The sequence below is a fragment of the Methanomicrobiales archaeon genome (genome assembly GCA_030019205.1).
In the GTDB taxonomy this organism is placed as follows: Archaea; Halobacteriota; Methanomicrobia; order Methanomicrobiales; family JACTUA01; genus JASEFH01.
In genome coordinates this window covers 56,039-154,038 of the sequence record JASEFH010000004.1, presented here as the reverse complement: position 1 = coordinate 154,038, position 98,000 = coordinate 56,039, and the positions used below count along the sequence as shown (strand labels likewise).

104 protein-coding genes and 1 tRNA gene are annotated in these 98,000 nt (G+C 64.3%); 63 read left to right on the top strand and 42 right to left on the bottom strand.

Annotated features, from left to right (window positions below; all coding sequences use genetic code 11):
* Window positions 1-2: 2 nt before the first annotated feature.
* Window positions 3-74, bottom strand: a tRNA-Arg gene (locus QMC96_04230).
* Window positions 75-991: 917 nt separating this feature from the next.
* Here QMC96_04230 and QMC96_04225 point away from each other — a divergent pair.
* The 3 genes from QMC96_04225 to QMC96_04215 all read left to right on the top strand — a co-directional run bounded on the left by QMC96_04225 (window position 992) and on the right by QMC96_04215 (window position 5,776).
* Window positions 992-4,168: a hypothetical protein gene (locus QMC96_04225; GenBank protein MDI6875965.1), complete on the top strand. Its 3,177-nt coding sequence runs from the start codon at window positions 992-994 to the stop codon at window positions 4,166-4,168.
* A gap of 143 nt (window positions 4,169-4,311) precedes the next feature.
* Window positions 4,312-4,740: a dCTP deaminase gene (locus QMC96_04220; protein ID MDI6875964.1), complete on the top strand. Its 429-nt coding sequence runs from the start codon at window positions 4,312-4,314 to the stop codon at window positions 4,738-4,740.
* Between the two features lie 70 nt (window positions 4,741-4,810).
* A complete protein-coding gene (locus tag QMC96_04215; GenBank protein MDI6875963.1) occupies window positions 4,811-5,776 on the top strand; it encodes an NrpR regulatory domain-containing protein in 966 nt (321 codons plus the stop codon).
* Here QMC96_04215 and QMC96_04210 read toward each other — a convergent pair.
* Window positions 5,760-7,190 (bottom strand): tubulin/FtsZ family protein, encoded by a 1,431-nt coding sequence (locus tag QMC96_04210; GenBank protein ID MDI6875962.1) that lies wholly within the window; start codon window positions 7,188-7,190, stop codon window positions 5,760-5,762. The genes QMC96_04215 and QMC96_04210 overlap by 17 nt on opposite strands.
* A 370-nt stretch (window positions 7,191-7,560) precedes the next feature.
* Here QMC96_04210 and QMC96_04205 point away from each other — a divergent pair, with 370 nt between their 5' ends.
* Together QMC96_04205 and QMC96_04200 are read left to right on the top strand one after the other, a co-directional pair.
* Window positions 7,561-8,547, top strand: a complete 987-nt coding sequence (locus QMC96_04205; protein ID MDI6875961.1) for a 5,10-methylenetetrahydromethanopterin reductase — start codon at window positions 7,561-7,563, stop codon at window positions 8,545-8,547.
* Window positions 8,548-8,615: 68 nt separating this feature from the next.
* The gene (locus QMC96_04200) at window positions 8,616-9,560 is read left to right on the top strand and encodes a galactose-1-phosphate uridylyltransferase (protein ID MDI6875960.1); all 945 of its coding nucleotides are present in this window, start codon (window positions 8,616-8,618) and stop codon (window positions 9,558-9,560) included.
* Between the two features lie 71 nt (window positions 9,561-9,631).
* Here the strand turns inward: QMC96_04200 and QMC96_04195 are convergent, their stop codons facing one another.
* The gene (locus tag QMC96_04195) at window positions 9,632-10,474 is read right to left on the bottom strand and encodes a F420-dependent methylenetetrahydromethanopterin dehydrogenase (GenBank protein ID MDI6875959.1); all 843 of its coding nucleotides are present in this window, start codon (window positions 10,472-10,474) and stop codon (window positions 9,632-9,634) included.
* Between the two features lie 140 nt (window positions 10,475-10,614).
* Here QMC96_04195 and QMC96_04190 point away from each other — a divergent pair, with 140 nt between their 5' ends.
* From QMC96_04190 to QMC96_04045, 30 genes are all read left to right on the top strand, one after another.
* A complete protein-coding gene (locus QMC96_04190) occupies window positions 10,615-11,019 on the top strand; it encodes a Tfx family DNA-binding protein (protein MDI6875958.1) in 405 nt (134 codons plus the stop codon).
* 743 nt (window positions 11,020-11,762) lie between these two features.
* On the top strand, window positions 11,763-12,599 hold the full coding sequence (locus QMC96_04185) for a putative RNA uridine N3 methyltransferase (GenBank protein MDI6875957.1): 837 nt from the start codon (window positions 11,763-11,765) through the stop codon (window positions 12,597-12,599).
* Between the two features lie 15 nt (window positions 12,600-12,614).
* A complete protein-coding gene (locus QMC96_04180; GenBank protein ID MDI6875956.1) occupies window positions 12,615-13,628 on the top strand; it encodes a 50S ribosomal protein L3 in 1,014 nt (337 codons plus the stop codon).
* Between the two features lies 1 nt (window position 13,629).
* Window positions 13,630-14,376, top strand: a complete 747-nt coding sequence (rpl4p, locus tag QMC96_04175) for a 50S ribosomal protein L4 (GenBank protein MDI6875955.1) — start codon at window positions 13,630-13,632, stop codon at window positions 14,374-14,376.
* Between the two features lies 1 nt (window position 14,377).
* The gene (locus QMC96_04170; protein ID MDI6875954.1) at window positions 14,378-14,626 is read left to right on the top strand and encodes a 50S ribosomal protein L23; all 249 of its coding nucleotides are present in this window, start codon (window positions 14,378-14,380) and stop codon (window positions 14,624-14,626) included.
* Between the two features lie 8 nt (window positions 14,627-14,634).
* Window positions 14,635-15,354 (top strand): 50S ribosomal protein L2, encoded by a 720-nt coding sequence (locus tag QMC96_04165; GenBank protein ID MDI6875953.1) that lies wholly within the window; start codon window positions 14,635-14,637, stop codon window positions 15,352-15,354.
* Window positions 15,355-15,360: 6 nt separating this feature from the next.
* Window positions 15,361-15,774 (top strand): 30S ribosomal protein S19, encoded by a 414-nt coding sequence (locus QMC96_04160; GenBank protein MDI6875952.1) that lies wholly within the window; start codon window positions 15,361-15,363, stop codon window positions 15,772-15,774.
* Between the two features lie 5 nt (window positions 15,775-15,779).
* On the top strand, window positions 15,780-16,241 hold the full coding sequence (locus QMC96_04155; protein MDI6875951.1) for a 50S ribosomal protein L22: 462 nt from the start codon (window positions 15,780-15,782) through the stop codon (window positions 16,239-16,241).
* Window position 16,242: 1 nt separating this feature from the next.
* Entirely contained in the window at window positions 16,243-16,932 is a 690-nt protein-coding gene (locus QMC96_04150) for a 30S ribosomal protein S3 (GenBank protein ID MDI6875950.1), read from the top strand.
* A gap of 1 nt (window position 16,933) precedes the next feature.
* Window positions 16,934-17,149, top strand: coding sequence for a 50S ribosomal protein L29 (gene rpmC / locus QMC96_04145; GenBank protein MDI6875949.1), 216 nt, complete (start codon window positions 16,934-16,936; stop codon window positions 17,147-17,149).
* Between the two features lie 8 nt (window positions 17,150-17,157).
* Window positions 17,158-17,439 carry a ribonuclease P protein component 1 gene (locus QMC96_04140; GenBank protein MDI6875948.1) on the top strand — a complete coding sequence of 94 codons (282 nt, stop codon included), beginning with the start codon at window positions 17,158-17,160 and terminating at the stop codon, window positions 17,437-17,439.
* 2 nt (window positions 17,440-17,441) lie between these two features.
* A complete protein-coding gene (locus QMC96_04135) occupies window positions 17,442-17,768 on the top strand; it encodes a 30S ribosomal protein S17 (protein MDI6875947.1) in 327 nt (108 codons plus the stop codon).
* Complete coding sequence (locus QMC96_04130; GenBank protein MDI6875946.1) at window positions 17,765-18,163, top strand: 50S ribosomal protein L14; 399 nt, start codon at window positions 17,765-17,767, stop codon at window positions 18,161-18,163. Before QMC96_04135 ends, QMC96_04130 begins: the two co-directional genes overlap by 4 nt.
* Window positions 18,164-18,177: 14 nt before the next feature.
* The gene (rplX, locus tag QMC96_04125; GenBank protein MDI6875945.1) at window positions 18,178-18,543 is read left to right on the top strand and encodes a 50S ribosomal protein L24; all 366 of its coding nucleotides are present in this window, start codon (window positions 18,178-18,180) and stop codon (window positions 18,541-18,543) included.
* Window position 18,544: 1 nt separating this feature from the next.
* Window positions 18,545-19,273: a 30S ribosomal protein S4e gene (locus tag QMC96_04120; GenBank protein ID MDI6875944.1), complete on the top strand. Its 729-nt coding sequence runs from the start codon at window positions 18,545-18,547 to the stop codon at window positions 19,271-19,273.
* Window positions 19,270-19,797, top strand: a complete 528-nt coding sequence (locus QMC96_04115) for a 50S ribosomal protein L5 (GenBank protein MDI6875943.1) — start codon at window positions 19,270-19,272, stop codon at window positions 19,795-19,797. Before QMC96_04120 ends, QMC96_04115 begins: the two co-directional genes overlap by 4 nt.
* Before the next feature lies 1 nt (window position 19,798).
* Window positions 19,799-19,957, top strand: a complete 159-nt coding sequence (locus tag QMC96_04110) for a 30S ribosomal protein S14 (GenBank protein ID MDI6875942.1) — start codon at window positions 19,799-19,801, stop codon at window positions 19,955-19,957.
* 8 nt (window positions 19,958-19,965) lie between these two features.
* Window positions 19,966-20,358, top strand: coding sequence for a 30S ribosomal protein S8 (locus QMC96_04105; protein MDI6875941.1), 393 nt, complete (start codon window positions 19,966-19,968; stop codon window positions 20,356-20,358).
* Window positions 20,359-20,366: 8 nt separating this feature from the next.
* A complete protein-coding gene (locus QMC96_04100; protein ID MDI6875940.1) occupies window positions 20,367-20,891 on the top strand; it encodes a 50S ribosomal protein L6 in 525 nt (174 codons plus the stop codon).
* A 1-nt stretch (window position 20,892) separates the two neighbouring features.
* Entirely contained in the window at window positions 20,893-21,318 is a 426-nt protein-coding gene (locus tag QMC96_04095) for a 50S ribosomal protein L32e (GenBank protein ID MDI6875939.1), read from the top strand.
* Complete coding sequence (locus QMC96_04090; protein MDI6875938.1) at window positions 21,311-21,763, top strand: 50S ribosomal protein L19e; 453 nt, start codon at window positions 21,311-21,313, stop codon at window positions 21,761-21,763. Before QMC96_04095 ends, QMC96_04090 begins: the two co-directional genes overlap by 8 nt.
* 1 nt (window position 21,764) lies before the next feature.
* Complete coding sequence (locus QMC96_04085) at window positions 21,765-22,289, top strand: 50S ribosomal protein L18 (GenBank protein MDI6875937.1); 525 nt, start codon at window positions 21,765-21,767, stop codon at window positions 22,287-22,289.
* Between the two features lies 1 nt (window position 22,290).
* Complete coding sequence (locus tag QMC96_04080; protein MDI6875936.1) at window positions 22,291-22,911, top strand: 30S ribosomal protein S5; 621 nt, start codon at window positions 22,291-22,293, stop codon at window positions 22,909-22,911.
* Complete coding sequence (locus QMC96_04075; GenBank protein ID MDI6875935.1) at window positions 22,911-23,372, top strand: 50S ribosomal protein L30; 462 nt, start codon at window positions 22,911-22,913, stop codon at window positions 23,370-23,372. Before QMC96_04080 ends, QMC96_04075 begins: the two co-directional genes overlap by 1 nt.
* A gap of 4 nt (window positions 23,373-23,376) precedes the next feature.
* On the top strand, window positions 23,377-23,799 hold the full coding sequence (locus tag QMC96_04070; GenBank protein MDI6875934.1) for an uL15m family ribosomal protein: 423 nt from the start codon (window positions 23,377-23,379) through the stop codon (window positions 23,797-23,799).
* 20 nt (window positions 23,800-23,819) lie between these two features.
* On the top strand, window positions 23,820-25,253 hold the full coding sequence (gene secY, locus QMC96_04065; protein ID MDI6875933.1) for a preprotein translocase subunit SecY: 1,434 nt from the start codon (window positions 23,820-23,822) through the stop codon (window positions 25,251-25,253).
* 2 nt (window positions 25,254-25,255) lie between these two features.
* On the top strand, window positions 25,256-25,825 hold the full coding sequence (locus tag QMC96_04060; GenBank protein MDI6875932.1) for an adenylate kinase: 570 nt from the start codon (window positions 25,256-25,258) through the stop codon (window positions 25,823-25,825).
* Window positions 25,826-25,832: 7 nt separating this feature from the next.
* Entirely contained in the window at window positions 25,833-26,456 is a 624-nt protein-coding gene (locus QMC96_04055; GenBank protein ID MDI6875931.1) for a DUF106 domain-containing protein, read from the top strand.
* Window positions 26,456-26,983 carry an AAA family ATPase gene (locus QMC96_04050; GenBank protein MDI6875930.1) on the top strand — a complete coding sequence of 176 codons (528 nt, stop codon included), beginning with the start codon at window positions 26,456-26,458 and terminating at the stop codon, window positions 26,981-26,983. Before QMC96_04055 ends, QMC96_04050 begins: the two co-directional genes overlap by 1 nt.
* A 215-nt stretch (window positions 26,984-27,198) precedes the next feature.
* The gene (locus QMC96_04045; GenBank protein ID MDI6875929.1) at window positions 27,199-27,954 is read left to right on the top strand and encodes a SagB/ThcOx family dehydrogenase; all 756 of its coding nucleotides are present in this window, start codon (window positions 27,199-27,201) and stop codon (window positions 27,952-27,954) included.
* Window positions 27,955-28,610: 656 nt separating this feature from the next.
* Here QMC96_04045 and QMC96_04040 read toward each other — a convergent pair.
* From QMC96_04040 to QMC96_04030, 3 genes are read right to left on the bottom strand one after another with little or no spacing between them, the layout of a single operon-like run.
* Entirely contained in the window at window positions 28,611-29,480 is an 870-nt protein-coding gene (locus QMC96_04040; protein ID MDI6875928.1) for an ATP-binding protein, read from the bottom strand.
* Window positions 29,477-30,337, bottom strand: a complete 861-nt coding sequence (locus QMC96_04035; protein MDI6875927.1) for an ATP-binding protein — start codon at window positions 30,335-30,337, stop codon at window positions 29,477-29,479. The genes QMC96_04040 and QMC96_04035 overlap by 4 nt, the downstream gene beginning before the upstream one ends.
* Window positions 30,338-30,339: 2 nt before the next feature.
* Window positions 30,340-30,642, bottom strand: coding sequence for a NifB/NifX family molybdenum-iron cluster-binding protein (locus QMC96_04030; protein MDI6875926.1), 303 nt, complete (start codon window positions 30,640-30,642; stop codon window positions 30,340-30,342).
* A 115-nt stretch (window positions 30,643-30,757) separates the two neighbouring features.
* Between QMC96_04030 and QMC96_04025 the strand changes: the two genes are divergently transcribed.
* Window positions 30,758-31,699 carry a radical SAM protein gene (locus QMC96_04025; GenBank protein ID MDI6875925.1) on the top strand — a complete coding sequence of 314 codons (942 nt, stop codon included), beginning with the start codon at window positions 30,758-30,760 and terminating at the stop codon, window positions 31,697-31,699.
* Between the two features lies 1 nt (window position 31,700).
* Here QMC96_04025 and QMC96_04020 read toward each other — a convergent pair whose 3' ends face one another.
* Both QMC96_04020 and QMC96_04015 read right to left on the bottom strand, forming a co-directional pair.
* The gene (locus tag QMC96_04020; protein ID MDI6875924.1) at window positions 31,701-32,030 is read right to left on the bottom strand and encodes a NifB/NifX family molybdenum-iron cluster-binding protein; all 330 of its coding nucleotides are present in this window, start codon (window positions 32,028-32,030) and stop codon (window positions 31,701-31,703) included.
* A gap of 62 nt (window positions 32,031-32,092) precedes the next feature.
* Window positions 32,093-32,296, bottom strand: coding sequence for a DUF5320 domain-containing protein (locus tag QMC96_04015; GenBank protein ID MDI6875923.1), 204 nt, complete (start codon window positions 32,294-32,296; stop codon window positions 32,093-32,095).
* A 219-nt stretch (window positions 32,297-32,515) separates the two neighbouring features.
* Between QMC96_04015 and QMC96_04010 the strand changes: the two genes are divergently transcribed.
* On the top strand, window positions 32,516-33,367 hold the full coding sequence (locus QMC96_04010) for an MBL fold metallo-hydrolase (GenBank protein ID MDI6875922.1): 852 nt from the start codon (window positions 32,516-32,518) through the stop codon (window positions 33,365-33,367).
* A 76-nt stretch (window positions 33,368-33,443) separates the two neighbouring features.
* On the opposite strand, the gene QMC96_04005 is transcribed toward QMC96_04010, so the two are convergent.
* The 9 genes from QMC96_04005 to mtrE all read right to left on the bottom strand — a co-directional run bounded on the left by QMC96_04005 (window position 33,444) and on the right by mtrE (window position 39,897).
* Window positions 33,444-33,965, bottom strand: coding sequence for a hypothetical protein (locus tag QMC96_04005; protein ID MDI6875921.1), 522 nt, complete (start codon window positions 33,963-33,965; stop codon window positions 33,444-33,446).
* 377 nt (window positions 33,966-34,342) lie between these two features.
* Window positions 34,343-35,383: a tetrahydromethanopterin S-methyltransferase subunit H gene (mtrH, locus tag QMC96_04000; protein ID MDI6875920.1), complete on the bottom strand. Its 1,041-nt coding sequence runs from the start codon at window positions 35,381-35,383 to the stop codon at window positions 34,343-34,345.
* 17 nt (window positions 35,384-35,400) lie between these two features.
* Window positions 35,401-36,141, bottom strand: a complete 741-nt coding sequence (gene mtrA / locus QMC96_03995; GenBank protein ID MDI6875919.1) for a tetrahydromethanopterin S-methyltransferase subunit A — start codon at window positions 36,139-36,141, stop codon at window positions 35,401-35,403.
* A gap of 12 nt (window positions 36,142-36,153) precedes the next feature.
* Window positions 36,154-36,354 (bottom strand): tetrahydromethanopterin S-methyltransferase subunit F, encoded by a 201-nt coding sequence (locus tag QMC96_03990; protein MDI6875918.1) that lies wholly within the window; start codon window positions 36,352-36,354, stop codon window positions 36,154-36,156.
* A 5-nt stretch (window positions 36,355-36,359) separates the two neighbouring features.
* Window positions 36,360-37,082 (bottom strand): tetrahydromethanopterin S-methyltransferase subunit A, encoded by a 723-nt coding sequence (gene mtrA / locus QMC96_03985; protein ID MDI6875917.1) that lies wholly within the window; start codon window positions 37,080-37,082, stop codon window positions 36,360-36,362.
* An 11-nt stretch (window positions 37,083-37,093) separates the two neighbouring features.
* Window positions 37,094-37,378 (bottom strand): tetrahydromethanopterin S-methyltransferase subunit B, encoded by a 285-nt coding sequence (gene mtrB / locus QMC96_03980; GenBank protein ID MDI6875916.1) that lies wholly within the window; start codon window positions 37,376-37,378, stop codon window positions 37,094-37,096.
* Window positions 37,378-38,241 carry a tetrahydromethanopterin S-methyltransferase subunit C gene (gene mtrC, locus QMC96_03975; GenBank protein ID MDI6875915.1) on the bottom strand — a complete coding sequence of 288 codons (864 nt, stop codon included), beginning with the start codon at window positions 38,239-38,241 and terminating at the stop codon, window positions 37,378-37,380. Before mtrC ends, mtrB begins: the two co-directional genes overlap by 1 nt.
* A 9-nt stretch (window positions 38,242-38,250) precedes the next feature.
* Entirely contained in the window at window positions 38,251-38,997 is a 747-nt protein-coding gene (mtrD, locus tag QMC96_03970) for a tetrahydromethanopterin S-methyltransferase subunit D (GenBank protein MDI6875914.1), read from the bottom strand.
* Entirely contained in the window at window positions 38,998-39,897 is a 900-nt protein-coding gene (mtrE, locus tag QMC96_03965) for a tetrahydromethanopterin S-methyltransferase subunit E (protein MDI6875913.1), read from the bottom strand.
* An 897-nt stretch (window positions 39,898-40,794) separates the two neighbouring features.
* Here mtrE and QMC96_03960 point away from each other — a divergent pair.
* The 4 genes from QMC96_03960 (at window position 40,795) to QMC96_03945 (ending at window position 45,107) form a co-directional block, all read left to right on the top strand.
* On the top strand, window positions 40,795-41,673 hold the full coding sequence (locus QMC96_03960; protein MDI6875912.1) for a VIT1/CCC1 transporter family protein: 879 nt from the start codon (window positions 40,795-40,797) through the stop codon (window positions 41,671-41,673).
* A gap of 78 nt (window positions 41,674-41,751) precedes the next feature.
* Window positions 41,752-42,174, top strand: a complete 423-nt coding sequence (locus QMC96_03955; GenBank protein ID MDI6875911.1) for a DUF134 domain-containing protein — start codon at window positions 41,752-41,754, stop codon at window positions 42,172-42,174.
* Window positions 42,175-42,362: 188 nt separating this feature from the next.
* Complete coding sequence (atwA, locus tag QMC96_03950; GenBank protein ID MDI6875910.1) at window positions 42,363-43,967, top strand: methyl coenzyme M reductase system, component A2; 1,605 nt, start codon at window positions 42,363-42,365, stop codon at window positions 43,965-43,967.
* A gap of 402 nt (window positions 43,968-44,369) precedes the next feature.
* On the top strand, window positions 44,370-45,107 hold the full coding sequence (locus QMC96_03945; protein ID MDI6875909.1) for a ZIP family metal transporter: 738 nt from the start codon (window positions 44,370-44,372) through the stop codon (window positions 45,105-45,107).
* A gap of 1,180 nt (window positions 45,108-46,287) precedes the next feature.
* Here the strand turns inward: QMC96_03945 and QMC96_03940 are convergent.
* From QMC96_03940 to QMC96_03865, 16 genes are all read right to left on the bottom strand, one after another.
* Entirely contained in the window at window positions 46,288-47,433 is a 1,146-nt protein-coding gene (locus tag QMC96_03940) for a TIGR04083 family peptide-modifying radical SAM enzyme (protein ID MDI6875908.1), read from the bottom strand.
* Window positions 47,434-47,867: 434 nt separating this feature from the next.
* A complete protein-coding gene (gene mcrA / locus QMC96_03935) occupies window positions 47,868-49,571 on the bottom strand; it encodes a coenzyme-B sulfoethylthiotransferase subunit alpha (protein ID MDI6875907.1) in 1,704 nt (567 codons plus the stop codon).
* Window positions 49,572-49,582: 11 nt separating this feature from the next.
* Entirely contained in the window at window positions 49,583-50,341 is a 759-nt protein-coding gene (gene mcrG / locus QMC96_03930; protein ID MDI6875906.1) for a coenzyme-B sulfoethylthiotransferase subunit gamma, read from the bottom strand.
* Window positions 50,342-50,348: 7 nt separating this feature from the next.
* Window positions 50,349-50,984 (bottom strand): methyl-coenzyme M reductase I operon protein C, encoded by a 636-nt coding sequence (gene mcrC / locus QMC96_03925; protein ID MDI6875905.1) that lies wholly within the window; start codon window positions 50,982-50,984, stop codon window positions 50,349-50,351.
* A 1-nt stretch (window position 50,985) separates the two neighbouring features.
* Window positions 50,986-51,456: a methyl-coenzyme M reductase operon protein D gene (gene mcrD, locus QMC96_03920; protein ID MDI6875904.1), complete on the bottom strand. Its 471-nt coding sequence runs from the start codon at window positions 51,454-51,456 to the stop codon at window positions 50,986-50,988.
* A 20-nt stretch (window positions 51,457-51,476) separates the two neighbouring features.
* Window positions 51,477-52,784 carry a coenzyme-B sulfoethylthiotransferase subunit beta gene (mcrB, locus tag QMC96_03915; GenBank protein ID MDI6875903.1) on the bottom strand — a complete coding sequence of 436 codons (1,308 nt, stop codon included), beginning with the start codon at window positions 52,782-52,784 and terminating at the stop codon, window positions 51,477-51,479.
* A gap of 360 nt (window positions 52,785-53,144) precedes the next feature.
* Window positions 53,145-53,945: a formylmethanofuran dehydrogenase subunit C gene (locus tag QMC96_03910; protein MDI6875902.1), complete on the bottom strand. Its 801-nt coding sequence runs from the start codon at window positions 53,943-53,945 to the stop codon at window positions 53,145-53,147.
* 12 nt (window positions 53,946-53,957) lie between these two features.
* The gene (locus QMC96_03905) at window positions 53,958-55,667 is read right to left on the bottom strand and encodes a formylmethanofuran dehydrogenase subunit A (GenBank protein MDI6875901.1); all 1,710 of its coding nucleotides are present in this window, start codon (window positions 55,665-55,667) and stop codon (window positions 53,958-53,960) included.
* The gene (locus tag QMC96_03900) at window positions 55,664-57,019 is read right to left on the bottom strand and encodes a formylmethanofuran dehydrogenase subunit B (GenBank protein ID MDI6875900.1); all 1,356 of its coding nucleotides are present in this window, start codon (window positions 57,017-57,019) and stop codon (window positions 55,664-55,666) included. Before QMC96_03900 ends, QMC96_03905 begins: the two co-directional genes overlap by 4 nt.
* On the bottom strand, window positions 57,016-57,423 hold the full coding sequence (locus QMC96_03895; protein MDI6875899.1) for a molybdopterin dinucleotide binding domain-containing protein: 408 nt from the start codon (window positions 57,421-57,423) through the stop codon (window positions 57,016-57,018). Before QMC96_03895 ends, QMC96_03900 begins: the two co-directional genes overlap by 4 nt.
* 14 nt (window positions 57,424-57,437) lie before the next feature.
* Window positions 57,438-57,866 carry a hydrogenase iron-sulfur subunit gene (locus QMC96_03890; GenBank protein ID MDI6875898.1) on the bottom strand — a complete coding sequence of 143 codons (429 nt, stop codon included), beginning with the start codon at window positions 57,864-57,866 and terminating at the stop codon, window positions 57,438-57,440.
* Window positions 57,866-59,887: a CoB--CoM heterodisulfide reductase iron-sulfur subunit A family protein gene (locus tag QMC96_03885; GenBank protein ID MDI6875897.1), complete on the bottom strand. Its 2,022-nt coding sequence runs from the start codon at window positions 59,885-59,887 to the stop codon at window positions 57,866-57,868. The genes QMC96_03890 and QMC96_03885 overlap by 1 nt, the downstream gene beginning before the upstream one ends.
* An 11-nt stretch (window positions 59,888-59,898) precedes the next feature.
* Window positions 59,899-60,801 carry a CoB--CoM heterodisulfide reductase subunit B gene (gene hdrB / locus QMC96_03880; GenBank protein ID MDI6875896.1) on the bottom strand — a complete coding sequence of 301 codons (903 nt, stop codon included), beginning with the start codon at window positions 60,799-60,801 and terminating at the stop codon, window positions 59,899-59,901.
* Entirely contained in the window at window positions 60,798-61,388 is a 591-nt protein-coding gene (hdrC, locus tag QMC96_03875; protein MDI6875895.1) for a CoB--CoM heterodisulfide reductase subunit C, read from the bottom strand. Before hdrC ends, hdrB begins: the two co-directional genes overlap by 4 nt.
* 9 nt (window positions 61,389-61,397) lie before the next feature.
* The gene (locus QMC96_03870; GenBank protein MDI6875894.1) at window positions 61,398-62,840 is read right to left on the bottom strand and encodes a 4Fe-4S binding protein; all 1,443 of its coding nucleotides are present in this window, start codon (window positions 62,838-62,840) and stop codon (window positions 61,398-61,400) included.
* Window positions 62,841-62,867: 27 nt separating this feature from the next.
* The gene (locus tag QMC96_03865; GenBank protein MDI6875893.1) at window positions 62,868-63,128 is read right to left on the bottom strand and encodes a 4Fe-4S binding protein; all 261 of its coding nucleotides are present in this window, start codon (window positions 63,126-63,128) and stop codon (window positions 62,868-62,870) included.
* Between the two features lie 371 nt (window positions 63,129-63,499).
* Here QMC96_03865 and fhcD point away from each other — a divergent pair, with 371 nt between their 5' ends.
* From fhcD to QMC96_03815, 10 genes are all read left to right on the top strand, one after another.
* Window positions 63,500-64,387 (top strand): formylmethanofuran--tetrahydromethanopterin N-formyltransferase, encoded by an 888-nt coding sequence (fhcD, locus tag QMC96_03860; GenBank protein ID MDI6875892.1) that lies wholly within the window; start codon window positions 63,500-63,502, stop codon window positions 64,385-64,387.
* 867 nt (window positions 64,388-65,254) lie between these two features.
* Window positions 65,255-66,211 carry a tRNA(Ile2) 2-agmatinylcytidine synthetase gene (locus QMC96_03855; protein MDI6875891.1) on the top strand — a complete coding sequence of 319 codons (957 nt, stop codon included), beginning with the start codon at window positions 65,255-65,257 and terminating at the stop codon, window positions 66,209-66,211.
* The gene (locus QMC96_03850; GenBank protein MDI6875890.1) at window positions 66,195-67,082 is read left to right on the top strand and encodes a DUF1743 domain-containing protein; all 888 of its coding nucleotides are present in this window, start codon (window positions 66,195-66,197) and stop codon (window positions 67,080-67,082) included. Before QMC96_03855 ends, QMC96_03850 begins: the two co-directional genes overlap by 17 nt.
* A complete protein-coding gene (locus QMC96_03845; GenBank protein ID MDI6875889.1) occupies window positions 67,070-68,038 on the top strand; it encodes a radical SAM protein in 969 nt (322 codons plus the stop codon). Before QMC96_03850 ends, QMC96_03845 begins: the two co-directional genes overlap by 13 nt.
* Entirely contained in the window at window positions 68,035-69,306 is a 1,272-nt protein-coding gene (locus QMC96_03840) for a thiamine pyrophosphate-dependent enzyme (protein ID MDI6875888.1), read from the top strand. Before QMC96_03845 ends, QMC96_03840 begins: the two co-directional genes overlap by 4 nt.
* On the top strand, window positions 69,287-70,417 hold the full coding sequence (locus tag QMC96_03835) for a homocitrate synthase family protein (GenBank protein MDI6875887.1): 1,131 nt from the start codon (window positions 69,287-69,289) through the stop codon (window positions 70,415-70,417). Before QMC96_03840 ends, QMC96_03835 begins: the two co-directional genes overlap by 20 nt.
* The gene (locus QMC96_03830; GenBank protein MDI6875886.1) at window positions 70,414-71,634 is read left to right on the top strand and encodes a 3-isopropylmalate dehydratase/homoaconitate hydratase family large subunit; all 1,221 of its coding nucleotides are present in this window, start codon (window positions 70,414-70,416) and stop codon (window positions 71,632-71,634) included. The genes QMC96_03835 and QMC96_03830 overlap by 4 nt, the downstream gene beginning before the upstream one ends.
* Complete coding sequence (locus tag QMC96_03825) at window positions 71,624-72,094, top strand: 3-isopropylmalate dehydratase (GenBank protein MDI6875885.1); 471 nt, start codon at window positions 71,624-71,626, stop codon at window positions 72,092-72,094. The genes QMC96_03830 and QMC96_03825 overlap by 11 nt, the downstream gene beginning before the upstream one ends.
* Window positions 72,091-72,927 carry a hypothetical protein gene (locus tag QMC96_03820; GenBank protein ID MDI6875884.1) on the top strand — a complete coding sequence of 279 codons (837 nt, stop codon included), beginning with the start codon at window positions 72,091-72,093 and terminating at the stop codon, window positions 72,925-72,927. Before QMC96_03825 ends, QMC96_03820 begins: the two co-directional genes overlap by 4 nt.
* On the top strand, window positions 72,918-73,922 hold the full coding sequence (locus tag QMC96_03815; protein ID MDI6875883.1) for an isocitrate/isopropylmalate dehydrogenase family protein: 1,005 nt from the start codon (window positions 72,918-72,920) through the stop codon (window positions 73,920-73,922). The genes QMC96_03820 and QMC96_03815 overlap by 10 nt, the downstream gene beginning before the upstream one ends.
* 284 nt (window positions 73,923-74,206) lie before the next feature.
* Here the strand turns inward: QMC96_03815 and QMC96_03810 are convergent, their stop codons facing one another.
* Window positions 74,207-74,743 carry a hypothetical protein gene (locus tag QMC96_03810; GenBank protein MDI6875882.1) on the bottom strand — a complete coding sequence of 179 codons (537 nt, stop codon included), beginning with the start codon at window positions 74,741-74,743 and terminating at the stop codon, window positions 74,207-74,209.
* A gap of 43 nt (window positions 74,744-74,786) precedes the next feature.
* On the opposite strand from QMC96_03810, the gene QMC96_03805 reads away from it, so the two are divergent.
* The 7 genes from QMC96_03805 (at window position 74,787) to pheT (ending at window position 84,037) form a co-directional block, all read left to right on the top strand.
* Window positions 74,787-75,299 (top strand): hypothetical protein, encoded by a 513-nt coding sequence (locus tag QMC96_03805; protein ID MDI6875881.1) that lies wholly within the window; start codon window positions 74,787-74,789, stop codon window positions 75,297-75,299.
* Between the two features lie 247 nt (window positions 75,300-75,546).
* Window positions 75,547-76,413 (top strand): deoxyribonuclease IV, encoded by an 867-nt coding sequence (locus QMC96_03800; protein ID MDI6875880.1) that lies wholly within the window; start codon window positions 75,547-75,549, stop codon window positions 76,411-76,413.
* Between the two features lie 128 nt (window positions 76,414-76,541).
* Window positions 76,542-77,525 (top strand): tRNA-intron lyase, encoded by a 984-nt coding sequence (gene endA / locus QMC96_03795; protein MDI6875879.1) that lies wholly within the window; start codon window positions 76,542-76,544, stop codon window positions 77,523-77,525.
* A gap of 9 nt (window positions 77,526-77,534) precedes the next feature.
* Complete coding sequence (locus tag QMC96_03790) at window positions 77,535-78,794, top strand: tryptophan--tRNA ligase (GenBank protein MDI6875878.1); 1,260 nt, start codon at window positions 77,535-77,537, stop codon at window positions 78,792-78,794.
* Window positions 78,791-80,242: a phenylalanine--tRNA ligase subunit alpha gene (locus tag QMC96_03785; protein ID MDI6875877.1), complete on the top strand. Its 1,452-nt coding sequence runs from the start codon at window positions 78,791-78,793 to the stop codon at window positions 80,240-80,242. The genes QMC96_03790 and QMC96_03785 overlap by 4 nt, the downstream gene beginning before the upstream one ends.
* Before the next feature lie 34 nt (window positions 80,243-80,276).
* Window positions 80,277-82,334 carry a TaqI-like C-terminal specificity domain-containing protein gene (locus QMC96_03780; GenBank protein MDI6875876.1) on the top strand — a complete coding sequence of 686 codons (2,058 nt, stop codon included), beginning with the start codon at window positions 80,277-80,279 and terminating at the stop codon, window positions 82,332-82,334.
* A 62-nt stretch (window positions 82,335-82,396) separates the two neighbouring features.
* Window positions 82,397-84,037, top strand: coding sequence for a phenylalanine--tRNA ligase subunit beta (pheT, locus tag QMC96_03775; protein MDI6875875.1), 1,641 nt, complete (start codon window positions 82,397-82,399; stop codon window positions 84,035-84,037).
* Here the strand turns inward: pheT and hisF are convergent.
* Entirely contained in the window at window positions 83,994-84,800 is an 807-nt protein-coding gene (gene hisF / locus QMC96_03770) for an imidazole glycerol phosphate synthase subunit HisF (protein ID MDI6875874.1), read from the bottom strand. The genes pheT and hisF overlap by 44 nt on opposite strands.
* 129 nt (window positions 84,801-84,929) lie before the next feature.
* On the opposite strand from hisF, the gene QMC96_03765 reads away from it, so the two are divergent.
* Window positions 84,930-86,156 (top strand): adenosylhomocysteinase, encoded by a 1,227-nt coding sequence (locus tag QMC96_03765; protein MDI6875873.1) that lies wholly within the window; start codon window positions 84,930-84,932, stop codon window positions 86,154-86,156.
* 17 nt (window positions 86,157-86,173) lie between these two features.
* On the opposite strand, the gene QMC96_03760 is transcribed toward QMC96_03765, so the two are convergent.
* A complete protein-coding gene (locus tag QMC96_03760; protein MDI6875872.1) occupies window positions 86,174-87,064 on the bottom strand; it encodes a DNA glycosylase in 891 nt (296 codons plus the stop codon).
* A 155-nt stretch (window positions 87,065-87,219) separates the two neighbouring features.
* Between QMC96_03760 and QMC96_03755 the strand changes: the two genes are divergently transcribed.
* Entirely contained in the window at window positions 87,220-87,633 is a 414-nt protein-coding gene (locus tag QMC96_03755; GenBank protein MDI6875871.1) for a hypothetical protein, read from the top strand.
* A 98-nt stretch (window positions 87,634-87,731) separates the two neighbouring features.
* The gene (locus QMC96_03750) at window positions 87,732-88,223 is read left to right on the top strand and encodes a hypothetical protein (protein MDI6875870.1); all 492 of its coding nucleotides are present in this window, start codon (window positions 87,732-87,734) and stop codon (window positions 88,221-88,223) included.
* Window positions 88,224-89,031: 808 nt separating this feature from the next.
* Here the strand turns inward: QMC96_03750 and QMC96_03745 are convergent.
* On the bottom strand, window positions 89,032-89,928 hold the full coding sequence (locus QMC96_03745) for a radical SAM protein (GenBank protein MDI6875869.1): 897 nt from the start codon (window positions 89,926-89,928) through the stop codon (window positions 89,032-89,034).
* Between the two features lie 63 nt (window positions 89,929-89,991).
* On the opposite strand from QMC96_03745, the gene QMC96_03740 reads away from it, so the two are divergent.
* Window positions 89,992-91,770, top strand: coding sequence for an aldehyde ferredoxin oxidoreductase family protein (locus QMC96_03740; protein MDI6875868.1), 1,779 nt, complete (start codon window positions 89,992-89,994; stop codon window positions 91,768-91,770).
* Between the two features lie 16 nt (window positions 91,771-91,786).
* Here the strand turns inward: QMC96_03740 and QMC96_03735 are convergent, their stop codons facing one another.
* Window positions 91,787-92,032 (bottom strand): hypothetical protein, encoded by a 246-nt coding sequence (locus QMC96_03735; protein ID MDI6875867.1) that lies wholly within the window; start codon window positions 92,030-92,032, stop codon window positions 91,787-91,789.
* 140 nt (window positions 92,033-92,172) lie between these two features.
* Between QMC96_03735 and QMC96_03730 the strand changes: the two genes are divergently transcribed.
* Window positions 92,173-92,946, top strand: coding sequence for a tetratricopeptide repeat protein (locus QMC96_03730; protein ID MDI6875866.1), 774 nt, complete (start codon window positions 92,173-92,175; stop codon window positions 92,944-92,946).
* A gap of 32 nt (window positions 92,947-92,978) precedes the next feature.
* Here QMC96_03730 and QMC96_03725 read toward each other — a convergent pair whose 3' ends face one another.
* From QMC96_03725 to QMC96_03710, 4 genes are all read right to left on the bottom strand, one after another.
* The gene (locus tag QMC96_03725) at window positions 92,979-93,644 is read right to left on the bottom strand and encodes a flavodoxin family protein (protein ID MDI6875865.1); all 666 of its coding nucleotides are present in this window, start codon (window positions 93,642-93,644) and stop codon (window positions 92,979-92,981) included.
* 103 nt (window positions 93,645-93,747) lie between these two features.
* Window positions 93,748-95,319 (bottom strand): AAA family ATPase, encoded by a 1,572-nt coding sequence (locus tag QMC96_03720; GenBank protein ID MDI6875864.1) that lies wholly within the window; start codon window positions 95,317-95,319, stop codon window positions 93,748-93,750.
* Window positions 95,316-96,425, bottom strand: a complete 1,110-nt coding sequence (locus QMC96_03715; GenBank protein MDI6875863.1) for a metallophosphoesterase — start codon at window positions 96,423-96,425, stop codon at window positions 95,316-95,318. The genes QMC96_03720 and QMC96_03715 overlap by 4 nt, the downstream gene beginning before the upstream one ends.
* A gap of 251 nt (window positions 96,426-96,676) precedes the next feature.
* Window positions 96,677-96,904 (bottom strand): KTSC domain-containing protein, encoded by a 228-nt coding sequence (locus QMC96_03710; protein MDI6875862.1) that lies wholly within the window; start codon window positions 96,902-96,904, stop codon window positions 96,677-96,679.
* Window positions 96,905-98,000 lie beyond the last annotated feature (1,096 nt).

Sequence of the window (98,000 nt, the reverse complement as noted above, 5' to 3'; positions counted from 1 at the left end):
GACGGACCCAGTGGGAATCGAACCCACGTCCCTGGGTCCGAAGCCCAGGAGGATATCCTCTACCCCATGGATCCAGCCCGTAAATTTTAGTATCGCAAGATATTAAGTGTTTCCCGCATTCAACGGGACTTTTCCCCTTGCGCAACGGGGATTATCCCTCACGAAGGACAGTCCGGCTATCACCGGGAGCATGTTTACAGCGCCATCCTTGGACAAGGCACGTTCTAATCGCTGAACGCGGGAGAGCCCCTCATCCCCTCCCCCTCGTGCTCGTCTCCTGCTATTCTGTTGGAACCGTGAATCGGGGAAACGATGTGACAGATCCTCCCCCGCATCCGGACCTGGATTTAACCGATCGATAACCGGAGGACCGAATTCAGATGGACTCGGATCCCCTCGCACCGGGGAAGGGGGCAGGTCTCGCCCCGAATCTGCCGCTCGCCGCACGATGATCGCAGCATGAAGGCGCGTTGCTGTTGAGGAGGTCTCCCCTCTCGACCCCTTCACCGCAGTGCAATAGGACACGTCAGCCCGCGATGGAGCATCTCAAGGATCTGCGTCTTCCCCGTATCCCCAGTCCTTTACTTCGTACCGGCACTTCCTTCCTGGATGCACGAGCCACTTCCTTCTGCTGGTCCCGCGAATCGATGAATATACCCTTGTATTCGGAATATCAGGCGTCGAATCGATTATTCAGGTCTCGTTATCGGCCTACAGGACCATTGCATGCAGCGGTGGACCCGACCGGCGTTGCGGATCTGGATTCAACTTTTCGGATACAATCCTGGCAAAAAACGGGGAGGGGGTGATAGGATAAACTCATGTTTTAATATATATACTATCCTAAATTTTTTTTAAAAAAAATAAAGATTTTTTATAGAAAAATTTGAAATTAAAATACATTAATCCGGATTTTACAAGTTTAATATAATAATACTGATATCAGTAACATTCAAATATAATCATTTTTCGATATTCTGCAATCATAAAGGTGAACCAGATGAAGGTGGATCAAGTAGTGTTACTGCTCCTCGGGCTGCTTGTGATCGCGGTACCGGCGTCCGCCGGGGATATTCCGGATCACGCGGATATCGTCAGCGCGTGGGCGGTGGCAGGCAGTACAACGGGCACGGATATCAAGGTGACGGTGCGGGCCGATGACGGCACCCCGGTCGCCGCGGCCACGGTCACCCTCCAGTGCCTGAACGCGAGCATGGGGAACGTGAGCGGCCAGACATTCACGACCGATTCGATGGGGGTGGCACGGAGCGGGGGCCAGCTGCCCCGCTTCACGCCCGGTACCATCAGCGGCACCGCACCGATCGCCGTCAGAGCGACGAAGATGATCGCGGGAAACACGACAGAGATAACGACCATACACGAGCAGAACGTCGATCATGCGGCTCCGTACAAGTATTCCTCTATCGATTATCCCGGTACTGCGGACGCGAATGCCGTCGTGCCGATTACCGTGCGCCTCCAGGATGTCTATGGAAACCCGATAGACAGCCGCAGGGAGGAGTCTTCAGGGGTTCCCGGAACGGCCGAACAGGTCCGTTTTTCTGTCAGCTCGCCGCAGGATGAGGCCCGCTTCCTCAACGGAGCCACAACCATTCTGCAGCCGGTGGACGCCGCAGGAAATGCGACAGTGCATCTCCGCGTCTCGAGCATCGCCGGGGACAATATCGTCCTCGTGGACCCCGAACCGCCCTCGCTGCCATCGGTCTGGCTCACCATCGTGGGCTGCGGGTCCGTCCCGCATTCCATCGCCTCGTCGATCCTCCCCCCCACCAGCCCTCCAGCCGTACCGGCGGACGGACGGAGCACCTTCACCATCGTGTACACGGTCTTCGACCGGTGGATGAATCCGAGTGCGAACCGCCAGATTGACATTACTACGGAGTATATCGGTACCCCCGAGACCTCGACCGAGCATGCGATCCTCTCTCCGACCAACCTCCAGGGCCAGTCATCCATGCACTACGGACCGAAGAGGGCGATCATGGGCGTGAAGATCACCGCGAGGATCGTGGGGTTCGAGAACGTCTCCAGGACAGACACGGTCTGGTTCGTGAACGGCACGGCATCGCGGCTCCTCCTCACGGCAAGCCCGAACCCCATCCCCAGCTGGGACGTTCCCGGGAGCACCACCGCCGAGGTGATCGCAAAAGTGGTGGATGACTTCGGCAACCCGAAACCGGGCCAGGGCGTGACCTTCTGGATCGACTCGATCCACTACGATGCCGAGAGCCAGAGGGCGGTGGTGAAGGATCCGGAACTGCTGGGCGTGTACGCGATATCCGATGAGAATGGATACGCGAAAGTGCCGATCCGCCCGGGTGAGTTCATTTCCGACGTGATGGATTACAACTGGACCCAGAAAGCGACGGGCACCTGCGTTGTCAAGGCAAAAGGAGTTGATACGGGGGTGGAGTCCATCACCGTCGTCTGGAAGAACTACCCGTACCTGAATGTCGACGTCGAGATCGATCCTCCGTTAGTCGTTGCCGGAGAGGAGATCGACGTCAAATTCATCCTCCGGGGAGACGGGTGGGCCCTGAAGCCGAAGCCGATCGATGCGGTGTTCGCCATGAGCCGGGGACTGTCCATGCTCAAGGACAACCCCGATCGGGTCCTCTACACCCGTCCCGCGGCGAAGATCTTCACCTCGCAGATGGTCCCGGACTACGATCGGGTGGGGCTCTGGACATTTGGAGATTACGGACTTGCCGATCTGTATGTCATCAAGAGGGGGTACCTGGCCGGCGACGACAACCCGGGTATCAAGGACGAAGATGCTGTAATCCCCTATTATTACACCGGTAACGGCAGGACCTACAGCGATTACTCCACGCAGGACGTGCCCCTGACCGGTAGCTTGACCATCATCGACGGCGAGGTCGATCGAATCGTCCCGTTCACGGACGAGACAGAGATCTCGAAGGGGACTCCCCTGCGGAACGGGCTTTACTACTCGATTACGGATCTGAAGAATAACGGAAGAAGAAACGGAGTCAAGGCCGTGGTTGCACTCATCGATATGAGCTGGGACTGGTTCGGTGACCCGCTTGCGCGAGGGAGTGCGCAGTTGAACAATCCCGAGCAGATGGTCAGCGGTAACAGCTGGATGCCGTTCCCGCTGGGAGGCCCGTATACGGGTAACTGGTCCCTGAACAACTACGATACGCGGACGAGCTGGCAGAATATGTCCAACTATGCCAGGGACAACGGTATCAAGGTATTTGTAGTCACCTACACATCGAGCGTCGATAGTTCCAGCCAGGAGGCCCTGCGCATCCTGGCCGCCGGGACAGGGGGATTCCACCGGCATGCAAACACCCCGGAAGAGCTCGTCAATGTCTATGACGAGATCGCCGATGCCCTGAAAAACGAGGCCAGCGTCGACACCCGGATGGACATCTCCATGCAGAACCTGCGCGTGAACGACATCACCATGCGTGGGGAAGAAGTGTTCACCTACGTCTACTCTCCAGGCACAGACGATGTCAACAACCAGGGCAACTCCACGAAGATGTGGAACTATCAGTCAAATGCCACCGCAGTCACCACGAAGTCGTATACAGATACCCTCAACCAGACGGACGAATGGCTCAACACCCACCACCTAAAGTTCAACCTGGGCACCATACACCTCAACGAGATCTGGGAGATTCAGTACCGCCTGAGGGTGAACAGCTCGGTATGCGGCGACATCCAGATCTTCGATAACACCAGCCGCCTGGTATTCAACAATGGTGCAGATTCCGTCTCAATTCCCATGTTCACGGTGCATGTGCCCTGCAACCTGACGTCCAACATCAGCGTCCCGATACTCGTCGTTAATAACATCACCGCTTCTCCCCAGGGCGAATTCGTCGTCACGAGCTGGAACCTCGAGTACCGGGGAGAGAACGGCGTCACCCAGACAGTATCCTACCAGTACCAGAACCCGGAGACCGGGGTCTGGGGAGACTGGGTGGTCTTCGACACGCAGCATGCAAATGCCACGGCGGGCTATACCTCCAGTCTGTTCGCACAGAACCTCGCCTACGGCGACTACAGGATCCGGGTGCATGCCCAGGAGGACAATATCGGCGGTGCTGCATCCACAGGCTTTGCATACGCAACACTGGGTGCGAAAGGAGCCAATTTCATAAAACTGGAATGATCCTATCATTATTTTCATTCAGAAAGGATCTTCACCGTTCGGTTCGACCGGGAGATTCCGGTCAAAATCCCGTTCCTCAGGGATCCAGCACGTATGCCTTCTTATCGCAACATATTAAGTGTTTCCTGCGGAATATATGGTAAATGATCCTCTCCGCACGGGAAATCCGGAACCGCCTGGACAAAGGTGACGGTCTCGTCATCGCACCCTACAGCGATGCCTGCCAGCAGCCGGCATCCTACGATCTGCGGGCCGCGGAAACCGCAACGCTCGTCCGGGGGCGGTGCACCCTGGTGCACACCCTGGAGCGCGTGGAGATGCCCGGGGATATCGCCGCCGTCCTGCGCTGCCGATCCAGCTATGCACGGCGGGGCGTGCTTTTGGGCGGAGGGTTCGTCGACCCCGGGTTCCGGGGCCAGCTGACCCTCTGCCTGACCAACATGGGAGAGGGGGACATTCTCCTGCCGCAGGGGGACCGGGTGGTGCAGATGATCCTCCACGAGGTGAAAGGGGTCGGCGGACTGTATAACGGACGCTACCAGGACAGCACGGGCGTCGTGGGGGCACGGTGACAGCGATGGGGAACGCAGAACCGGAAGATGATCGCCGCATACGGGCCCAGAATTCCGCGGGGGGCGTGCCGTGATCTTCATCCCGAGCGAACGGAAGTACCTGGAGATCCTGCGCATTTTAAAAGAGCAGCGGGAGCCGATGGGGGCGAAGAGACTCTCCGAGGTGATGGCGGAGCACGGGTTTGTCTTGAGCGATCGCGCCGTGCAGTACTACCTGCGCTACCTGGACGAGATGGGTTTCACCGAGAAGGTGGGGAACCGCGGGAGAGTGCTCACCGAGCGGGGCCTCGCGGAGACCGAGAGCGCGATGGTCGAGGAGCGGCTCGGGTTCATCATCTCGAAGCTGGAGAGGCTGGCGTTCCGCACCACCTTCGATCCCGAGAGCGGAACGGGGGACGTCTCCTACAACCTCTCCCACGTGCCCGAAGAGGAGGCGGAGACCCTCGCAGGCGCATTCGACGAGGTCATCCGCGCCGGCGCCGGTTTCTTCAGCGCATACCGGATCGTGGACAGGGACCCCCGCATTCCGAAGGGTTCCGTCGGGTTCATCACGGTCTGCAGCATCACCATGGACGGGGTGTTCCAGAGGAACGGCATACCGGTGCGGATGGCCTACGGGGGCAGGCTCGCGATCCGGGACAGGGTTCCCGTCGAGTTCGTCGACCTGATCGGCTACCGGGGGACGACCGTCGATCCCCTGCACCTCTTCATCTCCGCCGGACTGACGTCCATCCACCAGATGGCCACGACCGGAAGTGGCATCGCCGTGGCGAACGTGCGGGAGGTCCCCACCGCCTCCCGTGACCGGGTGGAGGAGATCGCCGCCGCCCTGCGGAACTGGGGATTCGTGCTGCCGGTCGCCGTGGGAAACCGGGTGCTCAACCTGAACTGCGATCCGTTCCACCTCTCCATCGTGGCGTTCAGCGGCATGAACCTGATCGGAAACGGCATCGAGCACGGATGCCGCGTCCAGACGGAGATCGGGGCGGGAACGATCCCCTTTTCGCGGGTCGTGGACGCTAGCGGATCCAGGTGAGGCCGTCCCCGTAATCCCCGCCCCTTCGCCGCCTCCTGTCCACGGTGCGTCTCTTCGGCTCGCCCTCCCCCTCCGCATCCGGGGGGGATGCAGCGATCTCTCCCACATCCCCGGCGTCCCGATCCCCTCCCCCCGGCCGGTCCGGGGAAGTCCCTTCTTCCTTCCTCCCCCCCGCAGGGCGGCCGCGGTCCGCCCGTGCAGGAGCCGCACCCGCACCGGGGACCTCTCCGCCTTCCCCTCTGCCGCCCTGCGGGACCGTCTCCGCCACGGGAGCCTCGGGCGGCAGAGGGGCCTGAGCCCGGCTGCACCGTGCCCGGATGGCGCGAATCTCACCGACGCGGGGGATGTTGGTGAGCCCCGAGAGGACGATGACGACCCCCACGAACCGCGTGTCGCGCAGGGGATAATCCCCCGATCGCATCTCCAGACCGGCGATGCTGCGGTCGATCCACTTGCGGATGGTCTGGAACCCCCGCATGGAGAGTTCGTCGGAGGGTCCCGCGATCAGCACGAGCGCCTTCTCCGCGCTGGTAAGATCGCAGGCCACCGACATCTCCTCGTACACAGCCCGCTTCGCCAGCGCCACCATTCTCTGGGCTTTCATCTGGTTGCTCTCGATCGTGCGGCTGGGAGGGCGGAAACGGTCCAGGAGACCCGGTATGCTCCGGGGCAGCGGCTCCGACGCGTACCCGACCGCGACCAGCCCGGACCCCCGGAGCGTGTTCAGCACCTCCCCCGTATCCAGCACCACCTCCGCGACATCCTTGCCGTCCCCGGTGAACTCTCCCGCCCGCAGCAGCAGTCCGATCTGCCGCGAGATCCGTTCGTTCAGGAGATCGTACGCGGAATGCGGATCGAGGCGGAGGTTCCGCCCGCCAGCGGGCGCCCCTTCATCGGAGCCGCCCTTCCCGCTCTGGATCCTGGCGTAGTGCACCTCGTTGTCGAACAGGATCACCGCATCGGTGATCCCCTGGAGCCGATCCAGGTCATCCGCGGCCGCCGCCGCGCAGCGTTCGCCCTCGCGGATGCAGGGCAGGGTGGCCACGGCAAAGACAGGCTCGATGAACGACTTCCGCACCTCTCCCACGATCGTCCCTGCGGCAGCGGCGAGACGCCCTCCCAGCCCGCAGCAGATCAGGATGGCGTCGATGTGGATCGTGTTCCCCCGCTGGATGTATGCGACGATCTCCTCGACGTGTATGGCGTCCAGGAGACCCTCGGCGCTGGTGGGATGGACGGGGGGGAAGTAAAACCTCCCCTCCGCCGGAATGTGCTGGAGCTGCACGAGCGTGTTCGAGTCGACGTCGACAGCCAGCGCCTGCACGCAGCCCATCCCGCTCCGCTGATCGTGGCCGTAGAGTTTATCCGCGATGCGGGATCCCGCTCCCCCGAGGCCGATGGCAAGTACTCTCATGCAACCACGTTCGTATGCAGCCGGCAGCCGCAGCGGACCGGCCTGCCGATCCGTACACCTCTTTTTCTTTTCCTGGAATATGTATGTACTGAATTTTATCTGTTGAAACCAATTCGTTGGTGCACGGACAGGGATAAACTTACCGATATCCGGACGAGGAGATCCCTTCTCCGGCGGCCGCCGGGGGCGGAGGGCGGCCCCGGCAGCAGAAAATTTTCGGGCAGAATCCCTCCATTCGACTAAACGGGGACGATAATTCGATAGAATCCGAGAATTCGCCCTCCTGTACCATGAAAGCTGCGATCGTACAATGAAAATGGTAATATATTTAACTTCGGGTGCGGTAATAGTTCTTGAGGTGACAAACCGAATGAGTTATGGTATCGAATTTGTCCCAGGAGCTATCAACGTAAAGCAAGTTGTGAACTACTGCAAACTTGCCGAGTCCAAGGACATCGATTATGCGTGGATCACCAACCACTACAACAACCGCCACTGCTACCCCACCCTCGCCGCGGTCGCGATGAACACGACCACCCTGAAGATGGGGCCGGGGATCATGAACACGTTCACCGACACGCCGGCGGCCATCGCGTCCTACATGGCCACGCTGAACGAGATCTCGGACGGACGTGCAGTCCTGGGCATCGGTCCCGGCGACCTTTCGACGCTCCCGAAGATCGCCATCAAGCCCGAGAAGCCGGTCGCACGCCTGGAGGAGGGTGTCACCCAGATCCGCCGCCTGCTCGCCGGTGAAGAGGTCAAGCCCTCGGGCATGCAGTTCTTCGACTACAACGGCGCCAAGCTGACCGGTGTCACGCTGCCCGGCAAGAAGGGCATTCCCGTCTACATCGGCGCCCAGGGGCCCAAGGTGCTGGAGCTCGCCGGGAGGATCGGGGACGGCGCCCTGATCAACGCGTCGAACCCGAAGGACTTCCAGATCGCCATCCCGATCATCAAGGCAGCGACCGACAAAGTCGGGAAGAAGGGCTTCGATGTCGGTGCCTACACGGCGACGTCCATCGACAGGGACCAGAAGAAGGCGCGGAACGCCGCCAAGATCGTCGCGGCATTCATCGCCGCGGGCTCGCCCCCGGAGATCAACCAGCGCCACAACCTGGACATGGGCACGGTCACGAAGATCAAGGATGCGCTCGGACGCTTCGACTTCAAGACGGCGGGCGAACTCGTCAACGACCAGATCATCGACGCCTACACCATCGCCGGCACGCCCGACATGGTCAAGCAGAAGGTCGAAGACCTCCAGAAGGCCGGTGTCACCCAGGTCATCTTCGGCTCCCCGCTCGGACCCGACATGGCCAACTCCATCCGCCTGCTGGGCAAGTACATCACCTGAAGCCAGATTCCACCCTATTTTTCGAGCGTTCAATTGATATCAGCTGGCACACCACATATGCTAGGATGATCTTCTCCGTCGAGGAGGTGCCGACCGGGCGGGGCATGCTCCAGTACCGGAGGGAGCTGCTCACCGGATTCCGCAGCCGGATCAGTCCCGAACGCTCAAAAAGGGGCATCAGCATGCCCTGTCCGGCGGCGATGCCTGCCGACGGGTGCCCGTTCTGCCCCGACAGGGTCTCGATCGTCACGCCCACGTTCGAGGACGGGACCCGCATCCAGCGGGGGGAGAGCGTCACCTTCCCGAATCTCTTCCCCTTCGCCGCCTGGCATACCGTGACAGTGATCACCCGGGCGCATGGGGTGGAGCGGTTCACCCGCCGCCAGATCCGGGACGCGCTCGGCGGTCAGATTGAGTCCCTGCAGGGGCGAGCGGGGTACCCCAGCATCAACTGGAACTACCTCCCCACCTCCGGAGCGAGCATCGTCCACCCCCACCTGCAGGGGCTCGTGGACCGGCATCCGTCCGCTGTCGCGGAACGCTACATCCTGGCGAGCCACCGCTACCTGCTCCAGGAGAACCGCTGCTACTGGGACGTCTACCGGGAAGAGGAGGCGCAGACGCCCCGATACCTCTTCGGAGACGAGATCCCCTGGTTTGCGAGCGCCGTCCCCCTCGGCGAGAAGGAGATCCGCGGCATCCTTCCCCTGGCCCGGCTGGAGGAGCTGGAGCCCTATCTGGAGCCGCTTGCCGCGGGGATCGAGGGGTGCCTGGACCTCTACCGCCACCTGGGCACGTCTGCGTTCAACATGGCCATTTTTTTCGATTCCGACGGTTCGGACCACGGATTCCGGGCATTCTGCTCGCTCATCGCCCGCATCAACCCCAACATCAGCGGCATGAGCGACTCCGCGTTCATGGAGAGGCTGCACCGCGAACCGGTGATCCTCACACCGCCGGAGGATCTGTCCGCGCACTACCGCGATATGCGAATCGGGAAAGGAGCTCTCTGAAACGGGCGGCGCGACAGGTGCAGCGACCGGTTGCCTCGCCGGGGAAAAGGGGAAAAAGAAGCTGGGAGCCCTTACTCGGGCTTGCTGATCAGCTTGGTCTTGGAGACGATCTCGCCGGTCTTCTTGTGGGGCTTGCGCAGGATGCTGTCGCCGGCCTTCTCCAGCTCCCGTGCTTCGTCGCAGAGGAAGGCGGCAATGCGCATCATCTCGTGAGCGCTGCCGACGATGGGCACGTACTGCTCGTACTCCTTGACCATGAAGCAGCCCCGCACGTTAACACCGGCGACAGCCGATGCGATCTCGTAGGCGGCCCGCGCCTTCGCGAGGGCGTAGGGGTTCGTGAACTCTCCCTCGACCGCCTTGTCCGTGGACATGACGATCTTGGGCAGCTCCAGGGCGTCTCCCTTCTTACCGGCCTTCACCTGGTCGATCACCTTGTCGAGGGCGAGCTGGAGCTTGCGGAACGCACCCGTGATGGAGAGGACCTTGATCAGGTTGCCGTTGTAGTCGGCCATCTCGATGGGGTCCAGGAACTCGCGCCGTGCGCCGATCATGGAGTCCGCCTTCATGATGATGTAGCCGAACTTGCTGGCTTTCAGGGCCTCCCACTGCTCCTTCTTGGTGGTGATATCGTCGGTGATCACGACGACGGGGATGCCGGCCGCCTGGAGCGCCTCACGGGCGCCCGTCGGGCCCGGGAGAACGCCGTTCGGGGATACGACGACGGCGAAGTCCGGCTGCCAGGCCTTCATGTTGGAGACGACGCGGTCGATATCCTCCGGCTGGAGCTTCGTACCGCTGGTCGCCTGGAAGGTGATCATGTCCTCCCGGTCGGCACGCTCGTCGAGGAGGAGCTCTGTCATAAGTCCGCTGGCAATATTGCCCAGTTTGGCAATTCCTACTTTAACTACCATGCGTTAACACCTCGTTTCTTTAACGACAACGTAATATCACCCAAAAGAAATATAAACGTTTTGGAATCACACTCTTTTATGCCTTTTCTGCCCGTTGTGTTAAGGAAAAGTGTTTAAGTTCGCGGAATAATATGGTATGTATGAAGGATGGGATGCTCACGGATCGCCAGAAAGAGGTGCTGCGGTACCGGAAGAAGGGGCTGACGCAGCAGCAGATCGCCGATATCATCTCCACTTCGAAGGCCAATGTCTGCACCATCGAGAAGGCGGCACTGCAGAACATCGAACGGGCAAAGGAGACGCTGGCCTTCCTGCACACCCTGGACGCGACGCATCTCTGCACGCTGAAGGCGGAGACGGATCTCCTGGATGCCGCTTCGGTCATCTACCGGAAGGCGGAGGGGCTGGGCATCAAGGTCAAGTACGACACCATCTCGCTCCTCAACCGCCTGCGGGATTCGAATCCCGAGAAATTCCGGGGGCGGCTCATGCGCGAAAGCGTGGAGGTGTACATCAAAGACGACGGCGAGATCTACTTCCAGTGACCGGGCTGCGATCGCATCCCCCTATCCCATCCATTCCGTCCGATCCCCCATCATCCCTGCATCGCGTGCCCGGTGAGGTTCTGCCACCCGTTTCATCCCCTCCGTATTCCCGTGCATCGCATCCGTGACAGGAACCTCCCGTGATATCGGGAGAGGAGCGGCTGCGGACTCCGGAGCAGGACCCACCGCACCGCAGGGTATGGCAGTCGGGGGTGCACCCCCCTCCCCCCAGCGCTAGCGACAGGGGCCGTGCAGGGGGAACGAGGTTCGCGGCACGAGATCCCTGCGGCCCGAAGGAAGAGAACCCGGTCGATCCCTCCCGGGCCCTTCCGGAACAGCAGAGGCCGTACAGGCACACCCGAGGACGCTTCAGATCTGTCCTGCAGGGAGCCTTCCCCCCCCCGGGTATCAGGCCCGGACACGGGCTCTCGTACCCCGGTATCTCCGCTCCCCATCCCGGCGGTCCGCCGGGATGCGGCCTGCGAAGTCACCTGCGCACCGTTCCCGAACATCCCCTGCCGCCGCCGAAGGGCGGCATCCCGCCCTCCGATCGCATCGAGGGGGGATACGGGTGCGTGTCCGCTCACGCCGGCGGGCGATCAGGGGCCGACAGAGCTCCCCTCGATTCATGGCATGTGCCCGCACGGATGGCGCGCACCCGATCCCGCGGAATTATGCGAAAGTTTATCATGGCATCCGAACAATTTAATAGGAAGCCGCTATGGGGTAATCCGGTGCCCGGAATGGTAAAGAAACGGTCGAGAAGACTCTCGATTGCCATTCCGTCATCGTTTGCGGAAGAGACGGCGGACAGGAAACTCAGGGCCTACAAGGTCGGCCAGATCGCCCGGGCTGCCGGTGTCTTCCGCGTCGACGAGGTCGCGGTGTACCGGGACCCGCGGCACGATGACTCACGGGAGATCGTCGCGCTGCTCCGGTACGCCGAGACGCCGCAGTACCTCCGCAAGCATCTCTTCAGGCAGATGAAGGAGCTGCAGTATGCGGGTGTGCTGCCGCCGCTGCGGTTGCCGCACCATAGGGTTGAACCCGCCCTCATAGAGGGGCAGTATAGAGAAGGAGTTGTGCTGAAGCACAACGGGCTGACAGACGCCGGATCTGACGTGTCCGCCTGGGTGGACGTTGGTGCAACGAGCCCGGTTCCCATGGCCGAACCCGTGCCTGCGGGAAGGCGGATCACGGTCAGGATCTATTCGCGAGACGGGGTATTCTGGTGCACGCCAGAAGCATCCCCGGAGTACTGGGGATACAGAACCACGTTCCATCCCACCCTGTACCCGCTGCTCCGGGAGACGCCATGCGTCCTCGTTACGTCGGTGCAGGGTGAGGTCGCCACCTGCGACACACTCCGGCAGCGGCTCACACGCTGCCGGGGGGATGCGATCGTGGCGTTCGGCTCGCCGCATCACGGTGTACCGGCGCTTCTCGAGCGGGAGGGGCACTCCGGCTCGGAGTTCGCCGACGCCTGGATCAATGTCGTGCCCGGTCAGGGCTCCGCAACCGTACGAACAGAAGAGGCCGTAACAGCGGCACTCGCACTGATCAACATCATCGAAGAGTAGAGGGGTTAGAAGAGTATGCCCAAAGCAACGAGACCGCGCAGGGGATCCCTTGCCTACAGCCCGAGGAAACGCGCCCGGAGCCCGGTACCGAAGTACCAGTCCTGGGCTGAAACGGCAGGGGCCCCCGTTCTGCAGGGGTTTGCCGGCTACAAGGTAGGCATGACGCACGTGATCATGGTCGACGATCACAAGAACAGCCCCACCGAGGGGAAGGACATCATGGTCCCGGTGACCATCGTGGAGGTCCCCTCGATGAAGGTGGCGGCACTGCGCGCCTACACCAGGGACACCTACGGCAGCCATGCACTCACGGAGGTGTGGGCGGAGACGCTCGATCCGGAGCTGAAGAGGCGGCTCACCGCCGGAAAGAATGACCACGAGAAGGCGCTCGAGACCATCCGCGCCGGGATCGGGAGCGGCAGCGTCTCCGATCTCTTTGCCCTGATGTACACGCAGCCGGCAGCGGTGAGCGGCATCCCCAAGAAGGTCCCCGACCTGATGGAGATCCGCATCGGCGGCAGCGCTCTTCCCGAGCGGTTCGAGTTCGGCCTCTCCATCCTGGGGAAAGAGGTGGGCGTCGAGAAGGTCATCGAGCCCGGCGCCTACGCCGACATCACGGCGATCACCACGGGAAAGGGGACGCAGGGGCCGGTCAAGCGATGGGGCGTCAAGCTGCGCAAGCGGAAGCACTCCCGCGGGGGCAAGGAACGGCACATCGGCACGCTGGGACCCTGGAACCCGCACCACATCCGCTGGCAGGTTCCCCAGATGGGGCAGACGGGCTACCAGCAGCGCACGGAGTTCAACAAGCGCATCCTGAAGATCGGAACGGACGGCAGCGAGATCACCCCGAGCGGAGGTTTCCTCCACTACGGCATCGTCCACAATCCCTACATCATGATCAAGGGATCCGTTCCGGGCCCCTGCAAGCGGCTGATCCGCATCCGCCCGGCAATGCGCCTGGGCGAACACAAGATTCGCACACCCGTCATCCACATGGTCAGCGTCCAGAGCAAGCAGGGTGATTGAGATGAGAGCAAAGGTTCTAGCACTGGACGGCGGGGTCGTGGAAGAGATCGAGCTGCCGCCCGTATTCGAGTCGGACTACAGACCGGACCTCATCAAAAAAGACGTGCTGGCGATCCAGAGCCGGCGGTTCCAGCCGCACGGCACCGACGTCTACGCCGGCATCCGCACCTCGGCGGACTCCTGGGGATCCGGCAGGGGTGTCGCCCAGGTGCCGCGGCTGAAGAACGCGTCCCGCGCCGCCCGCGTGCCGCAGGCGAAGGGCGGGCGCGAGGCCCATCCGCCGAAGGCCGAGAAGGTGCTCGTCGAGAAGATCAACAAGAAGGAGAAGAGAAAAGCGCTTCAATCAGCGATTGCAGCCACGTGCAGGGGGGAACTCGTCCGCATGCGGGGACACCGCTACGAGGGGGCCCTCCCGCTGGTGCTCACCGACGAGTTCGAGCACCTCGAGAAGACCTCCGAGGTCATCGCGGTGCTGGGCGCCGTGGGCGCGTACGCCGACGTGGAGCGGGCCAAGGCGAGCCGGACCGTCCGTGCGGGGCGGGGCAAGCTGCGGGGTCGCCGCTACAAGCAGCGCAAGAGCATCCTGATCGTGACCGCCGGCGAGCCTTCGCGCGCCGCATCCAACCTGGCAGGGGTGGACGCGGTCAGCGTCCGCCGGCTGAACACGGAGCACCTGGCGCCCGGCGCCCAGGCGGGCAGACTCACCCTCTGGACGCGGAGTGCGCTGCGGACGCTGGAGGGGATGTGAGATGGTCCTGAAGTATCCGTTCGTGACAGAGAAGGCCATGATGCTCCTGGAGAACGAGAACAAGCTCCAGTTCCTGGTGCACCGGGAGGCGACCAAGGGCGAGATCAAGAGAGAGATCGAGCGGGCCTTTGATAAAGAGGTCAGATCCGTCCGCACCATGCTCACCATGAAGGGTGAGAAGAAGGCGATTGTCAGCTTCCAGGACGAAAAAGCCGCCGAGGAGATCCTGAGCCGGCTTGGAATCATGTAGGTGAGGAAATGGGACATCGAATCCAGACACAGAACAGGGGCAGAGGCGGCCCGTCCTATCGCGCACCTTCCCACAACTACAAGGCAGAACTGAAGCACCCGGCGGCCCCGGACGAGCAGGCCCGGGGGACTGTCATCGACATCGAGCACGACCCGGCACGGCACGCGCCCATCGCACGGGTGCAGCTCGAGAACGGCAGCAAGTTCTACATGCTCGCCACCGAAGGGCTCGCCACCGGCGACACGGTCGCCTGGGGGGCGCAGGCAGAGGTGCGGAGCGGAAACACCCTCCCCCTCGGGGCGATCCCCGTCGGCGCCTACGTCTGCAACATCGAGGCCCGCCCCGGTGACGGGGGGAAGTTCGTCCGATCGTCGGGCGCCCAGGCCGTCATCATGGGCAAGTCCGAGGACGGGAAGGTGGGCGTCCGCATGCCCAGCGGCAAGACGAAGTGGTTCAACAACCGCTCCCTGGCGACTGTCGGCATCGTGGCCGGCGGCGGCCGGGGGGAGAAGCCCTTCGTGAAGGCCGGCAAGAAGTACCACAAGATGAAGAACACGGCCTCGAAATGGCCGAATGTGCGGGGCGTCGCCATGAACGTGATCGACCATCCCTTCGGCGGCGGCGCACACCAGCATGCCGGGAGGCCCAAGACCGTATCGCGGGGAACCCCGCCCGGACGGAAGATAGGACTGATCGCTGCCCGGCGAACCGGCAAGAAGAAGAGGTAGAGAGCCATGGTCAAGAAGACAGCGAAACGGATGCCGAGGCGGCGTGAGGAGTTCACCTACCGCGGGTTCAGCATGGACGAACTGAAGCAGATGGGGATGACCGATCTGGTCGCGATCATGCCGGCACGCGCCCGCCGGAAGTTCCTGCGGGGCCTGACCCGGGACGAGGAGAGTCTGCTGGCAGACATCCGCGCCGGGGAGGCGAAGGTGCGGACCCACCTGCGCAGCATGGTGATCATGCCGGAGATGATCGGCCGATCGATCGAGATCCACAACGGCAAGGAGTTCGTGAGAGTCGACCTCCAGCCCGAATCCCTCTTCCACTACCTGGGGGAGTTTGCCCTGACCCGTAAAAGGGTCTCGCACGGGAGCGCCGGTATCGGTGCGACGCGGTCGAGCAAGTACGTGCCCCTGAAGTGATCCCTATGGCAAGGACCAGGTATTCCATGCAGGTTGAGGGGGAGGGGTTCGCCCGCGCCAAGGCCAACGAACTGCCCATATCGCCCAAGCACGCGATCGAGATCGCGAACTTCATCCGCTTCATGCGGACGGATGCGGCGATCGACTACCTGAAGCAGGTCGCGGAGAAGAAGAAGGCGATTCCCTTCAAGCGGTTCAACCGCAACGTGGCGCACCGGCGGGGGCTCCAGGGCTGGGACGCGGGGCGGTTCCCGCAGAAGGCGGCCCGGGAGTTCATCCGCCTGCTCGAGTCCGTCGGGAAGAACGCGGAGTACAGCGGGCTGGACACGTCCCGACTCAAGATCATCCATGTATCCGCCAACCGGGGACGGCGGTTCGAGGGCTACTTCCCCCGGGCGATGGGGCGGGCGACTCCGAAGAGGCGCGAGACCGTCAATCTGGAAGTTATCGTGAAGGAGGTGGAGTGATATGGCAGTGGAGAGGCGGTTCGTCGCCGAAGGCGTGCGCAAGGTGCGTGTCGAGCGCTACCTCCAGAAGGAGCTGAAGCGTGCCGGCTACGGCGGCATGGACTTCGCCCGCACACCGCTCGGCACCCAGGTGACCATCTATGCCGAGAAGCCGGGGATCGTGATCGGCAAGGGCGGGAAACTGGTGCGGCAGATCACGCAGGATCTGGCAACCCAGTTCGGCGTGGAGACCCCCCAGGTGGAGGTGCTGCAGGTCCAGAACCCGAACTACAACGCCCAGATCATGGCGGAGAGGCTGGCAAACGCCCTGGAGCGGGGCTGGTACTTCCGGAAGGCGGGCTCCAGCATCATCCGCCGTGTGATGGAGTCCGGAGCCCTGGGCTGCGAGGTCATCATCGCCGGCAAGCTGACCGGCCCCCGGGCCCGGGTGCAGAAGTTCGTCGAAGGCTACATCAAGCACGCCGGTGAACCGAGCATCGCCATCGTCGAGAGGGGCTATGCGGTCGCCGTGAAGAAGCTCGGGGTGATCGGCGTCCAGGTCAAGATCATCCCGCCGCAGGCAGCGCTCCCGGACGACTTCAGGGTCGTCGAGGCGGCGAAGGAGGAGGCTCCGCCCGGGATCACCGTGACGGAGGTCGGCGAGGAGGTCGAGGCGGCGCTTCCCGAAGAGGAGTTCGAGGAGGAGGTGTAGCGTGGCCATCTTCCGCGCCAACGAGGTCCACCAGATGCGGGACACGGAGCTCGCCGAGCAGCTCCAGAAGCTGCAGATGGAGCTCGTCCAGAAGTACGGAAAGGTGGGCACCGGCGGATCGACGGAGAACCCCGGGCGCATCCGCGAGCTGAAGAGAACGATAGCACGGATCAAGACCGAGATGAACCAGAGGGCCCGCCGGGCTCCTGAAGCGTGAGTGCAGACATGGGATCTCCGATAACGCGCGATACCGTGCTCCGCCACGAACTGATCGGGCTGGCGGCATCCGTTGTGGACGCCCGCAACCCGACGCACCGGGGTATGCAGGGGATGATCGTCGACGAGACCCGGAGCATGATCGTGATCAGCACGGCATCGGGCGAGAAGAAGATCCCCAAGCGCCACACCACGTTCCGGCTCTGGCTGCCGGATGGCACCGTGGTGGACGTGCAGGGGTCCGCGCTCGAGATGCGGCCCGAGAAGCGAGTCGATATCAGAGGTAAATAAATATGGCACGTAACATAGGATTGGACGTCAAGCCTCCGAGCAAGGAGTGCACCGACGTATTTTGTCCGTTTCACGGCACCTTGCCGGTGCGCGGCCAGGTGATCACCGGCAACGTCGTGAGCGACCGAATGGAAGGATCGGTAGTCGTGGGACGCGAGTACCTGCACTACGTCAAGAAGTTCAACCGCTACGAGAAGCGGAGCTCCGGCATCCATGCCCACAACCCTCCCTGCATCAACGCCCGGGAGGGTGACCGGGTGAAGATCGCCGAGTGCAGGCCAATCTCCAAGACCAAGCATTTCGTCGTGGTGGAGGTGCTCGCCCCATGAAGGCGAAGCAGTCCACGGTGCCCCGTCCGCTGAACGTGGGTACCCGCCTGATCTGCGCGGACAATACCGGCGCCCGCCTGGTCGAGGTCGTCTCCGTGGACCGGTTCCACGGCGTGATGCGGCGGTCCCCGCGGCTGGGGCTCGGGGACGTGGCCACGGTGGCTGTCAAGAAGGGCACGCCCGACATGCGCCGCAAGCTGGAGAAGGCCGTCGTGATCCGCCAGAGGAAGGAGTTCCGGCGCATCGACGGGCTCCGGGTCTCCTTCGACGAGAACGCGGTCGTCATCGTGAACGAGAAGCACGAGCCCAAGGGGACGGAGATCAAGGGCCCGGTCGCACGCGAGGTCGCCGAGCGGTTCCCGAAGATCGGCTCCATGGCGACGATCATCGTCTAGGAGAGGCTGAAACAATGACGATTACACGCAGCGAACAGCCCAGAAAGCAGCGCAGGGCACAGAAGAACGCGCCGAACCACGCGAAGAGCCGTTTCCTCTCCGCTCCCCTCGCGGCCGATCTGCGGGAGAAGTACGGGCGGAGAAGCGCCCGCGTGGTGACGGGAGACACCGTCCGGGTGCTCCGCGGCGACTTCGCCGGAGAGGAGGGCACGGTCGAGTCCGTGGACACCGTAACCAGCATGCTGGTGATCGGCGGAGTGTCCCTGGTCAAGGCGGACGGCAAAGAGGTGCCGCGGCCCGTCCACGCCTCGAATGTGGTGATCACCAGGCTGAACCTGGAAGACGGGCGCCGGAGCGAATCGTTCGCGGGAGGTCGCTGACATGGGCAACTACAGGAAGCGGCTGACCGCCCCGGACGCGTGGCGCATCCGCAAGAAGACCAGCGCATGGGTGACGAAGACGTCTCCCGGACCGCACGACCGGAACGCGATGCCGATCGCCGTCTGGCTCCGGGACCGCATGGGGCTCGCGCGCACCATGCACGAGGTGAAGCAGATCCTGAACCAGAGGGCGGTGATCGTCAACGGACGTGCCGTGACGGACCCGGGCCTGGGCATCGGGATCTTCGACGTCGTCTCCCTGCCGGGGATCCACAAGCACTACCGTGTGCTGGTGGACGAGAAGGGAAACCTCGTTACCCGCGAGATCGGGGAGGAGGATGCGCGGATGCGGCTCGCCAAGATCCGCGGAAAGACCATCGTTCCCGGCGGCAGGGTGCAGCTGAACCTGTCCTTCGGAGCCAACATTCTCGCGGACAACACCTACCGCCCCGGCGACTCGATCGTGATCGCGCTCGACGAATCGGAGAGGTTCCGGATCCTGGAGCACTACCCCTTCGGCATCGGCGCCTACGCCCTGGTCATCGGGGGTCGGCACGCGGGGATGGTGGGCAGGATCGTCGAGATCGCCACCGTGCCCGGGAGTGTCCCCAACCGCGTCGTGCTGGAGGGCGAGGGTGGCATGGGCCGTTTCGACACGATCGGCACCTACGTCTTCGTGATCGGGCGGGATGCGGCCGCAGCCCGGAGATGGGGGGTGGTTGAGTCATGACGCCGGATACGGCAGCCGGGAACCCGATGCGGGAGCTCTACATCGACAAGGTCGTGGTGCACATGGGCGTCGGGGAGAGCGGCGACAAGCTCGAGAAGGCCGAAGCCGTGATGCAGACCATCACCGGCCAGAAGCCCGTACGCACCATCGCCCGGAAGACCCAGCCCGCGTTCGGCATCCGCAAGGGCGCCCCCATCGGATGCAAGGTGACCCTGCGGGGCGAAGCCGCAGAGGCCTTCGTGCAGACGGCACTGGCCATCAACCAGAAGCGGCTCTCCGCATCCCAGTTCGACAGCGACGGGAATGTCTCCTTCGGGATCGAGGAGCACACCGATTTCCCGGGGATGGCGTACGATCCCGCGATCGGCATCTTCGGCATGGACGTCAACATGGTGATCGAGAGGCGCGGGATCCGCATCGCGCGGCGGAAGATCGAGCAGAAGCGGCTCCCCGCGAAGCAGAGGGTGAAGCCGGAAGAGGCGATGGCGTTTCTGAAGGAGCGCTACCAGGTGGAGGTGCTCTAGCATGGGCAACGAGCAGAAGCAGAAGAAGTTCGGGCGCGGGGCACACGCGTGCCTGCTCTGCGGGCGCAAGCAGGGTCTTGTGCGCAAGTACCACATCAATCTCTGCCGCCAGTGTTTCCGTGAGTGGGCCCGGCAGATGGGATTTCGAAAATATACCTGAGGGGAGACATGGCACGACTGGATACTATCTCTGACGCGATGAGCACCATCAAGAACGCGGCCGATACCGGCAAATCCGAGTGCATCGTGGAGCCGGCGAGCAAGCTCATGGGTGCCATGCTCCGGATCATGCAGGAGCGGGGCTACATCAGCGGCTTCGAGTATATCGACGATCGCCGCGGCGGCCAGTTCCGGGTCCTGCTCAGCGGGCGGATCAACAAGTGCGGCTCGATCACGCCGCGGTTCGACGTGGAGCTCGACAAGATGGAGTACTGGGAGACGCGGTACCTGCCGGCGAAGAACTTCGGCATACTCATCCTGACCACCTCGCAGGGGGTCATGTCCCACGAGGAGGCGCGGATGAAGGGCATCGGCGGGCAGCTGCTGGGATACGTGTACTAGGGGCGCATATGGCAACGATACACACGATCAAGATACCTGCGGGGGTGAACATCGCGCAGGAGGACGGTCGAATCACCGTCAGCGGCCCCCGCGGCGTCGTCCGGCGCGAGATGCAGTATCCCGGGATCACCATCGCGTGCGACGGCAGGGAGTGCACCGTCGGCACCGCATCGAGGAGAAAGGACCTGATCGCGATGTGCGGCACCTTTGCAGCGCACATCCGCAACATGTGCCGCGGCGTGACGGAAGGCTACGAGTACCGCATGAAGGTGGTCTACAGCCACTTCCCCATCCAGCTGAAGGTGGTGGGGGACAGGGTCGAGATCAACAACTTCCTCGGTGAGAAGAAACCGCGCTACGCAACGATACGGGAAGGCGTAAAAGTCGCCGTCGGAAACGACGAGGTCGTCATCAGCGGCATCGACAAGGAGTCGGTGGGCAACACCGCCGCCTCCATCGAGCGGGCGACCAAGATCCGCTACCGCGACCCGCGGGTGTTCCAGGACGGCATCTACCTGGTGGAGAGGGTGTGAAATGGCAGACGACAGAATTCGATTGATACGGATACGCAGGGGTAAAGAGACCCATTTCCGCCGGCGGGGCGTGCACCAGAAGAAGAAACTCGCCGATGTCTGGCGGAGGCCGCGGGGCCAGCACAACAAACTGCGGCGCCAGCTGAAGGCGAAGGGGCCTCTGCCCGCGCCCGGCTACGGCAGCCCCATCCTCGTCCGCGAACTCCACCCCAGCGGATTCCGGGACGTTCTGGTGTTCAATGCGGCCGATCTTGCGGACCTGGATCCGGCGCAGCACGCGATCCGCATTGCGGGAACGGTCGGCGGGAGAAAGCGGAAGGAGGTCCAGGCAGCCGCCATCGCAGGCGGATTCCGGGTCCTGAACCCGAAGGCTGCGAAGGAGAGCGCTCCCGAGGAAGAGACGGAGGAGGGGGAAGGCAATGAGTGACCTCGCGACGCAGCGGCGGATCGCCGCCGAGGTGCTGAAGTGCGGCATCAACCGCATCTGGATGGACCCCGAGAGAAAGGCGGACATCGAGGCCGCCATCTCCCGTGCGGACGTCCGGGCTCTCATCGAGCAGGGGGTCATCGCCGCCCGCCAGAAACAGGGGGTCAGCCGGGGCCGTGCGCGGCTCCGGGCCCTGAAGAAGGCCTACGGACACCGCAAGGGGCCGGGAAGCCGGAAAGGAGCGGGTGGCGCGCGGACGCCGCCCAAGAGGAGATGGATCCAGCGGGTCCGCGCCCAGAGGAGGGTGCTCCGCGAGCTGCGGGCCGAAGGGAGTCTCGACCGGCACCAGTACCGCATCCTCTACAGGAAATCGGCCGGCGGGGAGTTCCGCAGCGTTGCGCACCTGAAGGCGCACATCGGCTCTGCGACGGAGAGGAGGACGTGAGATGGCGCGAGGACCGAGATACTTCGTCCCGTTCCGCCGGCGGCGGGACGGGAAGACCGACTACTACGCGCGGACGCGCCTCGTGGTCTCGGAGCACCCACGGATGGTGGTGCGGAGGACCGGCCGCCACGTCATCGCGCAGCTCGTCGTGGCCGGGATGGACGGCGACCGCACGCTGGTCGCCGCCAGCTCCGCCGAGCTCCGCGGACGGGGGTATACGGGGAGCCTCTCGAACACCCCTGCCGCCTACCTCACCGGTATGCTCTGCGGGGTGCGTGCCGTCAGGGGCGGCTACGACTGTGCGGTGCTCGACATCGGTCTGCACCGTGCGACCGTGGGTGCCCGCGTGTTTGCCGCCCTCCGCGGCGCCGTGGAGGCGGGGCTGGACATCGCCCACGACGAGGCGATCCTGCCCGATGCCGCCCGCCTGCTGGGCGAGCACATCGCCGCTTACAGTGCGGAGAAGGCAGGGATCGTTGAGAACGTGAAACAGGTGGCAGAAGCCATACGAAAGGAGATCGAGTGACATGGCGGTAGAAGTTGAGGAGTGGGTCCCTCTCACCGGCCTTGGCAAGATGGTTGCCCGCGGCGAGATCGCCTCCATTGACGAGGTGCTCGAGAGCGGCAAGCCCATCAAAGAGCCGCAGATAGTGGATGCTTTTCTGCCAGACCTGGAGGACGAGGTACTCGATATCACCATGGTCCAGCGCATGACCGACTCGGGCCGCCGGGTGAAGTTCCGGACGGTGGTCGTCGTGGGCAACCGCAACGGCTACATCGGGCTCGGGCAGGCGAAGGACAACCAGGTAGGAGACGCGATCAAAAAGGCGATCGACGACGCCAAGATGAACCTGATCAAGGTGCGGAGAGGCTGCGGGAGCTGGGAGTGCGCCTGCGTGACGCCCCACTCCCTCCCCTTCGAGGTGACGGGAAGGGCCGGCAGCGTGCGGGTGACGCTGAAGCCGGCGCCGCAGGGCATCGGGCTTGTCACGGGCGATATCGCCAAGAAGGTGCTGGAGCTCGCGGGCTTAAAAGACGTCTGGACGTTCACCAGCGGGCACACCCGCACCACTATCAACTTCGCCAAGGCGACCTACGACGCCCTGGCGAAGACCAACCAGGTGCGGATGGGAGGGGGGTCCCGCTGATGCTCGCCGTCGTGCAGGTGCGCGGGGTGGTCAACACCCGGCGCGAGATCAAGGACACCCTCAAGATGCTCCGCCTTCACCACATCAACCACTGCGTGCTGGTGCCGGATACGCCCGAGTACCTGGGCATGATCCGCAAGGTGAAGGACTACATCGCCTATGGCGAGGTGGACGAGGAGACCCTTGCCACCATCCTGGAGACCCGCGGACGGCTCCCGGGGAATGCGAGGCTCACCGATGCCTACGTGCGGGAGCACTCCCGCTTCAACTCCATCGCGGAGTTCGCACGGGCCCTCCACCGGGGGGAGGCGTCGATCAAGGATCTCCCCGGGTTCAAACCGGTCCTGCGGCTCCACCCCCCGCGGAAGGGGTACGCGACCACCAAGAGGACCTTCCAGCAGGGCGGAGCGCTCGGTTATTATGGCAAGGAGATCAATACTCTTCTGTACAAGATGAGGTGAGGCAGTGCCGGTTAACTACAGATCGAAGTTCCGCGGCTCGAGAACCTGCGGTGGCGGAACGCACAAGAACCGCCGCGGCGGGGGAAGCCGGGGCGGGCGGGGGCGTGCTGGTGCGTGCAAGCACCACTTCGTCCGCTACTACCTGCAGGGATTCCGCTACGGCAAGCACGGCTTCAGCCGCGATCAGACCGCGTCCGTGAAGACGATGGACGTCGGGTTCATCGACGAGAACATCGACAGGTTCCTTGCCCTCGGCATCGCCCGCCAGGACGGGGAAGCCATCAGCCTGGACGTGGGCGACCTCGGCGTGGACAAGGTGCTCGGCAGCGGCAGGGTCACCCGCAGGATGAACATCTCTGCCAGGGCGTTCTCCGAGCAGGCGAAGGAGAAACTGCAGAAGAACGGCGGTCAGGCACTCGTATCCTGACGTAATTCTCTGGTGGAACCATGGGAGCCCTACTGGATCGATTTGAGCCCCTGCTCGCAGCGATGCCTGCCGTCAGGAGCCCCGAGGGGCATGTCCACTTCAAGAACAAGCTGATGTGGACGCTTGCCATCCTGCTTCTGTACTTCATTCTGGCCAACATACCTGTGTTCGGTCTCTCTCCCACCTCGCAGGATATATTCCTCTTCTACCGGGCACTTCTGGCGGGTGAGAGCGGATCGATCGTCCATCTGGGGATCGGTCCGATCGTCACGGCATCCATCGTCCTCCAGCTGCTGAAGGGTGCGGATCTCCTCCAGATCGATACCAGTGAGGCGCGCGGTCAGGTCATGTACATGGGGCTGCAGAAGCTCCTGATCTTCGTGATGATCGTCGTGGAGGCGGCTCCCAACCTGGTCGGCGGGTTCCTGCAGCCCGATCCGCAGGTCGCGATGGAACTCTTCGGAGGCAACCTTACGGCCGTCTCCCTGCTGATCTTCGTCCAGATCTGCATCGGCGGCGTGCTGATCTTCCTGATGGACGAGGTGGTCACCAAGTGGGGCATCGGGTCCGGTGTGGGGCTGTTCATCATCGCGGGGATCTCGCAGAGCATCGTGAACGGACTGTTCAACTGGGAGGCGGTGGCGGATCCCTTCCCTGTCGGGTTCTTCCCGCGCCTCTTCGCCATCGGCCTCTCGGGGGGGAGTTACTTCCAGTACTTCGGGACGGACCTGCTCGCGTTCGTCACGACGATCGCGATCTTCCTGATCGTGGTCTACGTGGAGTCGACTCGCGTCGAGATCCCCCTGGCGCACACGAACGTGCGGGGGGTGCGGGCACGGTTCCCGGTGAAGCTCATCTACGCGAGCGTGCTCCCCATGATCCTGGTGCGGGTGCTGCAGGCGAACATCCAGCTGATCGGGATGTTCCTCTCCAACATCGGCATCACCATCTTCGGCACTTTCGAGGGGCAGACCCCGCAGAACGGGCTGATGTACTTCCTCTCGCCCGTCAACGGCCCGACGGACTGGATGTGGTGGATCACGGACCTCGGGCATGCGCCCTGGGAGGTGATCCTGCGCCTCGGTATCGATATCGTCTTCGTCGTGGCGGGCAGTGCGCTGTTTGCCCTGTTCTGGATCAAGACGGCGGGGCTGGACAGCAAGGACGTCGCCCGCCAGATCCAGCTCTCGGGGATGCACATCCCCGGCTACCGGCGGAACCCGCAGGTGCTGGAGAAGTACCTGGACCGCTACATCCCCCGCGTCACCGTCATCGGAGGGGTCTTCATCGGGCTCCTGTCCGTTGCTGCCAACCTCTTCGGCGTGATCGGCGCTGTCAGCGGCACCGGGCTCCTGCTGGCGGTGAGCATCACCTATCGGCTGTATGAGGAGATCGCCAGCCAGCAGATGATGGAGATGTACCCCCTCATGCGGCAGTTCTTTGGCAAGGAGTAGACATGGGTAGAAGGATCGTCATCACCGGCGTCCCCGGTGTGGGCAAGACCACCGTCATCAACGGGGCCCTCCAGGAGCTCGAGAAGGAGGGCATCACGTACCAGTCGATCAACTTCGGCAGTTTCATGTTCGAGGTGGCATCGAGCGAAGGAATGGCAAACGATCGGGACGAGATGCGGAAACTGGACCGCACGCTGCAGAAGCAGCTGCAGCAGCTGGCGGCAAAGAAGATCGCCGAGATCGACGGCAACGTGATCGTGGATACGCACAGTTCGGTGAAGACACCGAAGGGCTACCTGGCCGGGCTGCCCGAATGGGTGCTGCGGGAACTGCAGCCCGATATCCTCGTCCTGGTGGAGACGGACGAGGACCAGATCCTGAAGCGGAGGCTGAACGATCCGACACGGTCCCGGGACATGGAGGGCTACCGCGAGATCGCCGAGCACCAGCGGTTCAACCGCTCCATCGCCGCGGCGTATGCGATGCTCACGGGATGCACGGTCAAAGTGGTGATGAACCAGGATCACCTCCTGGACAGGGCGATCCTCGAATTGGCGGACGTCCTCCGGTGAGAGCGCGATGGCAGACACCTCCCGATTCGGACCCTTCGTCCCGCTGATCCTCCTCTTTCTGATGATGATCTCCTACAGCATCGAGGTGGTGCGGGTGACGGTGGGATCCGCCATGGACGTCATCCTGGGTCCCCTGATCAACAGTCCCCCCTTCGGTCTGGGGATGCCCTTCTATATCGTCCTCCTGATCCTCGCATCCCTGACCGGCCTCTACTCCTCCCTCATCCAGAAGTACACCATCGACTACGAGAGAATGCAGGCGGTGCAGAAACGGATGAAGGAGTTCCAGAAGGAGTTCCGCGAAGCCCAGCTCTCGCAGGACGAGAAGAAGATCAAGAAGCTGGAGGCGCGGCGCGACAAGATGATGCAGGAGCAGCTGGAGATGTCCCGTGAGCAGTTCAAGCCGATGAGCTACATCCTGATCGTCTCCGTACCCATCTTCTTCTGGCTCCTCTTCCGGCTGCCGACGCTGCCCGCCGAGGTGGCGGTGATCGCCCTGCCGCTGATCGGGCTGACCCACCTGAATGCGGCGGCCCTGGGGCCGGTGCCGGCCTGGATCCTCTGGTACATGATCGCCTCCCTCACCGTCAGCCAGGTGATCCGAAAGGCGCTGAATATCGGGGGGATCTGATGCGGATCACGATCAGCGGACCCCCGGGGAGCGGCACCACGTCGCTGGCGTACCACCTGGCGGAACGGTTCGGGCTGCGGGTCGTCTCCGCCGGCGAGGCGTTCCGCCAGCTGGCGAAGGAGAGGGGCATGGATCTGGCGGAGTTCAGCCGTCTTGCCGAGAACAACCAGACCATCGATATGCAGATCGATGCGCGGCAGAAGGAGATCGCCGGGGCGGAGGACGAGATCGTCGTCGAGGGGCGGCTCTCGGGCTGGATGGTGGAGCATGCCGACCTGAAGATCTGGCTCGACGCCCCCCTCCCCGTCCGTGCCAGGCGGATCTCGGAGCGTGACGGGGGGGACGAGGGTTCTGCCCTCGAGAGGACGAAAGTGCGGGAGGCGTCCGAACGGGTGCGCTACAGGACCTATTACGGCATCGATATCGGCGATCTCTCGCCCTACCACATGGTCCTCGACACCGCTCTCTGGAACCGCGAGGAGCTCGCGAGCATCGTCGATCTCGCCGTGAGCTATCTCCGGGAATAACGAGCCGCTCTCTGTTTTTCGCCGGTGGGGGTGTTCTGGAGCCGCAGGAAGCGGCGTCTCTCCCCGGGTCTGTGCGGTTTTATCCGCGGAGAGGGGGCGTGCGAGAAGGGCTGCCGCCGAACTGCCGGGTCCTTCCTGCCTCGCGGGATTCTGCCGGGGAAAGCAATAAGTATGGGTAACGCCTCACCCAGAGAGCAACGGGAGGAGGCCCGGACATGAAACGTATTGCGATCTGTATTCTCCTGTCCATCCTGGCAGCTACTGTGCTCGCCGCGGGATGCACCGGCTCTCTCGAGGAGAGCGGTCTCGTGCCGGGAGCGGACTCCACGCCGGCGGTAACGCAGGCGACTGCCATGCAGGGAACGGACGGCGGGGCCGCCATCCAGCTGCCGCCGCCCCGCCAGGACAGCAACGCATCTCTGGAGCGGGTGCTGCTCACCCGCCGCTCGGTGAGCCGGTACCGGACCGATCGGCCGCTCGCCCTCTCGGAGGTGTCCCAGCTGCTCTGGGCCGCCCAGGGCATCACAGGCCCGGAGGGGCGCAGGACCGCCCCGTCCGCAGGGAGGACATACCCCCTGGAGGTCTACGTGGTCGCCGGGAACGTGAATGATCTCCCCGCCGGCATCTACCACTATCTGCCGGACGGGCACCAGCTGGAGAGGCTGGCGGAGGGCGACGTTCGGCAGGCGCTGAGTGCGGCGGCCCTGGACCAGGCGGAGGTGCGGGAGGCTCCGGCCGACATCGTCATCACGGCGTTCCCCGAGAGGACCCGCAACTTCGGGGACCGGGCGGAGCGGTACGTGTTCCTGGAGGCGGGGCATGCGGCCCAGAACGTCCTGCTGCAGGCGGTTGCCCTGAACCTCTCCAGCATACCCGTCGGGGGATTCAACGACACCCGGGTGCGGTCGGTGCTGAGCCTGGCAGAAAATCAGGTCCCGCTCTACATCATGCCGGTGGGAACAAAGGCCTGAACCGCATCCCGCCTTTTTTCCCGCTCCCATTCTGCAGGGCACAGAAGGAGAGGATGGGCCCGCATGCAGCCCCCCCGGCGCTCCAATGCGACGCGGGTGCGGTCTGGATGACCGGATCGAACAGGGCGTCTTATTGCCTGAGAGCCCTCCGCCCCCCATAGGTGCCGCCATTTCTGCGCAAGCACGGGATGTGCCGGAAGCATGCGGCGCCTTTCAGGGGCAGGGCGTTCCGGCATCCACGGCGCGGTCCGCACGGATGCGGGGGGGGGCAGGGGACCGGGATTCTCTATGAGGTGGGGAGAGCTGAAGTCCCCTCGTCCCGGGAAGGAGAATGTATCCCACATATATCCCCGCGGATTCCTTCGCAATGCGGGGGGTGTGGGGGAAGAGAATCGCGCAGCGCTTCCATGCTGGGATGCCGCACCGCAGGGAGTCCCGGAAGGGGGGAGGTACCCTCCCTTCCGATACCCCGGAGCAGATCCGGCATGGGAACGTAGATGCTCTTTCGTACGGCAGTGACGAGGGAGATGGATCCTTTCTCAGGGCAGGATAGGGGCGGCCAGACTGCTCGACCATCGCGCTGCCGCCTCGTCGGAAAAGGGGCTCGATCCCCCTGACCGCAGAACGGGCAGGGAAGCCCTTCACCAGAACGGCATTCAGAGATCCTGCAGCCGTTCGGCCACCGCCGCTCCGATCTCGCGGAGGGCCGACGCTGCAGGCGAGTCCTGCAGGGTGACAGGGCGACGGTGGCGGATGCTCTCGATCACCTGCCCGTCATACGGGATCCGCCCCAGAATCCCGAGCCCCTGCTCCCGGCAGTAGCCCTCGATTCGGTTCGCAATCGCCTCGTCCAGGGTATGCTTGTTGACGATCACCGAGGTGTCCACGCCGAATCCCCGGCAGACCTGCACCGCCCGCTCCATATCGTGGAGGGCGGATACGCTCGGCTCCGTGGCGAGGATGACCGCGTCGGCGCCGGAGATGGTGGAGATGAGGGGGCAGCCGATGCCCGGCGGACCGTCGATCAGCAGCAGGTCACGGTCCCCCGCCTCCCCGATCGCCTGCCTCTTCACCTCTGCGACCAGCAGCCCGCTGGTGCCGGCGCCCGGTTCCAGGCGGGCGTGAGAGAGGGGGCCCCACTCCGTGTCGGAGTAGTAGATCGCGCCGGCGACGCGTGGCTGCAGGGTAATTGCCTGCTGCGGGCATACGACCGTGCAGACGGCGCACCCCTCGCACCGGACGGGGTTCACGGAATAGACATCACGATTCTGGACTATGGCATCGAATCGACAGATTTCTGCACACTCCCCGCATCCGGCACAGAGACCGGGGTCGATCGCCGCACACTGCATGCCATAGAACGAGCGTGTGGAGATCACCGTCGGGTTGAGGAGAAGTTCCAGGTTGGATGCGTCCACGTCGCAGTCCGCCATCACTTTCGAACAGGGAAGGACCGTTGCGAGGGCGGCGGTGATCACCGTCTTTCCCGTACCCCCCTTCCCGCTGATCACGGCAAGCTGCTTCATCTGCTTCCCCCGGCGATATCCTGGATCCGCGTGTAGAGATCGGTGAATCTCCCCTGCCACTGCGGCATGTGCACGGCGAAGAGCTCCCCGCGGTTCTGCCAGGCGGCGATCTTCCGGTCAAAGGGGATGCGCAGCAGAACGGGCAGGTCGTGCCGGGAGCATACGGCCATCGTCTCCGCATCATCCCCATCGCTGCGGTTGATCACCACGCCCGCGGGGACGCAGAGCTTCTTCGCGACCGCTGCCGCGAGCTCCAGATCGTGCAACCCGAAGGGGGTGGACTCCGTGACCAGCAGGCAGAAGTCCGAATCTTCCATGGTCTCCACGACCGGGCACGCGGTGCCCGGCGGCGCATCGTAGATGATCAGCCCGGCAGGCTCTGCTGCCTGTTTTGCCGCCTGGATCACGCGGGTGCTGTGGATCTCCCCCACGTCCAGGACCCCGCTGATCAGGCGGAGATGCGGGAAGGGGCGGGACTCCCAGACCCTGCCCACCGCCTCCATCTCCTCGCGAACAGCCCCGGTGGGGCATACGAGAGAGCAGCCGCCGCAGGAATGGCAGAGCTCCCGGAAGAACCGGATGTCGTTCTCCAGCACCAGGAGCGCGCCGTATCGGCACTGTTCCGCGCACCTCCCGCAGAAGGTGCATGCAGAGGTGTCGATGACGGGAACGGGTGTGGTTACGGGAGATTCGCTCCGCCCATCCTGAAAGAAGAGGTGGAGATTCGGCTCCTCCACATCGCAGTCCACGAGCACCACATCCCTCTCCTGTGCGAGGCTGTAGCCCAGGTTCGCGGCAACCGTGCTCTTCCCCGTCCCCCCTTTTCCGCTGGCCACGGCGATCTTCGCCACATTCATCCTCACAGGAGCCTTGTTAGCTTTCCCGCACGATAGAGGGCGAGGGCGTCTCTGACCGTGCCGCCGGCGCGGTACTGGTAGGCATCGATGCCGGCTGCCTGCAGGGCGCTTGCCGCATTCCCTCCCACCTGACCGGTGACGACCGCCTTCACACCGTGGTTGACCAGCAGCTGGACTGTTCTGGGACCCACGCCTCCCGCCGCATCGGCGCCCGGGTTCTGGATGGAGGTCTCCGTTCCCGTATCCGTATCGATCAGGATAAGGTAGGGCGATCTTCCGAACCGTTCCTCTACGGGAGCATCCATCGTGCTCCCTTTTGCAGTAATGCAGAGCATCATGGTATCACCTTCGAGTAATTATTACTCAAATGCGCGAATTACTATATAGGTTGGTGCTCATCTCATATTAGATACATTCGCCATGAAGTACATGCATCTCTTCGGACCCGTCCCCTCGAGGAGACTGGGGGTTTCTCTCGGCATCGATCTGGTCCCGCACAAAACCTGTACCTATGACTGCATCTACTGCGAGTGCGGCAGCACCACAGACCTCACCCTGGAGCGGAAGGAGTACGTGCCGACGGCAGAGGTGCTGGCGGAGATCGACGACTTCCTCTCCCGATCTCCGGTCCTCGACAGCATCACCTTCGCCGGCTCAGGAGAACCCACGCTCCATCGTGATATCGGCCGGATTGTCGGTCACGTCAAAGCACGCTATCCTCACTATACCGTGGCCATCCTGACCAACGGCTGTCTCTTCTCCGAAGCTTCGGTCCGAAAGGAAGTGCTGGGCGCCGATCGAATCCTGCCCACGCTGAACGCCGTATCGCGCGAAGTCTTCGCGAAGATCCACCGTCCGCATCCGGGCGTCGATCCGCACCGTATCATCTCCGGGTTATCTCTCCTGCGCCAGGAGTTCTCCGGGGAGATCTGGCTTGAGGTCTTCATCGTCCCGGGGGTGAATACCACGGATACGGAACTGGCGCGTCTGAAGGAGGCTATCGAGAGGATACAGGCGGATCGGGTGCAGCTGAACACGCTGGACAGACCCTGCGCGGTGGCCTGGGTGAGAGCAGCGACCCGGGCAGAACGGGAACGGGTAGCCGCCTTCTTCGACAGTCCAAAGGTTGAGATCATCGCGTCAGCCCGTAGCCGTAGAGAGGTGCGGAGTTACTCGGGTACGACGCAGGATGCGATTGTATCGACCATCGAGAGGAGGCCCTGCACCATCGCGGATCTATCGGCGATGCTGGGACTCCACCCGAGCGAGGTGCACAAGTACCTCGGGGCGCTCCTCAAAGAGGGCATACTGGAGGAACGCTGTGGAGACAGGGGGTCGTTCTTTAAGAAAAAGGAGAATTAGGTCAGTGATGGCAGATGTTCCTTCCCTCTCTCAATTCCCCGAGGATGAACTGGTGCGCGACATCGTCGAGAGAACCGGAGACTCCGGTAAAGACCTCCATGCCCTGCTGGCAGAAGAGGTCCGCTGCCTTCGGCCCCATGCCTCCGGCAATCACCACATTCACGCCGTGGTCGGCGAGAAGCCTCGGGAGGACTCCCGGCTCGTGGCCGGGGTTGAGGATATCCTTCTGTTCCAGTATCTTGCCGTCTTCGATGCGGTAGAGTCTGTATCCCTCACAGCGGCCAAAGTGCTGTGAGACCCGGTCTCCGTCTTTTGCGATTCCGATGATCATGAGGTGCTCCGTGCAGTCTTTCCGGACAGGGGGGTGATTGTCATTCGGACCTTGAGGCGGAGTCACCAGAACCTTCGCCTGCCGCCGCCAAAGCCCCGTCCGCAGCCCCGGGGAAGTCCGCCTCGACCGAGTCCATACAGAGGACGTACGTATGCACCCCGTGGATACGCTGTCTCAACGTCCACGAGACCGGGGCGGCAGTACCCCATTCCCCGACCGGTGCGTGGTCCCCTGCCCAGAGGGCCGGTTCTGTCGAATCCAGGCATATTGCTTTTCACCTCCGTGTATGCATGACAGCAGGACTGTCATGTAATTATTACTCATATGCGCTATAATACTTATACGTTTCTGTGACCCGCCCCATTGCCCCTGTCCGGGCATGCTCCTGCGGGGTTCGCTCCCGCTCCGGATACCGGAGAGTCACGATTCCAATCGATGGAGGCAGGTTTTCATATGATGTGCGAACACAGTATGAGTGCTGCGGAATGGATCCTATGAGGCTCACGGTTCTTTCCGACAACTGCACCTTGAACGACCGGCAGCTCATCGCCGAGCCCGGTCTATCGATATGTATAGAAGACGGCAGGACCCGGATCCTGTTCGATCTCGGGTATTCGGACGCCTTCATGAAAAACGCCGTGGCGCTTGGCATCGATCTTCTCGACATCGATTATATTGCACTCTCTCACGGCCATCGGGATCACACATGGGGTTTGATACCGCTCATCCGCCTCTACACGGAGATGGATGCCACAGGAACGCCGCACAAAAAACCGGATCTCGTCGCCCACCCGAGAGCCTTCTTCCCCAAGATCGTGAACAGGATCCTGCAGGCCGGGCCATGCCTCTCGAGAGACGAGCTGGAGCGATACTTCCGTCTCCAGCTGAGCACCGGACCCCTCTGGCTCACGGAGAACGTCGTCTTCCTCGGGGAAATAGAGCGAAAATACCCATATGGTACCGAGAAGAGGAAGAAGCGCGAGATCCTGACGCCTGACGGTGTCCAGCCGGACCACCTGGAGGACGACAGCGCACTGGCATGCCGCACGGCCCGGGGACTCGTGATTGTCACCGGCTGCTCCCACTCCGGTATCATCAATATCATCGAGCAGGCGCGGCGCGTCTGCGGGGAAGAGAGGATCGCGGATGTCGTGGGAGGGTTCCACCTTCTTCAGCCCTCCGAAGAGGCGCTGAAAACAACACTCGACTATCTTCGCCGTGTTCAGCCCTCATCGCTCCATGCCTGCCACTGCACGGACCTCCCGTCCAGGATTGCACTGTCCCGGGTGGCTCCCCTGCGAGAGAGCGGCGTCGGTCTTACGCTGAAATACCCGTGAGAGGGCTGATGCCCACCCCGGCAACCGGATCCGTTCGTTTGCACGTGAGTGCTTCGGCGACCGGGACACTGCTGCGTCATACAAACCGCAAAGAGTAGAGACTCTCGCCGGCGATCTCTTCGTGCTCCAGGTGCTCCATCTCGTGGGAGGCGGCATAGGCGGAGGACCCCTGGAAGGTCCGCTGCCGATCGGGCAGCTCCGCCAGCGCGATCTCGCGTCTCAGGGGATGTACCGTAGCCGAGAAGAGACGATCGCCCTCCAGGACCACGGTATAGGGCCGCCGCACCAGCCGGCGCACCTCCTCCCGTCCGCACTTCTCCAGACGGTGCACGGTGCCATCCTCCTGCAGGATCCGGGGATTCACGAACAGGAAGATCTCCTCGTACGTATACCCGAGGCGGCGGTCGCTGTCGTACACCGTCGTCTTCTCGAGAAGGGAGAGTGTCCTGATGCTCCCGGCGGCATACGACCAGTCGCCGCCGCTCCGCAGGGAGAGGAGGAGAGGGATGAACGCCTCCGCCGGGAGATCGAAACGGCGGATCAGCCGCTCCTCGGCACCGAGGAAGGCGAGGATTCCTAACAACGTCTCCGGTTCCATCCCCGGGTATGCCGGATGCCGATGCTGATAATCGTTGTGCCTCCCTGTTCCCGAACGTTTCCATTGCCTGAAGTATCCCGGCGAGGCGATGATACCCTCCCGGAACCGGGTATGGCCGCCATCGGCTGATCTGCCAATCAGCAGGGCGGATCTTTGAACCGATGCCGCATGATGGGTATTCGATAGTTGCATGGTCGGGGTCAATCCGTCCGCGTCCTGTCGAACCGGAGGGGATTGCAGCATCGCGCGGAGAGGGCGTGGGGAGCCCGTGAGGGGGAGGGGGACGGACAATCGAATTGGGTGCGGGGACAGGAGAGCGGTGCCTGAATCGAGCGATACCGCAGGAGATCGTAACGCCCCGGTGCCTGAAAAAGAGTTTAGATGAGGAACTGGATCGGGTGGTGGGTGTCGGGAGCCAGATCGATCCCGAGGTCCCGCGCCGCCTCCAGGATCACGATGTCCATGTAGGCCTGGCAGGTGATCATGGGCTCGACGTTCTCGATCGGACCGTACATGATCAGGTCCGCACCCAGGGTGCTCGCGACCATGTTGCATCCGATATCCGGAGCGGACCATGCCGCCTGCTTGATGCCCTCCATGCCACCGAGGTAGTGGTGACTCATCTGCTCCAGCAGGGCAGGTTTGCCCTCGTATCCCTTCGCCAGCAGCGACGGGGTCTTCGCCGTTCCTTTCCAGCGGCGCAGCCACGTCCATGCCACCGTCATGTTGTGGTAGGCGCCTCCGGTGGGATACCCGAAGATCCCCTTGCACGCCAGGATCTCGCGGTAGGCGCTGCCGGATCCGAGCCCGAGCGGCGTTGCCGCCGTGTCCAGGATCGGGCGGGTGATCCCGCACTCCTCCGCGATCTGCAGCATGCCCTTTGCCTGGCCGGCGACACCGCCCTCGGCGAGCACCTTCTGCCTCCCGGCGACGGAGGGGTCGGCGGGGTTGAAGGCGAGCACGATCGCGGAGTTGACATCGCTGTTCTTCAGCGCTTCAACGTTCTCGGGAAGGATGGACCCGTTGATGGAGTTGTAGATCGCACGGTCCGCCACCCCGACCTCGGTCACGTACTTGCAGGCGTTCGCCAGCACCGCCGGGACGGACGAGTCCATCAGGAATGCCGTCTTGCTGTCGATGCTGCAGAACCAGTCGATGTACCTCTCCATCGCCTCCGCGTGCTCGGCCAGGATCTGGAGGAAATGGGGGATGCCCACGGTATCGGACAGCTCCTGGCAGCGGCTCCAGAGCGCCTCGGCTTTCGGTTTGTCGATCTTCCCCGTCTTGTCGTCCAGCACGATCTCGTGCTTGTTGTAGAAGATTGAAGCGGCGAGCACAGTCGGGTACTGACCCGGCTGGCCGCCGATCTTGGTTCCGTTGAAGTCCCAGATCTGTTGTTCTTTTTCAAATCTGAACATACTCAGTCACACCTCCCTCATACTAACGTGCTCAGTCTCGGCAACAGGATCAGCAGGATGAAGAAGACCGTCAATCCTGCCACGATCCCGTACAGTATCCCGATATCCCTACCTATCTTTCTGCCCACTCTCTGGGCGATCTCCGCATCCACAAACTCGATCTGCTTCTCGATCTTGTTGAGCCGCTCCTCGATCTCGAGGAACTGGGGGCTCACGCCCGCGACGCCGACCTCCATGGCCGCGCCGCCGGCTTCCTTGACCTCGACGACCATCGGGTCGGCGGCGAACGCTCCCGGATCCCGGGCCTTGAGCTCGTTGATCTTGGCCTTGATCGTGCCGATATCCTCGGTCTCCATGATATCCACGACCTCGACCTGCTCCTGCCAGCGCTTGATGTGCTCATCCTTCAGGTTCTCGATGAACGGAATCGCCCCTTCCGCGCCGACCACGCGCCCGTCCTTGACCCCGCCCTTGTGCAGGGCCTTCATCGTCTGCCCCGAGAGGTGCCCCTTGACCTCGGTCCCGCAGGTGATCAGGAACCGGATGTTCGGGTTGCTGATGATGTTGGCAATCACCTTCTCGATACCCAGATTCTCCGTCTTGCAGGAGCCGCAGATCGCCGCCCCGGCGTCGCAGAGACCCTGTTCGTCGAGGTGGGAGCCCATGGTGACGATGGCGATGGGACTGTTGGGGTCCCCGCTGTGGAAGTCACCCTTGGAGATCGGCCATCCGCTGGCCGCCGATTTCTTCTCTGCCATCTCTTCCTCACCTCACAGTACCAGTACCGGCACCACAACCAGGATCAGCGCGAAGGCCAGCCCGATGGCGAATCCCATGACTCCCGAGCTGATCACACCGGACTCCAGCTTGTTGGTCCGGGCGAGGATCTGCGCCTTGTAGCGCATATTCTCGACCATTGCATCGATTGCTGCCATCCTGATGGCGCTAGGTGCTTTTGTCTCTTCTGCCATTTCCATCACCCCATCAACAGGAATCCCAGCAGGGCGAAGATCACGATCAGCCCGATCATGATTCCCTCGATCTTCCCTGCATACACACCGGCAGCGAACTTGTCGCGGTATCCGATGTCGACCACCATCTTCTCGATGGTCTTGATGCGGGCGTGGATGAGCGCGAGCTCGCCCGAGAGCGGCTTCACCTCGCCGGTGACCTCCTCGGCCGCGCCGCCGGCTTCCTTGACCTCGACGACCATCGGGTCGGCGGCGAACGCTCCCGGATCCCGGGCCTTGAGCTCGTTGATCTTGGCCTTGATCGTGCCGATATCCTCGGTCTCCATGATATCCACGACCTCGACCTGCTCCTGCCAGCGCTTGATGTGCTCATCCTTCAGGTTCTCGATGAACGGAATCGCCCCTTCCGCGCCGACCACGCGCCCGTCCTTGACCCCGCCCTTGTGCAGGGCCTTCATCGTCTGCCCCGAGAGGTGCCCCTTGACCTCGGTCCCGCAGGTGATCAGGAACCGGATGTTCGGGTTGCTGATGATGTTGGCAATCACCTTCTCGATACCCAGATTCTCCGTCTTGCAGGAGCCGCAGATCGCCGCCCCGGCGTCGCAGAGACCCTGTTCGTCGAGGTGGGAGCCCATGGTGACGATGGCGATGGGACTGTTGGGGTCCCCGCTGTGGAAGTCACCCTTGGAGATCGGCCATCCGCTGGCCGCCGATTTCTTCTCTGCCATCCTTCCTCACCTCACAGCAGCTGCAGGGCGATGATCCCCGCAATGAGAAGTCCAATCGCAAGCCCGTACCAGAACGCCGTGACGCTCCCCGCAATGGCCAGGGATCTCTCCCGCCCCGGGAACGACGCCAGGAAGTTCCCCTCGCCGGAGAGCATCCCCAGCAGGTCGTCCGAGATCTTCTCCAGCTCCGCGACGCGGTCGATGATCGGCTGGAGCGACTCTGCGGCGGTCGTGACGATGCCAACGAGCGGATCCACGACGAGCCCGTATTCGGGCAGAACATGTACGAATGCCATCAGTGACCAGCCTCCGGTTCCTTGATCGGTTTGGCGTCAAGCCAGAATGCCGCATCCCTCCGGGCGAGTTCGATGTAGCGGTAGTATGTGTAGAACCAGCCGACAATGGCCACCACGAACGAGATCGTCGCTGCCGCCATGCTGATGAATGCGAAGGAGATGACCGCCGCCGGGATCATGGACAGGAACCCGCACTCGAGAGCGAGCATCAGCATCCGGTCCTGCTCCCAGCTGGGGCCGAGACAGGCGTTGAACGGGTGCTGGATCGCGATGCCACCCAGGAGGAAGAGCACGGCGATGATGCTGCCTCCGATCAGGGACGACTCGTAGGTGGTGAGCTCCATGCCGAAGAATGAGATCCGGGACGTGACGAGAGCGTCGAACGTGAAGCTTCCGGTGACCAGCGCCGACAGCCCCATCAGGGTCAGCGCGCCCACGATGGACATCTCGATGAGCGCCGAGACCATCACGGGGATGTGCATCTTCAGGATGGTGTTGGCCATGACGCCGGCAACCGCTCCGATGACGGCAGCCGCGATGACGGCGATGATGGGGACCAGAATGCCGCCGCCGATAGCGAACCGGGTGGCAAACAGGAACCCGATGACACCGGACCCGAACGCGATCATGCCCGCGGACGGAACGCCCGTTCCGATACCGTAGCTGGCCAGGCGCTTGATGGTGTGACTGCCCCAGTAGAGTGCCAGAGTTGCCGCGATCCCGCCGAAGAACGCCAGCAGATCGGTACCCAGGATGTTGTTCAGGTACGTGATGTAGATGCCCACCAGCGATCCGATCAGCCCGGTGGCCAGGATCTGGTTGTGGGGCATCCCGCCCTCTTTTACCTCAACCTTTACTGTCATGCGAACACCTCACACCAGCACGAGCCCGAGGGCGAAGATACCGGTGACTGCCGTCGCAATCGCAGATGCCACGATGTCACGGGGGAACCGCTTGAACTTGGGGTCGTGCGGACCCTCGATGGTGCCCGTGATGTTGTAGGCGGCAAGCACCGCATTCACGAGGAACATCCCGACGGCGAAGATACCGGCGAGCGATACCGCCACGAGATAGATTGCCTCTTTGTTCGTGCTGTAGATGAGCGGAAGCGCGTCCAGGTAGACGTCGAGAAGCATGACGTAGATGAGCGTTCCGCCCAGACCGCCCAGCATGCCGCCGATCACGCCCCCCGCGTAGGAGACGAACGGGAGACCGTGACCTTCGGTACCCTGGGACTTGAACTCCGTCTGCGTGTCACCGGTGATGGGATCCTTTGCCACCTTGCCGGACGCCACAGGAATACCCATGCCGAAGATGTATATGATGTTCACCATGAGCTGGGTGATCGCCATCATGAGCCCGCCGCCGACGGCCCCCGCGGCGAGGGCGACCAGCAGCCCCAGTTCCGCTGCCCAGGCACCACCGAAGAGCCCGGCGAGCCCTGCACCCGCCGCAAGCATCGCGACGCCGGTCGCAATGCCCGGCGCCTGGCCCATGGCTGCCGGCGCACCCCCTACCGGCACGAAGTGCACGCCGAATCCGATGAGCACACCGCCGATGATGATGCCGATGAGTGCGATGAGTATGACCATGATTCCGAGAGTCTCAAGGACGACCATTTACGCCGCCTCCTCTGGTTTTCCATACGGACCGTAGGTCTTGCGGGCCCAGATCTCGATGTAGCGGTCGATGACGGCGAAGATCAGGATCACCAGAATGCCGACGATGACGGCACCCCAGCCGTTTGCGATCTCCTCGAAGATGACCGTACGCCAGAGTTCGAAGAAGACGATCAGACCAAAACAGACACCCGACGCAGGACCGCCGAGTTTGGACGAGAACCATCCGTTATCCAGCGAGTTGCGCTCGCCGGCCTCTGCGTACCGCACGATGTTGCCCGAAGCAGCAATCGGTACGCCCGCACCGAACTTCTGGGACTGGTACTGCCGCTCTTTCCCGTAGAACGGGTTACCGGTCGCAGAACCTGCCGCACCGAGGGCAATACCCCATACGAGGCCGAGCAGCGGCAGCGGGAACGGGTGGCCCAGAGCCACGTTGATCAGGTAGCACACCGTCACAGTCGTGAATACGGCCACGAACGCGTGCGCCATGGTCACGGTGGTCATCGACTTGATGATATCGATGTACACCGGCTGTCCGAACTTTGCAAGACTTGCGATTCTCCCCAGGTATGCCGTGGTGGCATAGATCCCCTGAACGAAGACTGCCAGCGCAGAACCGAGGATGATCGCGAGCACCGCATTCACCTGCATGGCCATCAGAGCCCATGCCACTCCAGCACCCAGCGCTACCCACAATCCGTAGGCAGGGGGTTCACCGGCAATCGCTTTGTTGAAAATTCGGTGAATGTACCCCATCTGCGGAGCCAGCTGAACCTGAGAGTTCGGATCACCCTGGGACCCGATATCAGATTCCGTGTCTTCCGCAGCGCCGGCCACAGTGGCGAGAGCTCCGGCCAGTGCAGTTATTCCGATGCCAAACACAATTTGGTCAACCATTTAGCATCCTCCCCGCGTGCTGTGCACGAGAGCAACTACAAACCTTTTGTGGTTCAACTAAAAGTCGTTTGGCGTTTTATTAAAGTTTTCGAAAAGGTGCACCCTTTAAATGCGCAGTTTCGGAAGATACAGGGGTATACGCCCGAATTAAGCATCTTAAGTTACCTTAATGTAAAAAAAGTTGTGCTCGTGCACCCGGGGTCCCGGCTGCAATCCGAAGGTACAGAGAGGCGTATTCACGGGCAGGAGTTCGCTGCGGCGTTGTTCACGTTCCTACGGGTTCCGAACCGTGATCGGGTGCATCCGAACGAACTCGAAGATACCTCTCCCCCGGGACCGGAATCCGGATAGATTCCCCTCGTTTCACATACGGTGAGGATTGGTGCGAAAAGGTTTTGTTCCCCCATATACCATGATTTTCTTCCTGTCCCCTGCCCCAGAGGCGCCATGCACCCACGGCATCCGCAGAAGAGCATGCCCGCCTGCGGATGGGCGATTCGATCGTTGTAGAACCTTCCCCTGCCGTCCCCGCAATGGCAGCCCGGATCGGTGCCATCCGGGGAGGGGAGTGAACGGTGCTTTGAAGGACCGTAAGGAGAGAGAACCACCTGCGGGGACTTCGCCGGAAAGGCGGATCCTGCGGCAGCCCTCTTCCCTTCGCAGCTCGTGCACAAGCGGGTGGGCACGGAAAGGTCAGCCTCCGTACGGGCGTTCCGTCCTGCGGCAGACCCTTCCGGCATAGCATCTCCGCCCCCTTTCCCCGCTGTCCCCCCGGCACACCCCCCGGACCATCCGCCGCCCTCCTCCGAGCGGCGGATGTCTCATGCAGGAAGGGATGCGTCCCCCCATCGAAGACATAGGGTAATCAGGTCGGCTGCCTAAGGATCGCACTGAGCGATGAGAGACCAATCGATCCCGCAGCACCTGCGAACGGAGATCCTCGCTCTCCAGAGGGGGGAGTTGACCGAGCATCACATCTACCGAATGCTCGCGCATTCGGTGCCGGAGGGGAGCAACCGGCAGGTGCTGTTACGGCTGGCAGAAGAGGAGCACAGGCATTACCGGCTCTGGAGAGATCTGACCGGGGAGCCGGTCCAGCCGGATGCCCTGCGCATCTGGCTGTACTGCGGCATTGCCCGCATCCTCGGGATCACGTTCGGAATCCAGCTGATGGAGGGGGGAGAGAACCGGGCGATCGGAGAGTACCGCAGACTCTCGGCGGAGATCCCTCTGGCGGGGCGGATCGCAGCGGACGAGATCGAGCACGAGAACCAGCTCGCGGGGATGATCGACGAGAAGGCGCTCCGCTACGTGGGTTCGGTCGTGCTGGGACTGAACGATGCCCTGGTCGAGTTCACGGGCACCCTCGCCGGGCTGACGTTTGCGCTCCAGAACGCCCGCCTCATCGCCGGTGCGGGCATCATCACGGGGATTGCCGCCTCGCTCTCCATGGGGGCATCCGAGTACCTCTCGCGGAAGTCGGACGGTCGGGAAAGCCCGCTGACGGCGGCCGTCTACACGGGAGGGGCGTACGTGGCGACGGTCGGGGTGCTGGTCGCGCCCTACCTGCTCCTGGAGAACCCGTTCGCGGCTCTCCCCCTCACCCTCACCGGAGCCATTCTGGTGATTCTGGCATTCACATTCTACATCTCGGTCGCGAAGGGGCTCCCCTTCTGGAGGAGGTTTTCGGAGATGGCTGCAATCAGCCTCGGCATTGCGGCGGCATCGTTCGCGATCGGCCTCGTCGTCCGATCGGCACTCGGCGTGGACATCTGATCGGCGTATCCGCGGCGGGGGTCTCCAGAAATAATACTAGGTATGAGAGCTTACTATAAGGGCGGGAGAGTTGCCAGGATGTCTGGTCCCGATACCTTGGGCGCGCAGCCTCGCCGCCGGGGCAGGCCCCGGATCAACAGGGTGATCGAGAGCGCGGCGCAGTCGCGGTGCTACGAACCGCGGTGCTGTCCGAACGAGGAGATGGTGCGGATTCTCCCCGAGGAGCTCGAGATCCTGCGGCTGGTCGATCTGGAGGGTCTCAACCAGGAGACCGCCGCTGCGACCCTCGGTGTCTCACGGAAGACGGCCTGGCGGGATCTGCACGAGGCGCGCCGCAAGATCGCGGATGCCCTGGTGTATGGCAAGGCGATCGAGGTAGCCGGCTGCGCCCGGGAGAACACGGAGCTCTGCCCCAAGATCGCCGGCACCTGTCCGGTGAGAGGGACGGATCCCTGTCCGTGGCGGCGCTGCTCCCGGGACGAACCGCACTCCGGGACGTGAGGGGGGCAGAGCAGGTGGGCCTGCCGCAACCTTTTTTATTTATGCGCTTATGAGTAATATATACGGAGTCGTCCCCGACCCATCCGGGGATCCGGGTTGCGGGGATGGCTGTGGAGAAGTGTCCCGCTGACAGCCGTCCCGATCACGGAACGGATCCTGATACATGACCGCGGCAGGGAGAGGTGAGCATGAAGACGCCATTGGTTACAGTGGAAGATCTCTGCATGTCCTTTGACGGAAAGGAGGTCCTGAAGCACATCTCCTTCCAGATCGGAAGCGGAGAGATCCTGGGAGTCATTGGAAGAAGCGGAGCCGGGAAGACGGTGCTGATGCACCTGCTGCGGGGTCTGGATCATCCCCCGACCGGCGGCAGGATTGTCTACCACCTGTCCGCCTGCACCCGATGCTCCCGTCTCGAACTTCCCGGAAGAGCCGGCATGCCCTGTCCGCTCTGCGGGGGAGACCTCACGTCCATGGACATCGATCTCTGGAATACGGATGACGAAGGGCTGCGGCGGCGGGTCATGCGGCGGACGGCGACCATGTTCCAGCGGACGTTCGCCCTCTACGGCAACGACCGGGTGATCGAGAACGTGCTGCGGGCGCTGGACGATGCGGGGCATCCTCCGGAATCGGCCATCAGCCGCGCCGCCGAGCTGATCGACCGGGTGAGGCTCTCCCACCGCATGATGCACATCGCCCGGGACCTCTCCGGCGGGGAGAAGCAGCGGGTGGTGCTCGCCCGCCAGCTCGCGAAGGAGCCGGCCGTCCTCTTCGCCGACGAACCCACGGGAACGCTCGATCCGGCCACGTCCGCTCTTGTTCACGACATGCTGGTGGGGGCCGTGCGGGAGAACGGCATGAGCATGGTGATCACGTCCCACTTCTCACGCGTGATCGAGGATGTGGCAGACAGGGCGCTCCTCCTGGAAGACGGCAGGATCGCATCGATAGGCTCTCCGAAGGAGATCGTGGCGCATTTTCTGCAGCAGCGCGGAGCTGCCGTAGAGGAGGGCGTCTGCCCCGCGGGGAAGGCAGTTCTGGTCGCGCGGGATGTGACGAAGAAGTACATCACCCTGGACCGGGGCATGGTCCGGGCGGTGAACGGGGTCAGCTTCGAGATTGCGGAGAAGGAGATCCTGGGCATCGTGGGAGCCAGCGGTGCGGGCAAGACGACGCTCTCCCGGATCATGGCGGGGATCATCGAGCCGACGAGCGGGGAGATGAACATCCGCATCGGGGACACCTGGATCGACATGACCAAGCCGGGGATCGACCAGCGGGGGCGGGCGAAGGAGTATATCGGGCTGCTGCACCAGGAGTACGACCTCTACCCCCACCGCACCGTGCTCGACAACCTCACCGATGCGATCGGGCTCGAGTTCCCCAAGGAACTGGCGGTGCGCAAGGCCGTGCTCACGCTGCGCATGGCCGGCTTCTCCGAGGAGAAGAGCCGCGAGATCCTGGACCGCTACCCGGGTCAGCTCTCGGAGGGGGAGCGGCACCGCGTGGCCCTCGCCCAGGTGCTGATCCGCGAACCCCGCATGGTGATCCTGGACGAACCGACCGGCACCATGGACCCCATCACCAAGATCGACGTGAAACACTCCATCCTCCAGGCCCGCCAGGAGATGGAGGAGACGTTCATCGTCGTCTCGCACGACATGGAGTTTGTGAGGGAGGTGTGCGATCGGCTGATCCTGATGCGGGGCGGAAAGGTGGCGAGGATGGGCAGACCGGACGAGGTGCTTGCCGGGCTGGAGGGCGTCGAGGGGGAAATAGCCGCGTTCTAAACGGCAAGATCCGCCTCTGCGGCCAGCGGCGTTCCGGTGAGCGTTTCTCCGGGATGCCGGCTATCCTCTCGTTCTCGAGGGAGGGACACCCCCACCCGCGGGGGAGTCCGCCGCGCGACAGACGAACCCGTCCGGGGGATCGAGGAGGGGCGAAGCCTGCAGACACCGGCGTATCGCCGCGGGATCCGCGCAGCCTTCGCTCTCTCACCGGTCTGGCGGCGGACCGCACGGACGCGGTGCCGAAGGCCCGGGGGATCCCGATAGTGGGGTCTTTAAATCTCCATTGCACATTATAATATCGGAATGCAGCGCGGATCGGAGATATTTTTCCGTCATGGCAGGGAGTTCGCGTGCAGAAACGCATCCGCCGCCTGCAGGGGACGTACGGAGGAGTCGTAGTTGGTGCTATCCTGGATCGTGGCGTTCAGTCTGCTGGGGAGCGTCGGTGGGATCACCTTGGCCGCCGCTCTTCTCCTCTTCCCCGGCTGGCTGCAGGACAGGATCGTTCCCATACTCATCAGTTACTCCGCAGGGACGCTGCTGGGAGGGGCATTCCTGGCGCTGATTCCGGAGACCCTGGATCTGATTTCCCCTTCCGCCACGCTCACCACCGTTCTTGCCGGGATCGTCCTCTTCTTCCTCCTCGAGAAACTCCTCATCTGGCGGCACTGCCACGACGAGCACTGCGAGGTGCACGACGTATCGGGATCCCTGATCCTGGCGGGAGACGCCTTCCACAACCTGACGGACGGGGTCGTCATCGCCGCCAGCTTCCTCACCTCGATCCCCCTCGGAATCGCCGTCTCCCTGGCGGTCATCGCCCACGAGGTCCCGCAGGAGGTGGGGGACTTCGGCATTCTTCTGCACTCCGGCTATTCGAGGACTCGTGCCTTCGTCTACAACACCCTCTCGGGGCTTGCCACGCTTGGCGGTGCGGTAGGGAGCTATTTCTTCCTCTCCGTTCTCACGGAGTACGTACCGTACGTCATGGCCATCTCGGCGGCGAGCTTCATCTACATCTCCACAGCCGATCTGTTCCCGCACCTCCACCGCATGCCGAGGCTGACAGAAGGTATCCAGCAGCTCCTGCTCATCCTGATCGGGATCGGGACGATCGCTCTCCTGGAGCTGCTGCACTAGGCACGGCCGGAACGCCGGGGCAGCCTTGCACTCCTCCCGGCCCCGAGCCGTATCCCGTAAACGCATCCGGGTCGCTTCCCCGATCCGCGGGAGGGGGGCTCGATGACGATTCCGGTCCCTGCCGCCGGGTCCTGTCGAACCAATGGGGGGGATCCGGAGGAGCCCCCGCCTCTCCCCGTTCCCGTACCGCCAGCACGATAGAGCCCCCTCCCGCGGTTCGGCTGCCGGATCCCCGGGCTGCCCGATCGGCGCCGATCGCCGGGGAAGGTGCCGTCGGCATGCCACGACCGAATGCGCGTCCGCGAAGACAGGCGTCCTGCCCCCACGGAGAGGCCCATGCCGGGGAGAATTTCGAATACTCCTCCCGATCCCGCGAGAGATCTGCCGGAGCAGGACGCAGAGGTGCGCGCGGGAGACTCGCGCCGATTGTGCGCCGAACGAGGCGCATCCACGCATCCGGATACCCTGAGGTGACCTCTCCCGAACCCGCATCCGGGATCGATCGGGAGGCCTTCCGGGAGAAAGGGGGACGACCGCATCGTCTGCCGCCTGTTCCCGAAAATTTTCGGAGAAGATCCCGGATCGCATCCGCCCCGGTAACCTTCCGGGAACGGCTGATCCCGGCGGGGAAGGCGACGGCAATCCGGGAGGTGCTGCAGCGGCATCCGGACGGGAAACACCTGCAGGTCCGCCGCGGACACGGCCCGGGGAGCGGCGGCGAGTGTCGGCATAGAACGGACGGCACCCGTGCGAAGACGGAGAAGAAGGCGCATTCCGCGTTCGGGCTCTTCATCCCGGCGGGTGCAGGCGACCGCCGCCGCCGTCCGCCGGCCCGATCGCTCCCGGAAGGGAGAGCCCGTAAATCGGGTTACAGGATATCCGTCGTGCGACCGCGGGAGTCCCGGGACGCTGCACCGGGGCAGGAACCTCTTCTCCCGTGTTGCGGTCAACCGGATGCAGACCCGCACGATTCATCGAGATCCGTCCTGGCGGCAGCGATCGAAGACGGGCGGAAAAAGCCTGCGAATCGAAGGATTCCGGGAGGACGGGAACAAACAGGGGAGCAACCAGGGGGCCGGCAAGAGACAGGTGCGAAGAGAGGGGGACACTCCCCGCACGGACGGCGTCGAGTTCCCGCATGCCGCCACAGCCCGTATCGAGCCGGTGCCCGTTTGCCGCCCTATCGGGCAACGATCTTCTGGATGAGGGACATGATCCCCGCTCTCCCCTTCCTCCGCCCGCCCGGGAAAACCATCGGCGTGGATTCGAACATCTCGGCATCCAGCCGGTCGGAGATCTCGTCGAAGATCCTCCTGTACGCAGGGCACATCGGATCGACGCCCCGCAGCTCCCCGTCCCCCGGCACCAGGGCGTTGTAGGGGCATCCTCCGCGGCAGTACCTGATGTGGCGGCAGGACCCGCAGGCAGCGTCCACGTAGGCTTTGTACTGCTGCATCCTCTTCCAGGACTCTGATCGGGCCAGATCCTCCTGCGAGGGGTGATCGTACACGCTGCCCATCACCCACTCCGCCATGCCCACGAAGCGGTAGCAGGGGTAGATGCTCCCATCGGGCCCCACCGCGAAGGTGTTCGCCATGCAGTCCGCAAAGGTGCAGACCGTCCCGCGGCGGGTGAAGACGCACCTGCAGAGATCGTCGATGTTTTTGATCTCGATATCGTCCAGGTGCTCCAGGGATCTGTCCAGAAGGTAGACCAGCAGATCCCCGTACGCCTGCGGTTCGAGCGCCCAGGGATCCGCCTCTCTGCTCCGCAGGGACGGCAGGGCCGGGTGCAGTTTCATCACGAAACCGTTGTCGAGGAAGAAGTGGAAAATCTCCTCTTTGTGCACCACCGAACGGGACGTGAAGGTGCAGATGAAGCTCACCCGCACCCCGTGCTCCCGCGCGATGGCGAAGCCCCGCATGGTCTTCCCGAAGTATCCCTCCCCCCGCTGCGCATCGTTGATCGCCTCCGGTCCGTCGATGCTGGAGCCGATGGGGACGTTGTACTCCGCGAGGATGCGGGCGATCTCCTCGGTCATCCGCCACAGGTTGGTCTGCATCGCAAAGGAGGGTTTCAGGTGCGGCAGCCCTTCGGCGAGCAGGGGCAGCGCCTGCCGGTAGAAATCCGCGCCCGCCAGAAGCGGCTCTCCCCCGTGGAACGTGAATGTGACCGGATCCTTTCGGAAATCCTGCAGCCACTCCACCACCTCCCCGACCACCTCGATATCCATGAGGGGCGATCCCTCCTCGGAACTCCAGCAGTAGCTGCAGCGGGCGGGGCAGCCCAGGGTCGGGATGAGCATGACGTGGAACGCGTTTCGCATGTAGTCAATAGTGTACCCGCCGTGCCTGATAAGCGTTCGCAGGATCGGGAGGTTGGCGCATGCCCGTCAGCCGACGTTCGGACGGTCCGCCGCATCGGTCAAGCACCCCGGGAACAGCCGCTCGCGAACGGGAGAATCAATGGATGGTTCGACTCGAAATCCTCATCGATGGCTGACGGCTTTCTGGTATTTTCAGGAGAGGGGCGAGGCCGCTCCCACACCTTTGTGCTATAGAGAGATTTTTTCCTGCGATCCCGATGCCATACAGACCTATCGCACTAGTCCCCTCCCCTCTCCGTGGGGAGAGGGCGGCCCTGTAAGGGCCGCGGGGAGGGGAAAACCGGATCCAGACGATGGAATAGCCGAGGAATAAGTGTACGGGAGCTATTTTACAGAGCGGATCGATCGAAAAAAGAGTTGGGATTGTTGCGGCCTTACCGGGCCGGGATGATGAGCGAGCGCTCTCCAGCGGGCATGAACTCGCGGATTGCACCCTTGGCAAACATCCGGCGCGGCTCGGTGAAGTCGAAGGGCAGGGACGGGTCGGCGAAGCAGACCTTCACGCGCGGGTCGTAGGACCAGGCGTCGCCGCGGGTGTAGTGGGCAGCTCCCACGATGGCCGCGTACTCGCCCTGGTGACCCACGTTCATCGCGTAGTTCGGGTAGTTCGCACCGCGGACCTCGCCCATCGCACCCTCGTCCGCACGGAAGGACATCGTGTTCGCCGGACCGCACTGATCCTGCAGGTCGTAGCCGAAGAATCCGAGGCGCGACCAGCCCTCCTTGTGCAGGAGCATCGACAGGTACCAGCCGTTCAGCCCTGCATTGGAGTTCGCGGTCGCAATGGCGGTGGTCAGACCGGATGCGGCAGCGAGCACGGATGCACGCTGGGATCCGCCGAAGTGGTCCTCGAGTGCCGTCGGGAACTGCTCGTACTGCTCCATGCCGTACAGGGTGACCTCGGTCGCGATGTCGTTGACCGCTTCCTGGGTCGCCTTGACCTTGTCCTTGGGGGACGGGTTCTTCCAGTCGACCTTGTACTTGTCCTTGATGTAGTCCATGCCGTAGTAGGTGTAGTCGTCCAGGATGTTGTCCGTGTAGGCGGCCGTCGCGTACTGCGTGAACCCGACACCACCGGACATGTAGGAGCCGAGCCAGATCTGGTCGTAGAGCATGGTCCCGGCGGCGACGACCTCAAGGGATGACTTGGCGGGGTCGTGCGGGTACTTGCGGTCGGTCTGGATGATATCGGCGAAGGTGCCGAAGCGCAGTCCACCGGGCTCGTTCGGGCCACGGGCACGGCGGGCGGGCAGGATGTCTGCCATCTGCACGACACCGGCGTGCTTCGCGGCGAACGCCAGGTCGGCGACAGCGGCCTCACCCGCGCACATGCGGTAGGCGGCGATGTAGGACATACCGAGCTGCATCGCAGACCAGCGGCTGGTGGTACCGCCATCGCAGGTTCTCGAGACGATCGTCGGGATGTGGATTGCCTGCCAGAGCTGCTTGCCGATCGCACCCTTCAGCTGCTCCGCCTGCTTGGCGGGGAACTGCTTGTTGATGTCGATGACAAACTGGGGCTCCAGGCTGTCCGCCATCTCGTCGTCGCCCGTGAACACCTTCACGTAACAGTCGTCGGTGAGCGCCGGGTGAGTCTCCACCATGTGCTCCTGCACGACCGCCGCACCGGGCATCGCATGGTTCAGCACGTGGAGGAACTCGTTGATCGTCTCCGGGGTGACCTCCTTGCCCAGACGCTTCTGCAGGGTCTGGTGGGCGAGGTCCATCGACACGATCACAGTGCGGCGGATATCGTCCCAGAACTGCTGCATCGCGGCGTTGTTCACGAAGTGCAGGTCGTCACCCTCCACGAACACGCCCGTGCCGCTGACCTCGTAGGTCATCAGCTGGCGCTGTCCGAGCGGGATGCCACCGAGGTGGGCGCGCACCGGGTCGTACTGGGAGATGCCGCGGGCCATCTCGACGGCCTTTCCTGCCTTGACGAACTCCATCTTGCGCGGGGACTGGGAAAGTCCGATCCTGCGGTAGACGGTCTCCGTCGCGTTTACATCTTCACCGGCAAACTTCTCCTTCAGGGACTTGAGGAAAAGCTTCTGGGCTCTCTCGATTTTCGCCATTTTTCGTCACCTCACTCCTTCGGCATGAAGCCGTACTTGGTCCTGAGCGCGTTGATCCGCTGGACGTACTCGATGTACTCCTTGTCCTCACGGAAGGCAGTTCCGCCGAGCGAGTTGAAGATCGTCGTGTTCGCCTTGAGCCACTTCTCGTCGTTGGGCTTGCCGACGGGCACAGCCCGGTCGAGCGGCTCGCCGATCTGGTTCTTGACGTACTTCACGGCGCCCTTGTCCATTACATACCGTGCGAGCATGTCGAACATCATCCCGTCCTCGCTCAGACGGAGGGAGTGCCCGTGCACGGTCGCGCCGCGGATACCCGTGCGTGCCGGGTCGAAGAGCTCGGTCCCGACGAGTTCCTTTGCGATCTTCTCGAGATCCCTCTCACGGCACTCCACGATCTGACGTCCCGAGAGGGTGCCCGGGTCGACACCGCGGTAGCGGTAGGCCTCGAGGTAGGACCGCAGGTAGGGGTGGCAGGGTGCGAACCACATCGAGTCCGTGAACTGGATGTAGCGGACGCGGTCTCCGGCCTTGGCGCCGTCGAGGGGCTCCACGAGCTTCCTGACGGGGCAGTCGGGCTCTCCCGCCTCCGCGAGCGGCGGATGGGAAGTGGGATATGCGGCACCGGGTGCACGGTGTCCCATCAGGAGCACGATGTCCTCGTCGGAGATGTCGCGCATCTTCTTCAGCTTGTATGCCGGGTTCATCTGGTTGCGCCGGTTCTCGGCGACCTTCGTCTGACCCGGTCCGTACTGGGGTTTGTATGCCATCTGAAATTCACCTCATACTTCTGGAAGTTTTCAATACCTTGGTTACCGCCGAAATGACCTCGGCAATATTCTCCCGTGTGGGCGTCTGTCCACGCGTCACCCTCGGCACGATCGCCATCACCATCCCCTTGGTCTTCACCTGATCGGGGGGCGGCATGACGACCGACGTCTTCACGCCCTCTTTTGCCAGATCCTCGAAGTCGACGGGTGCCTGCGATACGACAACCGCCGGGATGTCGCACCGCTCCAGGATATACCGAACCTTGTGCACCACGTGGGAACGCACGTTCCCGTGGTGCAGGATCGCCACCTTGTGCTGCTCGATCTGACGGATCTCCTTCTCCGACAGCCCGAAGTAGGCGCCGATGACCGCACCGCCGGCTGCTTTCGCATCCGGCGGGAGGCCGCTGCCGGCGTTCAGGACGAGCGTGCTGACGCTGAACTCCGCTCCCTCCCTGCGGAGGGCGGATGTGATGTCGCATACCGGTTTCGTCACATGCCTCCGACCCGGAGACATGCCTACCACGATGACGTCGGAGTGGCGGGCCTCGGCAATCGTGCCCCGCTGTGCGAGACCGCCGCCTTTGCCCATCCCCATGCTCTCTCTGCAATCGATGACCTGCGTCACTCTTCCTATCGGCATGTCACTTGAATCCCTGGAGGATGATCGGGCATCCCTTCGACTTGTACTCGGTGATTCCGAGTATCCTCTCGTCCACACCCGGACCGTACTTCGCGTAGTCCGAGACCGTCATCTGGGTCTTCATGAAGCGGCCCTCGATGATATTGTACGAGAAGGTTTTAAAGATACGATCACAGGCCTCTCGGATGGCGGAGATGCGGTCACGATCCTCGAGCTCGAGGATGACCGTTCCCACCTGCACCTGCAGCTCGAACTCGTTCCCCATCACCCGGATGGTCCGGCGTGCCTCGTGGGGATTTTCCAATCCCCGCGCGGGACCGGAGGGAACCGTGGCGGGAATGCGGGGTCCGTTCAGGATCATCCGCCGGATCCCGCCGACGCCGCAGATCTCGTTCAAGAGACGCTCTGTCGTCTCTGGCTTGAGGAGACGTTCCGTGACGATTTTGATCTGAGGGTATATGGCTTCGGTCATTTCGATTCAAGTCGGTATGTTCATACTCCCTTGGCAATGGCCTGCAGCGGCTTCGCGAACTCTTCGACCTGTCCGAAGGTGTCCTGGTAGACCTTGCTCGTCTGCTCGGGGCCGAACATCTGCGTGCCGCCGTCCAGAGCGCAGGCGACGCACACGCACGGGATTGCGAACCCGGCAGCATGGCGGGTCACGACGTGGTTTCCGTTGAAGACACCCGGACCGCCCCCACCGTAGATCGAGTGGCTGAAGAACGAGAATCCGACGGCAGTACCCATCACGCGGCCCCAGTCGCAGGACGGGAGACCCGTCTCGTGCTCGAGCAGGTCGTTGAAGTACAGGAGCGTCGAGGAGACCGCCTGGGCGAACCGCCCGGCACCGCAGTTCACCATGGTGGCTGCCATGGTACCCGCTGCCGCGTAGGCGTTCCACATCATCGGGTCCTTGGTCTCGTAGAAGACGTAGCCGCTCTTGCCCTTCTTGCCGGGCTTGATGACCTTGTCCTCAAGGGCACGCTCGACGACACTCTGGACGACGGTGCCGATGGTTCCGGTCTTGCCGTTCTTCTTCACGAGGTCGTAGACCATGTTGTTGGCGTTCAGGCCCTGGAAGGCGTAGCCCAGGAGCTGGTAGCGCTCGAAGGGTCCGATTGCCGCACCCATCTCGAAGAGACCCGCCTGCTCGAAGGTGCAGGACAGCGCCGCCGTCTGCATCGCGTTGCGGTGGGTCATCATCGCGACGTGGTTGGCGTTCACGTTGCGGAGCGAGAACCCGAGACCCTCGTTGTTCTGCGGGATGGAGAGAATCGAGACGATATTGCCGCCCATCATGTCCATGGTGACCGGGTAGGTGCCCCATACTGCGGACTTGACGACCGGTGCATCGAACATGTCGACGTTGTACTGGTCGATGATCGCCTGCGTCGCTGCTGCCGCAGCGGCGGTCGATGCCGCATCGTAGGTGGCTGCCGCGGCCATGCGGGCGCTGGGAACCTCGACGAGCAGAAGCTTTCCTCCGCCGACCTTGGTGATCTTGGTGTCGTCCCCCTCGGTGACCTGGAGGAGCTCCTTGATCTTGGCAGAGAGCGCATCCGCATCCTTGGTGATGTCCAGCTTGAGCGAGCGGCCGGGGATCATGCCCTTTCCGATCGCTCCGTTCTTGACGCCGTTCTCGATCCCTGCCAGGTTGATCGCGACCGTCCTCTTGGTGAGGTCGATGATCTTCTTGATCGCAGGGTTCACAAGCGGACTGACCTTGTCGAGCGTGACACCGCTCTTCAGCTGCTTGCCATTGTCATCGTAGAGATCGACTGTCTCTTTATATTTCGCCATATGCTTCCTCTTTGAAATCGTCTTATCGCATTGCGCTATGGGAACTGTGGAACGTGAACACTATCATGTACTTCTGAAACTCGGTGACTGTCACTACTGCACGTCCCTCGTGGGACATTGTATAGTAACAATCCTTTCCATATAAGGATTACTATTGTGACTGCAGCCCGAACCCCGATCATTATTATATTAATAATAAAATAAAATGTGTCCTTGCCATAATATTAAAATACTGCATCCGTGGAAGGATTTTTGGAAACACATAGTATGAAAAAAATACAAAAAAATATTATTATATGTTACGATTTTCCTGCATAGATCGGATTTTCTGGTGCGCTCAAAAATAGACGGGGGAGAGGATCACCGCTTCAGGTAGAGCTTCCCGTACTGGAGCTGCCCCTTTCTCTTCGGGTGCCGCTCGCCGGTGTCCCCCTCGTACAGGGCAAACTTGCCCTTCGTGCCGTCCACCTCGAGGGTCTCGTCCCTGCGGTACTCGAATCCCGGCATCATCACGTCGATCGTGCCAAAGACGTAGATCTCGCCCTTGACCATCTGCCCGCCGACCCGGCTCTTGGCATTGCCCTTGATGATGATCGTGCCGCCCTCGGCGTGGGTCCCCACGTGGACGTCGGCGTTGCCGTCGACGATGATCGTGCCCCCGTTCATGAAGTAGCCGATGTCGCTTCCGGCGTTGCCTTTCACGTGGATCGTGCCGCCCTGCATGCCGCGCCAGTCTCCGCGGTAGGCGGCGCCCAGGTAGTTGCCGGCGTTGCCGTCGATGATCAGCTCGCCGCCCTTCATGCCGGTCCCGGCAAAGGCGTCCACGTTGCCCTTCACATGCATCCGCCCGCCCTCCATCCAGGCGCCGGCGTACATGTCCATGCTCCCCTCGACGACGACCTCGCCGCCCGTCATCCGCATGCCGATGTACTTGACGCGGGAGAGGTCGCCCCTGACGACGATCCGGGTGTCCGCCGCCGTCTCACCTGCCTCGCCGGAGACCTCGAAGTATTCCCCGATCGTCGCCTGCTGGTTCCCGATGAACACCGGCAGGCTCCGGATCTCGGCAAGGCTCCGCCCGGCAAAGGCGTCGGGAGAGATCTTCTCGGCCTCAAGGTAGAGGGATGGGGAGTGTTTCAGCGTTAACGTAACCGTCTTCATCTCCATCCTCTCCTAGGCCGGCGCCTCCACCTCGATGGGGTAGGGGTTGGGGATGAAGGACCGCCCCTCGACCTCGTAGTTCCGCTCGGTCACGGTGTAGTACTTGAGGAACTTCTCGCGGATGTCCCGCATCACCTGCGGGTTCTCGGGGACCTTGGCGTGGACCCATAGCGTGCGCTTGTTGCCGTTGCTGACGATCTCGCCGTCCTTGATGATCTGGACACCCGTCTTGAAGAGCGCCCAGGCGTTCGATACGGCGTTCTCGATGAGCATCGGGTCGTCGGTCTCCGGGTTGAAGTTGTAGACGACCACATCGGCTTCGAGCCCCGGCGCCAGTCCGCCGTACATCTGGGACAGCCCCAGCGCCTTCGCGGGACCCGCCCGCGTCATGGCGGCGAGTTCGTAGAGCGTCAGTTCCCGGTCGATCGATGCGATCTCGCTGGCCGCGACGACTTTGCTCGAGTTCTTGAACGCCTCGATCTGCTGAGACCGGGCCTTCGCGCTCATGAGCCACTTCCAGATCCGCGGATACCGCGTGAACGGCCCGGCATTGGGGTGGTCGGTGGTGATGTAGGCCCGCATCGGGTCCTTGTTCAGGAGCGCCAGCTCCAGCCCGATCGCCCACTGGACGCCGCAGACGGTGATCGCCGGGCTGTAGACGTAGGGCACGACGCCCGCCGCTGTCTCGAGTTCGACGTCGACGTTCGCCCACTTGAGGTGGTTGAGTTCGGTGAGGTGGTGCTCGAAGGGCCCGTCGGCGGTCATGGTGGTGGTCTCGTCGAGCGTCACGAACCCGATGTCGATCGTGATGTTATCGTGCTTGTTGACGTAGTCGGCCACCTCCCTTGCCTTGGACTCGAAGTTGCCCCAGTTCTCGCCGCCGTAGCTGTGGAACTGGATGTGGGTGTGGTGCATCACCTGCTCGCGACCGAAGCGGTTGTTCGCCGTGTAGCCTTCCGCCAGCTTCAGGGTGTCGAGCGTTGTGGTGTAGTTGCCCGGGTTGCCGAGGTTGTTGCCGTGGATGTGGATCGAGTGCGGCAGACCCAGGTGCTCGTTCGCCTCGATGAGCCCCGTGACGATCTCCGCCGGAGTCACGTCGAAGTAGGGGACGGGATCCGTCACCTGGAGGCAGTTCAGCCCCCAGCCCCAGGCCTCGGTGCCGCCGGGGTTGACGATCTTCACCGCATAGCCCTTCGTTGCCTTGAGCAGCCAGGCGATGTAGGCCGACACGTTGTCGAGTTCGCGGTTCTTCAGGTACTCCAGCACGAACCAGTTGTTCCCGAAGACCGGGAACGCCCCCTCGTCGACGATGGGGGTGTCCCGCATCTCCTCGTGGACGTGCCGGGCGTAGAGCGGCGGCATCGCGGCTTCCATGACGGTGGTGTAGCCCATCTTCGCGTACGCGTACCCCGTCTTGAAGGTCGTGGGCACGGAGTAGCCCCCGTGCATCCGCTGGATGCCCTTCTTCGCCTGGTAGGTGAAGAGTTTGTCCTCGGGGCGGTAGATCCGCCCGACGTTCACCTTCGGCCCGGCGACATGGGCGTGGATCTCGACGGCCCCGGCCATCACGGTCTTGCCGCGGGCGTCGATCGTCCTGGCGCTCTTGTCCAGGTCGCTCGACTCCACGATCTTGCCGTCCTTGATGGCCACGTCGGCCCTGTCGCCCCGGATGCCGGTCACCGGGTCGTAGACGAACCCGTTCTTGATCAGGTACTGGGTCATGCGGTCACCTTCCCCTTGGCCGCCGCCGCGGCTGCGCCCTGTTCGGCCTTGAGCTCTTTCACCCGCTGGAGCACCCGCTCCAGGAACTCTTCGTCGGTGAGCATGCCCTCGGGCGGTTCGACCACTTTGCGCGACTCGATGGGCACATTGTCCATCCGATAGCAGCAGCCCGCCACCTCGACGCCGACGAACGCCACGGGTACGTGGAGTTTGCTGATCTCCGTCGTCGGGGTGATGTGCGGGTCCACGGCGACCGACGGCAACTCGGCGATCTTCCGCACCGAACTGATGGGGAAGTGCGCACCGGGGTCGCTGCCGATCACGAACACCGCATCCACCTCGCCCCGCACCAGCAGATCGTTGCTCGAGGTCTCGCCGGGGTTGTAGCGGGCGAATCCGCGGGAGAGATCGACGCAGAAGGGATACCCGTACTGCCAGCCCAGCACCTCGCCCGAGCCGGTCACGTTGTAGTGGCCCCGCATGGCCATGATGCTGAACTTGGTGTAGTCGTTGAGGTCCTTCGTGAGCATGATCGCTTCGTCGATGTTGTGGTTCTTGCCCAGACTCTGGGTCACGCCCATCCCGAAGAAGATGATCCCGAACCGTCCGCTCTTGAGGAGGTCGGCAGCCTCGTAGATCCGCTCCTTGCGGATGCCGGCAACGACATCGGGCAGTTTGTTGCCCCGAATCGCCACCCGCAGCGCCGAGAGGAGCTCGTAGTCCCGCCCCTGCTCCACCTGGAGGTGGACGTCGGCCAGTTTCGCGGTATCCGTGACGCGCGGGTCGACGACGATCATCTTGCGGCCCTTGTGGCCCTTGCCCGTGAAGAAGCCCCGCGGGAAGATCGAGTACCGGCTCATGTGCCGGGGATGCGCGTGGGCCGGGTTGCAGCCCCAGAAGAGGATGCGGTCGGCCCGGTTCTTGATCTCGCCCAGCGTGCAGCTCGGAATCCCCACGTCCTGGAGCGCGATCAGCGTCGAGCCGTGGCAGACCGTCGCGGTGTTGTCCACGACCGCCCCCACCAGCTCGGCGATCTCGTGGCCCTTGCTCTGGGCCTCGCAGCTGGTCGAGGACCAGCCGTACATCAGCGGCTTCTTCGCGTTCGCCAGCACCCGGGCGGCATACTCCACCGCTTCGTCATAACTGACCTCCTTGTACGACCCGTCCGCCTGCTGCATCCGCGGCCGCGTCACCCTGTCCGCCGCCGCCGAGTGGAGGAACTTCTCCGCCCCGATCGCGCAGGCGTTGTACACGCCCGTCACTTTCTTGCCGTCGTCGCTGACCTCGATCTCCAGGTCGTCGCAGAGCGTCCCGCAGAAGGGACAGATCACGTCGGTTACCAGCTTTGTCATTTCACTACCCCCTTCCGCGTCGTTGACTGTACGAGCTCGATCGAACCGAGCACCTTCTCCATCTCCGCCGGCTCCACCTCGACCGGCGTGCCCTTGAAGGTGGGCATGCCTGTCGAGTAGGTGTTGGGATCAACGACCTGGTTCGCCCAGGGCCCCATGGGAATGAAGGCGACGCCGGGATGCGGGCCCATGGTGGCGTTGATCGCCTTCACGACCACGCTCCCGTAGGGGCTCGTCACCCGTACGTTCGCGGGGACCCATATCCCCAGTCTCTTGACATCCGCCGGATCCATCTCGATGATCCCGCAGGCTTCCCGGTAGGCGGGTTTCTCCTTCCCGCCTTCCATGGAGACGCCCTGCTGGATGGTCCGGCCGGAGATCAAATTCAATTTGATCTTTGGCACGGTCTCACCTCACGTCACTTGGCCAATTCCTTGATGGGACTCGGGCCGGCCGCTTTGATGGTGTTGACCACGTCTTCGACCACTTTCGCCCACTTGGCACCTTCCGATGCCGAGACGAAGGTCATCCGCAGTCTCTTGTCTTCGATACCGAGCGAGTTGAGCACGCGCTTCAAGTGGAACATCCGCTTTGCAGCCTTGTAGTTCCCCTCCAGGTAGTGGCAGTCCCCGAAGTGGCACCCGGAGACGAGCACCCCGTCGGCGCCGTCCACGAACGCCTTCATGATGAAGAGGGGATCCACGCGCCCCGTGCACATCACGCGGACGATGCGGATGTCGGGCGGGTACTGCGTGCGGGCGCTGCCCGCGAGGTCCGCCCCGGCATACGAACACCAGTTGCAGATGATCCCCAGGATCTTCGGCTTGAATCCGTTGTCCTCCGCCATCACTGCTCACCTCCGACGAGGAACGCATCGATCTGCGCGATGATCTGCGGAGTGGTGAAGTGCTGCATCCAGATGGCGCCGCCCGGACAGTAGGCGCCGCAGGTTCCGCAGCCCTTGCACTTCGCCTCCGTCACCTGCATCACCTTCCTGCCATCCTTCTCGACGAGCGAGAGCGCCTGGTAGGGGCAGAGGTTCACGCACATGCCGCAGCCGGCGCACTTCTCCTCGATGCACTGGGCGAAGTAGGGCTCGAGCTCCACCTTGCCCAGGTGAATCGGGATGCTTGCCGCAGAGGCGGCGCCTTCCGCCTGCGCCACCGTGTCCGGGATGTCCTTCGGGCCCTGGCAGACGCCCGCCACGTACACGCCGGCCGTGGTGGTGCCGCAGGGGTTCAGCTTCGGATGGGCCTCGAGCAGCCACCCGTCCTGCGAGCAGGAGACACCGAAGAGGCGGCGGGTCTTCTCCGTCTCGGCGCTCGGCTGCACCGCGGCGGCGAGCACGACCATGTCGAGCTCGACATCCACGGGCCGCCCGAGCAGGGTGTCCTCCGCGTACACGTGGAGGTTCTTGGTCGCGGGGTCCTCCAGGATGTTGGAGACCCGTCCGCGGATGAACTTCGCGCCCTCGTCCTGGATGCGGTAGTAGAACTCCTCGTACATCTTCCCGAAGGAGCGGATGTCCATGTAGAAGATGTAGGGCACCGCACCGGGGATCTTCTCGATGATCTGGTGGGCGTGCTTCAGGGAGTACATGCAGCAGAACCGGGAGCAGTACGGCTTGCCGATGCCGGTGTTGTCACGGGATCCCGCACAGAGCACGAACCCGATCCTCTTCGGGGTCGCACCGTCGCTCGGGCGGATCAGGTGACCCCCGGTCGGACCGGACGCGCAGATCAGCCGCTCGAACTCCAGGCTCGTGACCACGTTGTCGAACTGCTTGTAGCCCCACTCGGTCTTCTTCTCCACCGGGAAGATGTCATAGCCCAGCGCCAGCACGACGGTTCCGACCTTCAGGTCCACGAACTCGTCCTGCATCTCCAGGTCGATCGCCTTCTTCTCGCCGCATGCCGTCTGGCAGAGACCGCACTTGATGCAGGAGTCGAAGTCGACCGTGTAGATCAGGGGCACCACCTGCGGGTGATAGATGTAGATCGCCTTCCGGGGCTTCATGCCCATCTCGAAGGGGTTCGGCTTGATGACCGGACAGACCGCCTCACAGTCGCCGCAGCCGTTGCATCCGCCTCCGACGATGCCCTTCGCCTCCGCCTCGTCCGGAGTCAGGACACCGCGGGCCTTCTTGCGGATCTTCACGCTGAAGTTGCCGATGAACCCGTCCACCTCCTCGACCTCGGAGTAGGTCATCAGCTCGATGTTCTCGTTGCGGCCCACCTCCACCATCTTCGGCGTCAGGATGCACTGGGAGCAGTCGAGCGTCGGGAAGGTCTTGTCCAGCTGGGACATCCGCCCGCCGATCGTGGGGTTCTTCTCGATGAGGTAGGTCTTGATGCCGGCGTTGGCGAGATCGAGCGCCGCCTGCATGCCGGCGACTCCCGCTCCCACCACGAGGGCGGCCGGCTCCACGTCGACGAACTTCGGCTTCAGGTCCTGCAGGAGCGACGCCTTCGCGACCGCGATCCGCACCGCATCCTTCGCCTTTGCCGTTGCCTCCTCCTTCTCGTGCATGTGCACCCAGGAGTTCTGCTCGCGGATGTTCGCCATCTCGAACCGGTACGGGTTCAGGCCGCCTTCCTGCGTCGCACGGCGGAATGTCGGCTCGTGCAGGCGGGGAGAGCATGCCGCGACCACGGTTCCGGTCAGGTTCTTCTCCTTGATGGCATCCTCGATCTTCTTCTGGCCCGGCGTGGAGCAGACATACTGGTAGTCCTCGGCGTGGACCACATTGGGCAGCGTCTTGGCGTACTCCACGACATCCTTGACGTCGATGGAACCGGCAATATTGGTACCGCAGTGGCAAACAAATACGCCAATTCTTGGATTCTTCTCTGATGTGATATCTACCATGATTGCACCTCTTACAGTAGCTTCCTCAGGAACGGCTCGACGCTGATCGCGTGCAGGTCGAGGGCCAGCTGTGCCGGAGTCATCCCCTGCGCGAGCCCGAGAAGCTCGTTGTAGTGGAGCACGGGCAGCCCGTACTTGATCCCGAACTTCTCCTCGATCTCGATCTGGCCGCGGTCCAGCTCCAGCTGGCAGAACGGACAGACCTCGGTTACCGCGTCGGCTCCCGCTTCGGTGATGTTGATCAGCTTCTCGTTCGTGATGTCCAGCGCGTGAGGCAGATCGTATCCGCGCACGCCGCCACCGGCGCCGCAGCACATCATCTTCTTGCGGTACTGGACCGAGTCCGCCCCCAGCGCCTCCACGAGCTCCTCGATCCACATGGGATTCTCCGTGTCGCCGAGGTGGCGCTCCTTCTTGGGCTTGATCAGGTGGCAGCCGTAGTGAACGGCGATCTTCGTGCCGGTCAGGGGCCGCTTCACGCTCTCCGCGACCTTCTCCACGCCCACGATCTTCGGATCGTAGTAGAGCTCGATCAGGTGGTAGACGTCCGAGGAACCCTTGAACTCCATGTCGATCTCTTTCAGGACCTCGTTGACATTGTCCCGGAGCTCCTTGTCGTGCTTCAGCTTCTCGTTCACCTCGTAGATCGACTTGTAGCATCCGTTGCAGAGCAGGGCGATATCCTTGCCCATCTGCTCGGCGAGGACGATGTTCCGGGCCGCCATCGCGTACCAGACGGCGAGGTCGATCGAACCGAACGCACCCGGAGCGGGACAGCAGCTGGCACCCTTCAGGGGCAGCAGTTCGATCCCGAGGTTCCGGCTGCACTCGATCGCAGCGTACTCGCATCCCGGGTAGCGGTTCGGGGCGATGCAGCCCAGGAAGAATGCGTACTCGTGCTTTGCCTTGCTCATTTCTTCTCAGCCTCCGCGACAATCTTGTCGGCCTGTTCTTTGATCTTGTAGTGATCCAGGATCTTCTGGATTCCCTTGATGTACTCGGGGTACATGTGGGTGGTCGGCGGATCCGCCGTCAGGCCCAGCCTCTTGCGGGCGGCCCGGTTCGCGTCGTTGTTGGGAACCCCGTGCCCGGAGGAGTAGATCGCCTGGACCGTCTTCAGGAAATTCACCGGCACGATGCCCCGCTGGTAGGCGAGGTTGCGGCATGCCATGATCACGTCGGTGGGGGCGATATCCCGCGGGCAGCGGTCCGTGCAGCTGTAGCAGGTGGTGCAGAGCCAGAGATCGGGATCGGTGAGCTGCTCCTCCTCCAGACCCAGGACCGCCCGCCGCACGAAGTAGCGGATGCGGTAGCTGCTCCGGGGCGCCGAGGGGCAGGAACCGGTGCATGTACCGCACTGGTAGCACATGTGGGGAATCGTCTTGCTGATCTCCTCCACCTTCTCCAGGAAGTCCGGATGGCTCTCGCTGGTCCTGAAGTAGCGGTCCTTCAGCTTCTCTTCGAGTTTCGTGTCTTTGTATCCTTTCGACTTCTTTGCCATGGTCATCCCTCACGTCGACTCCAGCACCTTGATCTGGGTGGTGCCGGCGGTCTCCTCCTTCACCTTCGAGGTTCGTGGCGTGCAGAGTTTCTCTTTTATTCGCTTGAAGAGGTCGGTCTCCGGGCCCTTCATGCGGAGACCGGTCCGTTTCAGGACGATGATGTCTTCACCGGGGCAGGCGTAGACACAGGCCCCGCAGAGGATGCAGAGATCCTTGTTGATGGCGATCTTCTCCTCCTGCTGTCCGCGCATCTCGCTCGCCGGCGGCGGGGAGGGCAGGTAGATCGCGTTGCAGGGGCACACCTCGACGCAGGTGGAGCAGCCGGACGGGCAGAGCTCCGGGTTGATCTCGATGTCGCCCTCGAAGAGCTTCTCCATCGTGATCGCCTCCGTCGGGCAGTTGGTGGAGCACCAGGTGCACGTGCAGCAGAGATCCTTGTCGATGTTCACCTCTCCCTCGAGCTTCTTGTCCTCGACCTCGCGGGTGACCGTGATCGCCTCCTCGGGGCAGGCGTCCACGCAGACCTTGCAGGCGTCGCACGTGGTCTCATCGAAGAGCACATCGCCCTCGACCTTGCCGGTCTCGGCCGTGAACGGCTTGCGCTTCACGGTGATGCTCGGGCAGAGCGTGCCGCAGATGCCGCAGACGTTGCACTTCTCCATGTCGACCTCGAAGGTTGTCTTGGCCTTGAGCGCCTCGTAGCGGGGCTTCCCTGCCGTGTACTTCTTCAGGTTGGCAAGAGTCGTCTCGTCGAGCTCGATTGCGCGGGCATCCTCGTAGGCCTTGAGAGCCTCCTCGTACCGCCCGAGCCTGGCAAGGGCGGTTCCCTTGTTGTAGAGCGCGAGGGGGTTCCTGGGGTCGATCTCCAGCGCCTGGTCGTAGGCACGGATCGCGTCCTGGTAGCGTCCGACGCGTGAGAGGGCGGTTGCAGTCTTGTACACCTCGACGGCATTCTGGGTGTCGATCTCACCCCTGTCGTAGGCAGCGACCTTCTCCTTCATCTCCCCTTCGAACTCGGGGACCTCGCGGATGATCGCGTCGCGGGGGCAGACATCCTCGCAGATGGTGCACTTGATGCACTTCTCCTGGTCGATGTCCGCCACAATGTCCCACTGGGGGAATCCCTCCTTCTCCAGGATCGGCAGCCTCTCCACACCGTCGACCGTCAGGGTCAGTGCGTTGAACGGGCACATGATCTGGCATACACCGCAGTAGGAGCACTTCTCCGGGTCGATCTCGATGGGGGTTGCATAGGTGATGCCCTTCTCCCGCTTCGTGGCTCCGACCATGCTGACCGTGATCGCCTCCTCCGGACACGACTCCGCACAGACCCCGCAGCCGGTGCAGGTGTCTGTATTCAGGATCAGATTGCTCACGTTCTGCAGGAGCCTCTGCTCGCAGATCACATTGGGACCTACTCTCTTCTTAGAGAATTTCGGATACAGTGTCATGAATTATCCTCGCTAAATTGTCATCTCTCATGCCATCGAAGTCGCGGTTTCCAACCGTCCTACCAGTCGAATAACATCGTAGGGACATGCCTCGATGCAGACGCCGCAGCCAGCGCAGAGTTCTGCCTTGAAGTCCAGGACGATGGATTTCCCGTCCTTCACGCGGTAGATCTTCTCTGTCGTGGCCGGGGCTGACGTATGCAGCTCCAGGGCGCCGACGGGGCACGCAACTACACAGTTGTTGCAACCGGTACATCGTTCGATGTTGATATGTGTTGCAAACGCCATGCTTTCACGCACCAGTGTTCATCGATTTGAGATCGATAGAAAAGCTTTGAGAAAGAAGATAAATAAACCTTATGAATCGGGAAAAACGGTCCATTTGTATTAACATTTCTCCTCGATTAAGCAAGATTCATGTACCTTCCCATTCTCAATGGTTGCCATGCTCTGCGGGTTAATAGGATTACCTTAATCCTGACAGTATATATAGTTAACACTTATACCTACATTAATATATTTCAACGGATAATGAATCTTTCGACGGCGATGCATCCCCGAAACTGCGTAAAACGTGCCGTTACGTACGCCGCCGTCCGGGACAGATGGGAAAGGTTATTGTATTTCGCTGATGACACTTGTCTATAACGAGGTAGAAAATGCAGATCAATGCGGTACCCATCGACGACACCTATGCGGAAGCGTTTCCGATCTGGGTTTCGAGAGTGATCATTACGGCAGCGAGCAGGAAGTGGGCGGAAAAGACCGCACTGGAGGCCACAGGGTTTGCAACCTCCTGCATCGGCTGCGCGGCTGAGGCGGGCATCGATTACTACGTTCCGCCGGAGGAGTCCCCCGACGGGCGGCCGGGGTATGCGATCCTCATCTGCAATCCCAGCAAGAAGAAATTGAAAGAGCAGCTGATCGAGAGGATCGGCGAGTGCGTCCTGACGGCACCGACGACGTCCGCCTTCGACGGTCTGCGGGATGCGCCGGAGAAGCTCCCCGTGAAACTGCACTTCTTCGGCGATGGCTTCGAGTACCAGAAGAAGGTCGGGGACCGGAGCGTCTGGGCGATACCCATCATGCAGGGAGAGTTCATCGCCGAGGAGGAGTACGGCGTCGTCCAGGGCGTGGCCGGCGGCAACTTCTTTGTCATGGGAGAGAACCAGATGGCCGCCCTGGCGGGCGCGGAGGCTGCCGTCGACGCCATCGAAGCGGTGCGCGGCGTGATCACCTCGTTCCCCGGCGGGATCGTGGGGAGCGGCTCCAAGGTCGGGAGCAACAAGTACAAGTTCATGAATGCCAGCACGAACGAGCTCTACGCCCCGACGCTGAAGTCCAGGGTACCGAACAGCAAGGTGCCGGAGGGCGTGAACAGCATCTACGAGATCGTCATCGACGGCGTCAGCGCGGATGCGGTGGCAGCGGCGATGCGCGAGGGGATCCGGGCGGCGACGACGGTGCCGGGCGTGAAGTGGATCAGCGCCGGCAACTACGGAGGCAAACTCGGACCCCACCAGTTCCACCTCCACAAACTCTTCTAATTCTTTTCGCGCTTCTGCCGCAGTCTCCGGGAGCGGCACTTTACCGATGTTGTCCCTAGCGCTTCCGGCTGGGGACCGATTCGGTATGCCTCCCGACCGAGGGCAATTTCATCCGCACCGAAGGGGCGGGAACGGATTCCGGTTGCGCTGTTCTCTGGGCCCTGCAGTTCCGGTGATTGCGTTAGCAGCGGGGAATGCCGTCGTCTCTCGGTTCCGGCCGCCTCCCTCCTCCAGATCCACGGGCCCGTCGCAGTCGGAAAGACCCTCTCCCGGGGGGTGATCGTTTCCTGCTCTGCCCGACTCTCACCGGATCCGTTTCTGTGGCATGCAATGAGGCTCGGATACATCTAACCCATGCCCTGCCAAGCACGATAGCCTCATGCCTGCGATGCTGCGAGACGAGAGTCATCTCGATCCGTTCCCGGGCTCTCTTTCGAGATCGATCTCGTGCCCCCCCAACCAGTCCCATCGTTACCTTTGGGGGAGGGGGATCTCTTTCCCGATAGCCTGCGCCCCTGCATGCGATACCCATGCGGGGATGCTGTGGTCACCAAGGCCCGGGTACAACGCTCATCCTGCTCTCTCCAATCCAGGCCTATCGCACCCCGGGGAAGAGGGCTTGAAGGGGGAGGGGGGGTGCCCCCCCCTATCCCCCCCCGCCAGTGCGATAGCCCCTGTAAAGGAGAGGGGCATGGGAAGAAGAGCCGCAATGCAAGACAACCTGCTCCTTTGCCGGCCTATCCTACCGGGCGGAAAGGTGACGGGACGACAGGGAGACAGGCGCCCAAGGCCTCTGCCCCGGCAATCGAATTTTATAAATATTTCGCTGCCGATACTGTTGTTAACGATAATTTCGGTGATAAATCCGTGATCACGCTCACGCCGGAGAGGGTTCGGGAGAGGTTCGGGCGGCTCTTCGCACGCAGGTACCTCGTGATGGTCGACGAACGGAGGGGGCTCGCGGAGATCCTGGAGAACTGCCACGCCCACGGCACCATCGAGTGGGATGCCGCCAACCGCATGCGGGCCGGGGGAGCGGTGCTGAAGTGCTCGACCGCGGGGGCTTCGATGACGGTGCTCGCACGGCTCGGGCACCATCCCGTCCGCTTCGGGGCCGCAGACCGGGAGCTCGGCGGCCAGGCGCTCGAGGGCGTCGAGGTGAACGGCGACGAGGTGGTCACCTCCTGGGCCGGCATGGCCGGCGCCGGCGTCGGGATCGCCGCCTGCCTCCCGCAGGCGCCGGGGGTGCTGCGGGTCGAGTACCCCTCCGAAGACGACCTGCTGGTCGGCGGGGCGCGGGTGAACCGCGCCCGCATCGTCTCCCCCCGCTACGAGAAGATCACGCTCGGGATCGACGACACCGACACGAAGACGGAGGGGGCGACCTGGGTGCTGGCGCTCAGGGCAGCGGAAGCCTGTGCACGGGAGGGGGTGGAGCTCCTGAACATGCGGCTCATCCAGCTGAACCCGAAGGCGCCGAAGAAGACCACGAACTGCGTGGCGTCCGCCCTCAATTTCGCCGTCCGCCCCGGGGCGGTGGATGCCCTGCTCTCGGATATCTGCGCCTACATCGAGAAGCACACGCACAGCGCGGACACGGGGATCGCCCTCTACCGCGGGATCGGGCTGCCCACCGCAACGGATCTCGACCGGCGGGTCAAGACCGAGATCCTGACGCTTGCCGAGGCGGAGGCGGAGGCGAAACGCCTGGATGTCGGGTTCCTGGACGGAAATGGAAGGAAAGGGAGAATAGGGGCACTGGGTGCGGTGCTCTGGGCAAACAGGGGGGCCGAGGCGGCAGCACTTTATGGAGAACATCTCTGATCCCTACACCATCCAGTACCGGAAGATCGTCGTTCTCTCCGATCCCGAGGGGGAGTCCGTGGAACTGATCGAGTTCTTCGACTGCATCGGGGGTGCGATGTGGGCGCAGCACCACTACCGCAAGAGCCCTCTCGTCCGGTCGGCATGGTCCGCGGGATCGCAGACCCGCTACCGTCTCCGCCCCGGCAGCGCTGCGCTGGATCTCCAGGGATCGCGGTTCCCGGCGGGCATCGCCGCCGTGGGGGTGGACGGGGATACGATCTCCATCCGCTACATCGGCATGGGCGGCGGGGGCGTGGGGGCGAGCATCTGCCGGGCCCAGGCACCGGGCGTCCTCCGCAGCATCTGCGATCCCTCCGGAGGGGGGCGGCAGGCGGGCTCGACCATCTGGCTGCCGCGGCGGGAGCGGGTGCTGATCGGCGTTGACGATACCGATACGCCGGAGGAGGGCGCCACCTGGACGCTCGTGCACAACATCGCAAACGCGGTGGAGGACGACGCCTCGCACTACCTCTCGCACACGATCGTCCAGCTCTATCCGGTCCAGTTCCGCACGAAGAACTGCGTCAGCACCGTCGTGGAGTTCGCGTCCACGGATCCGGCGGGGCTGACGCGGCGGTTCCGCGAACTCCTCGAGAGGTACACGCTCTCCGACCGCACCGGCATGGCAGTCTACCGCGGGTTCGACCCCTCCCCCCTGATGGAGTTCGCGCGAGCGGCGAAGAGAGGCGAGGTCGATCCCCGGTCCCTTCCCGATCCCGAGGACGGGCACCTGGAGATCGTCATGGACGGCAGGGGGATCGTCGGTGCCGTCGCCGCGATCCCCTTCTACGGCAACTACACGGAGGCGCTGGAACTGTGGAGTGGCTAGCCGTGAAAGCGCTCCTCCTGGAGGAGGGGGGCGCCAGCGTGCAGGGGGCCGGGATCGAGGGCTACATCGGCCGCTCGACCGCCGGGCCCTCTGCCCGGGGCAGGGGCTCCGTCTTCTTCACGAACGGGAAGCAGCGGGTGCGGCTCGCCATCCAGCCCGAAAGCCCGCTCCGCCTCCTGCACAGGGGGGGCGGCGAGGCCGTCCTCCGGAAGGGCGACCGGGAGATCCGGGGGAGGCTGGAGGAGGTGGCGCTCCACTGCCCCCGCCAGGCCTATATCACCGTCTCCGAGCGGTGCATCTTCCGCTGCCGCTACTGCCAGGTCCCGCTGCAGCCGGGCAGGGTGAAGACGGCGGAGGAGGTCCGATCGCTCGTCGAGAGCGTGGCGGACCGCATCGACGCGATCTCCCTGACGAGCGGCGTCGCGGATTCGGTCGCGGGGGAGGAGCGGCGCGTGCTCGATGCCGTGCGGGAGGTGCGGCGGTTCGATCTGCCGATCGGCGTCTCCATCTACCCGACTCTCGAGACGCCGGTGAGACTCCGGGACGCCGGCGCGGACGAGGTGAAGTTCAACGTGGAGGCGGCGACCCCGCCCCTCTTCGCCCGCATGTGCCCGGGGCTCGACTGGGGGGAGATGTGGGCGGTGCTCGAGCGCTCGGTCGAGGTCTTCGGGGAGGGGCGCGTCTTCTCCAATGTCATCGTCGGGCTCGGGGAGAGCGATGCGGAGATGGAGGGCTGCATCGACGCCCTCGTGGAACGGGGCGTGATCCCGGTCCTGCGGCCCCTGACCCCGGCCGCGGAACTCGCCGGCTGCCGCCGCCCCTCCGCCGCACGCCTCCTCTCCCTCTGCGCCTACCATGAGGCAGCGCTGCGGAAGGCGGGGCTGGATCCCCGATCCGCCCGCACCCTGTGCACCGCCTGCACCGGCTGCGATCTCACGCCGGGGAGGGACACATGAACGGAACCCGCGCGGTGGCGGCGGCGATCCGCCGTTCGGCGGACACGTGCTACACGGTCCCCGGCTATCCGGTGACCGCCCTCGCCTCCCGGCTCTCGGCCGAGGGGACGATCAACGAGAAGGTGGCGCTGGAGTATGCTCTCGGCGACTCCCTCTCGGGGAAGCGCTCGGCGGTGCTGGTGAAGAACGTGGGGCTCAACGCCTGCGCCGATCCCCTGGTGAACGCCACGACGCAGGGGCTGCGTGCCGGCGTCGTGATCGTCGCCGGGGACGACGTGGACGTGCTGGGATCCCAGAACGCGGAGGACTCCCGCTACTACGGCGAACTCGCCCAGGTGCCGGTGCTCGAACCGGACGCCGGATCCTGCCACCAGGCGGTGGAGGAGGCGTTCCGGGCTTCGGAGCGCTTCTCGCGCATCGCCATCCTGCGCCTCACCCCGGCCCTCCTGGAGTCGGACGTGCCCGGAGGCTCCGCCGAACGGGCGAGCGGCACCGGCGCTCTCGCGGATCCGAACCTGACCATGGCGGGGAGGGTGGCGGAGGCGGATCGGGTCGCCCGCGAGATGTTCGCATGGTCGCGGACATCCCCCCTGAACCGCTTCCCCGGTCCCCCGGTGGGCGTGGGAGCCGCTCCGGGGCAATCCCGCGTCGTGACGGTCTACCCGCCGCCCGCGATCCCGCGGGATCTGGAGGATGTGCGGGAGTACGGCCGCCCCTTCGTGCAGGAGCACCGCGACATCCGACCCCCGCCGGGCGGAAGGGCGGCGGAGACCTTCGAGACGCGGGGGTTCTACCGCACCTTCTGCCCCTCCTGCCCGTTCAAATCCGTCATGGAAGTGCTGCAGGAGAAGGAAATCTCCGCGATCTGCGACATGGGCTGTTCGGTCTTTGCCATGAACCCCCCCTACCGGGTGGGCATCGCCACCTACGGGCTCGGATCCTCGGTGGCGGTGGCGGCCCGGAGCACCCGCGTCGCCCTCACGGGCGACTTCGCCCTGCTCCACTCCGGGATCAACGCCCTCATCGACGTGGCGGAAAAAGAGCTTCCGCTGCTATGCATCGTGCTTGCGAACAGACGGATGGGCATGGTGGGGGGCGAGCCCTGCACCGATGTGATGAAGTACATCGGCTGGACAGCCCCCGAGACCGTCCCTGCCGGAGACAAAGAGAGGATCCGCGAACTGCTCCGCGCGCCGGAGTCGCTCTCGGTGGTGGTGATAACAGGGGAATGCCCGTCAGGTGAGACCCATGCAACCCTGGAATGTTGAGATCTGTGATGTGACCCTTCGGGACGGCGAGCAGACGCCGGGCGTCTCGTTCCGCCGCGAGGAGAAGATGGATATCGCGAACCTGCTGGACCAGATCGGGGTGGAGGTGATCGAGGCCGGTTTCCCCTCGGTCTCGAAGTACGAGACCCAGTGCGTGAAGGCGATCGCGGCGATGGGGCTCTCCGCCCGCACCTGCTGCCTGGCCCGGGCGCGGCGGGGGGACGTGGACGCGGCGATCGACTGCGACGTGGACATGGTCAGCGTCTTCATCCCGAGTTCGGAGCTCCACGTGCGGCACAAGTTCCGCAAGCCGCGGGATCAGGTGCTCGAAGAGGCGCTCGCCATCGTGGAGTACACCCGCGATCACGGGATCGCTGTGCGGTTTGCCGCCGAGGACGCTTCCCGGACGGACATTCCGTTCCTGAGGGAGATGTACCGCAGGGGGGCGGAGCACGGAGCGGAGTACCTCTCGTTTGCCGATACCGTGGGATGCCTCACCCCGCTCCAGATCCACCGCGTCTTCGCGGAGCTGTCGGCGAGCGTGGACGGTCTCCTCTGCGCCCACTGCCACAACGACATGGGTCTTGCCACGGCCAACACGCTCGCCGCCGCCGAGGGCGGCGCCTACCAGCTGCACACCACGGTGAACGGCATCGGGGAGCGGGCGGGGAACGCCGCCCTCGAGGAGGTGCTGGTCGCGCTCCGCATGGTGGGCGGGATCGACCGCTACGACCTCTCCCACCTGAAGAATATCTCGACCATGGTGGAGCAGTATTCCGGCATTCCGGTCGCGAAGAACAAGGCCGTCGTCGGGGAGTTCGCGTTCACGCACGAGAGCGGGATCCACATCGCCGCCATCCTCGAGGATCCGCTCACCTACGAGTCGATCCCCCCGGAGCTGGTGGGGGCGGAGCGGCGGTTCGTGCTGGGCAAGCACACCGGCAAGAAAGCGCTCGAGCACGTGATCCAGAAACTGGGGTACAACCTCTCCGAGGACGAGATCTGCTGGATCCTGGAGCAGGTGAAGCTGCGCTCGGAGCACAAGTGCAGCGTATCGCCGGAGATGCTGCAGAAGCTGATCCGGGACGCGGAAGGGAAGTGCCAGCCATGAGCACGCTCTCCGAACGGATCCTGGGCGCTTCGGCCGGGGAGTTCGTGGACCGGAAGGTGGACCGCGCCTACGCCCACGACGGAACCGGTGTCCTCGCGCTGGAGGCCTGGCGGCAGATGGGCGCCGCGCTGGAGGCAGACCCCGCCCGCCTCCACATCGTCTTCGACCATATCGCGCCGGCGAACACCTCCACCACCGCGAGCCTGCAGGCCGAACTGCGGGAGTTCGCCGCCGCGTCCGGCATCCACTTCGCCGAGATCGGGAGCGGGATCTGCCACCAGGTGATGAGCGAGGGCTATGCCTACCCCGGCGAGATCGTGGTGGGGGCGGACTCCCACACCTGCACGCTGGGGGCGTTCGGGGCCTTCGCCACCGGCGTGGGGGCGACCGACATGGCCGCGATCTGGGCGTCGGGGTGCACCTGGTTCCGGGTCCCGGAGACGATCGCGGTCCACCTCACCGGAACGCTCCGGGGGGCTGCCGAGGCGAAGGACCTGGCTCTCGCCTACGTCGCCGAGCTGGGGATGGACGGGGCCACCTACCGTGCGCTCGAGTTCGTCGGGGGCGGCGCCGCCGGGATCTCCATGGACGGGCGGCTGACCGTCTGCAACATGGCCGTGGAGTGCGGCGCCAAGACGGGTCTCTTTTACGCGGATGCCGTGACGCGCCGCCACCTCCACCTCTTCGGGCACGACGCCGAACCGCAGGAGAGGGAGGACGCCGACTATGCGCAGGAGATCGATCTCGAGCTCGACGCCATCCCCCCGCTCATCGCGGTCCCCCACCGGGTGGACACCGTAAAGGAGGTGGAAGCGCTCGCCGGCACGTCCATCGATCAGGTCTTCGTGGGCACCTGCACGAACGGACGCTACGAGGACCTGCGTCGGTTCGCCCGCATGGTGCGGGGGAAGAGAGTGGCGGTGCGGACCGTCGTCGTACCGGCCTCCCGCCGGGTGCTGGAGCGGCTGATCCGCGAGGGGCTGCTCCTGCACATCGTGCAGGCCGGCTGCGCGATCGGCCCGCCCGGCTGCGGGCCGTGCCTGGGCGCCCACATGGGCGTGATCGGGGAGGGGGAGGTCTGCCTCTCCACCGCCAACCGCAACTTCCGGAACCGGATGGGGGTGGGGGGCGAGATCTACCTGGGCTCGGTGGCGACCGCGGCCGCGAGCGCGCTCGCCGGCGAGATCGCGACGGCGGAGGCGGACGATGCACGGTGAGGGGAAGGCGGTCTGCGTCGGGAACGACGTGGACACCGACCAGATCATCGCCGGACGCTACCTGCGCACGAAGGACCGGCGGGTCTGGGCCGAACACGTCTTCGAGGACCTCGACCCGACCTTGAAAGACCGCCTCCGCGGAGCCGTGCTCGTCGCGGGGACCAACATGGGCTGCGGTTCGTCCCGGGAGCAGGCGGCAATCGCCCTCAGGGAGGCGGGGGTCGTGGCGGTGGTCGCCCAGAGTTTCGCCCGCATCTTCTTCCGGAACGCGATCAACGTCGGGCTTCCCGTGCTCGAGTGCAGGATGTCCTGCCGTGAGGGCATGACGGTGCGGTTCGACGTGGGAGAGGGGTGGGTGGAGGTGGACGGCACCCGATGGACGGTCCGCCCCCTCTCCCCGCACATGGTCGGCATCCTGCGGGCCGGCGGGCTCGTCCCCTACCGGAGGGCGCACGCGTGATCTTCCCGGAGGAGTGCAAGGTCGTCGGGTCGGGGCTGGACAAGGAGCGAACGGGCATGGTCTACTTCCTCACCCGCTACCTGATCCGGGAGGGGGACGGGGGACTGCAGGTCGTGGAGGTGACGACCGACCCGAACGCGACGGGGCTGATGCGGCGGGTGACGGGCGAGCGGGTGCTCGCCGGCGGCAGGGACGTCTGCATCCATCCGGAGAAGGTCCAGCTCCACGATCGGGCGGGGCTGGTGCGGCTCGCCCGCGGGAGCGGGTGCCGCTGCACGGTGTTCACGGGCCTCGACGAGCACGTGACCTTCGTGCTCGACCCGGATCCGTCACTCTTCCTGACGGTGCATGTCTACGACCTGGAGCCCCCCCGCCCGTCTCTGTCGGCCTGCATCCGCGAGCTGGAGGCGGCAGGGCTCTTCGGAGAACTCTCCGTCGCCTTCGAGCATCACGTGCGGGACATCCGCGGGATGGCAGCGGACGTGTACCCCTGCCGGGCGGGGGGCCTCTCCCCCACGCTGGACGCGGATCCGATGCGGGGCGGGGAGCGGATTGCCGGCTGCCGCACAGGCTCCCAGCTCTACGCCGAGCGATACGGAGACGACTTCACGCTCGTCGAGATCTGCCCCCTGCAGGCGGTGGAGCGCGAACCCTTCATCGCCCGCTGCTGCCGCAAGGAGCGGGAGGGCGTGGGGGTCTTCAGCGGGCGGATGGGCGCGGTGGTGCACTGGGGAGCCTCTCCCCGCCGGATCTGCGAGTCTGTCGTCCGGCTGGTCGAGCAGTGGCGTGCAGCGAACGGAACCGGTTCGGCGAGGTGCTCGGGATGCCCGTGATCGCCGTCGTCGAGGGGGACGGGATCGGGAGAGAGGTGGTCCCGGTGGCGCAGGAGCTGCTCGGGCTCCTCCGTCCGGACTTCGAGTTCGTCCCCGTCGAGGTTGGATACGGGCTCTGGAAACGTACGGGATCTGCGATCGCGGAGGATGCCATCGACCAGCTCCGGGCCGTCGATGCGGTGCTCTTCGGCGCGGTCACCACACCGGCCGACCCGGACTACCGCAGCGTCGTGGTGCGGATTAGAAAGGAGCTCGATCTCTACGCCAATATCCGCCCCGTGGCGGGGAAGGGGTTCGATGTCGTCATCGTGCGGGAGAACACCGAGGGGCTCTACGCCGGCATCGAACGGATCGAGCCCGACCGAGCCTGCACGGTGCGGCTGATCACCCGCCGGGGCAGCGAGCGGATCGCCCGGGCCGCCTGCCGCCTCGCGGGAGGTCGCCGGCACCTCACGGTGGGGCACAAGGCGAACGTGCTCAAGTCCGACCTGCTCTTCCGCGACGTCTGCCGTGCGGAGGCGGAGGCAGCGGGCATCCCCTGCCGCGAGCGGTTCATCGACGCCCTCTGCCTGGATCTCCTCCTCCACCCCGGCGATTACGACGTGATCGTCACCGAGAACATGTTCGGGGACATATTGAGCGATGTCGCCGCGTTCCTTGTCGGGGGCCTCGGGATGCTCCCCTCCGCCAACATCGGCGACCGCCACGCCCTGTTCGAACCGGTCCACGGCAGCGCCCCGGATATTGCGGGGAAGGATGTCGCCAACCCGGTGGCGGCCATACGGAGCGGAGCCATGCTCCTCCGCCACCTGGGGGACGAGGATTCGGCCCTGCGGCTGGAGGGAGCCGTGGAGAGCGTGTTCGGACGGGGCATCAGGACCCGCGATCTGGGCGGCACGGCGGGCACCCGGGAGTTCGGCAGGGCGGTCTACCGTGAGCTGGAGAGACACTCCGACGAGATGACCGATGCAAGGGACGATTTCCCGGTTCTCTAGACAGGCTCTTCGGCGTATCTTTCTGCGCCTGTTCCGCGGATGTCCCGTGCGGTTCCCTCCCCGCCCCGAGGGGAGAGGTCACGTGGCGCAGGGCCCTGCGGGCGATGCAGTCCGATGGCGGGGGAGCTATTCCGGATCCGGGCTATCGCACGAGAGGAAGGGAGAGGGCTCGCTCATCCCTGAACATGCCAGAACGCCGTCACCATCTTCCCTGTGAGGATTTCCAGGGTGAACGAGTGATGGCCGACCTCGCGGAATGCTGTCCCGGAAGGATTGCATCCACGTCACGGGTCACGATGCCGCGTCGTATCATCGTCCCATCCCTCATCGCCTGTTGAATTGCCATCGGGAGAGAGTGCTGCAGCCCTCCCGCCTTCATCGCGATAGGACAATCCTGAAACCGTCGAAGGGGGATACTCTTCGGGTTCATGGCGCCCCGTACACGATATCTCCCGGTGATCCGGGCCGGGACAGATCCCATGCCCCCCTCCCTTCAAGACTATCGTACCACGGGGACGATGGAGACCATGCATCCCTCCGCCAGAAGCACGACAGGAGTATCCTGCCCAGCGGCGCCAGTCCCCGTAGAACCCCTGCCAGACCCCATCGATCCGCGCTGCAGGGCGGAGCAGCGCCAGGAACGCGGCGGCCCCCGGCAGTGTCGCGAGACACGGGGCGAGGAGATCCGCGGTCCATAGAAGGATGGCGGACACCAGGGAGAACAGGATCCCGGTGGACGTATGCAGGGAGCACCACGAGACATCCGGATAGGCGACGATCGTGCTCTTCTTGCCGCCCACCATGTCCGTGAAGAAATCCATCGCAAAATAGGCCGAAAATGCCGATGCGCACACGAATCCCTGGATGAGCCCGAGCACCGCCGCCGGCAGGAGGACCCGGCCGGTCGCGACATACGCGATCCCGACGACGATCGCAGCGTTGATCGGGAGCCCGATCAGCGGTTCCGGGAACGGGCGGGAAGTTGTAGAAGATGATCGCCTGGAACCCCGTCGCCCCGACGAGTATGCCGTACGGGCGGACGGCGGCGATCGGAACGACCAGAAGAGTGCAGACGGCCAGAATGACAGCGGAGAGCACCCTGAGTTCGCGGACGGTGGCGAGCCCGGATACCAGCACTTTCCGCCGTCCGGTGCCCGCGATGTTGGCTCTGACGGCGACCGGGCAATCCGCGATGTCGTCGAGCGGATGCGCGACATACTGCAGGAGCACTACCAGCGCGACGCCGATTCCGGCGAGAGGCCAGTGTATCCCGGAAAATCCCACGGCGTGGAGCGAGGCTGCCAGCGCCAGGATCGAGGCCGAACCGCTCCAGGCCCCGAGGGGCAGGAGCCGGGCGAGATCGGAGAGAACCTGTAGTTTCATGGTCTGCCGGTCCATCCTTTCCCGGATCGCGCCCGGGCGCCCATCGGTGCGAACGGGGAGTGCCGGGCACCCCGGCCCGTCGCCCCGCCCCCGCCTGCCGCCCTTCGACCCGGTGGCCGCCGGCAGATCCCCGGGGTACGATGAATACCTTTCTCCGAAGCGGACGGCAGCGCGGGAACCGCTCGACAAGGTTTACATAGCGTCAGGTGTACAATAGCGGAGAAGAGAGGGGGCGCCGGTCATGGTGAAAGTGGGGGTGCACGTATCGATCGCCGGTTCGATCGACAGGGCCGTGTCCCGGGCGGAAGAGGCCGGGTGCGACACGTTCCAGATCTTCTCCCGGAATCCGAGGGGGTGGGGCTCGAAGGACCTCGACCCCGTGCAGGTGCGGCTCTTCCGGGAGCGTCTTGCGGAGTCGGGCATCTACCCGCCTGTGGATCACATGCCCTACCTCCCCAACCTGGCCTCCGCGGACGACGACATCCACGCCAAGTCCATGGCCCTCCTGGCATCGGAACTGAAGCGCTGCGATCAGCTGGGAATCCCCTACCTCGTCACCCACCTCGGGCACAACCGGGATGCTGTCCGGGAGAGCGGGAGGAGGCAGGTGATCCGGGCGATCAACGCCGTGCTCGACGACGTGGACGCCGACGTGATGCTCCTCCTCGAGAACACCGCCGGGGAGGCGAACAGCGTCGGGAGCACGTTCGAGGATATTCGCGCGATCCTGGACGGAATCCGGGACCTCGACCGCATCGGCTTCTGCTTCGACACGTGCCACGCCTTCGCGGCCGGCTACGAGCTCCGCACGGAAGAGGGCGTCCGGGAGACGCTGCGCCGCCTCGACGGGGCGATAGGGCTCTGCCGCCTTGAGGTGGTGCACGTGAACGATGCCCGCGGGGACCTCGGGAGCGGGCTCGACCGCCACGAGCACATCGGCATGGGCGCGATCGGGGAGGAGGGGTTCCGCCGCATCCTCCGCCACCCTGCCATTCGGGACCTCCCCCTCATCTGCGAGACGCCCGTGGACAGCCGGCGGAACGACGTCGAGAACATCCTGAAGGTGCGGGAGCTGGCCGGGGAGAAGCTGGGAGCACCGCCGCTCTAGGATCCCCCGTCGGCGAGCTTCCGGAGGAGGGCCCGCGCGAACCGGGCGGCCGCACGGGCAGGCACGGAGTCGCGGCTATATAGTTGGAGCCGCCAAGTACTGGGATGGTGTTGGGAACACGGGATGGCATGACAGTCCGCCTGGGGGAGGAGGGGCTCTCCCTCTACGCGCAGGGCGGATACGGGAGGCCGGACAGGGGCGGTCTGCGGCTGGAGGCGGAAGAGGCCCTCTACCTGGTCCACCGGGGGCGGATCGAGGTGCCGGGCAGCACGTTCGAGAGCCTTCTTGCCGCTTTCTCGAAGGAGAAGGGCTTCGTGCGGCGGTACCTTGTCTACCGGGACATCCGCGAGCGGGGCTACGTGGTCCAGGCGGGTCCGCACGACTTCCGGGTCTTCCGCCGGGGGCAGAGGCCCGGCAGCGGACGCTCGCAGTACCTGGTGCGGGTCCTCTCGGAGCGGGACCTGGTGAACTTCGAGGCGATGAGCGCGGAGGCGACCGCATCCCTGCACATGCGGAAGCAGCACGTGCTCGCCGTCGTGGACGACGAGAACGAGCTCACCTACTACGAGCTGAAACTGCAGAAGCTCACCCCGACCGCGGAGCCCCCCGCCCTCCCGCCGGCATCCGCTCCCCTCTTCTCGACCTTCGCCATCGTGGAGACGCAAGCCGGATCGCCTCTCGAAGAGGTTTTCTTCGGGAAACGGCTCGATCCGGACCGGCTGATCCTCTCGCCGGTCGAGATCCTGTACCTCCTTGCGAAAGGGGCGCTGACGCTGCACGCGGACGGGGCGTCGATCCCGGCGGAGGAGTACCTCCGTATCGCGGGGGCGACCGACGTCGAGCTCCCGGAGAAGGCGCGGGTGTATGCGGACCTCCGGGAGCGGGGATACGTCCCGCGGACCGGTTACAAGTTCGGGCACCACTTCCGGGTGTACATCGGGAAGAAGCCCCACTCCGATCTCCTGGTGCACGCCATACCCGCGGGGACGGCGCTGCCCATGAGCACCATATCCCGCTCCGTGCGTCTGGCGCACAGCGTTAAAAAGAAGATGCTATTTGCCTACGTGCACAATACTATAGAATACCTGGAATTTGCCCGAATAAAACTGTGAGTTGCGGATATGCAGAAAGAGTTTACCCCCTGGTCCGGTGCTGACAGCCTGGACTACCAGCAGATCGTCTCCGAGTTCGGTATCGAACCCATCGAGCCCCTGGCAGAAGACCTCCCCGAGGTGCCCTACTTCGTCCGCCGGGGGATCGTCATCGGTCACCGCGATTACGGGAGCATCGTGAACGCGATCCGGAACCGTCAGAGGTTCTACGTGATGACCGGGTTCATGCCCTCCGGCCACCCCCACCTCGGGCACCTGATGGTGATGCGGGAGGTGGTCTGGCACGTGCAGCAGGGCGCGGAAGGCTACATCGCGATCGCGGACCGGGAGGCCCACGCGGTGCGGGGAACCTCCTGGGAGGCCTGCGACGCCTTCGGCCGCGAGTACCTGCAGTGCCTCTATGCCCTGGGCTTCCGGGGGAAGACCTACTTCCAGAGCCGCAACGACCGCCTCAAGGACCTGGCGTTCGAGTCCGCCACCAAGGTGAACTTCTCCGACCTCGCCGCCATCTACGGGTTCGGCCAGGACACCTCGCTCGCCCACGCGATGAGCGTGATTACGCAGGTCGCCGACATCCTCTTTCCGCAGATCGACGGCGGCCCGGCCCCGACGGTGGTGCCGGTGGGGCTCGACCAGGACCCCCACCTCCGCCTCACCCGCGACGTGGCGCACAAGCTCCGCATGTTCACCGTGGAGGACCGCAGGGAGTACATCAGCGCCCGCTCCAAGAACGCTCCCGGGGAGGCCCTCTTCGAGATCGAGAAGACGTTCCCCCGCTCCCGCCGCTACGAGGGGCATGTCGACATCTACGGGGAGTCGTTCGGGCGGGTGCAGGAGGCGGTGCGGAGAATCGAACTGAGGTACGGCGGGTTCGGGTTCTACACCCCCTCCTCCACCTACCACACCTTCATGCCCGGCCTCCTGGGGGGGAAGATGTCCAGCTCCGTTCCGGAGAGTCTCTTCACGTTCCAGGAGGCCGATGCGGAGGTGCGGAAGAAGATCATGGGGGCGCTCACCGGCGGGAGGGCGACCGTCGAGGAGCAGCGGCAGCTGGGGGGCGAGCCCGAACGCTGCCCCGTCTTCCAGCTCTACCGCTTCCACATGATCCCCGAGGACCGGGAACTTGAGGAGATCTGCCGCGCCTGCCGGGCCGGGGAGCGGCTCTGCGGCATCTGCAAGAAGGAGGCGTACGAGCGGGTGAAGGCGTTCCTCGCCGATCTCCGCGAGAGGATGGCTGAAGTGGAGCACCTGGTGGAGGAGGCGGCATGACCGACGAACTCACGCCGAACGAAAGAAGGCTGCTCGCGACCCTCGCACCCCTCCGGGAGGCGGATGCGGATGTGCTCGCGGAGATGATGGGGGCCACGCCGGAGGCGGTGGTGCAGTACGGTCAGCTCGCCGGGACGCGGGGGCTCGTCCGCGTCGAGCGGGAGGCAGAGACCCGCTACGTGCTGACGGAGGAGGGGAAGCAGTACCGCGAGAAGGGGCTGCCCGAGCGGCAGCTGCTGGAGTCGTTCCCGGAGAGCATCGACATCCGCGAGCTCCAGAGGCACCCCCTGGCACGGATCGGCATCGGGTGGCTTCGGAAGAAGGGCTGGGCGGTGATCCGGGACGGGCGGGTGGAGAAGTGCGGGCAGGCGCCGCCCGGCGAGGACGAGCTGGCCCTCCAGAACCCGGGGCGCGGGGGCAGCGGGATCGGGGAACTCCTGAAGCGGGGGCTGCTCCAGGAGCAGGTGGCGGTACGCCACCGTCTCTCCATCACGCCGGAGGGGGAGGCGCTGGTCGCACGGGGCATCGAGGCGCGGGAGGAGGTCGGGACTCTGACCCGCGAGGAGATCGTCTCCGGCTCCTGGACGGGAAAGAGGCTCCGGCGCTACAACGTGACCACGCTCCCGAAGCGGATCTACCCGGGCAAGATCCATCCCTACCAGCACCTCCTGACCGAGATGCGCTCCATCCTGCTGGGGATGGGCTTCACCGAGATCCAGGGCGGGCTCGTCCAGTCCGCGTTCTGGAACTTCGACGCCCTCTTCCAGCCGCAGGATCACCCCGCCCGCGAGATGCAGGACACCTTCTACATCGACTGCCGCATGCCGCTCCCGCCCGGGTACGAGCGGGTGCGCGACATGCATGAATTCGGCGGCGGCACCTCCTCGACGGGCTGGGGCGGCACCTGGAGCGAGGAGAAGGCGGAGCAGTGCCTGCTCCGCACCCATACCACGTCGCTCACCATCCGCTACCTGCGGGACCATCCGCATCCGCCGGCGAAGGTCTTCGCCATCGGGCGGGTCTACCGCCGGGAGGCGATCGATCCCACCCACCTGCCCGAGTTCGAGCAGCTCGAGGGAATCGTCATGGACGAAGGCGTGAACTTCACCCATCTCCTCGGCTACCTGCGGGAGTTCTACGGGCGGATGGGCTTTGAGAAGGTGCGCTTCCGCCCCGGCTACTTCCCCTACACAGAACCGAGCGTCGAACCTGAGGTCTACGTGGACGGGCTGGGCTGGGTGGAGCTCGGCGGCGCCGGGGTCTTCCGTGAGGAGGTGACCGCCCCCTTCGGCATCGAGCATCCCGTGCTCGCCTGGGGTCTCGGTGTGAGCCGGCTTGCGATGCTGCGCCTGGGCCTGAAAGACCTGCGGATCCTCTACCGCAGCGACATCGAGTGGATACGCGAGACCCCGATCCTGCCCTCCGGTTCGCCCGGCGCCCATCCGTAGGGAGCCTTCCGTCCCCGGCGCCGCGCGGCAGGGGATGCCGAAAGGAGCAGAGGCGGTGGAGATGCATCCGGTGTTCAGGAGGCTGGGGCCCTGGCGGCTCGGACTGGCGGCCGATCTCGCTGCCGGCGGGGGACCCGACAGAACCCCCGTGGAGGGGGGCTTCATCCCCCTGCCCGATCTGGACGGCAGGGTGTGGCGCATCCTCTCCGCCCTCCTCGTGCGGCGGTGGCTGGAGGAGCGGGCTCCGCACGCCGCCCTGCTGCGGCGGCGGATGGAGGCGGACCTCGAATGCCGTGGCGGAGGGATGGCGCGGATCCGCGCCATCCAGGATGAACTGCGGCGTCTGCCCTTCCGGGATCTGGATCCCTCATTCCTCGGATCCGTGTACGAGCGCTACCTGGCATCGGAGCTGCGGATCGGGCGGGACGGGGAACCGGTCCTCCGTTCGGCGGGGAGACGCCGCGTCGGCGGCGCCTATTACACCCCGCCGCCCGTGGTGAACTACATCCTCGCACGGACCCTCGCCGCCCGCGTGCGGGAGGCGGACCGGGATCAGGTGACCGGAATCGCCGTCCTGGATCCTGCATGCGGCGCCGGTTCGTTCCTGAGAGCGGCGGCGGCGGTGCTGGAGGGGCGCTACAGGGAGCTGGCCGAGGAGGACGAGATCGACGTTCACCGCGCCATCATGGAGCGTCACCTCTACGGGGTGGACCTGGATCCGGAGGCGGTGGAGGTGGCCCGCCGCATCCTCCTGCTCCGCGCCGCTGCAGCCGGGAGCGACACCGCGGCATTCCCCCGAAACATCCGCCCGGGCAACGCCCTCGTCGAGCGATCTCTGGAGGGCGCCGTCCGACCCTTCCGCTGGGAGGACGAGTTTCCCGCAGTCCTCGCCCGCGGCGGGTTCGACGTGATCGTGGGGAATCCCCCCTGGGTGAGTTTCGGGCTCCGCGGCGCGGAGCGGTGCGGGCAGGCAGTGGACGCCTACCTCCGCTCCGCCTACCCGAACTCCGCGGAGTACAAGCTGAGCGTGTACGCCCTGTTCGTGGAGCGGGCGATCCGCCTGCTCCGGGACGGCGGGATCTGCGGGTTCATCGTCCCGGACAGCTTTCTCCTGGGGCGGTACTTCTCGAAGCTCCGCCGCCACCTGCTGGACACCGTGCGGATCCGTGAGATCGTCCTCGTTCTGGAGGATTTCTGGCGCGAGGGGAACGCCGGGCGGAGCGTCGTCATCGTCTTCGAGAAGGAGCCGGACGCAGCGGCCCGGGATGCGAACGAGATCGCGCTCTCCTGCTGCGCCGCCCCCGGGGATCTCGGCAGGACGAATGCGGCCGCGTTCCGCCACCGCCAGGGGGACTACCGCAGCCTCCCCCGTACCCGCTTCCGCCTCTGCTTCTCGGAGAGGAACCGCGACCTTCTCCGGCGGATCGAGCGCGGATCGGTCCCCCTGTCGGGGATCGTCTCCATCCATACGGGCGTCCGCTCCCGGATCGGCCAGAGGAGCATCGTCGCCGCGGAGAAGCGGGGCGAGACCTGGAGACCCGGGCTCGTCTCGGGGAGCGAGATCGGGCGGTACCGCCTGCGCTACAGCGGTCACTTCCTGAACATCGATCCCGCGCTCCTCTGGTCCGGAGGGTGGGACCCCGCGGTGGTGTCCCGCGAGAAGCTGCTGGTGCGGCAGACCGGGGACGCTCTCCACGCCGCATACGATCCGGACGGCTACTACCACCTCAACAACTGCCATGCGATTGTCCTGAAGGGCGGCGGGTACCTCCTGAAGTACATCCTCGCCATCCTCAACTCGCGGATGATGAACCGCTACTACCAGCTGGTGAGCCTGGAACGCGGGCGGGCGTTCGCGCAGGTCGACATGGACATGCTCGGCGAGCTTCCCATCCACCCGGCGCCGCTTCCGGTCCAGCGGGAGATCGCCGCCCTGGCGGACCGGGCCATCGCTTCCCTGAAGGAGGGTGACGGGCGGGCATCCCCGGAGGCGCAGGCGGTTCTCGATGAGGTGGACAGGGCCGTCTGCCGCCTGTACGATCTCACCGACGAACAGATCCGGCTGGTCGAGGGGGCGTTCACGCTCCTGTGACGCCCGTCACACAGGGTTAAAGTGAACGGACGTCCCAGATCACTGTACACGGGTGATGCGGAGTGCCGGTTATCTCGCTTTCGTTCAGGTACCTGGAAGAACTGGTGGGGGCGGACAGGGAGACCATCCTTGCCCGCCTGCCCATGATGGGCTCGGACATCGAGCGGATCGAAGAGGATCATGTGGACGTGGAGTTCTTCCCCAACCGCCCGGACCTCTACAGCGTGGAGGGGGTCGCCCACGCGATGCGGGGATTCCTGGGGATCGAGAAGGGGCTATCCCGCTACGATGTCCGCCCCTCGGGGATCACGTTCATCCGGGACGAGAGCATTCTTCCCATCCGCCCCTACCTCGGTTCGGCGGTGATCCGGGGGGTGCGCCTGGACAGCGAGGCGATCCAGAGCCTGATGGGCCTCCAGGAAGCCCTGCACTGGGCGGTCGGCAGGGGGCGGGGCAAGATGGCGATCGGCGTCCACGATCTGGACACCGTCACCCCGCCGTTCCGCTACTTCGCATCCCCCCGCACCCGCGCCTTCGTGCCCCTCGACTTCGACCGCCCCATGACCATGGAGGAGATCCTGAACGAGCACCCGAAGGGGAGGGATTACGCCCACATTGTGCAGGACTTCCCGCTCTTCCCCCTGATCGTGGACGCGGAAGATCACGTGCTCTCCTTCCCGCCCATCATCAACGGCGAGAGGACGAGGGTGACGGAGGATACAAGAAACCTCCTCCTCGACACCACCGGCACCGACCCCCGCGCGGTGACCACTGCCGTCAATATCCTCTGCACCGCCCTTGCCGAGAGCGGCGCCCGGGTGGAGAGCGTGCAGATCGACGGCGCCGCGGTACCGGATCTCTCCCCGTCGGAGCGTGTCGTGAACCTCGCGGAGTGCAACGCCCTCCTGGGGACGAACCTCTCCGCCGCCGAAGCCGCCGCGCTCCTGGAGAAGATGCGCTTTGGAGCCGAGCCGCTGGGCAGCGACCGCATCCGGGTGCTGGTGCCCTGCTACCGGGCCGACATCATGCACGACTGGGACATCTTCGAGGACGTGGCGATCGCCTACGGGTATGGCGCTTTCAAGCCCGAACTCCCGCCGGTCTGCACGATAGGAGCGCGGCATCCCGCGACCGGGCTGCAGGACGCCGTGCGGAGCATCCTCACCGGTCTCGGATACCTGGAGGTCATGCCCTTCACGCTGACGAGCGAACGGGTGATGTTCGACGCGATGCAGAGGCCCCGCTCCCCCTCCGCCATCCGCCTCTCCCGCCCGATCAGCGAGGAGCACACCATCGTGCGCACCGACATCCTGCCGCTGCTGCTGGAGACCCTGACCATGAACCGCCACCGCGAACTCCCGCAGCGCATCTTTGCCGTCGGAGACGTCCAGGAGTCCATGGTCACCGCCCAGAAGGTCTCCGCGGTCAGCATCCACCCGTCCGCGGACTTCACCGAGATCTACGCCGTCGCCGATGCCCTCTGCCGGGAGCTCGATCTCGTCTTTGCCGTGGAGGAGTCGGCGGATCCGGCCTTCATCGGCGGTCGCCGGGGCGACATTGTCATCCGGGGGAAGATATGGGGATCGTTTGGAGAGATCCATCCGAACGTGCTGAATGCCTTCGAGCTGGAGTATCCCGTCGCCGCTCTCACCCTGGATCTCAGAGCCGTACTGGAATGCCGCGGGCGGCCAGGTACTCCTTGACCTGCCGCACGCTGAACTCGCCGTAGTGGAAGACGCTGGCCGCCAGGCAGGCGTCCGCCTTCCCGAGTGCGAACCCCTCGTAGAAGTGCTCCAGCGTTCCCACGCCCCCGCTCGCGATCACGGGAATCGTGACCGCATCGGACACGGCGGCGGTGACGGGAATGTCGAACCCGGCTTTCGTGCCGTCGGTCTCCATGCTGGTGAGCAGGATCTCCCCGGCACCCCGCTCCTCCGCCTCCCGGCACCAGGCGACGGCATCGATGCCGGTGGGGCGGCTGCCGCCGTAGGTGACCACCTCGTACCAGCACTCCCGCCCGTCGGGGAGGGGGATCGGCGTCCCGCTGCCGTTCTTCCCGTAGTTCCGCCGCACGTCCACCGCGACCACCACGCACTGCGTACCGAATCGGCGGGCGGCTCGGTCGATCAGCGAGGGATCCCGCACCGCGCTGGTGTTGATGGATACCTTGTCCGCCCCGGCGCGCAGGATCTGCTGGATATCCTCAAGGCTGCGGATGCCGCCGCCCACGGTGAGCGGGAGGAAGAGCTGATCGGCGGCCCGCTGGATCACCTCGATGATCGTCCCGCGCTGCTCTCTGCTGGCGGTGATGTCCAGGAAGACCACCTCGTCCGCTCCCTGCTCGTTGTAGCGCTGGGCGAGCTCCACCGGATCCCCGGCGTCCCGGAGGTCGACGAAATGGCAGCCCTTGACCACCCGCCCGTCCTTGATGTCCAGGCAGGGTATGATGCGCCGTGTCAGTGCCATGCATACCGGTTGCGGGGGAGAGGTGATCAGGATTTCGGATGCCGCCGCTCCCGATTGCATGGATTTAACTCGTGCGAGGGCTACACTATTCGGGAAAAGGCAAAAGAGAAGAATCGAAGGAGATTTTTAATGCAATCGGGAAGGCTGAAGATCGAGTGGGCGCGCCAGTACATGCCGGTGCTGGCGACCATCCGCCGCGAGTTCGAGGAGGAGCAGCCGTTCTCCGGCTTGACGATCGGGATGGCGCTGCACGTGGAGGCCAAGACCGCGGTGCTGGTGGAGACGCTGGCAGCGGGGGGTGCGGAGGTGCGCATCACCGGCTGCAACCCGCTCTCGACGCAGGACGACGTCTCCGAGGCGCTGAACGGCGTGCCCGGCGTACGCTCCTACGCGCGACGGGGCGCCACGGTGGAGGAGTACTACCGGGCGATCGACCGCGTCCTGGACGCCCGCCCGCAGATCACGATCGACGACGGCATGGACCTGATCCACGTCCTCCACACCCGGCGGACCGAGATCCTGGAAGGGGTGATCGGTGGGAGCGAGGAGACCACGACGGGGGTTCACCGTCTGCGGGCGATGGCAAAGGACGGCGTGCTGCGGTTTCCGGTGGTCGCCGTGAACGACACCCCCATGAAGCGCCACTTCGACAACGTTCACGGCACGGGCGAGAGCGCGCTCTCCGCGGTGATGATCACGACGAACGTGCTCATGGCCGGAAGAAGCCTCGTGGTCGCCGGCTACGGGTTCTGCGGCCGCGGTCTCGCCACCAAGGCCGCAGGGCTCGGGGCGCGGGTGATCGTCACCGAGATCGATCCCCGAAAGGCGCTGCAGGCGCACATGGAGGGGCATGCGGTGATGAGCATGGACGAGGCGGCGGCGATCGGGGACCTCTTCATCACGGCGACGGGCAACCGGGGCGTCATCACGGAGCGCCACTTCCGCCGCATGCAGGACGGCGCCATCCTGGCGAATGCCGGCCACTTCAACGTGGAGGTGGATGTCGAATGGCTGGAGAAGCATGCCGATTCCATCGTGCGCCGCGAGGGTATCGACACCTACATCCTGGACGGGAAGGCGATCCACCTCCTCGCCGAAGGGCGGCTCGTCAACCTGGCGTCCCCGAAGGGCATGGGCCACCCGATCGAGGTGATGGATCTCTCCTTCTCCCTGCAGGCGCTCTCCACCCGCTACATGGCAGAGACGGGCCGTTCACTCGCACCCGGCGTCTACGACGTGCCGGCGGAGATCGACGAGCGGGTGGCGGACCTGAAGCTCGCGGCGCTCGGGCTCTCGATCGACCGCCTGACTCCCGAACAGGCGGAGTACCTGCGGAGCTGGGAGATCGGGACGTAGGGATCCCCCGCCCATTTTCATTCCCGTCCCGGGCTACCGGACGCTTCGCACCAGGGCGGATCCCTGCCGATCTCCCTGCGCAGGCAGAAGAGGTACTCCTGGGCGTAGCCGGCGTAGTCGCCGAAGTAGTCCCGTGCGAACCGGCGGATCCGCTCGTAGTCGGCGGTGCAGACGGGCCGCTCCGGCAGATCCGGCAGGAAGCGCTGCATGATGCGGCGGATCCAGACGTCCACGGGAAACGACTCGTACTTCAGAAAGGCGAAGAGGAGGATGCAGTCCGCGGCCTTGGGTCCGATGCCGGGGTAGCGCATCAGCTCCCTCCGTGCCGAATCGCAGGGCAGGGCGCCGATGCGCGCCGCCCAGCCGGGATCGGCCGCGATCTCCGCGGCGGTATCCCGGATGTAGGATGCCCGGTACCCCAGTTTGCACTCCCGGAGGGACGGTTCGTCCACCGCGGCGAGCCGCTCCGCTCCGGGGAAGGTGTGGAAGGTCCTCCCGAACGCCTCCACCTCCTCCCCGAATCGGCGGGAGAGGTTCGCGATGCGCCGCTCGATCATCGGGATGCTGGAGCAGGTGGAGCAGATGTAGGCGGCCAGGCAGTCCCATGCGGGCTGGCGGACGATGCGGAGACCGCGGCACCGCTGGATAGCGCTCTCCATCAGGGGATCGGTGCGGAGCGTCTGGAGCACCCCCTCCAGGTCGAGGTCGAGCTGGAAGTAGGTGCGGACCGTGCGCTCCGGCGCTCCCTCGAAGATCAGCCGCTCCGGCTCCTGGCGGATGCGCAGGGGGATACCCTCCGCCAGACCGTACCACCAGCCGCCCTCCTGCACCCAGCCGAACACCTGCCCGCAGGTGAGCGTGAGATCGAGGCGGAACGGCTGGCCGGGCAGGAGGGCGATTTCAGGCATGCGACGACGCTCCACAGGCGGGGGGACACGGGATGCACGGCAGAAGGCTGCTTTCCCATATGCATGGGCAGGGAGCGATCAAGAAAGTAGCGGCGTTGATGCCCGGATGCGTGACCCATACCTTCATCCGTTAGCGGCGCCCATGCACGGCATCCATGCGGAAGACAGGCATTCTCGGGCTCCTTGCCGTGCTCATCCTCCTCGCCGCGGGCTGCACGGAGGGCACCCCGTCCCCCGTTCTCGTCGAGTACAGCCGGACGGGCGGCATCGCGGGTTTCGACGACCACCTCGTCGTCCACGAGAACGGCACCGCCGTCCTCTCGCGAAGAACGGTGGAGGGGGCGTTCTTCCTGGATCCGACGATCATGGACGTTCTGCGGGACGATCTGGAGGCGGCGGACTTCCCGTCGCTGGACGAGCGGTATCCCGCCCCGTCGCCGGGCGCCGACTACATCACCTACCGGATCACCTACCGCAACCGCACCGTCACCGCCGAGACGACCGCGGTGCCGGAGCGGCTCGAACCCGCGATCCGCACGCTCGACAGGATCATCCAGTCGCAGTCCTGATCGCGTGCGGGGGATATGTTTAAATCGGAGCGCCGACAGGAGGCTGGTGCAGAGATCGGCGTTGATACGACGCAACGCCATCGCTGAGGTGCTGAACCATGAGACGCGGGATCCTGTCCACCCTGCACCTGGCCCTGGCTACCTACACGCCCGGTCAGGAGAAGCGGGCTTTCGGAGAGATACTCCTGGTGTACGAGCGGAGGGGTGGCACGATCTTCCGGGGCGGCGGGGGCGTCGGATCTTCCGGCGACCACCTGGTCATCTACGAGAGCGGACGGGCGATGCTGACCCGGGAGGCGATGACGATGGAGTTCCTGCTGGAGGCGGAGACGATGGATCGGCTGCGCACGCTCCTGGAGGAGGTGGATTTTTCCACGATACCGCCCCTGAACCCTCCGGCGCAGTCGAGAACCGCCTACAGCGGTACGGACTACACAGCGAACCTTCCGGAGTTCCTCGTCGTGTACAGAGGATTCCGCGTCCAGGCGGCAGACACGGCGGTCCCGGTCGAGCTCGAGCCCCTCATCGCCGCCCTGACGGATATCGTCGCGGAACACGCGCCCGCGCCCCCTCCGGGGGAGACGGCGTAGGCACGGTATTCGCACCCTGCACGGGGAAAGCAGATTGGCGAACGTGAGCTGCAGACGGGGAATCAATCCATCGTGCGGAGAGGGGAAAGTCGTGAGAGACGGATAGCAAGAGGCTCCAGCGCACCCCTGGCAGATCCGCCACGACATCCAGAGGCCTGCGCACCTGGGATTGTGCGGTTCGGCACAGAGATGGGGCGGTCAATCTCCGAGAAAGCACCCCGATAGACATCATGGTCTCCAGCTGGTCTGCAATCCAGGTTCGACGGTGGGTGGGCTCGCCCCCAACAGAGTGCTGGCACCCCCTCTCAAGTTCGGGGAGCGGGCCTGTCCCTCCCCGGTCCTGCACCACACAGCCACATCCCCCAGTTACCATCGCGGAGATAATCTCCGATCGTATCGCCCTGGTGGGGGGGGCGCACCCCCCCCTCCCCGCATCCGATGGCCTCCAAGAGAGGGATTGGACACGATCACAACGGCTTCCCATCCGGTTTTCGCGGCTGATCGAGATCAGAATGCAGATTCTGCAGGTTATAAGCATCACGCGATAGTTCTCACGCTTGCCACTCTGGATTAAACTCTGCCGCACTCAGGATAGGGATCGCCGATGAAATTCTGCCACGCGGGTGCGCGTCTCTCACGCGCCAGGCCATCCCCGAGCGGATGCTGGAGTTCACGGGAAGATCTCAACGGGATCGAGACGCCGAAGATGGGCAGGGCGGAAATCCAGATGAAAAATGGGGTGTTTGTGCCGGATCTCTTCCGGGAGCCGCTGCCGCGGGGGGCTGCGCCGTTTCCCGGGGTTTGTACGTCACTGCTGCTGGTAGAGACAGGACTGCACGTCGGCACCGAGCCGCCCGATCGCGTCCGCGCGGCAGCGCTGGCAGTGGCGCATCTGCCTGATGTAGCGGGCGCACTCGTCCTGCATCTTCCGTTTCTCCGCCGGGGTGGGAGGGGTGATGTCTGCGAACCTGTACTGGGGGATCAGCGGGATGACGTTGAAGGTGTATACACCCAGCTCCGAGGCCTTCTTCGCGATGTCGGGGATCTGCATGTCGTTCACGCCGGGGATGTAGACCGTGTTCACCTTCACGATCATGTGCCTCTTCACCGCCTCGCGGATCCCCCGGATCTGGTTGTCCAGGAGGATCTGCGCCCCTTCCTCTCCGCCGACGCGTTTCCCCTCCCATGTCACATAGGAGTAGATCCGAGCGCCGATCGTTGCATCCAGCGCGTTCCAGGTGACCGTGACGTTGCCGACGTCGTACTCGTGCAGGAGATCGATCGTCTGCGGAAGCAGGAGGCCGTTGGTGCTGATGCACTTGATCAGGTTGGGGAACTCCTCCTTTGCCAGGCGGAGCGTCTCGAAGGTCTCCTCGTTGTAGAGCGGCTCCCCCGGGCCGGCGATTCCCAGCACCTTGATGTAGCTGAACTTCGCGAGCGCCCTTCTGACCATCTCGATCGCCTCTTCGGGCGATAGGACGCGGCTCGTCACGCCCGGGCGGCTCTCGTTCACGCAGTCGAAGTCGCGGACGCAGTAATTGCACTGGATATTGCAGCGGGGGGCGACGGGCAGGTGCATCCGCCCGAACGCATGGCAGGCCCTCTCGCTGAAGCAGGGGTGCTCCTGGATCCTGCGGAGCGTCGTGGGGTCGAAGGGGACCTCCCGATCTCCCACCCGGGCTGTTCTGTATTCGTCTTCCGGCATTCAGGAGTAGGTTTGTCGTAAAGAATAATAATATATGGGCAGCAGAAAGACCCGTTGGTGCAGATGGACGGGTATACCGGGAAGATTCTGGACGTGGACCTGAGTACGGGGAGCATTCGGACGGAGAGTTACCCCGAAGCCTGGAGCCGGGACTACATCGGGGGGCGGGGCTTCGGGGTGCGGATCCTCCTCGAACGCCTGGATCCCCACGTCGATCCCCTCACCGCCGGGAACCTGCTCGTCCTGGCCGCGGGGCCCCTGACCGGCAGCGGGCTTCCGCTCTGCTCCCGCTACGACATCGTCACGAAGTCGCCTCTCACCGGCACCATCACCAGCGCCAACAGCGGGGGATCCTTCGGGGTCGAGCTGAAGCGTGCCGGGTTCGACGCGATCGTGATCCGGGGGCGGGCGGAGAGGGCGGTCTATCTGCAGGTGCGGGACGGTGCTGCCGCGCTCCGGGATGCGGCACCCTACTGGGGCAGGGGGACGGGGGAGACGGCCGCGGGGATCCAGCAGGAGCTGCGGGACCCGCGGGCGAAGATCGCCTGCATCGGCCCCGCCGGGGAGCGCCTGTCCCGGATCGCCTGCATCGTCAACGAGAATGCCCGCGCGGCAGGGCGGGGCGGCGTCGGTGCGGTGATGGGCTCCAAGCGGCTGAAGGCGGTGGCGGTGCGGGGGAGCGGAAAGTACCCCGTCTCCGATCCGGAAGCGCTCCGCCTCACCCGCGAGCGGATCCTGGAGAAACTGAAGAGGAGCGGCATCACCGGGGGGAGTCTTCGAAGGTACGGGACCGCGGGTTCGGTGAACCTCGTGAACGAGCTCTGTCTGCTGCCGACCCGCAACTTCCAGGGCAGCCACTTTCCGCAGGCAGGGCAGGTATCCGGGGAGGAGATGGCGGAGACGATCCTGGAGCGGGTCAAGGGCTGCTACTCCTGCCCCGTCGCCTGCGGGCGGGTGACACGGGTGGACGGAGCGCTCGGCGAAGGTCCGGAGTACGAGACCATCTGGAGCTTCGGCCCCGACTGCGGCGTGGGCAGCCTCCGCTGGATCGCGATCGCCAACAACCTCTGCAACGATCTCGGGCTCGACACCATCTCCACCGGCGCCACGATCGCCTGCGCCATGGAGCTCTCCGAGAGGGGCTACCTCAACGAGGAGATCCGCTTCGGGGATGGGCGGGCCGTCGCGGATCTGGTGCGCATGATCGGCTACCGCGAGGGGATCGGGGACGAGCTGGCGGAGGGATCGCTGCGGTTCGCCGCCCGCTACGGGCACCCCGAGTTCTCCATGTCCGTCAAGGGGCAGGAGATGCCGGGCTACGATCCCCGGGGGATGCAGGGCCAGGGCCTGGCATACGCGACCTCCGTGCGGGGGGCCTGCCACGTCTACGGGAACATGCTCTACCCGGAGGTGCTCGGCATCCCGGTCCGCCTGGATCCGCTGTCGGATGCCGGCAAAGCCTGGTGGGTGAAGCGGTTCCAGGATCTGTTCGCGGCGATCGACGCGAGCGGCGCCTGCCTCTTCTCGATCCGCTCCCTGGACCCGGACGACTATGCCGCCATGCTCTCGGCAGCCGTCGGGCGCCCCGTCGATGCCGAGGAGTTCCTGCGGTCCGGCGAGCGGATCTGGAACCTCCAGAGGATCTTCAACCTCGCTGCCGGTTTTTCGAAAGCGGACGACACGCTCCCCGAGCGGATGCTGGAGGAGCCCCTCACCTGCGGCGCGGCGGCGGGGTGCGTCTGGAGGCGGGAGCCCCTCCTCACCGAGTACTACCGCGAGCGGGGCTGGACGGAGGACGGCATCCCCACCGCGGAGAAGCTGCGGGAGCTCGGGATCGGGTGAGGGCGGCGGGACCCGCTCACGAATCCCGCTCCCCGCGCAGGGGAAAGAGGATCTTCTCCAGCACGTCCGGCGGTACATCGACCGCGCCGGTGAGCCCCTCCACCGCGACCCAGGTGTTGAGCGCCGTCATCGCGGGCAGAACCTGCTGCTCGCCACGGACGCCGTCTGCGATCCGCCGGACGATCTCCTCCCGGTTCAGGATGACGATCCCGTGGACCCGCTCGATGGTATCCAGATGCGCTCCGATCCGATCCGGGAGCATACCGCACTCTCTCTTCTCCCGGCATATTTATACTGTGATACACTGCGCTCCCGCATCCTGCGGGCGGATGCGGCCTTCGGGGTCCTCCCGCACGGCACTACCCTTATCAGCCATCCCGTCCCCACGGTAGGTGAAGGCGTATGGCAGCATCGGAAGAACGACGGATCCCGGAGCCGGAGTCGGTCAGCTGGTACCACCGCGGCGCAACGCTCGCGAGCATGGGGAGGTACAACGAAGCCCTGACCTGCTTCGACCGCTCGCTCGCGCTGGAACCCGACAGCGTGACCGCACTGGTATCCCGGGCGAATATCCTCGACCGCCTGGCCCGGTTCCGGGAGTCGGTGCGGGTCTGCGAGCGGGCGCTCCAGCTCGAGCCCGGGAATCCCGACGCCTGGTATACCCGGGGTGTCGCTCTCTACCACCTGGGACTGAACGAGGAGGCGATCGACTGCCTGGACCGCGCAGTCAGTCTCGATCCCCGCTACGCGGAGGCCTGGTACATCCGGGGCAACTGTTACTACCACCTCGGCGCGTACGGCGAGGCGATCGAGAGCTACGACCGGGCCATCCGCATCGATCCGGGGTATGCCAAGGCCTACTACAACAGGGGTGTCAGCCTCGCCGATGCCGGGCGGTTCGAGGAGGCGATCCGCTGCTACGATCTCTATGGGGAGATCAACCCCGACTACGCGGCGATCTACAACAACCGGGGGGTGTGCCTCGCCAGGCTGGGGCGGTTCGAGGAGGCGATCCGCTGCTTCGAGCGGGCGATCGAGCTCGCCCCGCTGGACGCGATGGCCTACAACAACAAGGGGGTCGCCCTGGTGAAGCTGGGCCGGCGGGACGAGGCCCGCGCCTGCTTCGCACGGGCGAAGTCCCTGATCCGCAGGGAGGAGAGCGCGAGCATCCTCTGAAGGATATCTCCGGGGAGGGGAGCCGGGATCTCCTACATCCAGCCCCGATCCATCCAGTACTCGTACTCGTGGGTCCAGGTCTCGCGGTTCGCCTCTACGAGGCGGCGGAAGTACTCCCTCTGCGCCGCAAGAGCCTTCTCCTGCTCGGGGTAGCGCCGCTTTTCCGCGATTGCCTGCACCAGATCCTTTCCCAGGGCAAACGCCTTCTCTTCGGTGGCGGGGAGGCCGTCCGGGTGCCGCCCGAGGGCGATGCCCACACCCCCGACGGTGACGGCCCCGAGCATGTTCAGGTAGTGGTTCATGTAGTCGATCACCTCCTGCTCGCCCCCGCCGCCCGTGGTGGACACCGCGCAGCCGTATTTGCCGGTGAGCAGCTGGCAGTGGACCGCGTCGGCGGTGCGGTCGATCAGGGTCTTCAGCTGCGCCGTGACGCTGTGGATGTAGACGGGCGACCCCAGCACGATCCCGTCGGCGTCCTGTATCTTCGCCCAGACCTCCTCGAAGTCGTCCGCCTGCACGCAGGTGCCGGTCGCGTAGCATGTCCCGCAGCCGGTGCAGTACTCGATATCGAGGTCGCAGACGTCCACCAGCTCCGTATCCGCGCCGCCGGATTCCGCGCCCCGGAGGGCGGCCTGCACCAGCCGGAGCGTCCGGCTGTTCGCGCCTCTCGGGCTGCCATTGATTCCCAGAACCTTCATCCGTATCACTTCGTTGCCAATCCTGTATGCCCTTTGGAGGGGCGATGATAAAAAAGGTTCGAACCCGTCCGCGGGCTGCCGATGGGGCACCGTGCGGGGCTCCCTACAGTTCCCGCACGATCGAGCAGCGGTCGGCGTCCTTCTCCACCCGGAACTTCTTCCCCACGGCATCGTGGAACTCGTCGTTGACGGTGATCACGATCAGCTGGTGGTCGGCGAGTTCGTTGAACGCCTCTTTCAGTTTGAAGGTGTTGGCGCGATCGAAGTGGCGGGTGGGCTCGTCGAGCAGCAGGAAGTCGATCTCCTTCGCTGCGATGCGGTAGAGCCCGTAGCGGAGGGAGAACGCCAGGATGTCCCGCGCCGCACCGCTCAGGTTGGAGAGGGGCACCTGCTCGCCGTGGAGGAGGGTCTCGAACCCGAACTCCTCCGTGATGCGGAGCTCCGCATCGAAGTCGCCGTCGCCGAACTTCCGCATGAAGAAGTTCGCGGCGTTCTCCAGGTCCCGGGCCACCAGGGACCGCACGTTCCCGCGGAACTCGTCGATTGCCTGCTGGATCTCGGCGAGGAACGCGCACTCCTCCTGGACCTTTCTCTCCATCCGATCCCCGCAGGCGGCCGTCTCTCTGCGGACGGCGTCGAGCTCCGCCCGCCGAACCGCCGCCTCCCTCTCCATGGCATCCCGCTCCGCCCGAACCCGCACGAGCTCCAGCCTCCTCACGTCGCCGTCGCGGCGCACCCGTTCGGCCTCCGCGGCGGCGGCGGCGAGAGAGCGGATCTGCTGCTCGTTCGTCGCGATCGCCGCCTCGATCCGGGAGAGTTCGCCCCCGATCCGCTGCAGGAGGGGCTTCTTTGCACCTGCCGGCAGCGGCTGGAGGCAGCTGGGGCAGGTTCCCGAGGAGAGTCCCTCCATCAGGCTCCGGCACTGCCGGATCCGCTCGCGGAGCGCACCCCGCTCTTCGAGCGGGCGGGCATGGGCGGCACCGGAAGGTTCGGGCGGGGGAGGGGGCATCGGTTCGGCGATCGCGGCATCGAGGTGGCGGATCTGCTCTTCAATGGCATCTATCCGCGCCTCGATCGCCCGGCTCCGCTCCCGGACCGCCGCCGCGTCCGCACCGGCATACCCGTCCTTCCAGCGCTGCAGCGCCTCGGCCGATCGTTTTGCGGACGTCCTGACATCCTTGAGGTAGTCGAATCCCAGCACCGTCTCGATGAACACCTTCCGGCTCTCGGGGTCGAGCTCGAGCACGCGGCGCAGCTCGTCCTGCGGGGAGTAGAAGATGTTGGCGAAGAGGGGGGCGTCGATGCCCAGCATCTCGCAGAGGTACTCGCCCGTGGCCGCCGAGCCCTGGGCGATGCGGCAGCCGTCCATCGATAGCGTGGGCATGTCCCGCGGGCACGTGCGGCGCAGGCAGTACTCCTCCCCGCGGTGCTCGAAGGAGAGCTCCACCGAGCCGCCCCCCGCCCCCCTCCGCACCAGGTGGTCCGTCCGCACTGCCGCACCCGCCAGGCGGGCGGGAAGGATCCTCCTCCCGAAGAGGGCGTAGCCGATCCCGTCCATGATCGAGCTCTTCCCCTGCCAGTTCTTCCCGAAGATGTAGTTCTGGCCGCCCGAGAAGGCGATCTCCGCGTCCGCGTATGAGCGGAAGTCGTGCAGGGCGAGGGCGGTGAGCTTCATCCGTCACCCGCCTGCCCGAGGAGCTCCGCCAGGAAGTCCGAGGCGAACGAGTCCCCCCTCTCCCGCAGGGACTCGATCCGTTTGCCCGCGAGAGCCGCCCGCGGTCCGAACCGCCTCTCCAGGAACTCCGGGAGGCTGGCAGAGGAGCGGATCTCCGCAGCGGTGCGGACGGGATCCTCCAGCCCGCCCGCGAACCGCACCTTCAGGCAGCCCTTCTGGAGCCCGAGGGTGCGGAGCGCTCCGAGACGGATCTCGGACGCCCGCCCGCGGGCCAGGGATCCCCGCAGCCGCAGGATCAGGACGGCGCCGGGAGCGGCGTTCTCCCCGATCCAGGCGGCCAGCTGCTCCCGGAACTGATCGGCCGAGAGTCCGCTCGCGTCCATCTCCGCCGAACGGATCGCGCGGCCCGGGGGCAGGGCGACGAACTCGTGGGTTCCCGCCTCGGTGTCGTAGATGCAGTAGCCCTTCTGGCCGATCTCCCCCGCCGTGCGCACCTCCAGGGACCCGGGGGCGACCGCGTAGCCCAGGTCCTCGTACTGGTGGTGGTGTCCGCAGAAGACCGCCGCCCAGCCCTCGAGATCGGATCCCCCGACCTCGGCGATCGTAGCGGGGACGCAGCGGGACCCGGCGCAGAACTGGTGCAGCAGGAGGATGGCGTCCCCGGCCGGGGGGCCGCACCGGGCCAGGGCTTCGAGGAGCGATCCGCGTTCCGCCTTCCAGGAGATCCCCACGATGCGGCAGTCGCCGAACGGGGCCTCCCCGCTCTCCAGGAATGTGAGAACGCCGAGGTCGTGCAGGATCCGCAGCTCGCCGGCGGTCCGCCCCCGCCCGTACTCGTGGTTGCCGGCGATGGCGTAGAGCGGTATCCCCGCCTCCTTCAGTTTCAGGAATGATCCGGCCACCTCGGAGAGGCGCGAGGCGAAGGTGTCGATGTTGCGGCGGTAGGCGCTGCTGTCGAAGACGTCACCGAGAACGGCGATGCCGTCCACCTTTCGCTCCAGCAGACCCGCGACAGCGGTGTTGAACTGCCGGGCGAAGTCCGGGGAGCGCTTGTCCGTGTAGATGGTGCACCCCAGGTGCGGATCGCCGATGACGCCGAGCTGCATGGTCACCAGACGTGGGACCCCGGCCCTCTTAAAATTACGGCGTGCGGTCCACAAGTGGAGGCGGGATGCTGACAGCTTCACGTGCGATACGGCAGGATCAAGGCCGCGCTCTTTGTTTTTGCAGTTGCAGGTTGCGGGCGGATTCTGGCGATCTTGACGGCCGATGAAAACCCGAACCGATCGGATTCATGGCCTGTATCTCCTGGAAATTCCCAAAATGCGGGATTGTTTGGTATTTCATGAAAACTCGATCACGCGATCTTCCTGTAGCGGTAGGCATTCCGGATGTGCCCGGCGAAGTACCGCCCGTGGGATTGTGCTTCCATCAGCCCTTCGTACCGCTCGGGAGGGACGTCGTAGTAGACGTAGATGCCGCCCCCGAGGAACCAGACGTAGAGCTCGCGGTTCTCCGCGTCGTAGGATACGGCCCTGAGGTTGGACGACTCGACCTCTGTCCAGATCCGGTTTTCGGCTTCCATGGAGGGCTGCATGGAAATTCTGGTATAAAAACTCAGGTGCCGGCACGTCCGATCCTATCCGATCCCATGTGCAGGGCCGATCCCCCCTGGAATGGATCGGGGGTATCCCTTCCAGTCCCGGGTGCCATGCCGCCCGGGGGATTTTCCTACTGGCGAGGACCGCCCCGACGGTGACGCTGAATAGATGGTGATGGGGATGCCAAACCGATAGACGGCATCAAGAGCCTGATCGGTGTTGAGAAAGACCGTACGGCGATTCGGATGGCGTTGCGGGCCTTACACCGGGATTACGCGTTGGAAGGAAAGGGCTTTAACCCGTTGAAGAATGGAAGTTACGAGAGACTGATCCCGGAGGATACGTGCGCGGATCGAGGAAAAGGGAAGTATCTATTGATGCCAGCGGGTACAATTCTGCACTTTATCGCAATCCGTGCGGAATAGGTTGCATCTGTCCTTCTTGCCTTTCTTCGATACTTTTTGATCGCATCCATCGCATTTCATGGTAACTTTAAAAATTTTCGCGATAATTCAGAATAAACTTTCTCATTTTAACAATCGGACACTTTATCGGAATTTTTATTAGGACAGGCAGGCAACTATCATCCTTGAGCCAGAAGAACCCGGTCTCCTCAGGTCTGGTACTAAAAGACCTTTTACAAGATTACATGTGTGGTATCCCGAATTCATTTTCCATACGTTAACCTTCCGCATGCATCCACCTCGGGACATGGCCAAGGATACGGTCATGAGGCAACCGGTACCAGAAGGCATGAACGGGTTCATCGTAGTCGAGACAGGTGTGAGGCTTGATCTCGTTATGCCAGTGCACGACTCTCTCGACAGAACCAAACCGTTGAATCCTCATCCCAAACTCGTGGAAGACCCTCTCGATCTTCCCATGGGTCTGATGAGGGTTCGTGCCCTTATGTGCCTGATTCCATGGTACTCGAGGAATTTCTCGAAGGTGCTATCTGCTCACTGCGGATCCCTCGATGAAACGAACTGCGACCCGTTATCGGTGAGAATCTCGGCACCCCATACTTTTCGAATCCCTCCTCGAGAACCGGGATGGAATATTCGGTCGTGGGTCTGCCTT

Bases quoted from the DNA above. Each gene is read 5' to 3' on its own strand.
- rplX (MDI6875945.1), top strand. From the start codon at position 18,178: ATGACGATTACACGCAGCGAACAGCCCAGAAAGCAGCGCAGGGCACAG.
- QMC96_04220 (MDI6875964.1), top strand. From the start codon at position 4,312: ATGATCCTCTCCGCACGGGAAATCCGGAACCGCCTGGACAAAGGTGAC.
- QMC96_04130 (MDI6875946.1), top strand. From the start codon at position 17,765: ATGAAGGCGAAGCAGTCCACGGTGCCCCGTCCGCTGAACGTGGGTACC.
- mcrA (MDI6875907.1), bottom strand. From the start codon at position 49,571: ATGGCGAAAATCGAGAGAGCCCAGAAGCTTTTCCTCAAGTCCCTGAAG.
- QMC96_03940 (MDI6875908.1), bottom strand. From the start codon at position 47,433: ATGCGAAACGCGTTCCACGTCATGCTCATCCCGACCCTGGGCTGCCCC.
- QMC96_04190 (MDI6875958.1), top strand. From the start codon at position 10,615: ATGAAGGATGGGATGCTCACGGATCGCCAGAAAGAGGTGCTGCGGTAC.
- QMC96_04090 (MDI6875938.1), top strand. From the start codon at position 21,311: ATGAGTGACCTCGCGACGCAGCGGCGGATCGCCGCCGAGGTGCTGAAG.
- QMC96_03830 (MDI6875886.1), top strand. From the start codon at position 70,414: ATGAGCACGCTCTCCGAACGGATCCTGGGCGCTTCGGCCGGGGAGTTC.
- QMC96_03715 (MDI6875863.1), bottom strand. From the start codon at position 96,425: ATGCAGCTCGGCGTCATCGGCGATCCGCACCTGGGGTGCACCATCTAC.
- QMC96_03810 (MDI6875882.1), bottom strand. From the start codon at position 74,743: ATGGATTTCTTCACGGACATGGTGGGCGGCAAGAAGAGCACGATCGTC.
- mtrA (MDI6875919.1), bottom strand. From the start codon at position 36,141: ATGGCAGAGAAGAAATCGGCGGCCAGCGGATGGCCGATCTCCAAGGGT.
- QMC96_04085 (MDI6875937.1), top strand. From the start codon at position 21,765: ATGGCGCGAGGACCGAGATACTTCGTCCCGTTCCGCCGGCGGCGGGAC.
- QMC96_04095 (MDI6875939.1), top strand. From the start codon at position 20,893: ATGGCAGACGACAGAATTCGATTGATACGGATACGCAGGGGTAAAGAG.
- QMC96_04030 (MDI6875926.1), bottom strand. From the start codon at position 30,642: ATGGATGCTCCCGTAGAGGAACGGTTCGGAAGATCGCCCTACCTTATC.
- QMC96_03790 (MDI6875878.1), top strand. From the start codon at position 77,535: ATGCAGAAAGAGTTTACCCCCTGGTCCGGTGCTGACAGCCTGGACTAC.
- QMC96_04005 (MDI6875921.1), bottom strand. From the start codon at position 33,965: ATGGAACCGGAGACGTTGTTAGGAATCCTCGCCTTCCTCGGTGCCGAG.
- QMC96_04105 (MDI6875941.1), top strand. From the start codon at position 19,966: ATGGCACGACTGGATACTATCTCTGACGCGATGAGCACCATCAAGAAC.
- mcrB (MDI6875903.1), bottom strand. From the start codon at position 52,784: ATGGCGAAATATAAAGAGACAGTCGATCTCTACGATGACAATGGCAAG.
- QMC96_04170 (MDI6875954.1), top strand. From the start codon at position 14,378: ATGGTCCTGAAGTATCCGTTCGTGACAGAGAAGGCCATGATGCTCCTG.
- QMC96_04155 (MDI6875951.1), top strand. From the start codon at position 15,780: ATGGCAAGGACCAGGTATTCCATGCAGGTTGAGGGGGAGGGGTTCGCC.
- endA (MDI6875879.1), top strand. From the start codon at position 76,542: ATGACAGTCCGCCTGGGGGAGGAGGGGCTCTCCCTCTACGCGCAGGGC.
- QMC96_03890 (MDI6875898.1), bottom strand. From the start codon at position 57,866: ATGGCGGAGGACAACGGATTCAAGCCGAAGATCCTGGGGATCATCTGC.
- QMC96_04055 (MDI6875931.1), top strand. From the start codon at position 25,833: ATGGCAGACACCTCCCGATTCGGACCCTTCGTCCCGCTGATCCTCCTC.
- QMC96_04110 (MDI6875942.1), top strand. From the start codon at position 19,799: ATGGGCAACGAGCAGAAGCAGAAGAAGTTCGGGCGCGGGGCACACGCG.
- QMC96_04150 (MDI6875950.1), top strand. From the start codon at position 16,243: ATGGCAGTGGAGAGGCGGTTCGTCGCCGAAGGCGTGCGCAAGGTGCGT.
- QMC96_04020 (MDI6875924.1), bottom strand. From the start codon at position 32,030: ATGATCATCGGAATCGCAAAAGACGGAGACCGGGTCTCACAGCACTTT.
- QMC96_04120 (MDI6875944.1), top strand. From the start codon at position 18,545: ATGGGCAACTACAGGAAGCGGCTGACCGCCCCGGACGCGTGGCGCATC.
- QMC96_04140 (MDI6875948.1), top strand. From the start codon at position 17,158: ATGGGATCTCCGATAACGCGCGATACCGTGCTCCGCCACGAACTGATC.
- QMC96_03910 (MDI6875902.1), bottom strand. From the start codon at position 53,945: ATGAAGACGGTTACGTTAACGCTGAAACACTCCCCATCCCTCTACCTT.
- QMC96_03960 (MDI6875912.1), top strand. From the start codon at position 40,795: ATGAGAGACCAATCGATCCCGCAGCACCTGCGAACGGAGATCCTCGCT.
- QMC96_04195 (MDI6875959.1), bottom strand. From the start codon at position 10,474: ATGGTAGTTAAAGTAGGAATTGCCAAACTGGGCAATATTGCCAGCGGA.
- QMC96_03905 (MDI6875901.1), bottom strand. From the start codon at position 55,667: ATGACCCAGTACCTGATCAAGAACGGGTTCGTCTACGACCCGGTGACC.
- QMC96_03955 (MDI6875911.1), top strand. From the start codon at position 41,752: ATGTCTGGTCCCGATACCTTGGGCGCGCAGCCTCGCCGCCGGGGCAGG.
- QMC96_04160 (MDI6875952.1), top strand. From the start codon at position 15,361: ATGGTCAAGAAGACAGCGAAACGGATGCCGAGGCGGCGTGAGGAGTTC.
- mcrD (MDI6875904.1), bottom strand. From the start codon at position 51,456: ATGACCGAAGCCATATACCCTCAGATCAAAATCGTCACGGAACGTCTC.
- QMC96_03850 (MDI6875890.1), top strand. From the start codon at position 66,195: ATGGAGAACATCTCTGATCCCTACACCATCCAGTACCGGAAGATCGTC.
- QMC96_04100 (MDI6875940.1), top strand. From the start codon at position 20,367: ATGGCAACGATACACACGATCAAGATACCTGCGGGGGTGAACATCGCG.
- fhcD (MDI6875892.1), top strand. From the start codon at position 63,500: ATGCAGATCAATGCGGTACCCATCGACGACACCTATGCGGAAGCGTTT.
- rpl4p (MDI6875955.1), top strand. From the start codon at position 13,630: ATGAGAGCAAAGGTTCTAGCACTGGACGGCGGGGTCGTGGAAGAGATC.
- QMC96_03730 (MDI6875866.1), top strand. From the start codon at position 92,173: ATGGCAGCATCGGAAGAACGACGGATCCCGGAGCCGGAGTCGGTCAGC.
- QMC96_03725 (MDI6875865.1), bottom strand. From the start codon at position 93,644: ATGAAGGTTCTGGGAATCAATGGCAGCCCGAGAGGCGCGAACAGCCGG.
- hdrC (MDI6875895.1), bottom strand. From the start codon at position 61,388: ATGGCAAAGAAGTCGAAAGGATACAAAGACACGAAACTCGAAGAGAAG.
- QMC96_03750 (MDI6875870.1), top strand. From the start codon at position 87,732: ATGAGACGCGGGATCCTGTCCACCCTGCACCTGGCCCTGGCTACCTAC.
- QMC96_03835 (MDI6875887.1), top strand. From the start codon at position 69,287: ATGCAACCCTGGAATGTTGAGATCTGTGATGTGACCCTTCGGGACGGC.
- QMC96_03785 (MDI6875877.1), top strand. From the start codon at position 78,791: ATGACCGACGAACTCACGCCGAACGAAAGAAGGCTGCTCGCGACCCTC.
- mtrD (MDI6875914.1), bottom strand. From the start codon at position 38,997: ATGGTCGTCCTTGAGACTCTCGGAATCATGGTCATACTCATCGCACTC.
- QMC96_03900 (MDI6875900.1), bottom strand. From the start codon at position 57,019: ATGACAAAGCTGGTAACCGACGTGATCTGTCCCTTCTGCGGGACGCTC.
- QMC96_04115 (MDI6875943.1), top strand. From the start codon at position 19,270: ATGACGCCGGATACGGCAGCCGGGAACCCGATGCGGGAGCTCTACATC.
- QMC96_03870 (MDI6875894.1), bottom strand. From the start codon at position 62,840: ATGACACTGTATCCGAAATTCTCTAAGAAGAGAGTAGGTCCCAATGTG.
- mtrH (MDI6875920.1), bottom strand. From the start codon at position 35,383: ATGTTCAGATTTGAAAAAGAACAACAGATCTGGGACTTCAACGGAACC.
- QMC96_03745 (MDI6875869.1), bottom strand. From the start codon at position 89,928: ATGCCGGAAGACGAATACAGAACAGCCCGGGTGGGAGATCGGGAGGTC.
- QMC96_03865 (MDI6875893.1), bottom strand. From the start codon at position 63,128: ATGGCGTTTGCAACACATATCAACATCGAACGATGTACCGGTTGCAAC.
- QMC96_04210 (MDI6875962.1), bottom strand. From the start codon at position 7,190: ATGAGAGTACTTGCCATCGGCCTCGGGGGAGCGGGATCCCGCATCGCG.
- QMC96_04050 (MDI6875930.1), top strand. From the start codon at position 26,456: ATGCGGATCACGATCAGCGGACCCCCGGGGAGCGGCACCACGTCGCTG.
- QMC96_03735 (MDI6875867.1), bottom strand. From the start codon at position 92,032: ATGCTCCCGGATCGGATCGGAGCGCATCTGGATACCATCGAGCGGGTC.
- QMC96_04180 (MDI6875956.1), top strand. From the start codon at position 12,615: ATGCCCAAAGCAACGAGACCGCGCAGGGGATCCCTTGCCTACAGCCCG.
- QMC96_04080 (MDI6875936.1), top strand. From the start codon at position 22,291: ATGGCGGTAGAAGTTGAGGAGTGGGTCCCTCTCACCGGCCTTGGCAAG.
- mtrA (MDI6875917.1), bottom strand. From the start codon at position 37,082: ATGGCAGAGAAGAAATCGGCGGCCAGCGGATGGCCGATCTCCAAGGGT.
- secY (MDI6875933.1), top strand. From the start codon at position 23,820: ATGGGAGCCCTACTGGATCGATTTGAGCCCCTGCTCGCAGCGATGCCT.
- QMC96_03765 (MDI6875873.1), top strand. From the start codon at position 84,930: ATGCAATCGGGAAGGCTGAAGATCGAGTGGGCGCGCCAGTACATGCCG.
- QMC96_03710 (MDI6875862.1), bottom strand. From the start codon at position 96,904: ATGGAAGCCGAAAACCGGATCTGGACAGAGGTCGAGTCGTCCAACCTC.
- QMC96_03840 (MDI6875888.1), top strand. From the start codon at position 68,035: ATGAACGGAACCCGCGCGGTGGCGGCGGCGATCCGCCGTTCGGCGGAC.
- QMC96_04025 (MDI6875925.1), top strand. From the start codon at position 30,758: ATGAAGTACATGCATCTCTTCGGACCCGTCCCCTCGAGGAGACTGGGG.
- hisF (MDI6875874.1), bottom strand. From the start codon at position 84,800: ATGGCACTGACACGGCGCATCATACCCTGCCTGGACATCAAGGACGGG.
- QMC96_04015 (MDI6875923.1), bottom strand. From the start codon at position 32,296: ATGCCTGGATTCGACAGAACCGGCCCTCTGGGCAGGGGACCACGCACC.
- QMC96_03990 (MDI6875918.1), bottom strand. From the start codon at position 36,354: ATGGCAGAAGAGACAAAAGCACCTAGCGCCATCAGGATGGCAGCAATC.
- QMC96_03740 (MDI6875868.1), top strand. From the start codon at position 89,992: ATGGACGGGTATACCGGGAAGATTCTGGACGTGGACCTGAGTACGGGG.
- QMC96_03815 (MDI6875883.1), top strand. From the start codon at position 72,918: ATGCCCGTGATCGCCGTCGTCGAGGGGGACGGGATCGGGAGAGAGGTG.
- QMC96_03805 (MDI6875881.1), top strand. From the start codon at position 74,787: ATGAGCCCGAGCACCGCCGCCGGCAGGAGGACCCGGCCGGTCGCGACA.
- mtrC (MDI6875915.1), bottom strand. From the start codon at position 38,241: ATGACAGTAAAGGTTGAGGTAAAAGAGGGCGGGATGCCCCACAACCAG.
- mcrG (MDI6875906.1), bottom strand. From the start codon at position 50,341: ATGGCATACAAACCCCAGTACGGACCGGGTCAGACGAAGGTCGCCGAG.
- QMC96_04060 (MDI6875932.1), top strand. From the start codon at position 25,256: ATGGGTAGAAGGATCGTCATCACCGGCGTCCCCGGTGTGGGCAAGACC.
- QMC96_03760 (MDI6875872.1), bottom strand. From the start codon at position 87,064: ATGCCTGAAATCGCCCTCCTGCCCGGCCAGCCGTTCCGCCTCGATCTC.
- QMC96_04185 (MDI6875957.1), top strand. From the start codon at position 11,763: ATGGTAAAGAAACGGTCGAGAAGACTCTCGATTGCCATTCCGTCATCG.
- QMC96_03780 (MDI6875876.1), top strand. From the start codon at position 80,277: ATGCCGAAAGGAGCAGAGGCGGTGGAGATGCATCCGGTGTTCAGGAGG.
- QMC96_04035 (MDI6875927.1), bottom strand. From the start codon at position 30,337: ATGAATGTGGCGAAGATCGCCGTGGCCAGCGGAAAAGGGGGGACGGGG.
- QMC96_04135 (MDI6875947.1), top strand. From the start codon at position 17,442: ATGGCACGTAACATAGGATTGGACGTCAAGCCTCCGAGCAAGGAGTGC.
- hdrB (MDI6875896.1), bottom strand. From the start codon at position 60,801: ATGAGCAAGGCAAAGCACGAGTACGCATTCTTCCTGGGCTGCATCGCC.
- QMC96_04075 (MDI6875935.1), top strand. From the start codon at position 22,911: ATGCTCGCCGTCGTGCAGGTGCGCGGGGTGGTCAACACCCGGCGCGAG.
- mtrE (MDI6875913.1), bottom strand. From the start codon at position 39,897: ATGGTTGACCAAATTGTGTTTGGCATCGGAATAACTGCACTGGCCGGA.
- QMC96_03720 (MDI6875864.1), bottom strand. From the start codon at position 95,319: ATGAAGCTCACCGCCCTCGCCCTGCACGACTTCCGCTCATACGCGGAC.
- atwA (MDI6875910.1), top strand. From the start codon at position 42,363: ATGAAGACGCCATTGGTTACAGTGGAAGATCTCTGCATGTCCTTTGAC.
- QMC96_03800 (MDI6875880.1), top strand. From the start codon at position 75,547: ATGGTGAAAGTGGGGGTGCACGTATCGATCGCCGGTTCGATCGACAGG.
- QMC96_04165 (MDI6875953.1), top strand. From the start codon at position 14,635: ATGGGACATCGAATCCAGACACAGAACAGGGGCAGAGGCGGCCCGTCC.
- mcrC (MDI6875905.1), bottom strand. From the start codon at position 50,984: ATGCCGATAGGAAGAGTGACGCAGGTCATCGATTGCAGAGAGAGCATG.
- QMC96_03885 (MDI6875897.1), bottom strand. From the start codon at position 59,887: ATGGTAGATATCACATCAGAGAAGAATCCAAGAATTGGCGTATTTGTT.
- QMC96_04040 (MDI6875928.1), bottom strand. From the start codon at position 29,480: ATGAAGCAGCTTGCCGTGATCAGCGGGAAGGGGGGTACGGGAAAGACG.
- QMC96_04205 (MDI6875961.1), top strand. From the start codon at position 7,561: ATGAGTTATGGTATCGAATTTGTCCCAGGAGCTATCAACGTAAAGCAA.
- QMC96_04010 (MDI6875922.1), top strand. From the start codon at position 32,516: ATGGATCCTATGAGGCTCACGGTTCTTTCCGACAACTGCACCTTGAAC.
- mtrB (MDI6875916.1), bottom strand. From the start codon at position 37,378: ATGGCATTCGTACATGTTCTGCCCGAATACGGGCTCGTCGTGGATCCG.
- QMC96_04045 (MDI6875929.1), top strand. From the start codon at position 27,199: ATGAAACGTATTGCGATCTGTATTCTCCTGTCCATCCTGGCAGCTACT.
- QMC96_03825 (MDI6875885.1), top strand. From the start codon at position 71,624: ATGCACGGTGAGGGGAAGGCGGTCTGCGTCGGGAACGACGTGGACACC.
- QMC96_03755 (MDI6875871.1), top strand. From the start codon at position 87,220: ATGCGGAAGACAGGCATTCTCGGGCTCCTTGCCGTGCTCATCCTCCTC.